This is a genomic window from Olivibacter sp. EAT-5 (genome assembly GCF_044784325.1).
Classification (GTDB): Bacteria; Bacteroidota; Bacteroidia; order Sphingobacteriales; family Sphingobacteriaceae; genus Olivibacter; species Olivibacter oleidegradans.
This window is the reverse complement of sequence record NZ_CP173028.1, coordinates 5,072,885-5,188,227: the sequence shown is the minus strand read 5'-3', so window position 1 is coordinate 5,188,227 and position 115,343 is coordinate 5,072,885. Positions and strand designations below refer to the sequence as shown.

The 115,343-nt window shown below is 38.8% G+C and carries 108 protein-coding genes and 1 tRNA gene (2 of these 109 running past the window's edge); 67 read left to right on the top strand and 42 right to left on the bottom strand.

Annotated features, from left to right (window positions below):
• The 4 genes from ACH11B_RS21690 to ACH11B_RS21675 form a co-directional block, all read right to left on the bottom strand.
• Positions 1-363, bottom strand: partial view of a peptidase domain-containing ABC transporter gene (locus ACH11B_RS21690; RefSeq protein ID WP_377608647.1) — the start only. It extends 1,803 nt beyond the left edge of the window; 363 of the gene's 2,166 nt are visible here — the first part of the coding sequence; the start codon lies at positions 361-363; its stop codon lies beyond the left edge, outside the window.
• 47 nt (positions 364-410) lie between these two features.
• On the bottom strand, positions 411-1,577 hold the full coding sequence (locus ACH11B_RS21685) for an HlyD family secretion protein (protein WP_242627168.1): 1,167 nt from the start codon (positions 1,575-1,577) through the stop codon (positions 411-413).
• Positions 1,578-1,752: 175 nt separating this feature from the next.
• Positions 1,753-1,947 carry a hypothetical protein gene (locus tag ACH11B_RS21680; RefSeq protein ID WP_013667340.1) on the bottom strand — a complete coding sequence of 65 codons (195 nt, stop codon included), beginning with the start codon at positions 1,945-1,947 and terminating at the stop codon, positions 1,753-1,755.
• Between the two features lie 406 nt (positions 1,948-2,353).
• Complete coding sequence (locus ACH11B_RS21675) at positions 2,354-2,548, bottom strand: hypothetical protein (RefSeq protein ID WP_013667339.1); 195 nt, start codon at positions 2,546-2,548, stop codon at positions 2,354-2,356.
• A gap of 447 nt (positions 2,549-2,995) precedes the next feature.
• Here ACH11B_RS21675 and ACH11B_RS21670 point away from each other — a divergent pair, with 447 nt between their 5' ends.
• The 3 genes from ACH11B_RS21670 (at position 2,996) to ACH11B_RS21660 (ending at position 5,479) form a co-directional block, all read left to right on the top strand.
• A complete protein-coding gene (locus tag ACH11B_RS21670) occupies positions 2,996-3,841 on the top strand; it encodes a restriction endonuclease (protein WP_013667338.1) in 846 nt (281 codons plus the stop codon).
• Positions 3,842-4,035: 194 nt separating this feature from the next.
• A complete protein-coding gene (locus ACH11B_RS21665; RefSeq protein WP_013667337.1) occupies positions 4,036-4,824 on the top strand; it encodes a cold-shock protein in 789 nt (262 codons plus the stop codon).
• A 139-nt stretch (positions 4,825-4,963) separates the two neighbouring features.
• The gene (locus tag ACH11B_RS21660) at positions 4,964-5,479 is read left to right on the top strand and encodes an ExbD/TolR family protein (RefSeq protein ID WP_377608650.1); all 516 of its coding nucleotides are present in this window, start codon (positions 4,964-4,966) and stop codon (positions 5,477-5,479) included.
• Between the two features lie 141 nt (positions 5,480-5,620).
• Here the strand turns inward: ACH11B_RS21660 and ACH11B_RS21655 are convergent, their stop codons facing one another.
• Positions 5,621-6,214, bottom strand: a complete 594-nt coding sequence (locus tag ACH11B_RS21655; RefSeq protein ID WP_377608652.1) for a YdeI family protein — start codon at positions 6,212-6,214, stop codon at positions 5,621-5,623.
• A gap of 178 nt (positions 6,215-6,392) precedes the next feature.
• On the opposite strand from ACH11B_RS21655, the gene ACH11B_RS21650 reads away from it, so the two are divergent.
• The 7 genes from ACH11B_RS21650 (at position 6,393) to ACH11B_RS21620 (ending at position 13,436) form a co-directional block, all read left to right on the top strand.
• Positions 6,393-6,995 (top strand): TetR/AcrR family transcriptional regulator, encoded by a 603-nt coding sequence (locus ACH11B_RS21650; RefSeq protein WP_013667334.1) that lies wholly within the window; start codon positions 6,393-6,395, stop codon positions 6,993-6,995.
• 260 nt (positions 6,996-7,255) lie between these two features.
• On the top strand, positions 7,256-8,524 hold the full coding sequence (locus ACH11B_RS21645; protein ID WP_130855718.1) for a TolC family protein: 1,269 nt from the start codon (positions 7,256-7,258) through the stop codon (positions 8,522-8,524).
• A gap of 17 nt (positions 8,525-8,541) precedes the next feature.
• Positions 8,542-9,459 (top strand): HlyD family secretion protein, encoded by a 918-nt coding sequence (locus tag ACH11B_RS21640; RefSeq protein ID WP_130855719.1) that lies wholly within the window; start codon positions 8,542-8,544, stop codon positions 9,457-9,459.
• Entirely contained in the window at positions 9,446-10,402 is a 957-nt protein-coding gene (locus tag ACH11B_RS21635; protein ID WP_377608654.1) for an ABC transporter ATP-binding protein, read from the top strand. The genes ACH11B_RS21640 and ACH11B_RS21635 overlap by 14 nt, the downstream gene beginning before the upstream one ends.
• Positions 10,403-10,407: 5 nt before the next feature.
• Positions 10,408-11,148: an ABC transporter ATP-binding protein gene (locus tag ACH11B_RS21630; RefSeq protein ID WP_377608656.1), complete on the top strand. Its 741-nt coding sequence runs from the start codon at positions 10,408-10,410 to the stop codon at positions 11,146-11,148.
• 43 nt (positions 11,149-11,191) lie between these two features.
• The gene (locus ACH11B_RS21625; RefSeq protein WP_377608658.1) at positions 11,192-12,301 is read left to right on the top strand and encodes an ABC transporter permease; all 1,110 of its coding nucleotides are present in this window, start codon (positions 11,192-11,194) and stop codon (positions 12,299-12,301) included.
• 28 nt (positions 12,302-12,329) lie between these two features.
• Complete coding sequence (locus ACH11B_RS21620) at positions 12,330-13,436, top strand: ABC transporter permease (protein ID WP_377608660.1); 1,107 nt, start codon at positions 12,330-12,332, stop codon at positions 13,434-13,436.
• A gap of 21 nt (positions 13,437-13,457) precedes the next feature.
• Here ACH11B_RS21620 and ACH11B_RS21615 read toward each other — a convergent pair whose 3' ends face one another.
• The 3 genes from ACH11B_RS21615 to ACH11B_RS21605 form a co-directional block, all read right to left on the bottom strand.
• Positions 13,458-14,300, bottom strand: coding sequence for a DUF4349 domain-containing protein (locus tag ACH11B_RS21615; RefSeq protein ID WP_377608662.1), 843 nt, complete (start codon positions 14,298-14,300; stop codon positions 13,458-13,460).
• 178 nt (positions 14,301-14,478) lie between these two features.
• Entirely contained in the window at positions 14,479-15,114 is a 636-nt protein-coding gene (locus ACH11B_RS21610; RefSeq protein ID WP_130855723.1) for a porin family protein, read from the bottom strand.
• Between the two features lie 123 nt (positions 15,115-15,237).
• Positions 15,238-15,651: a helix-turn-helix domain-containing protein gene (locus tag ACH11B_RS21605; RefSeq protein WP_013667325.1), complete on the bottom strand. Its 414-nt coding sequence runs from the start codon at positions 15,649-15,651 to the stop codon at positions 15,238-15,240.
• A gap of 115 nt (positions 15,652-15,766) precedes the next feature.
• Here ACH11B_RS21605 and fabF point away from each other — a divergent pair, with 115 nt between their 5' ends.
• From fabF to ACH11B_RS21590, 3 genes are all read left to right on the top strand, one after another.
• A complete protein-coding gene (gene fabF, locus ACH11B_RS21600) occupies positions 15,767-17,011 on the top strand; it encodes a beta-ketoacyl-ACP synthase II (RefSeq protein ID WP_377608664.1) in 1,245 nt (414 codons plus the stop codon).
• A 68-nt stretch (positions 17,012-17,079) separates the two neighbouring features.
• Entirely contained in the window at positions 17,080-17,976 is an 897-nt protein-coding gene (locus ACH11B_RS21595; RefSeq protein WP_013667323.1) for a LysR family transcriptional regulator, read from the top strand.
• Positions 17,977-18,018: 42 nt separating this feature from the next.
• Positions 18,019-19,740 (top strand): M14 family metallopeptidase, encoded by a 1,722-nt coding sequence (locus tag ACH11B_RS21590; RefSeq protein ID WP_013667322.1) that lies wholly within the window; start codon positions 18,019-18,021, stop codon positions 19,738-19,740.
• A 37-nt stretch (positions 19,741-19,777) separates the two neighbouring features.
• On the opposite strand, the gene ACH11B_RS21585 is transcribed toward ACH11B_RS21590, so the two are convergent.
• Both ACH11B_RS21585 and ACH11B_RS21580 read right to left on the bottom strand, forming a co-directional pair.
• Positions 19,778-22,447 carry a hypothetical protein gene (locus ACH11B_RS21585; protein WP_377608667.1) on the bottom strand — a complete coding sequence of 890 codons (2,670 nt, stop codon included), beginning with the start codon at positions 22,445-22,447 and terminating at the stop codon, positions 19,778-19,780.
• Between the two features lie 20 nt (positions 22,448-22,467).
• Positions 22,468-23,352, bottom strand: coding sequence for a GLPGLI family protein (locus ACH11B_RS21580; RefSeq protein WP_377608669.1), 885 nt, complete (start codon positions 23,350-23,352; stop codon positions 22,468-22,470).
• A gap of 226 nt (positions 23,353-23,578) precedes the next feature.
• Between ACH11B_RS21580 and ACH11B_RS21575 the strand changes: the two genes are divergently transcribed.
• Positions 23,579-25,057 carry a sensor histidine kinase gene (locus tag ACH11B_RS21575; RefSeq protein WP_377608671.1) on the top strand — a complete coding sequence of 493 codons (1,479 nt, stop codon included), beginning with the start codon at positions 23,579-23,581 and terminating at the stop codon, positions 25,055-25,057.
• 52 nt (positions 25,058-25,109) lie between these two features.
• Positions 25,110-25,802, top strand: a complete 693-nt coding sequence (locus ACH11B_RS21570) for a response regulator transcription factor (protein ID WP_013667318.1) — start codon at positions 25,110-25,112, stop codon at positions 25,800-25,802.
• Between the two features lie 122 nt (positions 25,803-25,924).
• Here the strand turns inward: ACH11B_RS21570 and ACH11B_RS21565 are convergent, their stop codons facing one another.
• Both ACH11B_RS21565 and ACH11B_RS21560 read right to left on the bottom strand, forming a co-directional pair.
• Positions 25,925-26,452, bottom strand: coding sequence for a hypothetical protein (locus ACH11B_RS21565; RefSeq protein WP_013667317.1), 528 nt, complete (start codon positions 26,450-26,452; stop codon positions 25,925-25,927).
• Positions 26,442-27,059 carry a dihydrofolate reductase family protein gene (locus ACH11B_RS21560; protein ID WP_130855730.1) on the bottom strand — a complete coding sequence of 206 codons (618 nt, stop codon included), beginning with the start codon at positions 27,057-27,059 and terminating at the stop codon, positions 26,442-26,444. Before ACH11B_RS21560 ends, ACH11B_RS21565 begins: the two co-directional genes overlap by 11 nt.
• A 466-nt stretch (positions 27,060-27,525) precedes the next feature.
• Here ACH11B_RS21560 and ACH11B_RS21555 point away from each other — a divergent pair, with 466 nt between their 5' ends.
• Entirely contained in the window at positions 27,526-29,751 is a 2,226-nt protein-coding gene (locus ACH11B_RS21555) for an alpha-galactosidase (RefSeq protein ID WP_207303742.1), read from the top strand.
• A 57-nt stretch (positions 29,752-29,808) separates the two neighbouring features.
• Here the strand turns inward: ACH11B_RS21555 and ACH11B_RS21550 are convergent, their stop codons facing one another.
• Entirely contained in the window at positions 29,809-30,225 is a 417-nt protein-coding gene (locus tag ACH11B_RS21550; protein WP_013667314.1) for an OsmC family protein, read from the bottom strand.
• Between the two features lie 203 nt (positions 30,226-30,428).
• Here ACH11B_RS21550 and ACH11B_RS21545 point away from each other — a divergent pair, with 203 nt between their 5' ends.
• The 3 genes from ACH11B_RS21545 to ACH11B_RS21535 all read left to right on the top strand — a co-directional run bounded on the left by ACH11B_RS21545 (position 30,429) and on the right by ACH11B_RS21535 (position 33,311).
• Positions 30,429-31,679, top strand: coding sequence for a putative DNA modification/repair radical SAM protein (locus ACH11B_RS21545; RefSeq protein ID WP_377608673.1), 1,251 nt, complete (start codon positions 30,429-30,431; stop codon positions 31,677-31,679).
• A 2-nt stretch (positions 31,680-31,681) separates the two neighbouring features.
• On the top strand, positions 31,682-32,440 hold the full coding sequence (locus ACH11B_RS21540) for a TIGR03915 family putative DNA repair protein (RefSeq protein ID WP_130855732.1): 759 nt from the start codon (positions 31,682-31,684) through the stop codon (positions 32,438-32,440).
• A 292-nt stretch (positions 32,441-32,732) separates the two neighbouring features.
• The gene (locus tag ACH11B_RS21535) at positions 32,733-33,311 is read left to right on the top strand and encodes a phosphatase PAP2 family protein (RefSeq protein WP_130855733.1); all 579 of its coding nucleotides are present in this window, start codon (positions 32,733-32,735) and stop codon (positions 33,309-33,311) included.
• An 82-nt stretch (positions 33,312-33,393) separates the two neighbouring features.
• Here the strand turns inward: ACH11B_RS21535 and ACH11B_RS21530 are convergent, their stop codons facing one another.
• The gene (locus ACH11B_RS21530) at positions 33,394-34,023 is read right to left on the bottom strand and encodes a metalloregulator ArsR/SmtB family transcription factor (protein ID WP_013667310.1); all 630 of its coding nucleotides are present in this window, start codon (positions 34,021-34,023) and stop codon (positions 33,394-33,396) included.
• A gap of 138 nt (positions 34,024-34,161) precedes the next feature.
• Here ACH11B_RS21530 and ACH11B_RS21525 point away from each other — a divergent pair, with 138 nt between their 5' ends.
• The gene (locus ACH11B_RS21525; RefSeq protein WP_130855734.1) at positions 34,162-34,983 is read left to right on the top strand and encodes an arylamine N-acetyltransferase; all 822 of its coding nucleotides are present in this window, start codon (positions 34,162-34,164) and stop codon (positions 34,981-34,983) included.
• A 73-nt stretch (positions 34,984-35,056) separates the two neighbouring features.
• Here ACH11B_RS21525 and ACH11B_RS21520 read toward each other — a convergent pair whose 3' ends face one another.
• From ACH11B_RS21520 to ACH11B_RS21490, 7 genes are all read right to left on the bottom strand, one after another.
• On the bottom strand, positions 35,057-36,184 hold the full coding sequence (locus tag ACH11B_RS21520) for an efflux RND transporter periplasmic adaptor subunit (RefSeq protein ID WP_013667308.1): 1,128 nt from the start codon (positions 36,182-36,184) through the stop codon (positions 35,057-35,059).
• 12 nt (positions 36,185-36,196) lie between these two features.
• On the bottom strand, positions 36,197-39,475 hold the full coding sequence (locus tag ACH11B_RS21515; RefSeq protein ID WP_377608676.1) for an efflux RND transporter permease subunit: 3,279 nt from the start codon (positions 39,473-39,475) through the stop codon (positions 36,197-36,199).
• Positions 39,476-39,524: 49 nt separating this feature from the next.
• Positions 39,525-40,883 (bottom strand): TolC family protein, encoded by a 1,359-nt coding sequence (locus ACH11B_RS21510; protein ID WP_013667306.1) that lies wholly within the window; start codon positions 40,881-40,883, stop codon positions 39,525-39,527.
• A gap of 148 nt (positions 40,884-41,031) precedes the next feature.
• Positions 41,032-42,366 carry a HAMP domain-containing sensor histidine kinase gene (locus ACH11B_RS21505; protein ID WP_013667305.1) on the bottom strand — a complete coding sequence of 445 codons (1,335 nt, stop codon included), beginning with the start codon at positions 42,364-42,366 and terminating at the stop codon, positions 41,032-41,034.
• A gap of 15 nt (positions 42,367-42,381) precedes the next feature.
• A complete protein-coding gene (locus tag ACH11B_RS21500) occupies positions 42,382-43,065 on the bottom strand; it encodes a response regulator transcription factor (RefSeq protein ID WP_377608678.1) in 684 nt (227 codons plus the stop codon).
• A gap of 193 nt (positions 43,066-43,258) precedes the next feature.
• The gene (locus ACH11B_RS21495; protein ID WP_130855738.1) at positions 43,259-45,841 is read right to left on the bottom strand and encodes a phosphatidylglycerol lysyltransferase domain-containing protein; all 2,583 of its coding nucleotides are present in this window, start codon (positions 45,839-45,841) and stop codon (positions 43,259-43,261) included.
• A 129-nt stretch (positions 45,842-45,970) separates the two neighbouring features.
• Entirely contained in the window at positions 45,971-46,624 is a 654-nt protein-coding gene (locus ACH11B_RS21490; RefSeq protein WP_013667301.1) for an HAD family hydrolase, read from the bottom strand.
• Between the two features lie 89 nt (positions 46,625-46,713).
• On the opposite strand from ACH11B_RS21490, the gene ACH11B_RS21485 reads away from it, so the two are divergent.
• The 3 genes from ACH11B_RS21485 (at position 46,714) to ACH11B_RS21475 (ending at position 48,833) form a co-directional block, all read left to right on the top strand.
• The gene (locus tag ACH11B_RS21485; RefSeq protein WP_049795072.1) at positions 46,714-47,355 is read left to right on the top strand and encodes a M949_RS01915 family surface polysaccharide biosynthesis protein; all 642 of its coding nucleotides are present in this window, start codon (positions 46,714-46,716) and stop codon (positions 47,353-47,355) included.
• A 69-nt stretch (positions 47,356-47,424) separates the two neighbouring features.
• Positions 47,425-48,423, top strand: coding sequence for an LLM class flavin-dependent oxidoreductase (locus ACH11B_RS21480; RefSeq protein ID WP_013667299.1), 999 nt, complete (start codon positions 47,425-47,427; stop codon positions 48,421-48,423).
• A gap of 38 nt (positions 48,424-48,461) precedes the next feature.
• The gene (locus tag ACH11B_RS21475) at positions 48,462-48,833 is read left to right on the top strand and encodes a DUF423 domain-containing protein (RefSeq protein ID WP_013667298.1); all 372 of its coding nucleotides are present in this window, start codon (positions 48,462-48,464) and stop codon (positions 48,831-48,833) included.
• 65 nt (positions 48,834-48,898) lie between these two features.
• Here ACH11B_RS21475 and ACH11B_RS21470 read toward each other — a convergent pair whose 3' ends face one another.
• The gene (locus ACH11B_RS21470; protein ID WP_130855739.1) at positions 48,899-49,195 is read right to left on the bottom strand and encodes a hypothetical protein; all 297 of its coding nucleotides are present in this window, start codon (positions 49,193-49,195) and stop codon (positions 48,899-48,901) included.
• A 335-nt stretch (positions 49,196-49,530) separates the two neighbouring features.
• On the opposite strand from ACH11B_RS21470, the gene ACH11B_RS21465 reads away from it, so the two are divergent.
• Positions 49,531-49,618 (top strand) — tRNA-Ser (locus ACH11B_RS21465).
• Positions 49,619-49,738: 120 nt separating this feature from the next.
• Here ACH11B_RS21465 and ACH11B_RS21460 read toward each other — a convergent pair.
• Positions 49,739-50,272, bottom strand: coding sequence for a hypothetical protein (locus ACH11B_RS21460; protein ID WP_130855740.1), 534 nt, complete (start codon positions 50,270-50,272; stop codon positions 49,739-49,741).
• A 209-nt stretch (positions 50,273-50,481) separates the two neighbouring features.
• On the opposite strand from ACH11B_RS21460, the gene ACH11B_RS21455 reads away from it, so the two are divergent.
• The 3 genes from ACH11B_RS21455 (at position 50,482) to ACH11B_RS21445 (ending at position 53,232) form a co-directional block, all read left to right on the top strand.
• Positions 50,482-51,516 carry a sensor histidine kinase gene (locus tag ACH11B_RS21455; RefSeq protein WP_130855741.1) on the top strand — a complete coding sequence of 345 codons (1,035 nt, stop codon included), beginning with the start codon at positions 50,482-50,484 and terminating at the stop codon, positions 51,514-51,516.
• Positions 51,500-52,231 carry a LytTR family DNA-binding domain-containing protein gene (locus ACH11B_RS21450; RefSeq protein WP_013667294.1) on the top strand — a complete coding sequence of 244 codons (732 nt, stop codon included), beginning with the start codon at positions 51,500-51,502 and terminating at the stop codon, positions 52,229-52,231. Before ACH11B_RS21455 ends, ACH11B_RS21450 begins: the two co-directional genes overlap by 17 nt.
• A 206-nt stretch (positions 52,232-52,437) precedes the next feature.
• On the top strand, positions 52,438-53,232 hold the full coding sequence (locus ACH11B_RS21445) for a response regulator (RefSeq protein ID WP_377608680.1): 795 nt from the start codon (positions 52,438-52,440) through the stop codon (positions 53,230-53,232).
• Between the two features lie 116 nt (positions 53,233-53,348).
• On the opposite strand, the gene ACH11B_RS21440 is transcribed toward ACH11B_RS21445, so the two are convergent.
• Positions 53,349-53,783 carry a soluble adenylyl cyclase-like protein gene (locus ACH11B_RS21440; RefSeq protein ID WP_130855743.1) on the bottom strand — a complete coding sequence of 145 codons (435 nt, stop codon included), beginning with the start codon at positions 53,781-53,783 and terminating at the stop codon, positions 53,349-53,351.
• A gap of 382 nt (positions 53,784-54,165) precedes the next feature.
• Between ACH11B_RS21440 and ACH11B_RS21435 the strand changes: the two genes are divergently transcribed.
• Together ACH11B_RS21435 and ACH11B_RS21430 are read left to right on the top strand one after the other, a co-directional pair.
• A complete protein-coding gene (locus ACH11B_RS21435) occupies positions 54,166-54,648 on the top strand; it encodes a VOC family protein (RefSeq protein ID WP_377608899.1) in 483 nt (160 codons plus the stop codon).
• A 139-nt stretch (positions 54,649-54,787) separates the two neighbouring features.
• Entirely contained in the window at positions 54,788-55,303 is a 516-nt protein-coding gene (locus ACH11B_RS21430) for a 2'-5' RNA ligase family protein (protein ID WP_377608683.1), read from the top strand.
• A gap of 4 nt (positions 55,304-55,307) precedes the next feature.
• On the opposite strand, the gene ACH11B_RS21425 is transcribed toward ACH11B_RS21430, so the two are convergent.
• A complete protein-coding gene (locus ACH11B_RS21425; RefSeq protein ID WP_130855745.1) occupies positions 55,308-55,793 on the bottom strand; it encodes a DUF1772 domain-containing protein in 486 nt (161 codons plus the stop codon).
• A gap of 181 nt (positions 55,794-55,974) precedes the next feature.
• Between ACH11B_RS21425 and ACH11B_RS21420 the strand changes: the two genes are divergently transcribed.
• The 10 genes from ACH11B_RS21420 (at position 55,975) to cls (ending at position 68,632) form a co-directional block, all read left to right on the top strand.
• Positions 55,975-56,805, top strand: coding sequence for an alpha/beta hydrolase (locus ACH11B_RS21420; protein WP_013667288.1), 831 nt, complete (start codon positions 55,975-55,977; stop codon positions 56,803-56,805).
• A gap of 34 nt (positions 56,806-56,839) precedes the next feature.
• Entirely contained in the window at positions 56,840-57,769 is a 930-nt protein-coding gene (locus ACH11B_RS21415) for an SMP-30/gluconolactonase/LRE family protein (RefSeq protein ID WP_377608686.1), read from the top strand.
• A gap of 205 nt (positions 57,770-57,974) precedes the next feature.
• A complete protein-coding gene (locus ACH11B_RS21410) occupies positions 57,975-58,550 on the top strand; it encodes an RNA polymerase sigma factor (RefSeq protein WP_013667286.1) in 576 nt (191 codons plus the stop codon).
• Between the two features lie 33 nt (positions 58,551-58,583).
• Complete coding sequence (locus ACH11B_RS21405; RefSeq protein WP_013667285.1) at positions 58,584-58,925, top strand: hypothetical protein; 342 nt, start codon at positions 58,584-58,586, stop codon at positions 58,923-58,925.
• Positions 58,926-58,956: 31 nt separating this feature from the next.
• Entirely contained in the window at positions 58,957-59,181 is a 225-nt protein-coding gene (locus tag ACH11B_RS21400; protein WP_013667284.1) for a hypothetical protein, read from the top strand.
• A 130-nt stretch (positions 59,182-59,311) separates the two neighbouring features.
• Entirely contained in the window at positions 59,312-61,339 is a 2,028-nt protein-coding gene (locus tag ACH11B_RS21395) for a M3 family metallopeptidase (RefSeq protein WP_377608690.1), read from the top strand.
• Positions 61,340-61,409: 70 nt separating this feature from the next.
• Positions 61,410-63,290 carry a M1 family aminopeptidase gene (locus tag ACH11B_RS21390; protein ID WP_013667282.1) on the top strand — a complete coding sequence of 627 codons (1,881 nt, stop codon included), beginning with the start codon at positions 61,410-61,412 and terminating at the stop codon, positions 63,288-63,290.
• A 220-nt stretch (positions 63,291-63,510) separates the two neighbouring features.
• On the top strand, positions 63,511-66,291 hold the full coding sequence (locus ACH11B_RS21385; protein WP_377608693.1) for an outer membrane beta-barrel family protein: 2,781 nt from the start codon (positions 63,511-63,513) through the stop codon (positions 66,289-66,291).
• 45 nt (positions 66,292-66,336) lie between these two features.
• Positions 66,337-67,122, top strand: a complete 786-nt coding sequence (locus ACH11B_RS21380; RefSeq protein WP_377608695.1) for a GLPGLI family protein — start codon at positions 66,337-66,339, stop codon at positions 67,120-67,122.
• 49 nt (positions 67,123-67,171) lie between these two features.
• Positions 67,172-68,632 (top strand): cardiolipin synthase, encoded by a 1,461-nt coding sequence (gene cls, locus ACH11B_RS21375; RefSeq protein WP_130855753.1) that lies wholly within the window; start codon positions 67,172-67,174, stop codon positions 68,630-68,632.
• A gap of 252 nt (positions 68,633-68,884) precedes the next feature.
• Here the strand turns inward: cls and ACH11B_RS21370 are convergent, their stop codons facing one another.
• The 7 genes from ACH11B_RS21370 to sppA form a co-directional block, all read right to left on the bottom strand.
• Positions 68,885-69,724 carry a mechanosensitive ion channel family protein gene (locus ACH11B_RS21370; RefSeq protein ID WP_013667278.1) on the bottom strand — a complete coding sequence of 280 codons (840 nt, stop codon included), beginning with the start codon at positions 69,722-69,724 and terminating at the stop codon, positions 68,885-68,887.
• 140 nt (positions 69,725-69,864) lie between these two features.
• Positions 69,865-70,734 (bottom strand): aldose 1-epimerase family protein, encoded by an 870-nt coding sequence (locus tag ACH11B_RS21365; RefSeq protein WP_377608697.1) that lies wholly within the window; start codon positions 70,732-70,734, stop codon positions 69,865-69,867.
• A 52-nt stretch (positions 70,735-70,786) separates the two neighbouring features.
• Positions 70,787-71,278: a SixA phosphatase family protein gene (locus ACH11B_RS21360; RefSeq protein ID WP_377608698.1), complete on the bottom strand. Its 492-nt coding sequence runs from the start codon at positions 71,276-71,278 to the stop codon at positions 70,787-70,789.
• A complete protein-coding gene (locus ACH11B_RS21355; RefSeq protein WP_377608700.1) occupies positions 71,271-72,302 on the bottom strand; it encodes a glycosyltransferase family 9 protein in 1,032 nt (343 codons plus the stop codon). Before ACH11B_RS21355 ends, ACH11B_RS21360 begins: the two co-directional genes overlap by 8 nt.
• A gap of 34 nt (positions 72,303-72,336) precedes the next feature.
• The gene (locus tag ACH11B_RS21350; RefSeq protein WP_013667274.1) at positions 72,337-72,945 is read right to left on the bottom strand and encodes a DUF4254 domain-containing protein; all 609 of its coding nucleotides are present in this window, start codon (positions 72,943-72,945) and stop codon (positions 72,337-72,339) included.
• A gap of 12 nt (positions 72,946-72,957) precedes the next feature.
• The gene (locus ACH11B_RS21345; protein WP_377608702.1) at positions 72,958-74,640 is read right to left on the bottom strand and encodes a helix-hairpin-helix domain-containing protein; all 1,683 of its coding nucleotides are present in this window, start codon (positions 74,638-74,640) and stop codon (positions 72,958-72,960) included.
• Between the two features lie 143 nt (positions 74,641-74,783).
• The gene (gene sppA / locus ACH11B_RS21340) at positions 74,784-76,550 is read right to left on the bottom strand and encodes a signal peptide peptidase SppA (protein ID WP_377608704.1); all 1,767 of its coding nucleotides are present in this window, start codon (positions 76,548-76,550) and stop codon (positions 74,784-74,786) included.
• A gap of 173 nt (positions 76,551-76,723) precedes the next feature.
• On the opposite strand from sppA, the gene folK reads away from it, so the two are divergent.
• Positions 76,724-77,209 (top strand): 2-amino-4-hydroxy-6-hydroxymethyldihydropteridine diphosphokinase, encoded by a 486-nt coding sequence (folK, locus tag ACH11B_RS21335; RefSeq protein WP_130855758.1) that lies wholly within the window; start codon positions 76,724-76,726, stop codon positions 77,207-77,209.
• Positions 77,210-77,273: 64 nt separating this feature from the next.
• Here the strand turns inward: folK and ACH11B_RS21330 are convergent, their stop codons facing one another.
• Both ACH11B_RS21330 and rho read right to left on the bottom strand, forming a co-directional pair.
• On the bottom strand, positions 77,274-77,981 hold the full coding sequence (locus tag ACH11B_RS21330; protein WP_130855759.1) for a phosphatidylcholine/phosphatidylserine synthase: 708 nt from the start codon (positions 77,979-77,981) through the stop codon (positions 77,274-77,276).
• A 142-nt stretch (positions 77,982-78,123) separates the two neighbouring features.
• Entirely contained in the window at positions 78,124-79,683 is a 1,560-nt protein-coding gene (gene rho, locus ACH11B_RS21325; RefSeq protein ID WP_130855760.1) for a transcription termination factor Rho, read from the bottom strand.
• 367 nt (positions 79,684-80,050) lie between these two features.
• On the opposite strand from rho, the gene pyrF reads away from it, so the two are divergent.
• The 7 genes from pyrF to ACH11B_RS21290 all read left to right on the top strand — a co-directional run bounded on the left by pyrF (position 80,051) and on the right by ACH11B_RS21290 (position 86,988).
• Positions 80,051-80,887, top strand: a complete 837-nt coding sequence (pyrF, locus tag ACH11B_RS21320; protein ID WP_013667268.1) for an orotidine-5'-phosphate decarboxylase — start codon at positions 80,051-80,053, stop codon at positions 80,885-80,887.
• Positions 80,888-81,070: 183 nt separating this feature from the next.
• Positions 81,071-82,522, top strand: coding sequence for a Fe-S cluster assembly protein SufB (gene sufB / locus ACH11B_RS21315; RefSeq protein WP_013667267.1), 1,452 nt, complete (start codon positions 81,071-81,073; stop codon positions 82,520-82,522).
• 67 nt (positions 82,523-82,589) lie between these two features.
• Complete coding sequence (sufC, locus tag ACH11B_RS21310; protein ID WP_130855762.1) at positions 82,590-83,360, top strand: Fe-S cluster assembly ATPase SufC; 771 nt, start codon at positions 82,590-82,592, stop codon at positions 83,358-83,360.
• A gap of 42 nt (positions 83,361-83,402) precedes the next feature.
• Positions 83,403-84,710, top strand: coding sequence for a Fe-S cluster assembly protein SufD (gene sufD, locus ACH11B_RS21305; RefSeq protein WP_013667265.1), 1,308 nt, complete (start codon positions 83,403-83,405; stop codon positions 84,708-84,710).
• Positions 84,711-84,742: 32 nt separating this feature from the next.
• Positions 84,743-85,966 carry an aminotransferase class V-fold PLP-dependent enzyme gene (locus ACH11B_RS21300; RefSeq protein WP_377608706.1) on the top strand — a complete coding sequence of 408 codons (1,224 nt, stop codon included), beginning with the start codon at positions 84,743-84,745 and terminating at the stop codon, positions 85,964-85,966.
• Positions 85,967-85,977: 11 nt separating this feature from the next.
• Entirely contained in the window at positions 85,978-86,397 is a 420-nt protein-coding gene (locus ACH11B_RS21295) for a SufE family protein (protein WP_013667263.1), read from the top strand.
• Positions 86,398-86,517: 120 nt separating this feature from the next.
• Positions 86,518-86,988, top strand: a complete 471-nt coding sequence (locus tag ACH11B_RS21290) for an Lrp/AsnC family transcriptional regulator (protein ID WP_013667262.1) — start codon at positions 86,518-86,520, stop codon at positions 86,986-86,988.
• A gap of 31 nt (positions 86,989-87,019) precedes the next feature.
• Here the strand turns inward: ACH11B_RS21290 and ung are convergent, their stop codons facing one another.
• Positions 87,020-87,691 carry a uracil-DNA glycosylase gene (gene ung / locus ACH11B_RS21285; protein WP_013667261.1) on the bottom strand — a complete coding sequence of 224 codons (672 nt, stop codon included), beginning with the start codon at positions 87,689-87,691 and terminating at the stop codon, positions 87,020-87,022.
• A gap of 162 nt (positions 87,692-87,853) precedes the next feature.
• Between ung and ACH11B_RS21280 the strand changes: the two genes are divergently transcribed.
• Positions 87,854-88,390, top strand: coding sequence for a membrane protein (locus tag ACH11B_RS21280; protein WP_013667260.1), 537 nt, complete (start codon positions 87,854-87,856; stop codon positions 88,388-88,390).
• Between the two features lie 48 nt (positions 88,391-88,438).
• Here the strand turns inward: ACH11B_RS21280 and ACH11B_RS21275 are convergent, their stop codons facing one another.
• Positions 88,439-90,220, bottom strand: coding sequence for an ABC transporter ATP-binding protein (locus ACH11B_RS21275; RefSeq protein ID WP_377608710.1), 1,782 nt, complete (start codon positions 90,218-90,220; stop codon positions 88,439-88,441).
• A 201-nt stretch (positions 90,221-90,421) separates the two neighbouring features.
• On the opposite strand from ACH11B_RS21275, the gene ACH11B_RS21270 reads away from it, so the two are divergent.
• The 8 genes from ACH11B_RS21270 to ACH11B_RS21235 all read left to right on the top strand — a co-directional run bounded on the left by ACH11B_RS21270 (position 90,422) and on the right by ACH11B_RS21235 (position 96,563).
• Positions 90,422-91,504, top strand: a complete 1,083-nt coding sequence (locus ACH11B_RS21270) for a Glu/Leu/Phe/Val dehydrogenase (protein ID WP_013667258.1) — start codon at positions 90,422-90,424, stop codon at positions 91,502-91,504.
• 43 nt (positions 91,505-91,547) lie between these two features.
• Complete coding sequence (nusB, locus tag ACH11B_RS21265; protein ID WP_013667257.1) at positions 91,548-92,495, top strand: transcription antitermination factor NusB; 948 nt, start codon at positions 91,548-91,550, stop codon at positions 92,493-92,495.
• 75 nt (positions 92,496-92,570) lie between these two features.
• Positions 92,571-93,047: a DUF1573 domain-containing protein gene (locus tag ACH11B_RS21260; RefSeq protein WP_130855764.1), complete on the top strand. Its 477-nt coding sequence runs from the start codon at positions 92,571-92,573 to the stop codon at positions 93,045-93,047.
• Between the two features lie 28 nt (positions 93,048-93,075).
• Positions 93,076-93,423, top strand: a complete 348-nt coding sequence (gene yajC / locus ACH11B_RS21255) for a preprotein translocase subunit YajC (RefSeq protein ID WP_130855765.1) — start codon at positions 93,076-93,078, stop codon at positions 93,421-93,423.
• A 105-nt stretch (positions 93,424-93,528) separates the two neighbouring features.
• The gene (locus ACH11B_RS21250; protein WP_130855766.1) at positions 93,529-94,470 is read left to right on the top strand and encodes a YbbR-like domain-containing protein; all 942 of its coding nucleotides are present in this window, start codon (positions 93,529-93,531) and stop codon (positions 94,468-94,470) included.
• On the top strand, positions 94,461-95,075 hold the full coding sequence (coaE, locus tag ACH11B_RS21245; protein WP_130855767.1) for a dephospho-CoA kinase: 615 nt from the start codon (positions 94,461-94,463) through the stop codon (positions 95,073-95,075). The genes ACH11B_RS21250 and coaE overlap by 10 nt, the downstream gene beginning before the upstream one ends.
• A complete protein-coding gene (locus tag ACH11B_RS21240; RefSeq protein WP_130855768.1) occupies positions 95,072-96,010 on the top strand; it encodes an MBL fold metallo-hydrolase in 939 nt (312 codons plus the stop codon). The genes coaE and ACH11B_RS21240 overlap by 4 nt, the downstream gene beginning before the upstream one ends.
• A 103-nt stretch (positions 96,011-96,113) precedes the next feature.
• Positions 96,114-96,563 carry a MarR family winged helix-turn-helix transcriptional regulator gene (locus tag ACH11B_RS21235; RefSeq protein ID WP_013667251.1) on the top strand — a complete coding sequence of 150 codons (450 nt, stop codon included), beginning with the start codon at positions 96,114-96,116 and terminating at the stop codon, positions 96,561-96,563.
• A 22-nt stretch (positions 96,564-96,585) separates the two neighbouring features.
• Here ACH11B_RS21235 and ACH11B_RS21230 read toward each other — a convergent pair whose 3' ends face one another.
• Both ACH11B_RS21230 and ACH11B_RS21225 read right to left on the bottom strand, forming a co-directional pair.
• Complete coding sequence (locus ACH11B_RS21230) at positions 96,586-97,305, bottom strand: ZIP family metal transporter (protein WP_130855769.1); 720 nt, start codon at positions 97,303-97,305, stop codon at positions 96,586-96,588.
• Entirely contained in the window at positions 97,302-97,886 is a 585-nt protein-coding gene (locus ACH11B_RS21225; protein ID WP_013667249.1) for a phosphatase PAP2 family protein, read from the bottom strand. Before ACH11B_RS21225 ends, ACH11B_RS21230 begins: the two co-directional genes overlap by 4 nt.
• Before the next feature lie 273 nt (positions 97,887-98,159).
• Between ACH11B_RS21225 and glmM the strand changes: the two genes are divergently transcribed.
• The 3 genes from glmM to ACH11B_RS21210 all read left to right on the top strand — a co-directional run bounded on the left by glmM (position 98,160) and on the right by ACH11B_RS21210 (position 101,013).
• Positions 98,160-99,542 (top strand): phosphoglucosamine mutase, encoded by a 1,383-nt coding sequence (gene glmM, locus ACH11B_RS21220; RefSeq protein WP_130855770.1) that lies wholly within the window; start codon positions 98,160-98,162, stop codon positions 99,540-99,542.
• A gap of 65 nt (positions 99,543-99,607) precedes the next feature.
• Entirely contained in the window at positions 99,608-100,744 is a 1,137-nt protein-coding gene (locus tag ACH11B_RS21215; protein WP_130855771.1) for a cysteine desulfurase family protein, read from the top strand.
• Between the two features lie 95 nt (positions 100,745-100,839).
• Positions 100,840-101,013: a hypothetical protein gene (locus ACH11B_RS21210; protein WP_013667246.1), complete on the top strand. Its 174-nt coding sequence runs from the start codon at positions 100,840-100,842 to the stop codon at positions 101,011-101,013.
• A gap of 39 nt (positions 101,014-101,052) precedes the next feature.
• On the opposite strand, the gene accD is transcribed toward ACH11B_RS21210, so the two are convergent.
• Positions 101,053-101,895 carry an acetyl-CoA carboxylase, carboxyltransferase subunit beta gene (gene accD, locus ACH11B_RS21205; RefSeq protein ID WP_013667245.1) on the bottom strand — a complete coding sequence of 281 codons (843 nt, stop codon included), beginning with the start codon at positions 101,893-101,895 and terminating at the stop codon, positions 101,053-101,055.
• A gap of 201 nt (positions 101,896-102,096) precedes the next feature.
• On the opposite strand from accD, the gene fbaA reads away from it, so the two are divergent.
• Positions 102,097-103,176 carry a class II fructose-bisphosphate aldolase gene (fbaA, locus tag ACH11B_RS21200; RefSeq protein WP_013667244.1) on the top strand — a complete coding sequence of 360 codons (1,080 nt, stop codon included), beginning with the start codon at positions 102,097-102,099 and terminating at the stop codon, positions 103,174-103,176.
• A gap of 223 nt (positions 103,177-103,399) precedes the next feature.
• Positions 103,400-103,552, top strand: a complete 153-nt coding sequence (locus ACH11B_RS21195; protein ID WP_013667243.1) for a lmo0937 family membrane protein — start codon at positions 103,400-103,402, stop codon at positions 103,550-103,552.
• On the opposite strand, the gene ACH11B_RS21190 is transcribed toward ACH11B_RS21195, so the two are convergent.
• Positions 103,549-104,250 carry a 2-C-methyl-D-erythritol 4-phosphate cytidylyltransferase gene (locus ACH11B_RS21190; protein ID WP_289553286.1) on the bottom strand — a complete coding sequence of 234 codons (702 nt, stop codon included), beginning with the start codon at positions 104,248-104,250 and terminating at the stop codon, positions 103,549-103,551. The genes ACH11B_RS21195 and ACH11B_RS21190 overlap by 4 nt on opposite strands.
• A gap of 62 nt (positions 104,251-104,312) precedes the next feature.
• On the bottom strand, positions 104,313-105,362 hold the full coding sequence (gene queA, locus ACH11B_RS21185) for a tRNA preQ1(34) S-adenosylmethionine ribosyltransferase-isomerase QueA (protein ID WP_013667241.1): 1,050 nt from the start codon (positions 105,360-105,362) through the stop codon (positions 104,313-104,315).
• Between the two features lie 256 nt (positions 105,363-105,618).
• Between queA and ACH11B_RS21180 the strand changes: the two genes are divergently transcribed.
• The 3 genes from ACH11B_RS21180 to ACH11B_RS21170 all read left to right on the top strand — a co-directional run bounded on the left by ACH11B_RS21180 (position 105,619) and on the right by ACH11B_RS21170 (position 109,744).
• Positions 105,619-106,863 carry an ABC transporter permease gene (locus ACH11B_RS21180; protein ID WP_289553284.1) on the top strand — a complete coding sequence of 415 codons (1,245 nt, stop codon included), beginning with the start codon at positions 105,619-105,621 and terminating at the stop codon, positions 106,861-106,863.
• Between the two features lie 303 nt (positions 106,864-107,166).
• Positions 107,167-108,537 carry a DUF1080 domain-containing protein gene (locus tag ACH11B_RS21175; RefSeq protein ID WP_289553282.1) on the top strand — a complete coding sequence of 457 codons (1,371 nt, stop codon included), beginning with the start codon at positions 107,167-107,169 and terminating at the stop codon, positions 108,535-108,537.
• Positions 108,538-108,541: 4 nt separating this feature from the next.
• A complete protein-coding gene (locus ACH11B_RS21170; RefSeq protein WP_289553281.1) occupies positions 108,542-109,744 on the top strand; it encodes a Gfo/Idh/MocA family protein in 1,203 nt (400 codons plus the stop codon).
• A gap of 48 nt (positions 109,745-109,792) precedes the next feature.
• Here the strand turns inward: ACH11B_RS21170 and ACH11B_RS21165 are convergent, their stop codons facing one another.
• A complete protein-coding gene (locus ACH11B_RS21165; RefSeq protein WP_013667237.1) occupies positions 109,793-110,998 on the bottom strand; it encodes a pyridoxal phosphate-dependent aminotransferase in 1,206 nt (401 codons plus the stop codon).
• Positions 110,999-111,206: 208 nt separating this feature from the next.
• Here ACH11B_RS21165 and ACH11B_RS21160 point away from each other — a divergent pair, with 208 nt between their 5' ends.
• From ACH11B_RS21160 to ACH11B_RS21150, 3 genes are all read left to right on the top strand, one after another.
• Entirely contained in the window at positions 111,207-112,184 is a 978-nt protein-coding gene (locus ACH11B_RS21160; protein WP_149105723.1) for a cation diffusion facilitator family transporter, read from the top strand.
• Between the two features lie 510 nt (positions 112,185-112,694).
• A complete protein-coding gene (locus ACH11B_RS21155; protein ID WP_130855778.1) occupies positions 112,695-114,884 on the top strand; it encodes a glutamine synthetase III in 2,190 nt (729 codons plus the stop codon).
• Positions 114,885-115,008: 124 nt separating this feature from the next.
• Positions 115,009-115,343, top strand: the 5' portion of a protein-coding gene (locus tag ACH11B_RS21150; RefSeq protein WP_013667234.1) for an AIR synthase related protein. The gene runs 841 nt beyond the window's last position; the window shows 335 of its 1,176 coding nt (coding positions 1-335); the start codon lies at positions 115,009-115,011; its stop codon lies off the right edge, out of view.

Genomic DNA, 115,343 nt, shown 5'->3' with positions numbered 1-115,343 from the left:
TTTAAAGTCTTCGTGCGATTTCTTATGAAATTGGCCATCCAGTGGATCCATGACCTCAATCCAGTGCTTCGTCACTTTATATATGACAACATAGTGCTGCAGCACTCCCTCCACTACGATATGAGCAATGGCCGGTTTAGGAATTTTAAAAAGGCTTTCAAAGGGTCCCCTAACTCCTTTTGCCTCAAAGCCTAACAATTGGGCCGCTTCTAAGATGCCGAGTACCGTGGTTCCTTTTTTATCCGTCCCTGCCATCTGCCTTACATTCGCTACGGAAATTGCCAATTTATAGTGAGCGGCAACAGATGCAATACAAGCAGCCCCACAGTCGGTTATATCACGTTGTTTTACTCTCTTAGTCATAAACTTCTTTCTAATTTGCGATCTCGTACACAGCACTTTGCTACAGGCTACGATGCCGCCTTTATATTGGGATTTAACCAGTTGTCCACTTTATCATATAGTAATTGAAACAGCGTTCTTTCGGTAACAGAAAATCTTGCCGTAAAACTCATGCCCTTCTTTACGTAGCCTTTATAGCCGTTTTTCAATGTAAGATGATCATTATTCAAAGCGCAACGCACCTTAAAAACCGGTTGTTTGTCGTTCAACATGACGATGTCGTCAGAAATATCAATTACCCGCCCTGTTAACAGCCCCCATTGATTATAATTGAAAGCATCTATTTGAAAGCGAACTTCTTGTTCTTTTTTTATTAAACCAATATCGGAAGGATTTATATAGCAGAAAGCCAGTAGGGTGGTGTCGGGAGAAATTTCAGCTACCTTTTGGTTTGCGAAAACATAAGTTCCCTTCTGCATGCCCACTAAATTTTGCACCGAACCGTCAATAGGGGCCGTTACCACAAACTGTTTTCTTTGTTCATTGATATCAATTTGCTGACTTAATAATTGACGCAGTTCGTTTTGTAATTGATTGACCTCTGTTTGCCACTGAGCCTTATATTTTCTTGAAACCATTGCTAAAGCGGCAGACGCTTGCTTATACTCAAAATCGTATTTGTCATATTCTGCTGAAGATAGCATCTTCTTTTTATATAGCTTACTATAGCGATTAAATGTGTTTTCCGCTTGCTCTTTGGCAATTCGGGCGTTTTCAACTTCTTGTATATATTGTTGCCAGATGGCAAAGTATTGTCCTGATTGAAGATTGGGAGGGCTGAAATCTTCGGCATTAGCCTGCCTGATTAAGGTATGAAGATCTTTAACAAATAAAGAGATTTCTTGTTGCCTTCCCTTTACCAAGAGGTCTTGTTTATTGGACGAGCTTCCGTCGATGATCAACAGTGTGTCGCCTAATGTCATTTTTTGATTGTCTTTTAAATTGAAATATACCAATCTTCCGTTAACAGGAATGCTAACGTCTGTTTTTTCAATTGAAGACTGCAATAGGCCGCTGCCCTTTACGCTTATATTTATTGTTACTAATGGGAGAGAAGCAAATGCCAATATAAATAATAATAAAATGCCGAGATAAATAATCTGTGTTGTTTTTTTGACACGTGCAGTATAAACAATGGATGTATTACTGATTGTTTCTACTGAATAGATAGGCATTGACATAATCCTGAGACTTGGTTGTTGATTGCTCGCTTACCGATCATCCCAAATTGCGCCAAAACATAAATGAGTTGCGGAGCTTTGGGCTGCCGATAATATTTGCCGGACTGGTTAAACATTAACAGTCGCCTTCGTTAAAGGCTACCGTTAATGTTGTTATTAGAACTGTAATCTATAGAGAGAAAATAGTCTGAAGAAGGGTTGTTGCAGTTTTGCCTACATACTCAAAAGTATCTTTAAGGATTGTACGAGTACCGCCTACAACAATACCTAATAAGTCATTAACAGGACCTCCTCCTTCTACAGTTCTTAATTCAGAAGCGTTCATTTCTTCAACACCAAAGTTGTTCAAATTTAAATTTTTCATAACAAAGAGATTTTTGCTTATTGTCCTTACTCTTTTAAGGCCTTTCAGGATACGCCTATGCTGGCCAGCATGTAACAAATATATATAATTAATAAGCTAATAGGAGCTGCGGTTGGAAGGGTGGCCCGTTTAGGATTATTAAGTTGTCAGTGCTAAAACACGTAGTTTTCTTGCTGAAATATAATGCGTTAGCCGTTTTTTTTATCTGAAGGTTGTTGATTAAATGATCCTTGCCTTTTTGTTCAGTTTTTTTTAAGCATGAACTTGCGCCTGTTGTATAAAATGATTTCATAGTTAACAGTTGCCGCTAAAGGAGGAAAGGGTTGAGGCGGACGTGCCGCCATGTTATAAGCCTAACAGTTATCCTTTTGGGGATAACTGTTAGTGGCTTTTTAAACACTTTGTCTTATAATGAAGAAAGTGTTTGGAAAATAGTCACCAATGTTTTGTTTACGAATTTGAATGTATCGTTAAGGACTGTGCCAACACCGCCTACAAGAATATTCAATAAATCGTTAACAGGACCGCCACCTTCTACGGTTCTTAATTCGGTAGCGTTCATTTCTTCTACGCCTAGGTTGTTTAAATCTAATTTTTTCATAACAAAGAGATTTTTGTCGTTGTCCTTACTCTATCACGGCTTTTCAGGATACGCCTGCGCTGGCCAGCACGTAACAAATATATATAATTAAGTAAATTAGGGCTTCACCGAAGCAATGAAAGCAGAACAACGCTTAATCCTTATTCACTCATGAAAAAAGTGGATTTTTACTTAATTGAAGGCATTTTTAATCTGTTTTTTTAAAAAATCTATGTCTTATTAAGTGTTTGGTCTTTTTGTTCATTTTTTATAATGTGATTTATCGGCTTTTAACGGAGTAACAGCAGTAGTTTTGATTTAGTTACAAAAGAAGAACAAACAACTTCGGGAAACAGTATGTAAAGAGGCAGGAAGAAAATACTAGAGAAAATTAAGCTTCTCTATACCAACTTTAGAAAAATACTATTTAAAATTGCCATTTTTAAAGATCAAAAAATACAAGGAAACATGAAGGTAAGAAAATACTCGGGGGAATTAGTTGATTTTGATTTACAGCGATTGAAAGGTTCGTTGACAAAATCCGGGGCTTCGAATGAGACCGTTGAACTCGTTTGGGAAAAGATGAACAAAACGATATTTGATGGTATGTCTACTAAACAGTTATATCGGTTAGCTTTTCAACTATTAAAGCAGCAGCGAAATTCGTTAGCTGCTCGTTACAGCCTTAAGAAGGCACTTCGTGACCTAGGGCCCACAGGCTATCTTTTTGAAAAATGGGTGGCAAGATTATTTGAACATACAAATCATCACACGTTGACGAGTCTCATACTTGAAGGAAATGCGGTAAGTCATGAAGTTGATGTAATTGCCCAAAAAGATAATGATTTATTATTGATCGAATGTAAATTCAGAAATACGGTTGATGCGAAGGTTAGCGTTACAAACCCCATGTATTTTCTCTCACGATTTGTTGATCTCAGCGATAAAGAATTCAACTTCTTTGATCGCCCCATTAAATTTACACAAGCCTGGCTTGTTACGAATGCGTATTTAACGAAAGATGCAATCGAATTCGCAAATTATTATAAGCTGAATTTGCTCTCCTGGGATTATCCCAATGGTTTGAGCATAAAAAACCGAGTTGATAGCGCCGGCCTATATCCCTTAACTTGCCTGACTTCCATTAATACACAGGAGAAAGATAAGTTGCTTTCTTTAAATTATATGCTTGTGAAAGACATTCTGGATGAGCCTCGAATACTTGAACATTTAAATACCACCACCTATCGCAGAAAGAAAATTTACCAGGAAGCTAATGAGCTTGTATACGGTTTTCCCGTGAATCCGGAATAAATAAGGACAAAGGCTAGCTTGCTTTTGCGTTTTAAAAAATATTCGGTATCTTGCAATGAAGATAGATAATTCTTTAAATTAAGTGCCGTTAATGTTTGAAATTCTTGTTGTTAAGGTGTTCATTGGAGCGATTAACTAAGACGTTTCATTTATTTCAGTTTACCTTTTCATCCTTCTTCATAAAATCGAGAACTATGGAAATAGGAGTGATTAAGTGGTTCAATAATTCGAAAGGTTTCGGTGTAGCAGATACAGTGAGCGGTCAGGTATTCGTTCATATTAAGAGTTTTAAGTTGAAACCGACCAATTTATCTTCAAGAGATGCCATTCTGTTTAAAAGACGTGTCGATCCAAAGAGCCACAACGCGGTAGCAATCCATTCACGTTTAGTTGGTGATGTGCACGACTGGGAATTGATCGCTTCGCTGGCGTTAAAGGGGAGTAATGCAACTAAAGAACTAAGCGAACGATCGACTATGCCAAAAAGCAATCACCTGTCACTTGCTGAATTGGCTGCTTATCAATACCTCAATGGGAAATCACGCGAGCAAATTTTTCAAGAGGTTACCACATACTTTACAAGCAAGTTACCGGACGATAAATTTTTGTTTTATGGGGAGTTTCTTGAAAAAGTATTTACAAGAAGTATGGGATTGGAAAAGAGAAATGAGCTACTGACGCGAATTTTTAATTTCTTCGGAGAAAACGTCAACGCACGTAAGCTTTTTCTTGTGTGGAAGTCTACGAAATTTCGGTATATCGGACACGTTGAGGCTGACGATTTCGAAATTCCTGAAGATATTCTTGTACTTTTTGCTGATGAATTAAGCGTTTCTGAACTGATGCGCATCCATACCTATAGCTACGGGAATATATTTTGCAATGAATTGATCGCCAAAAAGCTTGAAGATACCAACGATCTTAGTACCGAAGAAATCAAAAAGTTGGAAATGATCAGCCATGTTAAATTTTTTAAAGAATAGGTCTCATCCTAAACTACCTACATCTTATACTATGGTGCGCATTCTGCGTAATCTCTAAAAGACGTAAGCCATAATAGCTGTTATGGAATCGATTCGTTTTTGGCATCTAATATAAAAGTTATTACTAATCAATTACGTCATGGCGGAATTAATACGCGGTAAGATGCAACCAAGGGTTGACCTTACACCAATGGTGGATTTAGCCTTCTTGCTAATAACCTTCTTTATGTTAACAACGAGCTTGGCCAAACCGAAGATGATGGACATTGCACTGCCGGATAAAGTAGATTTAGGGAAGGCCACCGGTTTTTCTGACAAACGCACGATGACGATATTGCTTGGTGCCAATCATCAAGCGGCATGGTATTGGGGGCTTCAGAAAACTCCGATCGAAGGCCCAAAAGTAACTGATTTTGGAAGGAATGGAATAAGAGCGGAGCTAAAAGATAAGATGACAAAGATAAAGAGTCAGCAAGTCGGCTCCACCAAGCCTTTAATGGTTATTATTCGCCCAAGCAACCTGTCGAGTTATAGCGATCTGGTGAATATACTCGATGAAATGAAAATTAATGGGATTACGCAATATGCTATTGGCGATATTAGCAGGGAGGAAGTTCAACTTCTCATAAAGTTGGGACTTTACCGACGAATTTGATGAAGTAGCAAAAAAAAATAAAAAAAAATTAAAAGGATATAATAATCTCGATATCGTACCGTTATTTTATCAATAGGTTTAGGTTGATAAAAACGTATGTTTTTACCCGGTATCCCAAATACCGGGTTTTTTATTTACCGGCTACCCGCGATATTTATCGTGTAGCCCAACTCCCTTGATAATCATCGGAATGATTTTTTCCATACGATTTTTTTTAGTCGTTTCTTGTTTGGCCGATTCAATGTATTCCGTGAATTCCCGTCGCTGAGTCTTTTTCAGTTGATCAAAACACTCCTTTAGCTCGGGATTTTTGTCAAAAACGGAGTTCAGTTCTTGAGGCACTATAATTGGTTTGTTTCTATCCGCTTTGATTGCAATTCCCTTTTCCTGATTGCTCATCGCTTCCAGCACGTAAGTTCGTATAATGCCTAAATCGGCCTCTTCGAGCGTTGTGAAACGCATTTGGCGTAACGCTTTTGTAGTGCCGTTTTGAGCATTAATGAGTAAATGGTGCGGATCCTTCAAAAAGACGCCCTGATAGAACCAGATACCAAAATAAGATTTAAATCCCGCTAAGCCTACTATGTTCTTGCCATTATGCGTATAAACGGGACCGCCCCATTTGAGTTCTTCTTTTAGACCCGTAGATACTATGAGCTTTCTTAATTCATAGAGCTCGTCGCGCCATTGTTGCTGAGCCCTATAGAAATCGTCTGAACTTTTAAAACTTTCCATATTCAAATAATGAAGTAGTTCGAAGATACGACTATTTGCGAAAGCGGAATAGCGACAATATGAAATACAAGTTGGCGCTATAACCGGTGATTGCGTACTTTTTTAAATAAATGATTAAATTTTGTTTTTAAATTGTTATACTCCTCCTTACTTTTGGCCTAAATTTAGATCGCATAAAATGGTTAAGAAAGATAAAGATATTTCAACGGAAGAAAAAATAAAAGAAGCTGCAAGAATTGTTTTTACAAGAAAAGGGTTTGCAGCTACTCGCACAAGGGATATTGCAGATGAAGCTGGCTTGAATCTAGCTTTATTAAATTACTATTTTAGGAGTAAAGAGAAATTGTTCCACATCATTATGGAAGAGAAGTTTGAACAATTTTTTGGGATGATTGTGAGGCTTCTCAACGATGAAGACAGTTCATTGGAGCAAAAGGTGCAGGCAGTTGCGAATGATTATATTGATATGCTTCTACACAATCCGGATCTACCTATATTTGTATTGAGCGAGATAAAAAACAATCCCAAGTTGTTTAGTAGCCGAATATCAGGGAAGCTGATGACTTCTAAATTTTATGAACAATTAAACGAGCTCCGTCCTGATATTAACGTGTTTCACTTAATCTTGAATTTATTGAGCATGATCATTTTTCCTATACTTGCTCAACCCGTTATTACACAAACAGACGCATTTAGAAGCGGCGAGTTCAAAAAATTTATTCTAGAACGGAAAAAAATGATCCCGTTATGGTTCAATAGCATTTTACGTACGGAAATATAAACACTGTCAATCAATTGGCGAAGAAACTTTTTTGATCTTTATTTTTAATCAAATGATTAGAAATATTTTTTAAACAAAAAAATACCTCTACCTTTGCCGTGATTGAAGAATGTTAGTTGGAGAACAAATTTTTTTGGTTTGCAACTAATCAAATGATTAAAAAGTATGACCAATGTTATTACTTGAAGTATTTAGAATAATGACAATTAGAAAATCTTTTGTCACTATTAGCAGACGAAGATTAGAAAAAACAACAAGCAATGAGAAGTAAGGCACTATGGATAGGGCTGATATTAATCGTATTCAGTCCAGAGCTTTATGGACAATTAAGTCTCACTTTAGATGATTGTCAAAATCAGGCACAAGTTAATTACCCGCTTATTAAGAAGCGCGACTTAGTGGAAAGAAGTAAGGCGTACGCCATTGAAAAGGCGGCAAAGGGTTATTTGCCTCAGTTTATTATTAATGCACAAGCAACGTATCAGTCGGCCGTTACTGAAATTCCTATTCAAATGCAGGGTATTGAAATCCCGCAGTTGACCAAAGATCAGTATAAGTTCTATGGCGAGCTAAATCAAACGATTTATGACGGGGGAAACATTAAGCAAAAGATTGAGCTACATCGGTCTACATCGGCGATTGAAGAGCAAAGTCTTTCAGTAGCGCTTTATCAACTAAAGGACCGGATAAACCAGCTTTTTTTCAGCATCTTAATGATAGAAGAGCAATTAAACCAGAATCAACTGTTAATGAAGGATATCCAGCTAGGGCTGGATAAAGTCGAAGCGGCAGTTACCAATGGGACTGCCCTGGAGGCGGATCTTAACGTTTTGAAGGCCGAATTGTTAAAAGCAGCGCAGCACGCGGTTGATTTGAAGGCGAATCGAACGGCCTATTTGGAGGTGCTCGGTTTATTTCTTAATAAAACTTTAGATGCCAGTACAAAACTGATTAAGCCGGAATTACCTATACTACCGAAGACGATTCAACGACCGGAACTTGCTTTGTATGATGATCAACTTACGAATATTGCGGTACAGGAAGAATTGATTAATGTGAGAAATAGGCCTCGACTTGATTTCTTTTTTCAGGGTGGTTACGGCAGGCCGGCTCTTAATATTCTAAAACCTCGTTTTGATGCTTATTACATCGGTGGCTTGCGCTTAAGTTGGAATTTAGGGGGGCTGTACACCCAAAAAAAGGAAAAAGCAATTTTGGAAATTAATCGATTGGCAATAGGAGTCGAAAAAGAAACATTTCTATTCAATACACATTCGCAAGCCAAGCGGGAATCAGTGACAATACGACGCTACCAAGATTTATTGCAATCCGACAACGAGATTATCGCATTGCGCGAAAAAGTAAAAAAAACCGCGGTTACTCAATTAGAACATGGTGTAATCACCACAAATGACTATTTGCGGGAAGTAAATGCAGAGGATCAGGCTAGATTAAATAAAATCATACACGAGATTCAATTGCTTGCTTCACAATACGATTATTTATACATAACAGGAGATACCTATTGATATACCAAAGAAGAAAAATGAAAACAGTTATATTATACACGAATTTGCTGGCTTTTTCTATCGTATCTTGTAAAACGAACGATATAAATTACGACGCATCGGGTGCTTTTGAAACCGTAGAGACCATCGTACCTGCGGAAGCAAACGGCATTATAAGGGAGCTTTTATTGGAAGAAGGGCAAACTATTCCAGCAGGGAAAGTAATTGGTTATATTGATACGCTTCAGCTGTTTCTCAAGAAGAAGCAATTAGAAGCACAAGCAGGTGCCATACTGAGTAAACGTCCTAATATCGCCACAGAGATTGCAGCTTTACAGGAAGAGCTTCGGTATGCTAAAAACGAGCAAGAACGGTTGACCAACCTGGTTAAGGCTGATGCGGCAACCCCAAAGGAATTGGATGCGGCAACCGCACAGGTAAATATCATTCGTAAACGTATTGAAGGTCAACAATCATCATTAGGTATTGCATCGGTCAGTTTGCAAGAAGAGACAGCTCCGTTGCATGCACAGATTGAACAGTTGGACGACCAACTTCGGAAAAGCAAGATTGTCAATCCCGTTACAGGAACCGTTCTCGCTAAATATGTAGAGGCGAATGAAATGGCAACCATTGGAAAACCCCTATATCGTATAGCTAACACCAAAAAAATGATCCTGCGTGCTTATATTACCGGTGAAAAATTTGCGGATGTTAAAATAGGACAGCGCGTTCGGGTGCAGGTTGATAAAGGTAAGGCTGCATTCAAGGATTATCCCGGCGTGGTTGAGTGGATAAGTGATCAGGCGGAGTTTACACCAAAGACCATCCAAACAAAGGATGAAAGAGCTAATTTGGTATATGCAATGAAGGTTAAGGTGGAAAATGATGGATATTTAAAAATCGGGATGTACGGACAAGTGATTTTAGCAACGCAGAAAAATGGAAAAAGGTAGAATGGAAGCAGTAAAACTCCACCATATTTTCAAAAGCTATGATAAGGGAAGAGTTGTAGCTGTGAATGATGTATCCTTTTCTGTTGACGAAGGTGAATTGTTTGGATTGATTGGCCCGGATGGCGCGGGCAAAACGTCCGTATTCCGTATACTAACTACGCTTCTACTTGCTGATCAGGGAATGGCAAGTGTTGTCGGTCTCGACGTAATAAAAGACTATAAGGCGATTCGTAATCTGGTTGGATATATGCCCGGGAAATTTTCACTGTATCAAGACTTAACTGTACTCGAGAACCTCCGTTTTTTTGCTACGGTATTCGGCACTAATATCCAACAGAATTATGGCCTCATAAAAGATATTTACGAGCAAATAAAACCGTTTAACCATCGGCGGGCCGGAAAGCTATCAGGCGGGATGAGACAAAAGTTAGCCTTATGTTGCGCACTGATCCATAAGCCCAAGGTTCTTTTACTAGATGAGCCAACCACAGGGGTGGACGTCGTTTCGCGACGCGAATTTTGGGATATGCTAAAAGCACTCAAACAACAGGGTATAACCATATTAGTCTCCACCCCTTATATGGATGAAGCTATTCTTTGCGACCGGATTGCATTAATCCAGCAAGGGAAAATTTTAAGCGTCGATCCACCTGCAGATATAATCAAGCGATATCCAACAAAATTATATGCCGCTAAATCAGCCGATATTTATCGACTTTTAAAAGATTATAGACAAAACGAAGCGATAGAGAGCAGCTACGCTTTTGGTGAATACATCCATGTTACATTACGATATCCCGAAAGAGATGGATTATCTACGTTGCAAGATTTAACCACAAACTTGGGGCACAGGGACATCATTGTAAAAGAGATTGAGCCAGGGATAGAAGATAGCTTTATTCGTTTAATGGAACGAATAGAATTTACGGGCCGTGTAGAATAAAGACGATGGAAAATGTAATAATGTGCCGCAATTTAACCAAACGATTTGGCGGTTTTGTGGCAGTTGACGGTATTTCTTTTGACGTTGCTAAAGGAGAAATTTTTGGATTTTTGGGTGCAAATGGCGCCGGCAAAACCACTGCGATGCGCATGCTCTGTGGTTTATCTTTTCCCTCATCCGGTGAAGCAGAGGTAGCAGGTTATGATGTTTATAAGCAACAGGAAAAAATAAAAAAGCATATCGGCTATATGAGCCAAAAGTTTTCTTTATATGAGAACCTGTCGGTTTCGGAGAATATCGAATTTTTTGGTGGCGTTTACGGTGTAAACAAAAAAGAGATCAATAAAAGAGGACAGGAACTGATACGAGCTTTGGGCTTGACGCAAGAAGCGAATAAAATGGTCGGCGAGTTGCCCCTTGGATGGAAACAGAAATTGGCGTTCTCGGTTGCCATTTTTCATCAACCAAAGATCGTCTTTTTGGATGAACCTACCGGAGGTGTAGATCCGGTAACCCGCCGACAGTTCTGGGATATGATTTACAGTGCGGCAAATGCCGGAATTACTGTTTTCGTCACGACTCATTATATGGATGAGGCAGAATATTGTAATAGAGTGTCTATCATGGTGGACGGCAAGGTAGTAGCACTTGATTCACCGACTAACCTGAAATTAGCCTATAACGCTAACTCAATGGACGAAGTCTTTTATCAATTGGCAAGAGGAGCCAAACGAAACGACAATTAACTCAGTATGGTCAAAGGTTTCGATCTCATCAAAATCATGAAAAATGAAGCAGCTGTTAGTTTTTATTAGGAAAGAATTTTACCACGTCTTTAGAGATCGCCGGACCCTGTTGATCATGTTCGGCTTACCCATTGTACAGATCATTTTATTTGGGTTCGCTCTATCGAGTGAGGTGAAGAATATTCGGATGATAGTGGCTGATTATGCGAAAGATTTTCAAAGCCAAAGATTAATTGAAAAAATTAAGACATCAGATTATTTCGTTGTAGAGCAGGCAAATGTTCATTATACACAGATTGAGGATGCGTTTAAAAAAGGAGACATAAAGGCCGCTCTTATTATTCCGTCTAATTTTAGCAGCGATCAACTGCATCTTGGCCAGTCACCGGTACAGCTTATTACCGACGGTTCTGATCCTAATATTTCGAAAACCGTGACAAATTATTTGACGTCAATTTTTATGGATTTTGGGCGTGAATTTAACACCCCTTCGATCAATCCGTTGTTTTTACAAATACAACCGGAATTGAGAATGCTTTACAATGAAGAAGGGAATGGTTCCCTGAATTTTATTCCAGGGGTTATGGCGTTAATTTTGATGATTGTATGCACTGCTTTAACATCTGTTTCAGTTGTTAAAGAAAAGGAGATGGGAACCATGGAAATACTACTCGTATCTCCCTTTAAGCCCGTTTTCGTACTTATTGCAAAGGCAATTCCTTATTTATTGCTTTCGCTTGCAAATTTTACGTTGATTTTGTTGTTAACCGCCTTTGCTCTTGATGTCGAAATTCGAGGAAGCATCTTGTTGCTCTATTTTGAGAGTACGTTATTTATTGTTACTTGTCTTTCTTTAGGGTTACTAATATCAAATATAACCAATTCGCAGCAAACAGCTCTGTTAAGATCGCTTATGGGAATGATGTTGCCAACCTTGATTTTCACCGGTTTTATTATGCCATTGGAAAATATGCCTGGCTTTTTTCAAGTGCTCTCTCATATTGTTCCGTCCAGATGGTATTATCTTGCAGTTAAATCGGTTATGTTAAAGGGCTTGGGTTTGACCTATGTTTGGAAGGAGACACTGGTTCTGACTTTGATGACAATTATACTGCTCAGTTTAGCCTTGAGACGTTTTAAAGTAAGACTTTAATAGTTTTCTAAACCATACGGCGCTAAAGATGAAAATTTTAAGATTTATATTGCAAAAGGAGTTTCGTCAAATATTTCGGGATAAGTCTATCTTGGCTATGATGTTCGCTATGCCGATCGTTCAATTGGTTGTTTTACCGCTAGCCATGGACTTTGATGTAAAGCACATTAATCTTTCTGTTGTTGATATGGACAACAGTTCTTTTTCACAGCGCTTAATTCACAAAATTTACGCTTCAGGGTATTTCATTCCTATTAGTTCTAACACCAGTTATAACGGTGCCATTCATCATATTGAAAAAGAAGAAGTGGACATAATTTTGGAAATCCCGCTAAATTTTGAACGAAATCTGATAAGAGAGGGGAAGGAGCGGGTAGGAGTTTATGCTGACGCTATTAACGGGACAAAATCAGGCATTGGTACAGCCTACTTGAATCGGATTATTTCAGATTTCAGTTCAGAATTGGAATGGAACGCGGAATCGAGGCCAAGGGGAAGTATCGAAATTCTACAAAGAAGCTGGTATAATCCCTTGGAGGCCTATAAATTTAATGTTGTTCCAGCGGTGTTGGTATTGCTGCTAACATTAATAGGTGGTTTTATGACTGCATTAAATATTGTAAAGGAAAAAGAAATTGGTACGATTGAGCAAATCAATGTAAGCCCGATTAAAAAGTGGCAGTTTATATTAGGTAAAATGATCCCGTTCTGGGTAATAGGGATTATTATTTTTACCTTGGGATTGATGATTTGTTTTTTTGTTTATGGAATTGCATTACAAGGAAGTTTGTGGCTTTTATACTTATTTGCGGCCGTTTATTTGGTGGCCGTGTTGGGTTTCGGCTTGCTTATTTCTACCTATAGCGATAATCAGGTGCAAGCCATGTTTATAGCCTTCTTTTTTATGATGATCTTTATGCTCATGAGCGGCTTTTTTACGTCTACCGATAGCATGCCGCGGTGGGCTCGAACCTTATCTGATCTAACGCCGGTAACTCACTTCGTAAAAGTAGTAAGAATGATTATCTTAAAAGGCAGCGACTTTAGTGACGTACAATTGGAATTTTTATATTTAATTGTTTTTGCAATCATATTAAACGTCTGGGCCATTTGGAATTATCGGAAAACGAGCTAATCGTTCGAATTACCAGCTTGTTTAATTCGTTGATGCGTCCATTCGTTGTCTTGTTTTACGTTTGCGCCACCAACGTCGAGCAAAAAACATGGCTATTACCATCAGCAATAAAAATGGCCAAATATTAATGAGGCCTACCGTAAACCATACGAAGTTTTGCCAACCGTTGGAAAGTCCCTGTTTGAACTTTTGACCAAAAGCAATTTGCTTAGGAACAGCTTTATAATAAGTAATCGACAAGGTAGAATAAGTCGATTGATTCGCCAGATATCGTAAACGCCCTTCAACCGATTCGATTTCGGCCCGAACTTCTGCTAATTGCTTTTCGATTTCGAGAATTTCAGTAACCTTAGCTGCACGTTGGAGTAATGTGCGATAGCGTTGTTCCAGCTCTTTTTTTGTTTTTAACCTAGCCTGTATATCAACAAATTCCTCGGTAACATCTTTTACTTGTATGTTTTTTGTTTCAAAATGATTGACGCCTTTAGCCACATCTCCAATAAAGGCGTCAAATTGCTTAGCATTTACGCGAACAACGATGGTTCTGTTGAGGCTTTCCGAATAATTATTCTCGGTTTCTGATGCTATATAAGCATTATATTTTTTTATTGCTTGTCCAATTAGTTTGGCCGTTTCCGATAAATCGTTTGTTTCAAAAGAGATAGTTCCTTCTTTAATTAGCCTTCGTTCTAATGGTATAGTTTGTATAGGTTCCGGTTCATTAAGTGCAATCGCTTCCGCTGTAGCTGCGCTGCCAATGGCATGCTGTTGATCTATCCCGTTATGGCAAGCAAATAGCAGGAATGAAAAAATTATTAGAAGAGGATGCGCTAGGTGATCGATAACCTGGGTTTTCTTTTTCATCTACAAATAATTAGCTCGTTTATCTTTATTCTTTTGCACGTATGAACCGCATCACAACTTTCAGTCCATCATGATATGGACTTTGATTTTTTCATAAGATGTTTTCTTCAATCAAATTCCATAACCTTTCATTCCTTTTTTCTGCCAAAGGTAACCTATACGCAGGCTTGTTTCTGTTTTAAAAGGAATAACCAACCGTAAACGCCCAAGCTCTGTTCCGTTGCTCATACCGCGAGCTGGTTGATAAGTCGGCCAATCCCAGTAAGTAACCTGCAGAAAGATTATATCCTTTTTTTAACTGGTAACCAAAATGGAGATTCACGCCGTAATCAAACCTTTTCTGGCTTCCTGAATCGCCGAATGTGAAATCTTCCCGATTTCCCGTATAGTTTGAAGCAAAGCTGTTTGATCCCATAAGTCCAAATCCCCCGTATGGCCCCATGCTTAAAAAGAAATAGCTGCTATCCTTCAATGGAAGCTTTCCTACAAAATTAACAGGAAGCTGAAGCCAGAAGGTGTGCTGTTTGACTGGTGTATTGCCAAACTCAGAATAATCTAGCTGTGAACCGAGTTGTTGGAAGGAGATACCGGACTGGATGGCAAAGTAACGAGCTGTTGATGCTTCGACTAAACCGGTAACGGTAAAACCCACCTTTTTGGACGCTACACGAGAAGTATTATTGTTTATATTGGACAATGCGTAATAAGGCAAATTGCCTCCCAGTCTTACACTATATCGAATATTCCATTGTTGGGCTGATAAAGATTTATCCATCAAGCCGAGTAAAATACAAATAAAAATAGTTTTTTTCATATTGCTAATTTTAAATCAAAACTAGCTAATGAAGTGTTAAGAAGTTTTAAGGTTTGGTTCAGTTAACCTTAAAAAATGTTAAAAGATTAGGTGTCGCGAAGGCATGCCTTGTTGAAATACCTATTAGCTAGAAATATGCTTGCGGTACAACTTGTCCTTAAGCTGTTGGAGGGCATTCAGTTTATTGATTTTTACATCTTTTAAGATAAGCTCCTTTTTATAGGCCGGAATGTGGTGGCCGTGCTTATCCGACCATAAACCAATTTCAATGATCATAGGAACCAAATCGATCGCTTTTTCGGTTAAGCTATATACTATTTTCTGTTTATGATCGGGTGCCTTTTTCTTTTTTATGAACCCGTTTTTTTCGAGCATGAGCAATCTGTTTGCTAAAATGTTGGTTGATATCTTTTCCTCAGAAAGTAAAAATTCCTGATAGTATCGCTTATCAAAGAATACCATGTCCCGGATAATCAATAAAGACCACTTGTCACCAAATAGCTCAAGAGCGTAGTTTAAAGGGCAATCAGATCTCATATTTACATGGAAATTTATACACTTGCAAATATAAGGCGGTTTGCTTTATATTTGCAAGTGCTTGTTAAATGCAAGTAGTTGTTGTGAGGCCGTTGCTTCACCTAAATTTAAAATCATGAATCGAATCGTTATAACCGGGCTTGGAGCCTTAACGCCAATCGGCGAAAATGTTGAGACTTTTTGGCAGAACTTGATAAAAGGTGTTTCGGGTGCCACGAGAATCACAAAATTTAACGCCAATAAATTTCGAACACAAATTGCTTGCGAGCTTAAAGATTATGATCCTTCCCGATGGCTTGATAGAGGTGAGATCAAGCGTACAGACCCCTTTACACAATATGCACTTATAGCCGCTGATCAGGCGATTAGTGATGCACAATTAAACTTCGCGGACATGGATCCCTACGATATAGGTGTCATATGGGGGTCTGGGCAAGGGGGGATGCTTACTTTTGAGGAGCAGGTAAAGGAATATGTGTCTGAAAACTTTACACCGCGGTTTAGTCCGTTTTTTGTTCCGAAGCTAATCGCTAACATGGCTTCGGGATTGATTTCTATAAGACATGGGCTGAAAGGGATCAATTATACGACGGTGTCGGCATGCGCAACATCCAATACGGCTATTATGGATGCTTTTAATTATATAAGATGGGGGAAGGCAAAAGTGATGATTACCGGAGGTTCAGAAGCGCCTATTACGGAAGCGTCAATAGGTGGGTTTTGTGCAATGAAGGCAATGACTACGCTAAATGGAGAACCCACGTTAGCTTGCCGGCCTTTTGACCAAGGTCGCGATGGATTCTTGATGGGTGAAGGAGCGGGGGCTTTGGTATTAGAAGAATATGAGCACGCGCGTGCACGAGGAGCTAAAATTTATGCCGAGATAGTTGGTGCAGCGATGACGGCAGACGCTTATCACATGACCGCCACCCATCCTGAAGGCGAAGGAGCTTATATGGCAATGAAGCTAGCCCTAAAGGATGCCAATATTGAAGCTCAACAAGTAGATTATCTGAATGCGCACGCGACTTCTACCCCTGTTGGCGATATGAGTGAACTAAAGGCAATCCATAAACTATTCGAGAGCAGTTTTGATCGTTTGCATGTGAGCGCAACGAAGTCTATGACCGGTCATTTGTTAGGTGCTGCGGGTGCCATTGAAGCCATTGCCTGTGTTCTATCAATTCGTGATTCGATTATACCTCCCACAATTAATTTAACCAATCCGGACGAAGCAATACCTGAAGGTCTTCAACTTGTAAAATTAAATGCACTAAAACATGATGTTAAAGTAGCAATGAGTAACACTTTTGGTTTCGGGGGCCATAACGGCATCGCTGTTTTTAAGAAATTAAGTTAGCGATTAAAAAATGTAGTGTATTAATAGTATGTGCAATGTGTTAACTTTGCATTACTAATATAATAGATATGCTAAATTTGGAATGGTTTCGCACTTTTAAGGCTATTTATGAAACCGGAACACTTACCGGTGCTGCGCAGATGTTATTTATATCACAACCAGGGGTGAGCTTACATTTAAATTCGCTGGAGACTTATACCGGTTATAAGCTGTTTGATCGCTCTGCAAAGCGGATGGTCCCCACGGAACGAGGCAAGGTATTATATAACTTCATTCTTGAACCCTTAACGAAATTAGAAACTTCTGAACAGCTTTTTCACCGAAGTTCTAAAATCGATCGCGCAACCGTGAGTATCGGTATGTGCTTTGAAACTTTTCAATTTACGCTGGAAAGACATATATCATCCCTGCCATTTAATGTAATTATTAAATTTGGGGAGTATCCGCAGATGATTCACGATTTAGATAAAGGTTTATTAGATCTGATTATTACGCCTCAGAAAGGTCTGGAAAAAAACCTGGAATTTAGCCCATTTTCTAAAGAACGGATCGTCTTGGTAGCCGGTGCGGAAACAGATACGAAAATTGTGGAAGAGCTCATTGTAAAGGGCGATTTGATGGCTGCAGAGAAATGGCTTAAGGAACAAGTATGGTATAGTACCGCCGCTGATATGGAGAACTTAAAAAGATTCTGGTATCTGAACTTCAGGCACCATCCGGATTTTAAACCGAACTATATCGTCCCTAATATATGCTCTATTGTCCGATGCTTAAGCGAGGGGGTTGGTTTTTCAATCATTCCGGATTTTTTGTGCAAGAACGAAATAGAGTCCAAAAAGCTTCATCTTATATGGACCGGTGACCCGGTTATGGAAAACACGCTGTATTTCGGTACCAGGAAAAAAACTATGTATGAAAGGGAAATCAACTTAGTAAAAAAGATCTTTGTAGAAGAGGGTATATGATTAAGAATTAGGGGACACCCTAAAGAAAATAACAAACAGAAAATGCTAAAATCATTTGTCTTTCTCTCGCTCATTTTTTTCTCCTTTTTTGTTCAAGCTCAAAAGATTGCTTTTGAGTTAGATGATAAACATAATCGTACTGCTACTTACGAAGAAGTACTGGCATTTTATCGCCATTTGGATAGTAGTTATGTGCAGGCTAAACTCTTTTCTTTTGGTACAACTGATGTTGGTAAGGCACTTCAGCTGATGGTTTTGTCCAAGGATGGTGATTTCGATCCCCTTAGCCTAAGAAAGAAAAATAAAAGCATCATATTGTTCAACAACGGAATCCATCCCGGAGAACCCGAGGGTATTGACGCATCCATGATGCTAATTCGGGATTTGTTAATAAAAGATGCTGTTCCGGACAATGTTGTGCTTTGCTTCATCCCTGTATACAATATTGATGGTATGTTAAATCGCGGGGTATCGAGAGTTAATCAAAACGGCCCGGAACAATATGGGTTTAGGGGGAACAGACAGAATTTAGATCTCAATCGTGATTTTATTAAGACAGACAGTCGTAATTCTCAGACTTTCCAGGAAATATTTAATCGCTGGGACCCCGATGTTTTTATCGATAACCACGCAAGTAACGGTGCTGATTATCAGTATGTGATGACGCTTATCGATACGCAACCGGACAAATTGAACACTATTTTAGCTGATTATATGTTGAAAAATTATACGCAGGAGCTATATAATCGAATGGAAGGAGAGGGGTACCGACTGGTGCCTTATGTAGATTCGCGCGGAGAGACGCCGGAATCCGGTATCGTGTCTTTTTTGGAAAATCCCAGATATTCCACTGGATATGCTGCATTGCATAATACCATAGCTTATATGCCCGAAACTCATATGTGGAAACCTTTTGCGCAGCGAGTAAATGCAACTTATGCGCTGATGAAACATTTAATAGACATTACCCATGAGCAAGGAAGCCAATTGCTGGCAGTTAGAAAAAAAGCGAAGCAATCTGTAAAGGATCAGCAGGTTTTTCCGCTGGCATGGGAACTGGATACGCTTAATTATAGGCAAATTGACTTTTATGGGTATGAGGCTATGCACAAGCCAAGTGAGGTAAGTGGACAGGATCGATTATATTACGATAGAAACAAACCTTTTACCCGAAAGATAAAACTTTATAATCGATACAAGCCAAAATTAACTGTGAAAAAGCCATCGGCTTATATCATTCCCCAAGCTTATGAAAAAGTTGTTAAACTTTTAGCGTTAAATGGAGTGAAGCTGGAAACGCTCGAGCGAGACACAACCCTATTGCTTGACATGTACTATATTAAGCGATTCAAAAGTCTAGAAAAACCATTCGAAGGTCATTATTTGCATAGGGAGGTAGAGCTTGTAACGAAAAAAATGGAGGTTCCGTTTTATGCAGGAGACGTGATAGTAAAAACGGATCAAGAGAAAAACAGGTATATTATAGAGACACTTGAGCCTCAAGCGGTGGACTCATATTTCTGTTGGAATTTTTTTGACGCAATTTTAGGACAGAAAGAATACTTTGCCTCTTACATTTTTGAAGAAGAAGCTGAGAGGTTATTAAAAGAAAACCGAGCATTGGCACATGCCTTTGAAAAAGCTAAACAGGCTGATTCATCGCTTATGAAAAGTGGCCAAGCACAGCTCGATTGGATTTATAAACATTCTTCTTATTACGAGAAGACACACTTGCTTTATCCTATTGGACGTTTGACGGACTAAACACGTTTAGCGATCAGCATTTGCGTTTCGACGTGTTTTAAATACGAAAACTAAGTCTAAGGAGTAACATGCGGCCTCTTAAATCGTATTGACTGTATCCAAACTGATTGGAAGAAAGCGTGTATAGTTCGTAAGACCTAATGTCTGTAAGGTTACTTGCATCCAACTCTATATCAGTCTTCCATTTGTCTATTTTATAACGGAAGTTGAGGTCTGTAAAAAGGTATTTTACATTTTCCGCATTTTTTTGCGTGGTTAAAAGTTGTCGGCCACTCAGCTTAAAAAAAGCATTTTCAAATGGTCGGAATGTTAGGTCAAGAGATTGATCAAAAAATTGAATTTGTCTGTCGGGAAAATCAATTCCTGCGGTTGCACCGATCATTTTACTGGTGGTCCAATTTCCCTTTCCGGCGTATTTTAAAAATAGGAAATTCAATAAGCGAGTTTCAAAATAAGGGCTAAAACTGAAGGTTAGGTTATTAAAAGGAAGTAATTGGTTGTTTAAAAACTGATTATAACGGGTGTTATTCCAAGAGGCATTAGCACCAATATTGACGTCGATATCGAATAAATATTTGCTAATGCCAGCCGCGATGCTTAAATCATGGCTTTTATTGCTAAAAGGTAAAAGAACGGTTTGAAAGAGATTATTGCTTACTATATGAGAAAGAATTGTATTGGAACGAACCTTACTGTAATTAATAGATGCATTCATAAAAAACATTTGAAGGTTTCGCTGATAATTGTAGCGTAGACCGATATTGTGGAGATTTCTTTCCTGGAGGCTTGCATTGTTAGATTGAAGGCTTCGGTAATTGGTAAGAATAGCCCCGCGATAGAGATCGCTTATATTACCTATTTGGTTGTTGTAACTGTAGTTGACAGCAAGATAATCTTCACTATTTAGGTTATAGGTTAAGTTCCATGCAGGGTTGAAAAGCCATTTGCTGAAATTTTCTCTAAATGTAAATCCGACATCTTCATAATTTATACTTTGTATCGAAAGTGGAAACGAAACGAGACTTTCCCAAGGACCTTTTTCGTATTCAAAAGATGGATTTATGTTTATTCTATGTCGCTTCCAATATAAATCATTATCTAAACTATTTCCATAAGGAGTCCAGTCTCCGTTTGCCTGCCTTAATTCTAAATTAGAAGTCAGGTGTTGCCATTCACTTACGAGGCCAACTAGATAATGCTGTTTAATACGACCTTTTGGGATCCGATAGCTCAATGACAAATTACTAAACCAAGTTGGTAAATTAGTAATCTGATTGACGGCTTGAAAGGGAATGCTATCATTAAGTGCTCCGTCATTGATGCCTGGGTTTATTGTTAGCGTCTGTGGCTTATTAAAGTAATTAAGATACCAATTAAAGCTCAGGATATGTTGGTTCTTTAAGGAAGGGAGGTAGGATATTTTATTTGAAAAGTCATACTGCCCTGTTTTTAGTTGCTGACTAAAGTCAAAGGAGTTGCTTTGAAGATCAGACACGCTTTTTTCGTTGCTAAAGTTGACCTGAAGCATGTTGTTGAAATAATACTTTTTATTGTTGTTTTTAAGACTCACTGAGAAATCTGCCATTAAAGGTTTGTTTTCTATGTTTTGTACCTCGCTATAACGAATCGTATCATTGTTTACATACATATTTGTCAAGCTGTTGTAGTTCATATCGTTGCGGTTATATAACAGATTTATCGTCGATTTTAACTGAAAACTGTTTTTCAAATTCGTTAGATTATTTGCGCTAACTAAGGCTGAGTGATTGAAATTGTAACGTTCCTTCGGAAGATTTGGTTCCGATACGGTACCTGAAGAAAGTATTTCGGATGGTCGTTGATTATTCATAGACTGTAATTGGTTTTCGGCGTTAAAGGCAGTTAGCTCCCTTGATAAATCGACGCCAATATCGTTCGCTTTAGCAACATTAAGCATTTTGTGTTTATCATTGAATAATAGGCTATTTAGTTCAGCTTCGTATAAATTCGGAATTCCGCCACCCATTTTTATCTGTCCTGTCAGCTTAAGCTTGGCGTCTTCTTTTATTTTTAAGTTAATTGCCACATCATCACTATAGCTTTTATCTCGTAGCACTTCAATGGGTTGATGGTTTTGTAATACTTCAACATCTTTTACCATGTCTTGTGGAATCGCTCTTGTTCCGATATTATAACGGTCGTTTAATAAGTCATCTCCATCGATATAAAAGTTTGATATATTCTTGCCATTATATTTTATTTGTCCGCTTTCTTCAACCTCTATTCCAGGCATACGTTTTAACACATCGCCTATGGTACGATCCTCTGATTTAGCAAAAGATTCAACGTCATAACTTAAGGTGTCGTTATTTGAACGTATGGGAGGGCTCTTAACTTCCACTTCCGCTAAATCAATCGATTGTTCTTCGAGCATGATCAGGTACTCCATTTTACCATTTATTACGGATGTCCTGAACTTTTTATATCCTAAGTGGTTTACTTCTAACCAATGTGCAGTAGTAGTAGTATCGTTTAATGTGAAGCTGAAATAGCCTTCAATGTTACTGGTGGTATAGGCAATAATTGTTTGCTGCGCACTTTTTAATGTGATGTTGGCGTATGGAATACCTTTACCGTCAATTGTTTTTAATTGACCACTAATTTTCAATTCTTGGCAATGAACTACCAATATAGAGAAGAAAGAAAGAAACGGTACGATGAATCTCATTTACTTATGGATGAGGCTTGTTATTTATTAAGCTCTAATGGATTATTTATCGGGTTTTTTTCGTTCGCCCGAGACTCCATCATTTCTTTGAACTCGTTCTCAGATAATTGGCGCCCGGATTGATCCTTAAGGACGATTCTCGTATTAGCATTCCCCGGTGCGAGGGCTTTTTGATTGAACATTAAATTCTTTTCAAAAGCGGCTTTCGCCTTCATAAAATCCTTTAGTGTTGTTTGCGGAGCATTGTCGGGAAGTGCTATAGAAACTTTGCTGTCTAGCTCTTTCTTAAATCCTCCATAATTAAACTGAACATCGTTTTTAGCATCGGATGCTTGCAGGATTAGTCCCGGTAGGCCATGAAGTTTCCATGGACCATAAGGAAATGGTATTTCGGGGGTAAACCAAACGGTATAGAGTCTACCGCCAAATTCTCCAAAGGCCTGCTGGCAATTATATCCACCAATAATTTTTGTTTGATTGGTTATCTTCCAATTGATAATCGGATAGTCTTCAGGGATTTGGTATGCCGTGGGACCAATTTTATCTACCCTAATTAATTTCTGCTTTTGAGGATTTAGAAAAAGCTCATCGTTGGATACATTGGGCGAATTAAAGGAGAAAAGTTTTCTTTTATTTCCATTGTCGTTTTCTTCCCCCATCTCCTTTCTAATTTCTTCTAGCTTTAAAGCGAGTGTTTTACTTTTATAGGCGCTCATGAATTTACCTAAATAGAGGATCATACTTTCTTTTTTGGGGTTTTCTCTCTTGTTTGTATCTGTCACATGAATAAAGTCATAGACAACACTGGCGAGTGCTTGATCTTTTTCTTGAGCAAATGCAGAAAATGCGAGACCGATAGTGCCAAAAAACGCGAGGCTTCTTTTCAGAAAAAAAAATGTTTTCATTTCGCTTATATTTTAATAGTTAATGGATGCTTTTATCAATGGATCAACACGTTTTGTTAGATTAAAGCATTATTGTATCATCGAAAGTATATAGGTTAGTCGATTTATTGATTTTTATTACTGTTAAACACTGTTAAACATAAGGGTGAATGTTAATTACTGTTAATTTCTGCTAAGTTCTGTTAACGGTTTAAGGCTTGCATTCAATTAAATGTAGATTTGTAGTATGTTATTGCAACGAATTCGTTTTACAGTAATCATTGTGTCATTTGCCTTGGCCGGTGTTTTTCTGTTACAAGGCTACTGGCTATACAATTCTTATCAACTGAGTGCTGAACAATTTGATAAGGATATATTAAAGCTATTGCAAACGCTTCAGCAAAAACATATCCAGCGTGATATGAAGACGTTGGGTATTCCATTGGATAGCTTGCGGAGCGGTAAGCGTCTTATTATAGGTAAGGGCGAGAAAATGAATGCCTTTTTTCAAACATTTAGCGATGTGACGGGGGGACAACCGGAGCTTCCGTTACTTGAACCCGATGATTCAACAAAAGGGCCTTTTAAATTGTCGGTGATCACGCAGATAAACGCAGGCAAAACGGATATAAAAGGCCGCTCAAAAGTTCAACAAACGAAAATTGTTAACATAACCGATGTTTTCCATGACAAATCTGAGCTACAAAAGCTATCCGGCCCTTTAGCTTTAGAAATTGATTCTTTACTACACACGCATAATATATATACGTCTTATGCATTAAAATTGTCCAATATAAGTGGTAGAGGTCAACCTTATTATACGGATAGTATACGCTTTGAGCAGTTCTCACGTAAAATAACGCGTTTAAAATTCGGCATATTACAGCCTTACTTTGTCGATTTTTCTTTAGACAATAATCTGCTCTTTATCGTAAAAAAAATGCAATGGATATTACTTATTTCAATCGCTATTATAGGAGCAACGGCCTGGGCATTTTTGTATATGTTGCGTACTATTTTTCAGCAAAAAAAAATGTCGGATATAAAAAATGACTTTTTTAATAATATGACCCATGAATTCAAAACGCCCATAGCAACTATATCCTTGGCTGTCGAAGCGCTTAAAAATAGGGAAGTAAATAGTAATTCGCAACGATTGTCAGAATACCTAACTATCTGTCAACTTGAACTCAATCGTATATCGAGTATGGTTGATAAGGTGTTAAGAATGGCTGCTTTTGAAAAGAACGAAGTTAGTCTATACTTTCAAACAACCAATGTTCTTTTACTAATTAATAAGGTTATCTCAACTATGCAGCCGCAATTATCAAGAAAAAATGCAGTAATACACGTTAACGAAGGGCAAGAATTACTGCCGATGTTGGAGCTGGATCAAGACCATATAGCGAATGTCTTTTATAATCTAATAGAAAATAGCCTAAAATATTCAAGACGTTTACCTGTGATTAAGATTGACCTGCGTTATGAGCAAGCGTTTGTGAAGATTTCGATAGAAGATAATGGTATTGGAATTCCTACCGCTTATCAGGATCGTGTGTTTGACAATTTTTTCCGGGTTCCAACAGGCGACCTTCATGATGTAAAAGGCTTCGGTATGGGACTGAGTTACGTTGCAAGTATTGTCAGGATGCATCACGGAGAGATCAGCGTAAGCAGTAGATTAGGAGAGGGAAGTGTATTTACTATTTGTTTACCTTTTAAATGATATTGTGTTGTTTTTATTTATATTAACTTGATTACATAAAATTTTACTTTATATGGAAGCTGTGAAAATATTGATAGCAGAAGACGAGCCTTTTCTTGGTAAGATCGTTAAGGAGAGCTTAGAACTTAGCGGGTTTAACGTGATTTTAGTCCAAGATGGAGTAAAGGCCTATGCCACGTTCAGAGCTTGGCAACCGACTGTTTGCATATTTGATATTATGATGCCCGTGAAAGATGGTTTTAGTCTTATAGAAGACGTTAGAAGGATAGATCAGCAGGTTCCGATTATATTTCTCACAGCAAAATCTCTAACCAACGATGTGGTAAAGGGTTTCGAACTGGGTTGCAATGATTACTTAAAGAAACCATTTAGTATGGAAGAGTTAATTGTTCGAATAAATGCGCTTTTATCCCGTCCATCAATAAAAAACAAAAATGAGATAAAAGAGATCTTTGAGATAGGCGATTTTTTGTTCAACAGCAAAAATCAGGAACTGAACAAGCCAAACGGAACGATCAAACTCTCGTTCAGAGAGTCGGTACTTCTGAAGTTACTTGCCGAAAATAAAAACGAGGTGCTCAATCGTAAATTGGCGCTTGAAGTTGTATGGGGAGAAGATAATTTCTTTAACGCCAGAAGTATGGACGTCTTTATTACAAAGCTTAGAAAACACCTGAGAGAGGACAGCCGTATTGAGATTGTTAATATACGGGGTATTGGTTACAAATTAATCATCAATGAATAAGTCGAGTTCATTATCTCATTCTTAATCTTTTTACTTCGGTGTATATGTGGGACCTGTCTCTCAAGTAACTGGCGATATATCGCGTAAATGGCTCCGCAGGGCTTAAAAGTGAAAAACGACCTTTAGTACTTGATGGAGGGATCTAGATCATATTTCATAGCCTCGTAACCTAGAACTCGCCGCATAAGGCCTAACTGCCCGAACAAATATTCTTCTCTGTCAAGACACATTCCGATTGCATTTAAATAGTTTTCTTCGATAAAGGGTGTTTCCATTCCAATAGCATAGGGCTGAAGAAGCTCATCGTCAATTATGTTGCAAAGTCTGTCAAAAAGCTTTGGTGAAATCTTATGCCACTCACCTATAAGTGCCGTCAGGTTAGGATAATTTAGGTTTTCATCTAAAGCTTTGGCATCTGAAAATAAATCTGCATGCGGGTCTTTGTATGGAAGTCCCAATGCTTCTCCGAGCCAATAGCGGCAGTTTACTAAATTGCCAGCCATCCACAATATGTGATTGGTGCGACCGTTTACCCTATGTTTAGCATCTGTTTCATTTATGTTGGCCAGCACGTTATTAAATAGTTGACTACGCATTCTGTAGGCAGGGATGACAATTTTTAAGAAATTACTTTTGATCTTAGTTTCCATAATATGATAAATTAATTTTCGAAAGGAGTTGATGATGTTCATTTGAAATTGCAGGCTGCTTTTCATAAACATTTAATGTTACCCCATTACTGAAAGACTCGCTTTTCGCTTGTTCCCATGTTATTCGTCCGTGTACGTGTTGAAACATGGTTTGCCCACTACCCAGTATAATCGGATTGATGAAAAGGTGCAATTCATCCACTAAATCCAAATTCAACAGTTGCGAAGCAATACTTCCACTTCCCAAGATGAGGATGTCTCCATGAGTCTCTTGTTTTAGGCGGTGTATATCCTCTTGCTTAAGTTCACTTTTAACAATGCTGTTTTTCCAACTGATCGCTTTTAAGCTGCTTGTAAAAACGATTTTATGTATGTTGTTCATCAATTTGGTTATTTGTTTATTCTCATGAGCAGCTGCGTTTGTTGGCCAGTAATTTGCCATTATATCATAAGTAGTTCTGCCAAATAACATTAATTTTACCCCTTGTAGTATAGTAAGTTGGTGATGCTCGATTTCATCATTCCAATAAAACCAGTCGGTTTCGCCATTGTGACCGGAAAAAAAACCGTCTAGGGATAGCCAATTACATACGATAATTTTTTTCATTAGAATAAACTTCTTAATAACAAGAACGCTTGCTGCCTACCGCTGGCAGGTGTTCTTTCTAAAGCTACGGCTCGTGCCGGATTCACTGGAATAATTTGTTTTCAATGGCCAAATATTGTCATTGTTAAGTACAAACTTAATTCAAAAAATCAACAGGTAATATGTGTAGAAGCGACAATAATGGGGTGTGATGCGACGCTTATAAGAATAGCTCTATATCAAATAAAATGAAAAGGCCAGACTATATGCCTGGCTTTTCTATTTGGGTTGATTAGTTGCTATGTGCTTTATTCTAAAACTATTATGCTGGCGATAAAGATAGTTAAAAATAAAGAAGGTACTAGAAAAAGTGAAAAAAGATTTAGTCTTATTGTTTGCATACAAATAGCTTGTCTTGTTGCATGTTAATTGCTACTTTTGTTTAATAGTATAGACTAGTACAGATTTGTAAATTAACCGATAATAAATGCAAAGAACAATCGTATTTATGAAACACTGCTGTTTCGTCTTAATTGCCATGTGCTGTTATCTTATTGCAGGAGCGCAGCAAAAAGAGCTTACCAACCAAGTAAAAGAGCAACTTATTTTAGAGGGTAGCGAACAAGCCATTGTTTTACAAGTGGAAATCAATGGCGATCTCAATATGGTTTATTTGGGCCCTAAATTGCTACATTCTTCTGACTACCGCCGACTGGCTTCTCAATATAAACAAGCTGACGATTATACCGGGATGTACCGCGCGGCCTATACAGGGTCGGGAAGTCGTAACTTGCTGGAACCTGCGATCAGTGTGCGACACGCAGACGGTAATCAATCGCTGGATTTAAAATATCTGAACCATGAATTTATCACTGTAAACCATAACATCGGTGAGTTACGGGTGCTTCTAAAAGATGCTCTATATCCTTTTGAAGTTGATTTACATTATCGGATCTATCAAAAAGAAAATGTTATCGAGCAATGGGCTACCATTCGTCATCATGAGAAGGGAGCTGTGGAGTTGGTTAAGTATTCGTCCGCCAATTTAAACTTAAAAGCGGACAATTTTTGGTTAAAGCATTATCACGGCGATTGGATCAAGGAAATGCAGCCCGAGGAAGAGAAGTTAACGCACGGAATAAAAACGATTGACAGCAAATTGGGAACGCGAGCAAACCTTTTTCAGCATTCTTCCTTTTTGCTGTCTTTTAATGGTCCTGCCAAAGAAGATGAGGGGTCTGTGCTTATAGGCGGTTTAGCATGGAGCGGTAATTTCAAAATTGATTTCGAGAAGGATCCGCAAGACAACCTACGTATACTAGCCGGAATAAACAATTACGCCTCTACTTATATACTGCAAAAAAATGAAGAATTCATAACGCCTAAGTTTGTCTATACGATTTCTGATCAAGGCATAGGGAATGCGAGTAGAAATCTTCATAATTGGGCACGGAGGTATCAATTGCTTGATGGCGGAGGCAGTAGATTAACCTTATTGAACAATTGGGAAGCCACTTATTTCGATTTTAATGAAGACAAACTTTCTTCTCTGCTAAAAGATACAAAAAAGTTAGGGGTTGATTTGTTTCTTTTAGATGATGGCTGGTTCGGAAATAAATATCCAAGAAACAGCGATACAGCGGCTTTAGGCGATTGGGAAGAGAATAGGGAGAAATTACCCAATGGCCTTGTTTCTTTAGTAAAGGAGGCTGCGTCCAATGGGGTTAAATTTGGTATTTGGGTGGAACCTGAGATGGTAAGTCCTAAAAGCGAGTTATATGAAAAACATCCGGATTGGGTGGTAAAGCAAGAGGGACGTCCTGAATATTATTTTAGAAATCAGTTGGTGTTGGACTTGTCAAACCCTAAAGTACAGGATTTTGTTTTCAAGACGTTGGATGATTTGTTTGTAAAAAATCCGGGCCTCGCCTATGTGAAATGGGATTGCAATGCTGTTATTTACAACGCCTATTCCCCTTATCTCAAAAGCCAGGGAAATTTCTATGTAGACTATGTGAAAGGGTTATATGCGGTTCTGGAACGGATCAGGGCCAAGTATCCAAGAATACCGATGATGCTTTGCTCGGGGGGAGGAGGACGGGTTGATTACGGGGCCCTTCGCTATTTCACTGAATATTGGCCGAGTGATAATACAGACCCTTTGGAACGTATTTTCATGCAGTATGAATATTCTTTTTTTTATCCGGCTTTGGCCAGTGCTAATCATGTAACTGACTGGGGAGACCAGCCCATTAAATTTAAGGTTGACGTTGCTATGATGGGTAAATTAGGATTTGATATTGTGGTCAGTAAACTACCAAAAGAAGATTTGGCATTTTGTCAGCAAGCGCTGAAAACCTACGATGAATTAAAACCGATTATTTGGCAAGGCGATCAATTTCGATTGGCAAACCCTCGAGAAAAGGATTATGCTTCTATTCTATATGTCAATGAAAATAGGGATTCAGGGGTAATATTTAATTACTTGGTAAATTATCGTCAAAATACAGGTACGCCGGCCCCCATAAAGTTCAAAGGATTAGATCCGGTTAAAAGCTACCGGTTGGAAGAGATAAATCTTTATAACGGAGAATCATCTCTGATTAATCCCGGGGAAACTTATACGGGCGACTTTTTGATGAAGGTAGGTTTTAACCCCTATTTGTCTAGTAAGCGAAAGAGCGTCGTGTTGAAGCTTACCGCGGTGTCATAGTTAAAAAGTTTGCTTTGCTCCCCAAGCAGCTGGAAAATAGCTGCTTGGAGGGGGCACTTACACTAAAGACGCTTCTAATGTTATGTCAGTATTCAATAACTTAGAGATAGGACAGATTTCTTTTGCTTTTTGCGCAATTTCCTTAAATTCTTGCTCGGAAATGTTATCTACCTCTCCGGTTAAGATTAATTTGATATGTGTAATTGAGCCGTCCTCAAACGTTATCTGGGCTTCGGTATCTAGATTTCCCGGTGTATAATCTTTTTCGCTCAACAGGAAACTTAGTTGCATGGTAAAGCAGCCCGCGTGCCCTGCTGCGACCAACTCCTCGGGGTTAGTGCCGACGCCTTGTTCAAAGCGGGTTTTGAATGAGAGTTGGGCGTTATCCAATGTCTTACTTTGTGTACTGATTGTACCCTTTCCTTCCATGCCTGTGCCTTTCCAATTGGCATTTGCTTTTCTTGTGAATTTCATAATCTTATTTATTAACTTTTACGAAGCTAGTGAAAATACAGGTTAAAGTAACTATATCCGGAAGCTTTTTTAATGCATTGTGATCGTAGGTGGCGCGGTAGTAATCAAGTTGGGGAAGATTATTTGAAGGTAAATAGAATTGATTCTCGAATAATTCTGTATACTATTTTATTTAGTATATTTGCTAATAAATTTAGTTTGTTTTGAGCAGGATTATAGAGAAGTTAGAAATTTTGGCTGATGCAGCCAAATATGATGTAAGTTGTTCCTCGAGTGGAAGCAATCGACAAAATAAGAACAAAGGCATTGGGAATACGGGCGCCGGTATCTGCCATACCTATACGGAAGACGGTCGTTGTGTTTCTTTATTGAAAATCTTATTGACGAACTTTTGTATTTATGACTGCGCCTATTGTGTTACGCGAAAAAGCAATGATATTAAACGGGTGGCTTTTACAGTTCAGGAAGTCGTAGATCTTACCATCAACTTTTATCGACGCAACTACATTGAAGGCTTGTTTCTCAGTAGCGGTATTTTTAAAAATGCAGATTATACCATGGAGCGGTTGATACTTGTTGCAAAAAAACTGAGAATGGATCACAATTTTAATGGCTATATTCATTTGAAGACGATTCCGGGAGTTAGTAATGACCTGATGTACGAAGCGGGGCTATACGCTGATAGGTTAAGCGTGAATATTGAAATTCCGATTGAATCAGGTTTAAAGTTGTTAGCACCGGAAAAGAATAGGCAAGATATGATCCGACCGATGGATTACCTCAAGCAGAAAATCATGGAGGTAAAAGAAGAAAAAGAAAAATTCAAATATACTCCTTCGTTTACACCGGCAGGTCAAAGTACCCAAATGATAATTGGCGCAAGTGGCGAAACGGATGCTCAAATTATAAAGGTTGCACAAAATCTCTATGACAAATTTAACCTTAAACGCGTATATTATTCCGGATATGTTCCGATAAGTGATGATATGCGTTTACCGGGGATTGGTTCGGCAATACCTTTCCTTCGGGAAAATAGGCTTTATCAAACCGATTGGCTCATGAGGTTTTACGGCTTTAAATCATCCGAGCTGGTGAATGAGCAACATCCTGTATTAGATTTAGACATTGACCCGAAACTTAGTTGGGCATTGAGAAATCCCGGATTTTTTCCTGTTGATATCAATAATGCGGATCTCCATCTTATACTAAGAGTACCGGGTATCGGGCTGACTTCGGCCCATAAAATAGTCAATGCGCGAAAGCATGGTCATCTTGATATAGAACAATTGAAAAAAATAGGTGTTTCGCTCAATAGAGCTAAGTATTTCATTATATGTAGAGGATATAAGCAAATTTTCTGTGATAAGCCTGAGCAGCTTATTAAATCATATATTTTGAATGCTTCGAAAAGTAAATATTCAAGAAGCAACTTTTATCAAACAAGCCTCTTCTAGAAATGTGTGTAATAATTTATGATGGAACATGGGAAGGCTGGTTAACTTTGGTTTTTGAGATGTTCGAATTCAAGGTCTCGGTAACCGCCATTTACCGGAATGAACAACCGTTACAACAAGATATTTTCGTGCCGTGGAAAAGAGTGACAACCGATAAATCAAAAGCCCAGCGCGTTTGGAAAGGTTTACAATTGCGGATACCAAAATATGCTCAGGAAAACTTGTTCTGCGCGTTTCTGTCTGAGCTTCCCCAAATAGAGGCGACCTTGTGCTCGGCTGTCTGTTTTTATTTTTCGACCGTTGAAGAGGGGCACTTAGCATTTGGACGGAATGACGTGCTAACAATACATCAGACTGCAAAGATGGTGAACAGAGAACGACATCGCATGAAAGCCTTTACGCGTTTTAAAAAGCAAAAAAATGGTTTATACTTTGCCGTGATTGAACCGGACTTTAATGTGCTTCCGCTTATTAACGAGCATTTTATGCGCCGTTATGCGGATCAACGTTGGTTAATATATGATACAAAACGCGACTACGGCATCTATTACGATTTAAACCTTGTTTCGGAAGTAAAATTAACAAATGAGACAGTCCTGTTGGATGATATGGTACAGCTTGAAGAAGACGAGATTCTGTATGCCGATTTGTGGCAACAGTATTTTAAATCCACCAATATAAAGGAAAGAAAAAACGTGAGATTGCATGTTCAACATGTGCCCAAGAGGTACTGGAAATACTTGACTGAAAAAAGCATTTAAAAGCAGTAAGTCACTGGAACTGAACTTCCACCATTCGGTGTTTAATAAGTCCTTGGTCGAAATGACAAATAAATTACAATTAATTTATCAATATAGTGTATTAAGTACACTATCTTTGTGTCATCATAATTTAGGTTTATAATTGGTTAGTTAAAGTCTTCAATCTCCCCGGTTGAAGACTTTTTTTATTCCAATTTTTAAATCTTAACGGTTTATCCAATCACGGCAGTGATCAATCTTCTTTGCTTTCGGGATGTAATTTGCCTAAGTTTGGAAATTGGAATTAAGGTAGATGAAAATTTATACGATCGTATTTTTGTTTTTTTGTACTTCTAATCTTTTTGGGCAGTCGACAGTTGATCAAATTGATCTACGCATTTTGGAAAATTTAGCCGCCAAGAGGAGCGAGCAAGAAACGAAGGCAATGCGTATCATTTCTGATGCAAACAACTATGTCAACGCCGCCATACCTGCCGGATTGTTTGTCGCCGGTGTAATTGATGGAAACAAAGAGATGCGGCAGAACGCAGTTTATATAGCTAGTAGTACAGCAATTACCGCCTTGCTAAATTTTGGATTGAAGAAAATATTTAAAAGACCACGTCCCTTCATCGCACATAGTGGGTTTAAAGCTGTTTATCAGCCGTCTAGTTATTCTTTCCCGTCAGGTCATACGTCCGCTTCATTCAGTACGGCCACGGCCTTGTCGCGCGCTTATCCTAAATGGTATATAATTGCGCCATCGTTCATTTGGGCAGGAACTGTAGGTTACTCTCGCATGTATTTAGGTGTTCATAATCCATCAGATGTTGCGGCAGGAGCTATTTTAGGTGCTGGATCCGCCTTTGGTATGGGGTTTATAAGGCCCTGATCGAGCAGAGTTTACGATTAGAGTGGGAAGCAATTGTTTTTATTTTATCAAAAGCAACCTCTATTTAGACGAATATTCCGCATTACTGAAGATAAATTTTATAAGCACACCTTCTTGCCCCGGCAAGAATATGATCTATCCGTTCAACGGATACATTTTCTCCTAAAACATTTTGGAACGTATTAAGCTCTGAACGGCAAAAGCCCTGACAAGTCTGTGCTGCTGCGCAAATCGGACAATGATTTTCGATGAGTAAATAAACATCACCCTGCTTTTGGCATTCGGCCATATAGCCTTCTTGATTCCGAATCTCGGCCAATTTATTGACTCGTTCTTCCAATTCATTAACACCCTTTAAGTGTTCATTGTATTTTATTATGCCTGCCTTTTCGTTTTCGGAAATGATGGTTTCCATGGCTTGTTCGCCTAAGCTTTGACGAATTAAGTCAATAAGCTTTACGGTAAGATCTGCGTGCGAGTCTGGAAACCGCGCGTGTCCTGCACGGGTTAACGACCAAATCTGTTGTGGCCTTCCCCGTCCTTTTACTCGCGTGCTGGAGGTAACCAACTCATCGTTGGCAAGTTTTTGTAGCTTGAAACGCGCGCCCTCCGTGGTGATTTTAAGCTCATTAGCGACCTCAATGAGCGTTTGAGGACCCTTTTTTTTCAGCAACCAAAGAGCGCTGTCGTAATCGTTTATATGATGATTCATAAACAAAGTATCCGCTTGGTTTAATGCGTAAAAATACTAACTTTGATCGGTAATCAGAAATAAGAACGAAGGAATAATAATTAGGAGGGGAGGGCGTTAGATGTTCTTGTTATCTATAACCATTTAATAAATTTATATATGGTTGATTTAAAAGCATATTTAGAGCGAATTCATTATACGCAGCGACCGGATACCAACCTGGAAACGTTGATGGAGATACATCGACTACATCCAAAATACATTCCCTTTGAAAATTTGAATCCGCTTACCGGAAGACCGATAAGTCTAGGCATTGAGGATATTTTCGATAAATTAATACTGTCACATAGAGGAGGGTATTGCTTTGAACATAATACGTTGTTTAAGCAGGTATTGATACAACTAGGTTTTCAGGTAAGTGGATTTTGGGCAAGAGTGATTTGGAATATAGATCCAACCCAGATAACGGCGAGAACTCATATGTTATTACATATAGTTTACGAAGGCCAAGCTTATATAGCCGATGTTGGGTTTGGGGCTATGACCTTAACGGCTCCCTTACTTTTTGCTCCTGACATTGTGCAGGAAACGCAACATGGAATCTTTCGCATTATACAAAAGGAAAAATTTTATATCCTGCAGGTATTGCAAGAGAATGAGTGGCGGTCGATCTACCAGTTTTACACAGAGGTTTTGGAGTCGATAGACTATGAAGTGGCCAACTGGTATGTCTCAACACATCCCAATTCACACTTTACAAAACAGCTTATTGTGGCGAAAGTAGATGATGATGGCCGTTATACGTTACATGATAATGTGTTGAATATTCGATATGATAGCGGAAGAAAAGAGTCGTTTCTTTTTAGTACTGCTTGTGAGGTTATTGAAGCCCTGCAGCACACTTTTAACATTCGTACTAGAGGGTTGGATAATTTGGAAGAGGTACTGTCTGCCATAATAAGTACAAAGCAAGTAAGTTAAAAAAGAGAAAACCTATAAGGAAAAGGCCGGTAGAAAAGCTATTGTAGATAACGTTACAATAGCTTTTATTGCCTTATTGTATTAATTTTACAGGCGCACTTACGGGTTCCTTATCTCGTATTTCTTCTGTCGCCAATCTAACGAGTTGTGTAGATTCATTAAGGGGTCCAAAAACTTCTGATTTTCCGTCCGCTTGACGGCCGAGATTGACGGGGATCCATTTCGTACTATCGTGTTCTACTTTAATCACAAAAGTTCCTAGGGTTGAATTGAGAACCGCTTCTGTAGGCACTACAAAAGTATGCTCGGCGCCGGTAAGCGGAATTTCAACTTCTGTAATCATGCCCGGTAGCAATTGTTTATTACTATTATTAACATCCATTTCGATACGTTGTGAACGAAGACGGGGATCCAATGCGCCTGCTAACCTCGCGACTTTGGCCGTAAAAGATTCACTTGGTAAAGCTTTAACCGAAAACTTGATTTCATTTTGGCGATTCAAATAGGCTGAATATAGTTCGGGCACACTGACCACTAAACGGAGCTTGTCCTGCTGCTGTAAGGTAAAAATAGGGGCCTCAGAACCTTTACCGGAAGGACCAACATAAGCACCTGCGCTGACATTCCGCGCAGTTATAATACCCGAAAAAGGTGCCCTTATTTCAAGATAATTTTTTGTGTCGCCGACCTCGCGATAGGCAGCCTGTGCCGCTTTAAATTGCGCAAGATCTGAATTCTGTTTAGCCAATGCTAAATCGAGATCGTTTTGTGATACCGTCCCCGGTGTTTTGCTGGTTTCCAGTAACCGTTGATAAGTAGCTTTACTTGCTAGATAAACAGCTTCTTGCGATTTCAGGCGGGATTCAGCTCCTGCTAGTTGTGAATTCAATTCGGGCGCTTCCATTGTAGCGAGTATTTGCCCTGCAGATACGACACTGCCGACATCCACATTTAGCTTTTTTACGAAACTACTAACTTTGGCGTATAAATCCACTTGTTGATAGGCAATAAGCTCTCCGGGAATTTTAATAGAAGAAGAAAGTTGGCCTTTGCTCAATTTAAATATTTCCAATGGAGCCGACTCCTCCTTTGCTTTTTGATTTTCGGCCTCCGCTTTTTGTATAGGTGAGGTGCACCGAGCCAACATGCAGGTTATGCTCAATAAACCGCTGGTCAATAAAACAAATCTGTAAGAGTTCATATTTGAATTTTTTTAATTTTTAGTAATAGATGGAATGTAATGAATACTTTCTTCGTCTTCCGGATCAAGAGACACACTTTGTGTGCTGGCTTTACCTTGCCCCCAGGCGAATACCAAAGGCAGGATAAAAAGTGCCGCAAAAGTCGACGCCACAAGGCCCCCGATCACAGCTCTACCCAAAGGAGAGGATTGGTCACCGGCCTCTCCCAATCCGCTGGCCATCGGAATCATACCAACCACCATGGCCAATGCCGTCATTACAATAGGTCTTAATCTGAGTGAGGCAGCCCCTGTTGCCGAATAAATAGCATTTCCTGTCGTCTTCCGTATCTCTTCAGCATTGGTAATCAGCAAAACGGCATTGGATATTGATACGCCCACCGACATGATCATACCCATATAAGATTGCAAATTTAAGGTAGATCCTGTTAATAATAGAAGACCGATAGAACCTAAAATAACTGCAGGGACGGTTGCTAAAACAATTCCAGAAACTTTAAACGATTGGAAGTTAGCGGCAAGCATTAAGAATATGACCACAATAGCCACTAATAGACCGCTTTCTAAACTGTCCATAGTTTCGGTTAGCGTATTGCTTAAACCGATCAATTCTACTTCCAAACCGCGAGGCAGTTCACCCAGTGAGGAAATCGCCTTTTCTACTTCTTTAGACGCGGTACCTAAATCCTGCTGATTAATGTTAGCCGTTACAGATAACATGGGCATCGCTCCTAAATTGTCAGTTTCACCGTAGGTTATACCCGAAGTTATGGTAGCAACATCTCCCAGTACGGGTCTGGATGAATTTTTCAATAAAGGTATTTCATTGATTTCATTGATACTGTTCATTTTATTTTCCGGAATCTGTACTTGAACACTGTAACTGTTGCCAATGCGTTGGTCGATCCAAATATTTTTATCGGTATACCGCGAAGAAGACGTAGAGGCAATCAAAGATCGGGAAACGTCATTCATATCAACGCCCAATTGTGCGGCTCTTGTTCTATCTACATTAATATTGATTGATGGGTATTTGGTAGACTGCCCCAATTGAACATCTCTTAGGTAATCTATTTTTTTAAGTTTAGTAATAAGCTTTTGCGCAAATGCCTCGCTCACCTTTTTATTTCTTCCGGAGAATCGGACTTCTATTGGAGTAGGCGAACCTTGACTTAGAATTTTATCCGTTAATTCTATCGGTTCAAAGGAGGTTGTTACTTCCGGTAAATCTTTAGCAAATGCAGATCGAATGTTCTCTTTGAGTTTATCGAGGTCAGTTTTATAGTGTTCACTCAATGCTACTTGAATGACGGATTCATGTGGGCCCGCCATCCATAGGTAAATAGGACTTGTGGAGAAAAGAGATGGATGCAAACCTACATAGGCAGAGGTGATCGACACGTTCTCCGGACCTACTAACTTCTTGATAGCTTCAATGGCTTTGTTTGTCTTGCGCTCGGTTTCTTCAATTCTGGTGCCGTCGGGGGCGCGTAGGCGTACTTGGAATTGACTTCCATTTACTTTTGGTAATACGTCTCGGCCGATTTGCATCATCAATATACTTGCCAATCCACAAATAATTAAAAGATAGGCAACAACAATTGCTTTGCGATAAGGCATAATGCGTTCGATAAAACGTAAATAGCGCATTCGTATCTTCTCAAAAACGCCAATCTTTTCATTATGATTTCTGTCGGCAGCTCTGGCAGCAGCAATTTTTTGTTCGATCTGTGCGTGATGATCGTCGGTAGAAAGGCCGGCCAATTCGAGTTCTTCAGCATCGGTTAAATTCGATCCATCTGCTTTTTTGTGATGCTTTACCTTCATAATCCAGTTAGCCATAATAGGAACAAAGGTTTGTGCCAGAAAATAGGATACAATCATACTGAAGCCGATAGCCAAAGCTAGCGGTAGAAAAAGCGATCCAGGTATGCCCCCCATTGTAAAGGCTGGCGCAAACACGGCCAAAATACAAAAGAGAATTAAGAGCTTAGGAAAGGCAATTTCTTTACAGGCATCCCAAATCGCTAAAGCTTTTGGTTTTCCCATATCAAAATGCTGGTGAATGTTCTCAATGGTTACCGTACTTTCATCCACCAGAATTCCGATTGCCAAAGCCAAACCACTCAGTGTCATTATATTGATGGTTTGCCCGAATAAATTAAGAAATAGGACCCCTGATATAATGGATGTTGGGATGGTAAGGATAACAATCAAAGCGCCACGTAGGTCGCCTAAGAATAGAATAACCATCAATCCCGTGAGTATAGCACCTATGGCACCTTCCGTTAATAAGCTTTTTACCGAATTCATAACATAAACCGATTGGTCGAATTCGTAGCTTACTTGAACATCCTCCGGCAGTTGACTTTGAATTTTTGGAACTGCGGCCTTCAGTTTTTTTACTACTTCCCAAGTGGAGGCATCAGCACTTTTTGCAACATTTAAATAGACTGAGCGTTTACCATTTACCAAGGCATAACCAGAAGTAATGTCAGCGGCATCTTCGACAGTTGCTACATCTCTCAGATAAAGGTTTTGGACACCACTTTTGAAAAGTGGTATATTTTCAAAATCTTTAACATCTTTAATCGTTGTATTAGTAGGTGTGATGTAATTTTTGTCGCCAACTCTTACATTTCCCGACGGGGCGGTTTGATTATTGATTTTCAAGGCCTCTACTAATTGGTCTGGCGTCATATTGTGGGATCGAAGTAATGCAGGGTCGGCTTTGATAACAATGGTCCTGACATTTCCGCCAAAAGGAGGGGGAGCGACTAGCCCGCTTATTGACGTAAAAGAAGAACGGACATAGGTGTTAGCTAAATCTGCCAACTCATTATTGCTTCTCGTTTTGCTACTCAATACAAGTTGGCCAACGGGCAATGTTGAGGCATCAAAACGTATAATGAAGGGTGGGTTTGATCCGGGAGGGAATATCGCTTGGATACGATTTGTGAAAGAGGCAAGCTCGGCCGCTGCCTGCGCCATATTGGTCCCTGGATAAAAGTTCAATTTCATTAGGGTTAATCCCTGTATATTCTTTGTCTCTATACTTTTTAGCCCATTCGTATAGAGGAGTATGTTTACATATTGTTTAGCAAAGAAAGACTCCATCTGCTCGGGCGTATAACCTGTAAAAGGGTGGGAAATATAAATTACAGGCATATCTAGTTTTGGGAAGATATCGATCTTAATGGAAGTAACTGCTTTTATTCCAAAGAAAAATAGCCCTGCTACTATGACCATTATGGTTATCGGTTTACGTAATGCAAAGCGAATCAAATTCATGATAGTTTATTTAGATTCTTTTTAACTGTTTTTTTTGCAGCAATAAATGCTAAGGTTCTATTTTGTTAACAAATAAGCTGAAATCGCCGGAAGCAGCAGCTTTGTATAATAAAGCCTGCCAAACGTTGTTGTAGGCGATATCACGATCCGTCTCTGCCCGTATGAGCGCATACAGGGCTTGTGTGACATCCACTAAATTGGTTAACCCATTTTTATAGAGTACCGATTTCTGCAAAAACGCGTCCGAGGCGGCTTTAACTTGGGTTGGCACTTCTCTATAATTGCTTAATGCATTTTCAATTTTCGTATCCGCTAAAACTAATTGGGCCCGGATTTGCTGATTCGCCAATTCAAATTCATCTGTTAAAGCCTGGTTCGTAAAGGTTTGTCCTTTTACTTGTTTCGAAATCCGAAGTGGTTGGGTTAAATTCCAAGTCAAACCGATCCCAATGAGATAATTTGAACGACTTGGCTTAATACCGTCGAAATAATTTTGTGTAAAAGCTTGTTGATTACTCGCGTAGTCACTTCGAAAACCTGAACCCCTGGTCTGAAAGATTCCCACAAGTGATAAGGAAGGGTAATAAAGTGTTTTTAGATACTTTTTTTGTTCTTTCCCCACATTAATACGGGATTGATACCATCTCAAAGTAGGGTGGTTTGCAATATCACTGTCGGTCGACTGTTCCATACCTGCCGGTACATGCGAAATAAAAAAACTATCTAAGGTAAATTCGGTTGGAGGAATACCCATTAATTGCGCCAGCTTGTTACTCTGTTCCTGTTCAAAATCTTTTGCTTTGGTCAATGCTATTTTAGCGTTAGATACCTCCGCATTTGCCAAGGAAGAATCTACGCCGGCAATGAGCCCATTCAATGCTCTGGTGACAACCACTTGGCGGAATGTATCGGCCCGAAAGAGATTCTTCTTATACGAAAGCGTGAGTTTTTGTGCAGCCAGAAGATTCAAATAAGCCGCTGACACTTTTACCTGATGATTGAACAGCTCCTGTTGCAAATCCATATTGTCTCGTTCGGCAACTTCTCGTGCTACTTTGATCCGCTCCTTAGCTTTTCCAAAGGAGAAGAATTCCCAATTGACATTGGCTAAATAAAGCGATCCAAACGCGGCATTCCAGTTCTGGTTTGGAAGCGGTAGCCCCGAAGAGGCTACACCGTATCCACCAAAACCATAGAGAGGTCCGTTCTGACCATTGACTGTTCCATAATCTTGTTGCGCGGATAAGACCAAGTTAGGAAGATAATCTCGTTTAGCTTGCTCAACGGAAGAAAAAGAAGCCTTGGCATAATTCGCTTTAGCCTTGACACTGCCGTAGTTGTTAATTGCTAATTCGAGGGCTTCCTTTAGAGACAATTTTTGCTGTGTCCAAGCATGTTGTGTTAACATTAATGATAATAGGCTTGAAATGCAATACCTTATTATCCAACGGAATGAATATTTCACAAAAAATAAAAGTATTAGTAGTATCTTTTGTGAAATTGGGGAATGATTTTGAAGAGAATTTGAAGGAAGTGATCAAAATGTGATTATTTTGTTATCCTAATGTAACAATTTGATTGTCCTGCCCCAAAACCGAAATACCTTCCTCTCGATCAGTCTCCGTAAGCCCAGCTCTTGGAAAATCAACGGTTAGCATATGCAACCTGTTTTCGTAAGTGTATTGAACATCAAAGTTATTCAATTCACAAATTCGTTTAACAATAGCAAGACCCAAACCTACACTGTTGCTGCACTGATTGCTTTTCTTAAAGCGTTGGAATAACTCCTCTGTTGGGAAAATCGGTTCGGGGCCGGTATTTTTTATTAAAATTCCCTTTTTATTTATTTCTAGGAAAATGGTTCCATTCTTTACATTATGCCTGATTGCATTGCTAAGCAGATTATCGAACAACATGTCCGCTAAGGCCGGATTAATTCTGACGGTAATATCAGGATCGATGTGTTGCGTTACCTTTAGCTCTTTAATTGCTATCCTATCTTCATAAATCGTGAGTAACTCAAGAACCTGTTTAGTGAAGTTTATTTCTTTGGTCGCTTCAAATTCCTGATTTTCCAGTTTCGTGAGTAAAAGGAGCGAGTGATTGATTCTTGACAACTTCTCGATCGCGTTTTGCATGTCTGCGATAAGCGATGCCTGATTTTGCTGTATGTCCGTTTCCGTAAGTAGCTCCAATTTGCTTCGTAGAACAGCTAGTGGAGTTTGCAGTTCATGCGATGCATTTTCGCTAAATTCTTTTACCAAACTATATTCTTTGATTGCCTTGTCCGTCATCTTTTTCAGAAATCGGTTCAGTTCTTGGAATTCCTTCGTATTAGTATGATTAAGCGTTAACGGCTGCTTTTTTTTAATGCTAAATTTCTGTATACTTTTCAGTGTTTGATTAAATGGAGAAAGAATCTTTTTGGATACCAAACGGACGGTTAAGAGAACCACTAAAGCGATCAATACAGTTTTCAAAATGGCCGTTAAGAGCATCCCTTTTAAAATCTGTTTTGATTGCGTTACGTAATTATAGGAAGATACTTGATAATTGATGCCATTTATGGTATAATAACAACTGACCGTTATTCGGCATTCATCGGTAACGGAAGCGGTACTGTCACATTGTTGTTTTTGTACTTGTACCCTGTTTTGGGGTAAGGCGCTGTTTATCTTCAATATAGCGATTGGTCTTCCCTGCGAATACTGATCGGGCGCAATTCCTGCTTTCAACTGCTCGGCTACTTCATTGTTGACAGCTTTTAAGCGCTCTATTTCTGAATTATCGATACGATTGCGTATGTTACTTAATGTCGTGAACATACTGATAGGCGTTACAAGTAATATTATCGCCAAAAACCACAGTGTAAATTTGTCCGCTAATTTCATTATCTGGAATTTATATCAACTCTTGTTTGTGTTGAACTTATATCCTAAACCATAAATCGTGTCAATGTAATCGTCGCCACCCGCCATATTGATTTTTTTTCGGAGATTCTTAACGTGCTGGTAAACAAAGTCTACATTGCTAAGATTATCCGTGTAATCGCCCCAAAGGTGGTTGGCAATAGCTTGTCGTGATAAAACTCTATTTTTGTTTACCAGAAAATAAAGAAGAAGCTCAAACTCCTTTCTGGTCGCATCTAGTGCTTTTCCATGTATTTTTAATTCAAAGGTATTAGTATTTAACGTGATTTCCTTAAAAGAGATGATATTATTGCCGTCTAGATTTTTTCTTCGATGTATGGCTCTCAGACGTGCATGAAGTTCCGGCAAGTGAAAAGGTTTGGTAAGATAATCATCGGCTCCTTCTTCTAGGCCCTTTATTTTATCATCTAGCGCTCCTTTGGCAGAAATAATCAATATAGAACCGTTGATGTGTTCTTCTTTTACCAAGTTGAGCAACTCGAGCCCGTTTCCATCCGGAAGCATAATATCAAGAATTATACAGTCGTAGGTAAAGAAGAGCAATTTTTCGCGCGCTTCGGTTGCGCTAAAAGCCAGCTCACAGATATAATTTTCTCCAGCTAGGTAATCATGAATACTGCTAGCGAGTTCTTTATTGTCTTCTATTACCAAAATTTTCATTTACGACTAGTTTTACATCTGATGAGCAAACCGGATGCGGGGACTTAAAAATATACTTTATAGCCAATTATCGCTTAAACTTATCGGTTTCCACAGAATAAATTAACAAAACGCTAAATAGAGCACAAGATAGAGACTAATTTTGAAAAAAATTTGAAGTGCCCTTGCCCAAAAAAAGGCGTTGCTTATTGCGTTAAGCTTTCATCACTTTATTTAAAGCAAGGGGGATATGCAGGAGATCGTAGTCGTTTGAGTAGATTAAATACTTAGTGTGCCATGTGGGATTATATTTGTCTTTAAACTCTCTTAAGCCTTTGTAATGTTTGAATTGTTGCAGTTTTTCGTAGGCGAACTTAATGGTCCGTTGTGGTATATCCGTCGGTGAGTCAATACCGGAAAAAGGAGCTAAGCCCATGTTCAAAGATTTGAACCCTTGTTGTTGAGCATACTCTATTAGTTTTATAAGAATACAATCCATATTTCCGCTAGGGGCGTCGGCTGTTTTTCTAATAAGATCATAAGTAGTCTCACCGGGCATATAATCCGGTATAATATTTAGAAAGCTCACGACCTTTTCATCCGTATTCTCTAAGGTAATAATGGTGTGCTGTTTCAATTCTGTCTCATTAAAAGCCCCCTGAGAGAAAACCATTTCTTCCCGATTGAGCATAATCAGCCATTCGTCTGAGACCGACTTTAATTTTTGGAGCAAGCCATCTTTTATTGGTGGCGTGTAAATCTTCGTAATAAAACCCTTCTTTTCGATATTATTCAAGGCATTTCTTAAGGATTTGTTGCTTTTACCTTCCAGGTTAAATCGGCTTAAGTCGACAATTGCCTCTTGCCCGATAGGAAGTGCTTTTTTCTTAATTGATCTATAGAATTCTAAATTATCCTCATCCACACGATAATAAATGGCTTTTAGACTATTTTGCTGGCAGAATCTTTCAAATGCATAAATTGTTTGCTCCTTAACTAGTGGTGAGTCAAAGCATACCGGTTCATGTAAGACAACAGCGAAGCTATTGGCTATTTTATACGCGATCATGGAATCTATATCCGCAGGAAAGAAGAATAGCTTGTCATTGGCAAGCTTAAAATGATCAACCGCTGATTTTCCGTAATTGGTAATCACTGCATGTGCTCTAATCAATTCTTCTTCGTTTCTTTTAGTTTTAAAAATATAGGGTTGGATGAATGAATAGAATAACATTAAGATGGCAAGAGCACCGAATAAATTAATGGAATAAACAAATAGTCTGGCAAATTCCGTATGTGGATTTAGATAAGTGGTGTCTACTAGAATAAGACAAGCCAGGGTGTTAACAAACGAGTCAAGAATTGAAAAATTTTCATGAAAGTGATTGGCTTTTAAAAGATAAAAGCCTATTGTTCCATAGATTAATACAGCACAAATAACGATGAGGGAGGTAGTGATACTAAATGTTTGAAGCTTCTTATCACCTTTGATGTAATATTGTTTATAGGTAACAGATAACGTGACGATTGTGAACAGTGCCAAAGAGGCCTCTTCATAGTCGATCGCCTTGGTAAGATGACCGATAAAAGATAAAGAACTAAGTAGTAGTGCAATTAGCCAAGCATTTCTTAACCCTTTAATTAAAAATGCCGAGCAGATAAGCAGCAGTAGTCCGATCAGCAAAACCATGTAGTTAGAGAAGTGAATCGTATCATTTGGAATGAAGCGATGCAGTGTTTTAACTCTACTCGCTATAGCAGGCGTTAATACAGAAGCGATATTGACGATTCCCAGTGTGAAAAGTAGTACAGACGGAAAAATGCGTAAAATTAAATTACCCTTTTGAAAAACGAAGCTAAAAACACCCAGTAGAAGCGGTAGCCAAAATTCAAAAAGACGATATAGAAAAGTAATGGAAAGTGACTCTGTAGTACTAAAATCGAATCGGTTGAGCACCACTACTAAAGATACTTCGACGGCTCCAAGCCCCCTTAAAAAAGGTGAAATACAAAGGAACAAGGTTGCAATTACATAGCCGAGTATAGCAGCCGATACATCGTATTGTAAATGGAGAGCTTTCATAGCCAATAGTAAATGGATTATTCCAACCAGTTCAATCAATATGGAATAGAGCAATGTTAAACCTAGTTGTTGTTTGCTGAAATGTCCGTTTTTAAGTTCTAAAACAACTGCCTCAAGTGCGGGGAAGCGCGGTAATAGCCATCTATAGAAGCTGCCTTCAACATAAATATCATAACTGATATAACCGATCAAAAATAGCAGCAAACAGAGAGCCAATAAGGTTTCCCATTCACCTCCATAGCGTTGATTTGTAAAAGAAATGTATAGGATAACCGGAAAGGCGAATAAGACAACTGATATGATTCCGATAACACCGTATATATAGGAAGCAAAATTTATCTTTGTTTTACTGATGCCCGTTCGTTCAATTTCTTTCGTAAAAAAAGCTAAGGATGTCACGCCGCCTCCCGGGAGGAATACACTTAATAAGTTTCTTTTGAGGAACAGCTGCGTGGCTAGTCGGATAGATAATGTTTTTCCAACCGTTTTGAAACTATGGACATACATGAGAGCTTGGAGTAGGATATATAGAAGTACACCGATGATGCCAATTAGTACCCATAAAGGGTCGCTTTGAACGGTCGTTTCTTTTACTTTGATCAGCTCTTCACGCTGCTGTTTTAAAAAGTAAATGCCAAATAGGACAAAAAGGAGACCTATGATTTCCTTTACGTAATAGTTATGTTGTTTAAAACGATTTATTAAGCTGCTCATTTAGGTTCAAATCTTGTTAAACTTAATAAACTTCATTTTAAGATAATACTAAGTTTGTGTTTTGGATACGTGGCGACATACTTTTGTCAATAGGCTGATAATAGAGATTTTCCGTAACAAGTACCACCTTCATTTAACTTTTTCAAGCAGCCATCCATGAAAATCTTTAACGTCATAAAACATAAAGTCGGGTGCTAAGGCTCGTAGTTTATCAGCCTCTGCAGTCTCTGCCCAAGCCGCCGCTACAATGGGAATGCCAACGTCCTTACAGGCTGTTATATCGCTGGGAGCATCGCCAACATAAATGACCTCGGTTTTCTTAAAATCAGGCATATGATTTAGTACAGCTTGAATACCCTCAACTTTTCTTGGCCCTTTCGGCGACCCGGTTTCGATCAACTTAAAAAAAGAAAGAAGATCAAAACGCTTTAGGGAAATGGCGGTGCTCAGTGCTCCTTTTCCTGTCACAAGAGCCGTTTCAACCTGATGCTTTTTTAGGTCAGCCAGCATTTCACGTATACCTTCAAACGGTTGCGGACATATTTCATGTAATACTTCGTAATTACTTAAATAGTTGGAAACGCCTTGTTGATAATGCGCCGGAGCCAGGGCCATAATAGTCCCTTCTTCTGAAGGGCCGAAAGTAGAGATGATTTCCTGATCCGAAATTGATTGGCCAATTAGTGGCTCTATAGACTCACGGAAAGCTCGAATGCAAAGTGGAAGCGTATTAGCGATCGTTCCATCAAGATCAAAAATAACTGCTTTTATTTTTTTTATCATGGCTGGTGAAATACTTGAAAATGGCTATTTATTAATCAATTTGACTAAGTTAGTTTTGTGGTGATTAAATACCAAATCTATTTGCTCTAATGAAGAATAGGAAGATTTTCTTAAAAGTAATATGCCTGGTTGGTACAATGTTGTTTATAGCCGTATCATTTGCCCAAGAGATAAGAATCTTAAATGCTGCCGAAATAGACGAAATTGCTTATGAAGGTGATTTAGATATGCCTGTATTCCGTGGCTTTGAATATAGAGATGGAGGTGGTTTATGGGATATGTTGCTTTTGGAAAATAATTATGTGGCTGGGAGTGACACAGCTACTAATTCATCCATTAAGGGGATTTTATACTTACAGGATCACGGCGGGTATTTAAAAAAAACAGAATTTAAGGACTTTATAAAGGAGGAAGAAGGAGATATTCGTTTCTGGACATCCTATTGTTCTTTTACAGATTTAGATGGCGATGGGTATATCGATCCTGTAGTCGTTTATGCTTCTTATAAAGGGAAGGATAAATCGGATGAAGAACCGCTACGAGTCAAGATATTTGTTTTTTATAAAACCGCGAAGATTGGCGTTCGTGCGCAGGAATGCGCGTTGGATGCCTGCCGTACGTTGAAATTTGATAAGAGCTACGCTGCACTGCCTTTAAGTATTCGTCGGCATGTTCTTCAATTAATGGAAATCATGAGAACGGAGCGGGGAGTGATTCTGAAAGACGGCTGACATTTTATAATAGAATTTGACTTAAAGCTTACAGCGGTAACTCACCTTAAAGGCTACATTTGTTGAACTATGACAGAACAAATTCCTTTATCAGCTCTAGAGCTGGCAGTAGTAGTGGAAGGGGGGGATGCAGGAACAGCAATAGAAAGCAGCGTAAGAGTAGCCCAGCACATCGAAGAATTAGGTTATCGTCGAATTTGGCTAGCGGAGCACCACAATATGGAACATATAGCCAGTTCCGCTACAGCCGTATTAATTGGCCACGTCGCTGGTCGTACTAAGACAATTAGGGTGGGATCCGGTGGAGTTATGCTACCCAATCATACGCCGTTGATTGTTGCAGAACAGTTCGGAACCTTAGAAACACTATATCCTGGACGTATCGACTTAGGTTTGGGGCGAGCACCTGGCACAGATCAGCTGACAGCCATGGCTTTGCGGAAAAATAATATGCACGCCGCTTTTCAGTTTCCCGATGATGTCAAAGAGTTGCAACAGTTTTTAAGTGGAGATAATGTGGACAGCAAGGTTCGAGCATTTCCCGGTGAAGGACTTGATATTCCAATATGGATATTGGGCTCAAGCACGGATAGTGCACATTTAGCAGCGCGTTTAGGCTTACCTTATGCCTTTGCATCCCATTTTGCACCCGCTCAATTTCGAGCAGCCGTTTCCATATATAAACGAGAATTCCGTCCTTCAGAACATCTGAACGAACCCTATGTTATGGCTTGTGTTAATGTTATTGGAGCAGATACGGACGAGGAGGCGGAGTTTCTTTCCTCCAGTTTGTATCGGATGTTTATTGGCATTTTGACGGATCAACGGCAGCCATTGCAACCACCGAATCCTTCTTTGGCCCTGGCATGGAGCCCCGAGGTCCAGCAAGCGGTAAATAATATGACTGCTTGTACTTTTGTGGGTAGCAAAGATACCTTGAGCCGACAATTATCGGCCTTTATTGCCGAGATGGGTATCAATGAGTTGATGGCCACTAGTTATATCTATGATCTGAATAAAAGGCTTGCCTCTTTTACCATACTGAAAGAAGCGTTACAGGGCATATAAGAATAATGCTAAATGACTTGACTAATAAATAAAAACAGATGGTTGCTCAAATTTTTGGCGCTGCTTTTGGCCTCCTTGCCGTAATATTGGGAGCCTTTGGTGCTCATGCTTTGAAAAAGAAATTTACGGTTGACCAACAGCAAAGTTTTGAAACCGGTGTAAGATACCAAATGTACCATGCAATTGTTTTGATAGGTATAGGTGAACTATACAAAGATGTGGCACTATTTCAAACAATTAGTATACTATTTATTGTTGGTGTCATCTTGTTTTCATTCAGTATTTATGGTTTGTGTCTCAGCTCTGCGTTCGGTCGTAAACTACGTTTTTTAGGGCCCATCACCCCTCTTGGTGGACTTTTCTTGGTAATTGGATGGGCTTTATTGCTCTATCAGGTTCTTTCAAAGTAACTATAAACTTTCCATGTTACTTTGAAAGAATCTTATCTTACTGTCGAATAGTTAATGCCTGACTGTTATTTGTGTGTACTGACTTTTTTAAAACGATATAGATATTTACCGTTGGACGCTTGAAAAAGACTGTCTTGTTGTTGTTGCGCCTGTTGTGAGCTTAATTTAATTACGTCATAAGAAACAAACTCTTCTTTGGGTTCATCGGAGATGCGAACATTATTAATGTATTTATAGGAAGGCGTTATGCGATATAATTCGCGATTCCACGTATATATATCCGTTTCTGTCTCTATTTCAAAGTTATCCTTGCTACAGGAGCATAAGGCTAAGGCGATCAAACAATTTATTATCAATTTCATCAGTTAGATTGTTAAAAATCTTTCCGCGATTCTATGTGCCCTTAGGCAAAAAACATTCCAAGGAATATGTAGAAAGCTTAGCAATAGCGAACTTTAACATTTATTAACTAAACCGATCGCTAATAAGGGCAGATAAGCAAGAAGTTGGTGATGGCTATACAATAAGGGGGGATAGTACGCTGAAATGTATGAGATTTAGTACATTTTTATAGGACAGCATTTTTAGTACCCTTTCGCCCCGGTCACCAAATTCACATTAGCCGAAAAATACATTTTTATTTTGGCAAATACGCCAAAACTCCTATTTTTGCAGTCCTTCAAGGTAAGGGATAAACGGAGAGTTGTCCGAGTGGTTTAAGGAGCACGCCTGGAAAGTGTGTATACCTCAAAAGGGTATCGAGAGTTCGAATCTCTCACTCTCCGCGGAAACAGGCCCGACTAGTTATCGGGCTTTTCTTTTTACCGGAAACCAACCTATTATGATTACTACTATTCCGTCAATTTGATAATCGGGGCTAACAATCTGTGAAATGAGATGCTAAGCTAAAGCGGGTATAAGCTCTTTAGTGTGCGAATACGCTTGTTATGTACCGAAATTTCTTTATAGTGCTTGTCTTTTTGTATTTGAACAAGGTAAATAACGGTACCCGGAATCTGAATTTCTCGTGCACGTAAAACAGAATAACCATCAAATTTTGAACGAATAATTTTTTTTAGATCTTCTGGAGTAGCGGATTCATTCAGGTATTTAATCGTGTGTTTCCATATACCTGTTGCACTATAACTTACCGTATAGGGAATGGTTTCCTGTTTAAACTTGGTAACCAGGCCATCATTTACTTTGTACCATCGAGCGTCAGAAATATTATAAAAATGCTTATTAAAATGTTTCAGTACAAGCCTTGAGTTAGACGATCCAATTGAGGTGAGTACGGTATTAAGTGGGGCGTCTAAATCTTCTCCTATTTCCGATCCGTTTTGCGCAACAAGCATTTGTGCCCTGCCATCGGTCGTACCGATGATCACGATAACCATTACCATAAAAGTTATCGCCGTTTTTAATAATAAACTTTTCATGATCAAATAGCGTTGATTTAAAACAAAAGAAAGGTATCATTTATAGATCAGCAATTTTTTTTAGATATACGACATGTTTTTAGCCTAAATGATAATATGTCTTGATATAAGTCGTTTGTCGTTCGAAAACTGTTGTATGACAAAAAAAATGGCGTTCGACGGATATATTAGGTAACTTAGATTTAAAATGACTAGTTCCATAACCGGTGATGAAAAAGTTAAATAACCAATACATTTTTATTATTCTTTTCTGGACATTATATTTTCTATACGAATGGCTAAGTGTTCCATCCATGAGCGGAGAGTATAGGCGATATTTTATTTCAGCTTGTGTAATGGTACCTACCACCTTTATTGCGGCCATCCTAACGGTACATGTCTATTTCGCTAAATTCTATCTGAAGAGCCGCAAACGCTTGTTTTGGATTGCCTCTATGCTAACCATGTTCGTGCTGCTGATGATAAGAAGGTTATTTTATTACTATCACACATATCCACTATACTACCCCGAAGGGATGTTATTGCCTTTTTTCTATGTACCTAAGCTTATTATCGATTTTGTTAATATGTACCTTATTGTTGGTTTATATTCACTTATCTATTTTTTTCGTTCTTATTACGAACAACAAAAACTCAATGCAACCCTTCAGAAAGAAATGATCAGGTCTGAATTGGAGTTGCTTAAGCTACAGGTTCATCCTCATTTTATTTTTAATACCTTAAATAATATTTACTCATTCTCCATTCAGCAAAAACCGAAGGCGGCAGATCTTATTCATCGCCTTTCGTCTTTTTTAGATTATAATTTATACCAGGCAAAGGAAAACACTGTACCACTCATTAACGAAATAGAATACATACAGCATTATATCGAATTAGAGAAAATTCGTTTTGGCGATCGACTAGATATCTCTATAAATATCCTCTCGGAAATAGAGCATTTTTATATAAGTCCGATGTTATTGTTGCCTCTGGTAGAAAATGCGTTTAAACATGGTGCAGGCAAATTGCAAAAAGATGCTTGGATACGTATGGATATCTCGATGAAACGCGACATCTTAACCGTTAAGATTGAGAATAATTATGCTGAGCAAACAACCCAATCGGAACGCCCCGGTATTGGTTTAGACAATGTAAAAAGAAGACTGGAAATTCTCTATGAAGGAGCTCACGAAATAAGTATAATGAAGGAATCCGGTACTTTCCTAGTTGTTCTAAAAATTAAAAATGGAATCACTGCATAAAATAAAATGTATAGCGGTGGACGATGAACCGCCTGCATTACAATTATTAATTTCTTATATCGAAAAAATTCAATCACTCGAATTGGTGTTTTCTAGCAGCGACGCGCTGGAAGCTTTTAATTTTATACAACATCATGAGGTCGATATTTTATTTATTGATATACAGATGCCGGGTCTTAATGGTTTAGAATTTGTTCGTGCGTTGTTTTATCGACCGGCAGTAATCATGACTACCGCATATCGTGAGCATGCGGCAGAGGGGTTTGATTTAGATGTTTTAGATTATTTAGTTAAACCCTTTCGATTTGAACGCTTTTTAAGAGCAGTATCAAAATATTCGCAAACGAGCGGTTCTAGTTTGGAGTTCGTTCATAAAGTTCAAAAACAAGAAGATGTTTACATGTACTTTAATGTTAACAAAGAATTGATCAAAGTTTTTTTGAAAGACATTCTTTATATAGAAAGTGTTAGAGATTATATCAAAATTGTTATGGCTGCTAAAACTATTATAACGTATCAGCGAATCAGTTATATGGAAGAAAAGTTGCCGGAGGATAACTTTATTAGAATGCACAAATCGTTTATTGTAAACCTACACCAGATTAAGGCGTATAAATGCGATCGATTGAGGGTGGGAAACGAGGTCCTGCCCGTTGGGCGATTCTATAAGAAAAGGCTGATTGAGCGATTGAACGCGGATCAATTTGGTTCTTAGAGACGGCATTGCTTGTTTCTGTAGATTTCGGGAGACGTATTACATTTCGTATTTTGCAGCGCGAAAGAAACGCAATTATTCAGTTTTATGTGCGTTATAAGGTCATGAAAAGTATGAACAGCTGTGGATTGAAGAGAGGTGTGAAATAATTCACCTCTCACGTGGATGACCAGCTGAATTTTATTGCCACTTAAAGAGAATTTCTAATGGAAGAAAACAAAACGAGCGAGCTTAGAATCTTATTTGCCGAGGACAATGAGGTCAATCGGTTTTATCTTCGGTCTCTCTTCGAACAGCACTTTAAAGGTATGCTGATTTTGGAAGCCAAAAATGGTAGAGAAGCTGTTGAAATATATGAAGCGTATAGGCCGAATTTAGTGCTGCTTGATTTAAATATGCCGATTATGGGAGGAAATGAGGCCGCCGTAACAATTAAGCAATTAGCAGAAACAAACGGGGACAAACCTCGGATAATTGCATTGACAGGGAATTCACTCAATGTCGATGATGAGGCTCATAATCAGGAGGCGATTGATGATTATATCATCAAACCGTTTACTGCAGAAGCTCTGTTGACACTGCTATCGCCGGTTATTGTAGATGGGAAAAATATAGAAGAAAGCACGGATAACTTGGAGATTACAATAGAAGGCGACATATTACACGATAAACGGCATTTTAATTATGAGGAACTGGAGCGATCTTTAGCTAATGACAGACAATTGATCAATGAAGTTTTAACTTATGTGCTAAATAGTCTGGACACCTTCTTGCCGAGGTTTAGAAACTTAATAACTGAAGGAAATCAAGAGCAAATACAAAAACTTGCACATGAACTTCGAGGAACCGCACTCAACGCTCGCTTGCCGCTGCTAAGTGAATATGCATTATTGCTAGAAAACCAAGCGAGTTTTGATGAAGATTTTCTTCTTGAACATTTAAAAAGAATAGATGAAGAAATTAAAGATGTAAAGCCTTTGCTTGCGGCCATGCTTGACTAGAAGTAATGGATATCATTTAGATCTATTAGCAAATTTTGAGGACGTCAAAATATAGGACAAGCACGGTCCACAACTTGTTCTTTAATAGGCTCCCCATAAAATATGGGGAGTTATCGTTAAGCACCTATTAGGGTATATTCAAATCTCCGACCTATTTTTCTACCTTCAATAAAGCCATTTTTAAGAAGATAGGACAGCCTTACCGCAACTACTTTTTCCAGTTTATATGGATCCAATTCGGGTTGTGCCTGTTGTAGAACATCCAAAATATCCTCTTTGAATCCTTGTCCTACATTTGTCAATGCATAGCTGATCTTATAGTCTAGTTTGGAATGGGGATCAAAATTTTCTACCGGTTTGAGTACCTTTTTATTGGCTTTACTTTCAAGGGTATAACCGGCAGAGGAAGGGATCAGACTGGCAAGGCTATTGCTTTTATTGCCCGTAATGCCCTCAATAGTTTTGTCGATGCTTTTTATTTCCTGTAAAAGCGCTTCCCGCATTTCTTTCAAGTATTCGATTACTTGTTTTTCTTGAACTTGAGCTTTCATGTAATGTTAGTGATTGGTTTTTACAAACTTATATAATTTAAATAAATTATACAATTCGAAGGACTAAGATTGATGCATTGTTGTGGTAGAGACATCAAAAATCGTATGCTTTGTTTTTTTAAATTGTTTGTTCTGTGATAAAAGAAAGCGAATACGGATAGGCGTTTGTCGCATTTTCCTTATAAATTTCTCATAGAGCGACTGCTGTTTTTTTTATTGATCATGTAGATTCGTATCGTTACAATTTTGTGATAGAGTTTACTGCAAATTGCAGCGGAGATGGTTTAGCTTTTTTTTCAATTAACTATAGAAGAATCATTTGGCTGGTGTGAAGACTAATTTTAACAAATAATGATAAAAATACAATGAAAAGAGACGTTATATCACAAAGAATTACGACAAACTTGTGTTCGAAAAAGAAGCAGAAGAGGCGGTTCGCTTTTATACCTCGATATTCAAGAATAGTAAAATTGAAAGTATCGCTCGTTATACCGAAGAGGGCTTTGAGCATCACCGAGAACCGGCAGGGTCCATGATGACCATTGAATTTACCCTTGATGGCCAAGAGTTTTTGGCATTAAATGCTGGGCCAATATTCAACGAAGCGATATCGCTCATTGTGAATTGTGAAGATCAGAACGAAGTTGATTATTATTGGAAACGTCTTTGCGAGGGCGGTGACGAAAAAGCACAAGTATGCGGGTGGCTTAAAGATAAATTTGGTGTATCATGGCAAGTTGCTTCGCTTGTGCTAAACGAAATGATTTTGGATCCGGATGTCGTTAAGGTTAATCGTGTTTTAAAAGCGATGTTTCAAATGAAAAAAATCAACATCGCTGAGTTGGAGGCAGCCTATGGCAAGTAATCAACATAAGAGAAAAACCTATATAATTGTTATATTTGCTAATATATTTAGTGTTTTGTCGTTTATGGTTTCTATTAAACATAGAGAGCTCGAATATTTGCTCGTGTTGCCGTTGCCCAAGGAGGTACAACAACACGTTATGTATTTTAAGAATGTCTTTAAGGATACATATGATTTTCCAAACGCCTTAAACACATATCCTCACCTTACACTATTGAAGTTTATGCAGTTTGAAAACTATGAAGGAGCTATTATAAATAAGCTGATCCAATTAGCTTGTTATGTTAGCCCATTTCAAGTAATTTTAAACGGCTTTAGATTTTTCGAACGGGTCTTTTACATTGACGTGGCAACGGGAAGCGCTATTTTGGATATCGTATACAATCAACGGTCTTCGCTGCTACCACTATTACGTGCAGGTAAGAATCGCTATCATTTTACTCGCAACGCACATGTAACGATTGCAAGGGGGCTTTTACAACTACAGTGTCTGGAAATCAGTCGAAGTTGGAAGATTCCTTCATATCAAGCAGCTTTCATAGCATCCCAAATGTTATTACTAAAGAGGACGACGGCTTATAGCCCATATAAACAGGTTAATACGATTCGTTTCATAGGAAATAAGTCTTATCCAAAACAAGGTGATTTATTTTAGTGCGTTATTCTTTATCAACGCAAGCTATCGAAAGAAGGAGGAAGCTTAAAGACGCACTAACCGCACGTACGAAATTAAAGCGCACCCAGGTTGTTTGAAAAATTTCTTTTTGATTCATTAATTCTTGCTGGTTTGTCTGTTGTAAATGAAGCTTATTTAACCCTTCGTTCATGGGGACATTTACGCTCATTGTGATAATAAAGACACCTAACACATATATCAATGTAGCGAAAACAAGCAGATAGATTTTAAGCTGAGATTCTTGTCGATAAGCAAAAAAGACCTTTAGCGGTAACAATAGTAAGGGAGCCAGAAAAACGATAATAAACCAAGGATTAAGTATGACCCGATTGAACGATTGCAATGCCAACAATGACTCAAAAGCTGGTAACCTCCTCAAACCCGGCATGATGGCGTTACTCCAAGTAAAAAAAAGCCCAGACATGATCGCTGTTGCTAAGAGTGCGCATAAAGTTAATAACTGATTCATAATCTATATTTTAATGTTTATTGATGTACATGTAAAAATAAATTGTAACTGCCTCACAGAATAGAATAAATACGACAATTTTAGGTACTTAGGGAATAAAACGAATCATTATCGCTATTTTTAAAAAATAGTGTAATTTTAGACTTTACTCAATAATGGTTTTCCCTTAAGCAAATACAAAATGAAGCGTTGTTTTTTTGTTTTATATCTAATTCTACTAAAATTATCTGCGAATGCGCAAGTCGTTCAATATAATACGAAAGCTAACGTGTCTTATTACGAGGAGGGCTCCCGATTGGATAGCTACAAGAAGGAGCGATGCACGCTGGATATTTATTATCCCGAAAATAAAAGCGACTTTGCTACCGTTATCTGGTTTCATGGAGGTGGTTTGACAGGAGGCGAGAAGGAAGTGCCGGAAGCGCTAAAAAATCAAGGAATTGCTGTTGTTGGTGTCAGTTATAGGCTTTCTCCGAAAGTTAAAGGAAGTGACGTGATTGAGGACGCCTCAGCAGCAACAGCTTGGGTATTTAAGCATATCAAAGAGTTTGGGGGGAATGAGAAACTAATTTTCGTGTCCGGACATTCGGCGGGAGGGTACCTCGGAATGATGCTGACCCTTAATAAAGCTTACTTAAAAAAATATAATATCGACGCCAATCAAGTTGCCGGTGTGATACCATTTAGTGGTCATACCATTACTCATTTCACGATAAGGAAAGAAAGAGGAATCCGTGATGTACAGGCAGTGGTTGACGAATTTGCTCCTTTGTTTTATGTACGAGCCGATGCGCCGCCACTATTACTCATAACTGGGGACAGGGATTTAGAGCTTTTGGGAAGATACGAAGAAAATGCCTACATGGCGCGAATGATGAAGTTAGCAGGGCATAATGCGACGTCCCTTATTGAACTAGGCGGATATGGACATAATATGACTTTTCCCGCATTTCCCTTGCTGCTTAAGGAAGTCAATCGTAGGACAGAAGAGATTGTCAATCGTTTAAACTGATCCATTCCCGCCTGGCGACCATTTTCTATAGATTATGAAACCAATTAATAATTGTACCCGTTTTGTTTTGATTGTCTGTTGTTTATTTCTTTATAATCAGGAAGTGAATGGCTCCGCAACACCGGTAGCTGATAGTAGCGAAATAGTCCTTGCTGGTGAGCAGTTACAACTCGTGGGAGATGGTTTTGCTTTTACTGAAGGGCCCGCTGCTGATCGTGATGGTAATGTATATTTTACTGACCAACCTAATAACCGTATCTGGAAATATGACTTACAGGGAAAACTCAGCATTTTTATGGAGAATGCAGGAAGGGCAAATGGGTTGTATTTCGACAAGGAAGGGGCGCTGATTGCTTGTGCTGATGAACAGAACCAGCTTTGGCGAATTGAGAACGGCGTGGTTGAGAAGTTAGTGAGGCATTATCAAGATACACTTCTCAATGGTCCAAATGACGTTTGGGTAGCACCTAACGGCTTCATTTACTTTACGGATCCTTATTACCAGAGAGATTATTGGAAGAGAAAGGCCCCTGATTTAAAAGTGCAAGCATTGTATTTGTACAAAAAAGACGGGCACTTGGTTCGATTGGACGATCGATTCAAAAGACCCAACGGAATTGTTGGAACGCCTGATGGCCATTATTTATACGTAGCAGATATCGGAGATGATAAAACCTATCGTTATACCTTAAAAAAGAATGGGAAGCTCGCAAAAAAGCGGCTCTTTATTCATAAGGGCTCTGATGGAATGACAATTGATACTCAAGGGAACCTTTATTTAACAGGTAAAGGAGTCACCGTCTATGATAAGCAGGGGAAGGAGATTGCACATATCTCAGTGCCGACAAAATGGACCGCGAACGTATGTTTCGGAGGCCGTGATGGAAATATTCTTTTTATTACCGCTAGTGATAAGGTGTTTACGCTAAAAATGCGCACAAAGGGTTATAGTAAGAAGCGATAATCACTCCCACGATAGTTTTAAGTTGCTTATTTTTTTACCGGTTTCCTATTCTCTATTATCAATTTTTCAAGAATTTGCTTCACATGCTCTTCACAGGAACTACCTGCGGATATTGTTTTTGAGGGCCTTGGAACGAAGGCGAAAAATTTTAAAAAAAATTGAAATATTTCATTGACCCACTCGTCTATACAGATAAGTTAAAGAGATGGATCAGTTATCAATAGCAAAAGGCATGTCAGAAGATAAGCAGAGCAAAATCTTAACCACCATAACATCTTATGGGAAGGGGTTGCTAAGCTTTATTAGGAAGCGTGTCAAAAGTGATGCAGATGCAGAGGATATTTTGCAAGATGTGTGGTTTCAGCTAACAGCAGTCATTAATTCGGAGCCGGTAGAACAGGTAGGTGGGTGGCTTTACCGAGTGGCAAGAAACCGTATTATCGATAAATACAGAAAGAAGACAGAAACTTCTTACGATGATACCATGGAAGATGACAATGAACAATCTGTATCATTTAGTGAGTTACTTTTAGGTGTTAACGACAGTCCGGAAAAAACTTATCAAGATCGGTTGATGTGGAAAACGTTATTCAGCTCACTGGAAGAATTGCCTGCAGCACAACGTGATGTTTTTGTATGGCATGAGTTAGACCATATCCCTTTTGCGGAAATTGCGGAACGTACCGGAGAGTCCGTGAATACATTGATTTCTAGGAAGCGTTATGCTGTGCTACATTTAAGGAAACGCTTACTTGTCTTTTATAAAGAGTTGGATAAATAAATGAATCGGTAAAATTGATAAAAACATAAAGTGATGAAACGGATATTCAGAAGTAAATTTAGATTTATTGCCATACCTATACTAGCGGTTACTTTCCTATTCTTGGTAAGTTATATCGTTATGCTATTATGGAATTTCAGTATTGCAGCAATCTTTAATATACATAGCATAAATCTTTGGCAGGCAATGGCATTATTTGTTCTTTCCAAGGTTCTTTTTGGCTTTGGCAAAGGAGGGCGAAGAGGAGGTGCACCTTGGAGCAAACGGTCAATGCGCGATAAATTTGAAAAAACGAGTGAAATGGATACAGAAAAAATGAGAACCTACATGCGCGAGCGGTGGTGTGATTGGAGGAGCTTTCAAGAGGAAAAATAGAATGGAAATCAACAAAAATTAAGGAAGTATCATGAACCAAGTGTTAATTTTTAAAACGAGTGTTAATGCTCAAAAACATGTACAGCAAGTAGCTGCCTTGTTTAAATCCATTAAGTTAATCAAACAGTGGAGTTTTGATTTAGACGATTGTGATCGAGTCCTACGGGTGGTATCGTTAAATGTCCGTCCCGAAATGATTGAAAATTTATTGAGAACAGAAGGTATATATTGCGAACATATGGAGTATGAGTTGTAAATTTGACGAAGGCCAATTGCTTTTATAGGTATTCACAGATTGCATATAAAAGCAATTACTTTCTCTTTTTTTCTACAGCGTTCGCGAATGACGAGCATTTTGTCTAAGTTTGGAATTTATTTCCAATATTATGCATAATCCACTTTTGAAGCCATTCAATACCCCCTTTAATAGTTTTCCATTTGAAAATATAAATCAAGAAGATTTTAAGCCTGCAATTTTAGACGGTATAGCACAGGCGAAGCAGGAGATCGCACAAATAGTTGACAATCCAGCCGATCCGACGTTTGAGAATACTATAATAGCACTTGAAAAAGCAGGGAAACCATTGCATGTTATCGCTGAAGGTTTTTTTAATATCAATTCTGCTGAAACCAATGACTACCTTCAAAATTTAGCGCAGGAACTTTCCCCTTTACTTGCAGCATACGGAAACGATATAACCCTTAATGAAAGTCTTTTTCAAAGGATAAAGAAAGTATTTAACGATACACCTAAATCAAGTTTGTCTGAAGAAGAATATAGACTGTTAGATAAGACTTATAAAAGTTTTACAAGAAATGGTGCATTACTTGACGCTGTCCAAAAAGAAAGGCTACGGTATATTGATAAAGAGCTTTCAACATTGAAAGTTAAATTCTCACAAAACGTTTTGCATGAAACGAATGCCTACACTTTGCATATTACAAGCGAGCAGGATATGGACGGACTTCCGGAGTCTGTAAAAAGTGTAGCAAAGGAAGAGGCAGAGAAAAGAGGAGTGGAAGGCTGGATCTTTACCTTGCAGTTTCCAAGCATGATGCCATTTATGAAGTATGCAAAAAAACGGAATTTAAGAAAGGAACTTTATTTAGCTTCTTCTAAAAAGGCTTTCAACAAAAACGAATACGATAATGAAGAATGTGTTAGAAAAATAGTTGCTTTGAGACAAGAACGCGCCGAGCTACTGGGTTATGAAACACATGCTCACTTTATTTTGGAAGAAAGAATGGCGGCCGAACCCAAACAAGTTGAGGATTTTCTCCATAATTTGTTGATCAAGGCTAAACCTTTTGCGCAAAAGGAAATTGATCAGTTAAGGCATATTGCATCGGCAGACGATATAGACGAATTGATGCCATATGATCACGCATACTATGTGGAAAAATTAAGGGAAGCTAAGTACAATTTTTCTGAAGAAGCTTTAAAACCATATTTCCCGCTTGAAAGCGTAATCAAAGCTGCATTTGATGTAGCGAATAGGCTATATGGATTGACATTTGACAGGCGGAATGATATTCAGAAATACCATCAGGAGGTCGACGTTTTTGAAGTGTCGGAGAATGGTAAACATAAGGCATTGCTTTACGTTGATTGGTTTCCTAGGGAAGGTAAGCGTGCGGGGGCGTGGATGACGAGTTATCGTGGGCAATCAAAGTTTGAGGGTCAAAACATAAGACCTCATATTTCTATCGTTTGTAATTTTTCGCGTCCCTATGAAGATATCCCATCGCTACTGACGTTTAATGAAGTGACTACTTTATTTCATGAATTTGGTCATGCCTTGCATGGAATAATGGCGGATACTGTATATGAAAGTCTTTCCGGTACCAATGTATATTGGGATTTTGTTGAACTTCCTTCACAGTTCATGGAAAACTATTGCTATGATAAAACATTTTTATCTAGTTTTGCAAAACATTATAAAACAGGCGAGCCGCTTCCTTTAGTAGAAATTGATAAGATCGTTGCGTCTGCAAATTTCATGGAAGCTTATCAAACTTTACGACAATTGAGTTTCGGTTTGTTGGATTTAGCCTATCACACAAATCAGTTAAGGCCAGATGATGCAATAGCAGAATTCGAGCGGCGCATTGTAGCCGAAACGCAACTTTATCCGGCAGTCGAGGGCACCGCTATGAGTCCATCCTTTTCCCACATATTTCCCGGTGGGTATTCTGCAGGATATTATTCCTACAAATGGGCTGAAGTTCTTGATGCAGATGCATACGCATATTTTCGAGAAAAAGGTATCTTTAATAGGGAAATCGCTGAAAAGTTTAAGGTTCTACTCAGTAAAGGCGGTACCGTTGATCCAATGCAGCTTTATAAAGACTTTCGCGGGAGGAAGCCTTCAATTGATGCATTGTTAAAACGAGCGGGATTAATCAGTAACTAGGCCAGCCTGTTTGATTTAATTTACGTTTTCCATAGGGCGCTGACCGAGGAAATGTGTCAAATAGTATTCGATGAAAATGAACTTCAATAAAACTCTTATTCTAGTATATTTCGTTTTTGGAATAGCTGAATGTTTTGCTCAAGATATCTTGCGAATCGATTCAAGTTTTTCCAAGGCTGTGAGGAAAGGCACGCGTACCTTGAATGGAATACCTGGTAATAAATACTGGCAAAATACAGCAGACTATAAGCTTAAGGTAAAATTTGAACCAAAAACCCGCCTATTGATAGGAACAGCAGAAATAGATTATCGCAATAACAGTCCGGACACCTTACGTGAAATATGGTTTAAATTATATGCCAATATTTATAAGAAAGGTGTGAACAGGAAATCCAAAATCGAAAAGAAAGATTTAGGAGACGGTTTGACGCTTAAAAAAATTGTGGTTGATAAACACGCGATTGAAAATCATGATGTCATTATTGACGGCACCAACATGAAATTACAGAATGCTGAAGTGCTGCCTCACAGCTCTGCGCATTTTCGAATAGATTATGAATATACCTTGAACGAAGGGTCGCACTTGCGCACAGGAAAAATAGATAATGGTGCCTATTTTATTGCCTATTTTTTTCCTAGAGTTGCCGTATACGATGATATAGATGGTTGGAATAAGTATCCTTATACAGGCGAGGAAGAATTTTATAATGATTTCTGCAATTTTGAAGCAGCAATCGAAGTGCCCGATGGTTACGCCTTATGGGCTACCGGCGATTTAAAGAATGGGAAGAAAATATATCAAAAGCCAATAAACGATCGGGTTGAATATGCAGGTATATCCGACACGATTGTCAATGTCATCGATGAACAGGACATCAAATCCAATGCGGTTACAAAAAGAAAATCTTTTAATACTTTTAAGTTTGAGGCGAAACAGGTAACTGATTTCGCTTTTGCTTTGAGTAATCACTACGTTTGGAAATCCGTCAGTTTAGTTGTTGATTCACTTACTGGCCGGAGAACACGGGTTGATGCTGTTTATAACCCCATACACGAGGATTATAATGAAGTAATCGATTTTGCGGCAAAAACAGTGGAAGGGATGAGCTTTCATTTTCCGGCTTGGCCTTTTCCCTATAGTCATATGACTGTTTTTGACGGACTCGATCAAATGGAATACCCAATGATGGCTAATGATAATCCTACAAAAACGAGAGAAGATGCTATTACTCTAACTAATCATGAGATATTCCATACGATGTTTCCCTTCTATATGGGAACAAATGAAACAAAGTACGGTTGGATGGATGAAGGATGGGCAACTATAGGAGAATGGAAGCTTTCTAATTATGTTGACAGTAGCTATGTGGACGATTATGGAATACAAGCTACGGCTAAAAGTTCCGGCGATCGGAACGATACACCAATCATGACGTTGACTACCGACTTGAAGGGTGGTGGAGCCTTTACAAATTCTTACCCAAAACCGGCGTTAGGGTATCTCTATTTAGAAGGCTATTTGGGAAAGGAATTGTTTCGAAACGCGTTACATCACTATATCAAAACATGGCAAGGAAAGCATCCACAGCCCTTGGATTTTTTTCGTGCTATGAATGCAGGAAGTGGAGAGAATTTGGATTGGTTTTGGAATCGGTGGTTTTACGAAGAGGGCATGCTGGATTTAGCCATTCAGCGTGTCGTAAAACAGGAAAATGATGAATACCTAATAACCGTTAAAAATAAGAGTAATAAACCACTGCCTATCTATCTCACGGTCTATTATTCAGATGGGTCGACAGAAAAGATAAATCGATCGATTGGCATATGGAAGGATGGCGGAAGAACCGTGTCTTTGTTCTTAAACACTCAGAAAAAAATTAAGTCGGTTGCGCTCGGCAATACTTATGTGCCGGATAAGAATAATCAAGACAATGTCTTCTACGTTAATTAGTCATCTTGAATTTTATTATGCATCTTTAAAAACCTTCCCGGTTCGGCGCAATAGTTTATGTTCTAAGTAATTCAGACTGGCATTTGCCGGATGAAAATGCTGCCTAAAAGAAGCCTGATCCTCATACTTTAATATTATGTTAATTAATGTTAAAACTTTTGATCTTTTAGTTGGAGTGTAGATATTTTTAATATTTTAGAGGCCGATTGCCTAAAAATTTATGAAAAGATTAACCTTTATCTTGCTTTTACTTATCTCTTGTTTTAGTTCGCACGCTCAAAACGGATTTTTAATTAAAGGAACAGTAATAGATACTGCTTCCAATATAAAACTTAGCAATACTACCATTAGTATTTTACATGCGCGGGATTCCATGCTTTATAAATTTACAAGAGCTGATCAGATGGGCAATTTTAAATTGGAGGGATTGGAGAAAGGTAAATATATTTTGCTTGTTACTTATCCTAAATACGCTGATTACGTTGAAAATTTCACACTCGATTCGTTAAATGAAATTAACTTCGGATCGATCGATATGATTTTAAAATCTCAGCTTTTAGCAGAGGTGGTTATTACCGGGCGGCAACCGATAACCATTAAGGGCGATACGACTGAGTATGATGCCGCAAGTTTTAAGCTGCAGCCAAATGCTAAAGTAGAAGATTTGTTAAAGCAACTTCCGGGTATACAGGTGGATAAAGATGGTAAGATTACCGCGCAAGGACAAACGGTTAATAAGGTACTGGTAGATGGCGAGGAATTTTTTGGAGACGATCCTACTTTAGTTACAAAAAACATTCGAAGTGATATGGTCGATAAGGTGCAGCTATATGATAAGCAAAGTGACCAAGCCGCCTTTACAGGAGTTGATGATGGGCAAAAAACCAAGACGATCAATATTCAGTTAAAGGAAGACAGTAAAAGGGGGTACTTTGGTAAATTGGAAGCGGCAGCGGGAAATGACGAATTTTATCAGGCACAGGGTATGATCAATAAGTTTAAAGGGAAAGAAAAAATGTCTGCCTACGGAACCATCGGGAATACGGGGAAAGTAGGGCTTGGTTGGCAGGATGCAAATAGATACGGTACAACGTCCAATAACATGGAATTTACGGACGATGGCGGCATGATGTTTTATGGGGGAGGGGGAGACGACTTGGAATCGTTCAACGGGCAATATGATGGACAAGGCATTCCTTTGGCACGTACAGGTGGTTTACACTATGATAACAAGTGGGATGGCGATAAACAATCAATCAATACCAACTATAAAATAGGTACATTGGATGTGGACGGTACTCGAAATAATTTGACGCAACGCAACTTACCCACGGGAGTTATCAATGATCGTTCAGACGAGACGTTTAATAACCATATGTTCCGCCATAAACTGGATGCACGATATGACATTAAATTAGATTCGACTACGAACCTGCGTATTTCAGTAGATGGAACCCTGAGAAACAGTGACACCGAAAACAATTATACTTCCGAAAGTAGGAACGGTTCCGGCGGATTATTGAACCAAAGTCAAAGAAGGCTAACCAACAAGGCAGACGATCGGATTTTTAATGCAAGTGCTTTGTTCACAAAGAAATTTAAAAAGATGGGGCGGTCTTTTTCCCTGAATCTGAATCAATCATCCAACACAAACAAAACGGACGGGTTTTTAGATGCAGAAAACGTATTTTATAGTAGTGCCGGCGTGGAAGATAGCGTTTCTAACATCAATCAATACAAAACTAACGATATAGTAAATAACTCTTTTCGATCTAATGTAACCTACTCAGAACCTCTTTTTAAGAACTTCGCTGTGGTATTGAATTATGGACTTAGTATTAATAGTGGCCATTCTAATAGGCGGTCCTTTAATCAATCGGCAACGGGAGCTTATGACGTATTGGATAGTTTATACAGTAATGATTATAAATTGGATCAAACATCCAACCAGGTTGGGGCCATTTTCAATTATAAGACGGAGAAAACCAACTTGAATTTTGGAGCAAAGGTAAGTGACGTGCGGTTCAAACAACTTGATAGGTACACAGACGATTTGTTTACAAGAAATTTCACGAATTTCAATCCACAGTTGAATTACCAATATAAATTTTCGCAGCAAAAATCCTTACGCGTTGGATATAATGGTAACAATACACAGCCTACAATCAATCAGATACAACCTGTTAGGGTAAACACAGATCCACTCAATATCGTATTGGGTAATCCGGATCTAAAGCCTTCTTTTACCAATCGCTTTAATTTGAGTTATTATTCCTACAAAGTGCTCAGCAATCAGTATGTTAATTTTTATGGTAGCTATTCGTTTACCACAAACCCTATCGTAAGTAATACAGTAACGGATTCCGTTGGAAAAAGCACCTATCAATCCGCTAACCTAAAAGATCGAAACACCTCTAATTTTTACGGTGGTATGTATGCAGGTAAGAAAATAAAGAAATTGGATATGCAGATAGGGCTTGATTTGAGTACGAATGGTAATACGTACTATAATTTAACCAATGATAACCTCAATGAGACGAAGTCATACACTTATTCGAGCCGATTATCTTTATCAAAGTATAAGGAGAAGAAATATGATTTTAATGTGAATTTTGGGCCAAGTTACAATACTTCTGAATCATCGCTGCAGCCTGAATTCAACAACAACGGATGGGGCATGAGCGGAGATGCGGGGTTCAATATATATTTGCCTGGTAAGATTCAAATAGGATCTGACGGAAGTTATACTTATACGCAAGCGACACAGTCTTTCGATGAAAATTTTGAGCGATTTATACTGAACGCTTATATCACCAAAAAGTTTTTTAAAGAAGAAAACCTTCGTTTTACTATTTCCGGAAATGATCTGTTGAACCAGAACGTAGGCTTTAATCGAAATGCTTTTAATAATACCATTAATCAGAGTAGTTATACAACCATTCGTCGTTATTTTATGTTCTCGGTTACTTGGGAATTTAGCAAAATGGGGGCAAAACCATAGGTTAACCCAGATGTAAATATTGTGTTTATAAAGTTATTAAGGGAAATGAAAAAAGGAATAAAACTCGCAACCTCCATTGTTCTGTTATTAATAATCAGTCATTTAGTATATGGCCAAAACGTTCGTTTTGTTAATAGCGGAACTATAGAATACGAAAAGAGAGTGAATATGTACGCTAAATTAGCAAAACGCATTACAAAGAGAAATTCAAGCTGGATGCAACAAATTTACGATCAGTACAAAAAGACACAGCCACAGTTCAACTCAGTAAAGGCTACTTTATCCTTTTCGCAAACCGCGTCCTTATATAAACCGATAGAAACCAACATGCCGTCAACTAATAGTTTTTTTAGCAATGATCCTACGATCGATTTGAAAAAAACTATTTATACAGACTTTAAAAATGGTATTTCCGTCAGTGAAAAGAAACTGTACGAAGAGATCTTTCTCGTGGAAGACAGCGTAAGAAAAATTAAATGGAAGATTACCGATGAAACCAGGGAGATCGCCGGATATGATTGCAGAAGAGCAAACGCATTGGTAATGGACTCAATCTATGTCGTCGCTTTTTATACGGATCAAATACCTGTTTCGGGCGGACCGGAATCCTTTACCGGGTTACCCGGTATGATTTTGGGTCTTGCGCTACCGCACGATAATACAACCTGGTTTGCCACTAAAGTTAGTGATGTTTCTATACAGCCCAGTCCTATTACGCCCGCAAAAAAGGCGAAAAAAGTTAATAATGCAGGTTTGTTAAGCACCTTAAAAGAGAGTATGGAAGACTGGGGAGAATATGCACAAGAAGTGTTCAAGGCAATGATGCTTTAGGGTATCAATAATTTTTGTTAAGTTTATTCCCATATTCGGGATAAATGCTATGCCTTCGATCGACTGGTTCCTTGTTGCAGAAATTACCTATATCCTTCTTGTTATTGGTGTCTGTCTGCGGATTATATATGAAACCCGATCAAGTACAAAAACACTGGCTTATTTACTATTAACGATATTTGTTCCAATAGCGGGTATCATCCTTTACTTTTCGATAGGAATAAATTATCGGAATAGGAGCATGTATAGTAAAAAGCTACTTTCTGATCAAAAACTGCAAGAACGACTTAAAATACAAATCTATAAATCGTCATTCGATGCCTTACATAGTGTGGGCGATTATGGTCTGAGCTATAAAGGACTTGCTCATATGATTTTGAAAGACATGATGAGTCCGCTGACCACAAGTAATGAGGTTAAGATTTTGATTAATGGAGAGCAAACATTCGACGCAATTTTACAGGCAATTAGCCAGGCAAAAGACCATATACATCTCGAGTACTATACGTTTGAAAACGATGCCATCGGCAATACGATTAAAGATGCACTTATCAGAAAGGCGAAGGAGGGGGTAGAAGTCCGTTTTATTTACGATCATTTCGGCAGCCGATCGATTGATGGGAGCTTTTCTGATGAGTTGGCTGCTGCAGGAGTAGAAGTGTACCCCTTTCATAAAATTACATTTCTTTTATTAGCCAATAGATTAAACTATAGGAATCACCGAAAAATCATTGTGATAGATGGTTATACATCGTTCGTTGGCGGAATTAATGTAGCTGATCGATATGTGAATGATGAAAGACAAGAGCAGCAAATCTTTTGGAGAGATACTCACGTTCGCATAAAAGGACAGGGCTCTTTATACCTTCAGTATATTTTTCTATGTGATTGGAACTTTTGTAGCCCAAATAAGCTCCATCCGGAGCCGCGTTTTTTCAGCGAGCTATCCAGTGAAGAGGGGGGAAGCTTGGTTCAGATCGTGTCAAGCGGACCAGACTCGGTTTCTCCCTCTATTTTATACACCTTGTTGAAGGCCATAGCTACCGCGAAGGAGGAAATTCTTATTACAACGCCTTACTTTATTCCCGGTGAAAGTTTAATGGATGCGCTCATCATTGCTTCGTTAAGTGGTGTCAACGTTAAGCTGTTAGTACCTTATATTTCTGATTCTAAAATTGTAAATGCGGCAGCACATTCATACTACGATGATTTATTAAAAGCAGGGGTACGTATTTTTCGCTATAAAAAAGGATTTATTCATGCTAAGACGATCGTGTTTGACAGTAAATTAGCAATTATAGGAACAGCGAATATGGATCAGCGCAGTTTCGATCTTAATTTTGAAGTTATGTCTCTTATACTGGATCCAAAAGTAGCGGAAGAATTACGCGAAATTTTCAATGAAGACTTATTAAATGCAGAAGAAATAGACGCGGAACGGTGGGAACATCGTGCCAAATGGCGTAAACTACTGGAAAAGTCGGCTAGAATGATATCTCCATTGCTATAAAATATTATTGTTTTATTAACGAAAAGTTAATAAAAGTTCGTTAACTTGGTGAGAGTGAACGCTTAATTTTAACAAATATGAGAGTCAAACATAATTTCACCTTGTACCATTATTTTTTGTGGACACTTATTTTTGTCTTTAAAAAGATATGGCATATCTTAACCTATTGGTTAAAATAAAGATAGGCATTGTTAAAAGTACTGTTTCATCCCTTTCATTATGCAGATGAAAAGGGATTCCTTTCCCTGTTTTTTAAGAATTGCTATCCGTGTTGTTAGTTATGATATGTATGTCTCGCTGAGGGTAAGGCATACTTATGTTATGTTGATCTAGAGCTTCTTTAATTTTCTGATAATTGGCATGATAAACCGGCCAAAACTCTTTGTTATTAACCCATCCTCTTATAACTAGCACTACGGCGTTGTCACCTAAAGAATCTACCAATACAGCTGGTTTCGGATCTTTTAGAATTTGTTCATCGTTCTCCAATACATTAAGAATTATTTTTCGTGCCGTATCAATATTATTATTATAGGAGATGCCTATTTTGTATTCCGCCATCCGAGTAGGATTGTCGGACACATTATTAATAACAGCGTTAGCCAAGGGACCATTTGGCGCATATATAGTCGTGCCGTTTCCTGCTTTTAGCGTAGTATATAAAATATCTATTTTTAATACCGTTCCTGAGACATTGTTATTGGTCGTTATAAAATGGCCGACACGAAAAGGTTTAAAGAGCAGGATTAAAACACCTCCTGCAAAATTAGATAAGCTGCCTTGCAGCGCAAGACCAACGGCCAATCCCGCAGCACCTAGCATGGTAACAAAAGACGTCGTTTGGATACCTAAGGTGGAAGCAACACTCAAGAACAATAGAACGTAGAGCAAAACACGTATAATGCTGGTCAAGAATTCAGCAAGTGAAATATCGATTTTTCCACTCGTAAACCGTTTATGTAAAAAACGAACTAATACCTTAATTAGCCAAATACCTAAAACCAATGTGATTATAGCCAGTAAAAGCGAGGGAAGTTTGTCAATAAAAGAATCGATCAAATTTTCAATGGTTCTTTCTACTCTGTTATTCATTGTTATTTGTTTTTTTGCACTTTGTCGGAATACTAATGATATAACCCGCAAAAGCAATTACAGTTTCGAAAATTATTTTTTCAATTTAAAAGCCTACTTTAGGCTTTTTTCTTATGTTAGATCTGTTTAAAATGATCAAATTATTGAATTGTGATAGAATAACCAGCTTCAAATACGTGACCTGGGGCTAAGGATACGATGCCTTCTTTCTTTTCTATAGTGGAAGTGCCGGCCTCACTATCTGCGTATCCCAGCCAAGGCTCAATACAAACGAAAGGTGCACCCGGTTTCGCCCAAATACCTAAAGATTTAAAATCAGAATAACTGATGAGCAGCGCGTGAGGGTGATTTTTACTTCGAATAGCTACATGTTTACTTAGCAATGTTTTAAAAACAAGAGCATCGGTATCAAAAAGGTTTTCATTTAATTGCAGCTTTCTATTGTCAAGTAAAATCGTTGATTCCTCGCCGTTAAAATAACCGGCGTCAGAAAGGTGATGGCGTATCAAGGGCTCATCTTTTTCAAACTCCAGGTAATAATCATTATAACGTTCATAGGAAAAAAAAGGCACATTGAAGGCGGGATGGGCTCCTACTGAAAAATAAATCGGCTTCGTCTCTAGATTGATGACTTTGTAAATGCACTTAAGGGATTCGTTTTCCAGATGGTAAATAACCTGAAACTCAAAATGGTATGGATAAACACGTAATGTTTCCTGATTATAACGTAATGAAAAGATTGCATGTGTGCCCGATGACTCAATAACTTGAAAGTTGGTATGTCTTGCAAAACCGTGTCTGGCTAATTCATAGATTTGGCCATCAACAGCTAGGTGGTTATCTTTTAAGCCGCCAACAATGGGGAAAAGATTAGGGGCATGCCATGGCCAAAAGCTTGGATCTCCTTGCCAAATATATTCATGAGCCATGTTCTTGTTATAAATTGAAGAAAGCTCTGCGCCCTTTTTTTTAATATTTACGCGGATATATTCGTTGCTTAATTGAATCATGTAAACAGGAAAGAATAATTGTTATCTGGTAAAGATAATAAAGCTTCTGTTGCTAAACAAGTTTGGGATAATTGAACCAAACTAAATTGCCGGTTCCTATACTTACCTCACTCCAGTGCTCTATGTTAAAAGACAGAAAGCCTATTGCACAAGTGGGGAAATCGATGGCTGCATCATCGCAAAGATACTCCGCCAACAAACTAACGCCCGGATTGTGTCCAAAGATTGCTACGCAATCCGCTTCAGCTTGGAATGAATTGATAACCTTCAGTAAGGTAGGAACATCGGCTTCATATATGGCTGCTTCTTCCTGTATATCGGCCTCAGAAAATTTTAACTCTTTAGCAAAAATTTTAGCGGTAGAAATGGCACGATTGGCAGGGCTGCTCACCAACCGATCCGGGCGTAGATTTTGCAAATTTAACCGTTTAGCCATTATAGGGGCGTCTCTCAATCCGCGCTTATTTAACGGTCTATCAAAGTCCGGGAGATCAAAGTTCCAGTCCGACTTGGCATGACGAATCAGGTATAAATATTTAGCCATAGCTTAATGTTTTTTCAATTTTTGTGACGATTTGTTCAGGACTAATGCGTTCAATACACGGAATCCCATCACATAAACAGGGTTTATTGCCGTATATGGAGCTAGGTCTTGCGGGGTGGTGAAACTGTATGCAGTCATCTTCTTTTTGGCCAAAGCCCAAAAAACCAGCATAGGGATGCGTTGGCCCCCAAACGGATATTACTCGAGTGCCTACCAAAGAAGCCATGTGCATGCCGGAGGAGTCCATACTGAGCATAAGATCTAAGTTAGCTATTAAATCAAGCTCGTGGGTTAAGTCTACCACACCTATTACATTGGTAACATGCGCGTATTTTTTCTCCCATTTTGTCGCCATTTCTTGTTCCGTTTCGCCTCCACCGAATATAAACAGTTCGTGATTACGACTTAAAACAGCGATTACTTCCTCCATTTTATCAAGCGGATATACTTTATACCGATGTTGCGCGAAGGGAGCGATACCTATTCGCCTCAGCGCAGAAGAACTATTAAATTGACGCAAGAATGCAGCAGGAAGCGGCCTGGTCTTTTTTACTAATTTATTTGTTAGCCGAATAGAGAATCCAAGCGACTGAAACACTTCTGCATAACGCTCAAAAGTCGATTTAAGAGGGATTAAATGCTTGTTCTGAATGCGCGTTAGAGCTCTTTTTTCAGCTCTTCCTTTGTCTATTCTTTTTATTGGAATAGTAGTTAGTCTAAAGAATGTAGAAAGAATACGACTTCTGAGGCTGTCATGAAGATCTGCTATTGCATCTATCTTATAATTTCGCAGCTCTTTGAACAATCTATACAAGCCTCTTAGGCCCCGGTGCTGTTCTTTTGGATAAATAGGATGAAAGCGTATCTGGGGATTTGTATCAAAAAAAGGTTTGAAAAAAGGCCTACTTACCAGAATTATGATGACTTGGGGATGTTGTTCACATAGCTGTTCTATAACGGGTGAAATCATAGCGACATCGCCCATTGCTGAAAAACGAAAAACCAAAATGCTCCTTTTATTCATGTGTTATTCAGCCCCTAACGTATTCAGAGGTTTCTTATTTCTTTTCGCCTGTATATAAAACCGGATTCAGCGAGGGATCATTATACATCTTCATCTGTTTGTATACTTTCATATATTTTTTTCCCATTTTAATATCTTCGAGTAACTCATCGATGCTATTGGAAAGATCTTCCCGCTGCTCTAATAATATACGAAGCTTTTGACCACACTGATCGCGATGTTCAGGCGTGGCATCACGACGTTCAGCCTCAATTTGCATGTGATAAATTTTCAATGCCAGGATAGAAAGCCTATCAATAGCCCAGGCAGGACTCTCCGTATTTATCCTAGCATCCGGTAGAGGCTTTACATCTTTGAATGCATTTAGATAGTAACTATCTATGTATTCAACCGTATCTGTACGGTCTTGATTGGACTGATCGATCCTCCTTTTCCATTTTAGCCCTTCCACCGGAGCGATATTGGGATCACGTACTTCGTCTTCCATATGCCACTGTACCGTGTCTATCCAACATTTAAGATATAGTAAATGTTCCAGCGTATGAGCTTCATAAGGATTCTTTATAGGATGGTCTATATTATTAAGAACATGGTAATCGTGAATAGCTTGACTGAATATTTTATTAGCGTGTTGTGCGATCATTCTCAAAGGTAATTATTTTATACTTGTTTTACGAGAGCTAAAGTAGCTGTCCAATTTTTCCAGATCAAAACAATTGAGGCATTGCGAGGCTGTAAGTCCTCCTTTTCTTGCCACTAAAGTTCCATAACGCATATCGTGAAATCCTTCTACGCGATGGGCGTCGGGATTGATGGAAAGATAGACACCCTTCTCAATCGCATAACGGTGCCAGCGCCAATCTAAATCTAATCTTAACGGGTTTGCATTGACTTCGATGGCTACCCCATTGGCAGCACAGGCATCGATTACCTTTTTATAATCAATGGGATATCCCTTTCTGCTTAACAGAAGGCGCCCGGTTGGATGCCCTAAAATGGTCGTATAAGGATTTTCAATAGCTTTGATTAAACGTAGGGTAGCTTTTTCCTCGTCCATTTTCAGGTTGGCATGCACAGAAGCAACTACAAAATCAAATTCTCTTAATAACTCATCCGGATAGTCCAAAGAGCCGTCTCCCAAAATATCCGACTCAATACCTTTAAAAATCTTAAAAGGATATAATGTTTGATTTAACGAATCTATTTCTTCCCATTGCAATCTTACCCGGTCCTCTTTTAAGCCATTTGCATAAACTGCTGTCCGAGAGTGATCACATATCCCTAAATATTGTAACTGAAGAACGTCTTTGCAATATAGAGCCATCTCTTTCAGTGAATGAACGCCGTCGCTATAGGTGCTATGATTATGCAAAGTGCCTTTTATATCGTCATAAGTTATAAGGTTAGGAAGTGTATGGTCGTGGGCTTTTTGGACTTCATCCAAGCCTTCACGCAATTCAGGTTCAATAAAGTCTAAGTTTAATTGACGGTAAATTTCCTCTTCACTTTCCGCATTAGGAACTCCTTTTTCATAAAGTTGTTCGAGTAACGCGATGTGCTGTTGATTACCTGTGGTGATTAATAGGTGCTGAGAGAATTCATTTACGTTGCTTAAAATAAAATGTATAGGAAGACCGCTTTCGTGAACTGTCCGAATTTTATTTTCCTGATAATCAAATTGGATAAGTCGCTTATCTTTTTCAATATATATCAATATTTCCTCGGCACTGGCAGTTGTAATCAATTCGACCGATGATAGTAATTCCAATTTGCGCCTGAAATCACCTGTATAACTCAAGAGATGTTGGTCGGAAAGCATCTCTTTGAGTGTATCAAAAATTGAACTGGCTAACTTCTCTGCCTGGGAATATAAAAATAAACCTTGACTGGCCATATTAAACTCAATGGCCATCTTGATTTCTTCTTGTGTTTTTAGCCCGAACCCCTTTGCTTCGATCAGTCGATTTTCGTTACACGCATAGTAAAGCTCTCCTAACGTTTCGATTGCAAGCGTATTCCATATGATCAAGATTTTTTTTGGCCCCAAACCTTTTATTGTTAGCATCTCTAAAATGCCTTCAGGTGTTTTAGCGAGTAATGCCTCTAGATCCTCTATACAGCCCGTATGGATAAGCTCCCAAACTTTTGATGCTATGCTTTTGCCGATACCTTGCTCTGCACTTAATTCTTGTTCCGTTTTATCAATAATTTTAAAAGGTAGCTTATCTAGCTTAAAAGCTGCATTAGCTATCGCTTTAGTTTTGAAGGAATTCTCGCCATGTAATTCCATCAATTGCGAAAGCAATCTAAATTTGCGGGATATAATTTTATTTTCCATTTCGATGTATTGTTAACGGGCTTCGAAGCTTTGCCAATATAACGGGCAAACTTACGTATATAGACGATATATAACAAAATGTGCGCAACCAAAAAAGGGCACTCCGAAAGGAGTGCCCTTTTTTGGTTGCAGCACGGTAAGATTTAATGAATATTAATCATATACGGTAATCTTGCCTGTATACCGCTTTGTTGCATAACCTGCTTTGCTTGTTCGTAAAGAAGGTAGCCTTCATTCATTTCTTTCTTCATTATCCAAGTCTTCAGCTTATCGCTGGAAGAACCGAGAAAAGCTTCTAAAGGATCTTTCATGGCAGGGTAGCTCACCAGTTTATAGTCTTTCAATTTGGCTTTACGAGCTGCAGCTGTAATAGCTTCATTGAAACTGGCTAAACGATCAACTAAACCAATTTTTGCCGCTTGTGCACCTGTCCATACCCGTCCTTGACCGATACTATCTACTTGGCCTTGACTTATTTTTCTACCGTTAGCTACTTTTTTTGTAAAGGTATCGTACGTCTTGTTTACTTCTTGTTGAATAAGGTCGCGCTCGTCCGCTGTAAGTGGTCTATTAACACTCATTAGGTCAGCATATTTTCCTGTTTTTACTTCATCAAACGTAATTCCCAATTTGTTGTTAAAAAAGTTCTGTAAATTTGGAATAATACCAAACACACCGATTGAACCTGTAATGGTATTCGGTTGAGCAAAAATGGAATCGGCGGCGCAGGCAATATAGTAACCACCCGAAGCTGCAACGTCGCCCATTGACACGATAATAGGTTTTACCTTTTTTGTCAGTTCAACTTCTTTCCAAATAACATCAGAAGCCAACGAGCTTCCACCCGGAGAGTTGATACGAAGCACAACTGCTTTAACTTTATCATCTTCACGTACTGTCCTAATCGCTCTCGAAATTCTTTCCGAACCAATTTGCTCATCAGAACCCTCACCTGAAACGATATCACCTACTGCGTAGACTACAGCTAGCCGATTTTGCGATCCGTTTTCTTCTGTTTTTGGAGAAGTATAATCTTCAATATTTATTGACTTGATCCTCTTCTTCTTATCAATACCCAACTTAACTTTTAGTTCATCTATTATTTCATTTTTATATTTCAACCCGTCAACTAATTTTGTGTTCAGCGCCTTCTCGGCATCTCTTCCACTGTAGTTGTCGGCAATGTTCCGCAAGGAATCCATAGGTATATTCCGTGATTTGGACACATTGCCAAGGTAATAGTCGTATAAAGAATTAAGATAGGAGTTGACTTGTTCTTTGTTTGCCGGGCTCATTTTATCTAATATAAAAGGCTCTACCGCACTCTTGTAAGTACCTACTTTCACTACCTGTGCTTCGATGCCCAGTTTTTCAAGTGTGCCTTTAAAGAATGGAAGCTGCGCTGCCAGTCCGCGGAAGTCGACCGACCCTTCCGGGTTCAAATAAACCTTATCAGCTGTTGAAGCTAGGTAGTATCCCTTCATTGAATACCCCTCACTGTAAGCTAATATGAATTTTTTTGATTCTTTAAATTTGAGCAATGCATCTCTAATCTCTTGAAGTGTGGCAAAACTTGCACCGATACCGTCCATATCGAGTACAATACCTTTTATTCGATTGTCATTTTTTGCCGCATCAATTCGAAGCAATATCTCATCTAAACCAATATATTTTTCCGAATTCATAGACGGAAGGCTAACATTGTTAAAGGGACTTCTATCTGTACGTTCTTTAATGGCGTAATTTAAAGACACGCGTAGAATGGAGTTTTCACTTATTTCTACTGCCTTGTCTGAACTGGCAGCACTTATTATCGCGGCCATAATGGCAATAGCAACGAAAAAAAAGATGATCGTTGATAAAAATACTCCAAGCATGGAGGCAAATACAAATTTGAAAAATTGCTTCATGTATGTTTTCTATGTCTGAAATTTAAATGTTTACACTGCTATAAGACAAATAAGGTGCTGTATTGTTACATGAAATGCAAAATAAGTAATCATTGGTATGGAAGCTCAATCGATCATCGGAGCACCGTCAAAACCATAATTGGATATCAATGTCATTTTGATTAAGTTTGTTTATGCACACAGTTTATCTGATATTGGGTTCAAATTTAGGAGACAGCAGACAGCAATTAACTAAAGCCATTCAATTAATTGAAAGTAGAGTAGGAAACGTTATTGATCAATCCGCAATTTATGAGACAGTTGCTTGGGGGGTAAACAACCAACCGAATTACCTAAATCAGGCACTCAAAGTCAATACGATTTTAACCCCTGAACAAACGCTAAAAGAAATTCTCGCGATTGAGGAGACGCTTGGAAGGAAAAGAAATACAAAGTGGGAGGCTCGACTAATCGATATTGACATTTTATTTTATGATGCAATCATCTTAGATACCCTTAATTTGAAAATCCCTCATCCGTTGCTTCATTTACGGAGGTTTGTACTAACTCCTCTCGTTGAAATAGCACCTGGCCTAATGCACCCTTCCTATAGAATGGGAATAGCCGACTTATATGAAAAATTAGATGATAACCTGTCGGTAAGGCGGCTTGAAAAATAGACTTTACCATTAAACTTCATCAAATCTGAGCAAAGATAAATTGAAAATCGAGTCGTTTTTCAATTTATAACTCTTGAGTAAGCTTATTATATTGCATAAGCGACAATACCAAGTAGAAAATAATGATGAACGGAATGGCCGTTAGTTGAAATAAAAAAAGCAATATTACACTGACCAAAAGAAGGATATAGCGATGAAGGTTGGTGCGCAATTGTAAATCTTTAAATTTTAGCGACATGAGCGGGATTTCCGCCACCAATAAAAAACTTAAAGCAAGTATTAAAGCAAGCAAAATAACCGGATGCTGCACATAGGCACTGATTATCGGATCTTTGCTTAAGGCGATATGTGGAAGCGATAGGATGAACAATGCACAGGCAGGAGTAGGAAGACCTATGAAAATAGAAGTTTGCCTGCTATCTAAATTGAATTTCGCTAAACGTAGCGCAGAAAAAACGGCTAACAAAAAAGCCGAATATTTGATCCACGAACCGCCGTATTCTATCGCCGGGTTTGTCTCCAGCATCATAAAGACAATAACAGACGGTAAAAAACCGAAGCTAATCATATCAGCAAGTGAATCCAACTCTTTACCTACCGGAGAGTTTACTTTCAATAGACGAGCCGCCATGCCATCGAGGAAATCAAAAATTGCGGCTATGATAATAGCGTACCCCGCATTTATCAACTGTCCTTCAAAAGCTAGTACGACACCTATGCACCCACTGAACAGATTAAAACTTGTAATCGTATTAGGTATATGTTGTTTCATGCGTCATTTCTTTCACTCCCGTCAAATGCTTAGAAAAAATATGATTTTGGCAGTGTCTTCATAAAGTGTTACAAAAAAGCTTTCCTACCTATTATAAAGTAAGAAAGCTTTGTTTATCAATTAATTGTACGATTACCCGTTTCTAGCCGTTCATGCTGATAAGAAACTCTTCATTTGATCTTGTTCCACGCATTTGAGCTAGCAAGAATTCCATAGCTTCTGTGGAGTTCATATCCGCTAAGTGATTTCTAAGCACCCATATACGTTGAAGTGTTTCCTTGTCGTTTAACAAATCGTCTCTACGTGTACTCGATGCAGTAATATCAATAGCCGGGAATATACGCTTATTAGCCAACTTCCGATCGAGTTGTAATTCCATGTTACCTGTACCCTTGAACTCTTCAAAAATTACTTCGTCCATTTTGGAGCCGGTATCAGTCAAGGCAGTAGCTAAGATAGTAAGCGAGCCGCCATGTTCAATATTACGAGCTGCTCCAAAGAACCTTTTCGGTTTATGCAAGGCATTAGCGTCCACACCTCCCGATAAAATTTTTCCGGAAGCAGGAGCAACTGTGTTATAAGCGCGAGCCAGCCTGGTAATCGAATCTAACAGAATGACAACATCATGACCGCATTCGACCATACGCTTTGCTTTTTCGAGCACGATATTGGCGATTTTAACATGTCGTTCAGCCGGTTCGTCAAAAGTAGAAGACACCACCTCTGCCCGAACACTTCTAGCCATGTCAGTCACCTCTTCCGGACGTTCGTCGATTAATAAAATGATCAAATAAACCTCTGGGTGATTTTTTGCTATGGCATTTGCCACCTCTTTCAATAAAACTGTCTTACCGGTTTTTGGTTGCGCTACAATTAAGCCGCGTTGCCCTTTTCCAATAGGCGTAAACAAATCCATGATGCGGGTCGAATTGTTTCCTGCATCGGTATAGAGCTTCAAACGCTCAGTAGGGAATAGCGGTGTCAAATAATCAAACGGAACCCGATCCCTTACCTCTGCGGGAATTTGGCCATTAATGGCTTCTACACGCACCAAAGGAAAATATTTTTCGCCTTCCTTCGGAGGGCGAATACTTCCTCTGACGGTATCGCCTGTTTTAAGCCCGAAAAGCTTTATCTGTGATTGTGAGACATAAATGTCGTCGGGTGATGTCAGGTAGTTATAGTCAGACGAGCGTAAAAAGCCATAGCCATCAGGCATGATTTCTAATACGCCTTCGTTGACGATCACATTGTCAAAATCAAGATTAGAAGCGGGTGTCGATGCCGGAGCAGTTTCCGTTTTTGTTTGAGGTGGGGTTGTAGAGGAGGGAGTTGAGCTGCTCGCTCTGCGATCAGTGCGCTGTGGACGGTTTTCAGATGAAGCAAGTTTTTCTTTGCTAGGTTCATCTTTTATAGCCGTAGCCAAGACAGGCTCTTTCTCTACTTTTTTTCTTATCTCTATAGGCTCGGCCTGTTTTACAGAGGTCCTGACCCGTTTACGATGTTTCGTTTCACCGGATTCTTCCTCTTTTTCAAGAATGTCCGCCATCGCTTCTTCTTCTGCAGGCTTTTCATTGTCTGTAGCAATAATTTTGTTGATCAACTCTTGTTTTCTCAACTTTTCAGCATCTGCAATACCGATTAATTTTGCAATTTCACGTAGCTCAGACACGAGCTTAGCGTTCAATTCATTAATATTCATCAAATGTCGTTATGTGTAATAAGGATTTTTATGCTTGTGTTTAACAGAAATTTACCCATATAAAAACTCGATTGATAAGTTTAAATTTTTCGCTGAAGGACTAATGATTCTCCTTTAACGGATAGGTAAATTTTGAGATTCCGCTGCAATTGTATGCATAAGAATTGAAAATTCAAAAAAAAAAACGAAAAAAAATAAAAATAGAGATCAATATGTCTTGTTAAAATTGTTCAATTTAGTACCCTTTTATATTGAACACCATTAAAAAAGTGATAAGGTCTCAATTGCAAAGTCTTTTGTATATGCCGACAAATATAGCTAAATTTGTCGTGTTTTTTTACTTGTTCCTAATAATTTTTCCCCTTATATGACTCGTAAGCAATTAATAGAGCAGATTAAACTGAAACGCTCTTTTTTGTGTGTTGGCTTAGATACGGATATCAAGAAAATACCAAGTTGCCTATTGGACTTGGAAGATCCCATTTTTGAATTTAATAAGCGTATTATTGAGGCAACTGCTGATCTATGTGTCGCTTATAAACCCAATATTGCTTTTTATGAGAGCAGGGGCGCTCAGGGTTGGCGGAGCCTACAGCGTACGTGTGAGATCATTCCGAAAAGTTGCTTAAATATTGCAGATGCCAAACGTGGCGATATAGGAAACACAGCAGATATGTATGCTAAGACGTTCTTTTCAAAGGAGGTGTCCGGTCTGGAATTCGACGCGGTAACTGTTGCACCTTATATGGGAGAAGATTCGATTAGCCCTTTTTTGGAGTATCCGGGTAAATGGTCGGTCGTGCTGGCCTTAACATCAAATAAAGGAAGCTTGGACTTCCAGTTTTTGGCCGATTTAAGTGGTAAAAGGTTGTTTGAACATGTTATTGAAAAGGTTAATGCTCTGGGAAGCAGTGAACAGGTAATGTATGTCGTAGGAGCCACCAGAGGGGAATATTTTAAGGATATACGACGGATAGCACCCGACCATTTTCTGCTAGTACCGGGGATCGGTGCTCAAGGCGGCAGTTTGCAAGAAGTGTGTGCGTTTGGAATGAATAAGGAATGTGGTTTGTTGGTAAATGCTACCAGATCAATTATTTACGCGAGCAAGGGTAGTGATTTCGCTGAAAGGGCAAGAGAGGAGGCCCAAAAATTGCAAATTGAAATGGAACAGGAATTACAAAAAATCGGCATACTAATTTAAAGAAAGTAAAAAGCTGCGAAGGAAAAATGACGACCGTCATTAATTTACATTGAGATTATTTATTTGCCGTAAAAGAGCCGGTAAATGCTCGAATAATTGCTCTTCAAATTGTAACTTTGCAAATTAATTAATGGCAATCGCTTCTAAAGGAGAAGAGAAGTACGAAGCGAAATCGATAATGAAATGAGTACGAAAGACGATAATATATTGCAAGAACTCGCGGTAGAGGAGTACAAATATGGTTTTACTACCAATATCGAGATGGATATCGCTAAAAAGGGTCTATCCGAAGAAACAGTACGCTTCATTTCTGCAAAAAAAGGTGAGCCTGCTTGGCTCCTTGACTGGAGGTTAAAGGCCTTAAGGCATTTTGAAAAAATGACAATGCCTAAGTGGCAAAACTTTGAGCATCCCAAAGTTGATTTTCAGGATATATCTTACTATGCTGCGCCAAAGGAAAAACCGAAGGTAAACAGCATGGATGAGGTTGACCCCGAATTGTTGGATACTTTCGCAAAATTGGGAATTCCCCTAGATGAACAGAAGGTGTTGGCAGGTGTTGTTGCTGTAGATGCTGTTTTTGATAGTGTATCAGTAAAGACAACCTTTAGGGAAAAATTGAAAGAATATGGCGTCATATTCTGTTCTTTCGGAGAAGCGGTAAAAGAACATCCCGATTTGGTAAAGCAGTACCTGGGAACAGTAGTGCCACAAACCGATAATATTTATGCGGCTTTAAACGCCGCTGTATTTTCCGACGGATCTTTTGTCTATATACCAAAGGGTGTAAATTGTCCAATGGAGCTTTCCACCTACTTTAGGATTAATGCGCAGAACACAGGGCAATTTGAACGTACGCTAATAATTGCCGATGAAGGAAGTTATGTGAGTTACCTGGAAGGATGTACCGCCCCAATGCGGGATGAAAACCAGTTGCACGCTGCCGTTGTAGAATTAATTGCACTTGAAAACGCAGAGATAAAATATAGCACTGTACAAAACTGGTATCCCGGAGATAAAGAAGGCCGGGGAGGTATCTACAACTTTGTAACCAAGAGAGGAATTTGTAAAGGTGATAATAGCAAGATCTCTTGGACACAGGTTGAGACCGGTTCATCGATTACATGGAAATATCCAAGTGTAATTTTGAAGGGCGATAATTCTGTAGGAGAATTTTATTCCGTTGCTTTGACAAGAAACCATCAGATAGCAGATACCGGAAGTAAAATGTATCATATCGGTAAAAACACACGCAGTAAAATTGTTTCTAAAGGCATTTCCGCCGGTGTTAGTCAAAATAGTTACCGAGGCCTGGTTCAAATAGGTAAAGGTGCCGAAAAAGCTCGAAACTTTACGCAGTGTGATTCTTTATTAATTGGCGATAAATGTGGAGCTCATACGTTTCCTTACATTGAAGCAAAGAATAAAACAGCGAAATTGGAACACGAGGCTACTACCTCAAAAATCGGAGAAGATCAGATATTCTATCTTACACAACGAGGTATTGATCCGGAAAAAGCCGTTGGACTGATTGTTAATGGTTATGCTAAGGAGGTACTTAACCAATTACCGATGGAATTTGCCGTGGAGGCGCAAAAGTTGCTGGCAATTTCACTGGAGGGTAGTGTTGGATAAAGAGTATTGTAAATATTGTTAATATAAAAAACAAATAGCAAATCGCGAGATTTGAATTGATGAAGATATGTTAAGTATAAAGAACCTACAGGCATCTGTAGATGATAAAGAGATTTTAAAGGGATTAAATTTAGAAGTTAAAGCGGGTGAAGTGCATGCTATTATGGGGCCGAATGGCTCGGGTAAAAGCACGTTGGCTTCGGTTTTAGCCGGTAAGGAAGCTTATGAGGTAACCGGCGGGGAAGTTAGGTTAGATAACAAGGATTTACTGGAGCTATCTCCCGAGGATCGAGCACGGGAAGGGCTTTTTCTGGCTTTTCAGTATCCGGTTGAGATTCCAGGTGTCTCTAATATCAACTTTTTAAAAACGGCCGTTAACGAAATCAGGGCCTATAAGGGACTAGCCCCAATGGAAGCGAAAGAATTTTTAAAGTTGGTTAAAGAAAAGCAAAAGCTTGTTGAATTTGATGCTAAATTGGCGAATCGGTCGTTAAATGAAGGATTTTCAGGTGGAGAGAAAAAGCGTAACGAAATTTTTCAACTTGCCATGCTGGAACCAAAGCTGGCTATTTTGGACGAAACAGATTCAGGCTTAGACATTGACGCGCTTCGCATTGTGGCGAACGGTGTTAATCATTTGCGTTCAGAGAATAATGCTTTTATTGTTATTACGCACTATCAACGCCTTTTGGACTATATAGTGCCTGATTTTGTACATGTACTATATAAAGGAAAAATCGTAAAATCCGGAACGAAAGAACTAGCACTCGAGCTGGAGGAGAAGGGTTACGACTGGTTAAAAGAAAGTGTGGATGCAGAAGAGAATGCTGCCATTTAGGTTATAGCGATTATTTTCTCATCCTTTTATGATAATTAACAAATGATTACACAAGTTTCAAGTTCATTATATCATCAATTAGTTACTTTTTTTGAAGAGAGGCTAACCTTAAAGGGATACCAGGAGCCGCAAGTCTCTCTACGTAAGGAGGCTTTTGCCCGTTTTAAGGATTGGGGCTTTCCTACGCTGAAGGCGGAAGATTGGAAGTACACGAATCTGCAACCTTTAATCAATCAGCATTATCTATTAAATGACGCCATTCCGGGAAAAAATGTAGATACGAGTCAAGCGATTATAAAAGGTTTGGACGCTTATCGACTCATATTAGTGAATGGGCGCTATCGCAAAGACCTTTCTGATGTTATTACAGAACCAGGCATATTTGTGAGTGCTATTGAAGATGTAGCGAATAATGAATTATTCGCTGCGCATTTTGCAAAATACGCAGATAAAACAGATAATCCACTAGTTGCGCTCAATACAGCTCTTCATGAGGGGGGACTCTATATCCATATAGGTCAAAATATTGCTTTAAAAAAGAGCATTCAAATTATTCATGTTGCATCTTCAAGTGAAGCTATTTTTAACCAAACAAGGAATTTATTTGTTTTAGACCCAAACGCTGAAGCAGAGATTATCGAATCCTTTATTGCAAATGGTAGCACGATAAGTCTGAACAATACAGTATCCGAACTTGTTTTGAACGAGAATGCTCATCTCCAACATTATTATTTACAGACTTCCGGCGAAAAGTCTCGATACCTTAACCATACAGAGGTTAAACAAGCTAAGCATAGCTTGTACAACAACTATAATTGTTCATTTCCTGGATCTTCATTCGTTCGAAACAATATTAATGTCCGTTTAGACGATACATCGGTAGAAAGTCATTTATACGGGGTAACGCTTACCGCTAAAGATCAACTGGTGGATAATCATACTATTGTTGACCATCGAATGCCTCATTGTGAAAGCTATGAATGGTACAAGAATATTGCACAAGATACCTCAACGGCAGTATTCAATGGCAAGATTTTTGTACAACCCGACGCTCAGAAAACCAATGCTTTTCAACAGAATAACAACATGTTAATTGGTGATAAAGCAAGTATTCTGACCAAACCGCAATTAGAAATATTTGCAGATGATGTAAAATGTAGTCACGGTTGTACCATGGGACAATTCGATGACGAAGCTTTATTTTACCTTAAAGCAAGAGGTATTGGTGAAGCGAGTGCACGGGTGCTCTTGGTTCATGCTTTTGCCTTTGATGTAACGGAAAAGTTCAGCAATGATAATGTAAGAGCTTACGTTGATCATCTAATCGAACAGGGCCTAATTATTGAGTAATAAGTTTTCGGTCTTACTTTAAATTTCTGATTTTGACACATTACGATATTCATAGTATAAGAGCTGATTTTCCTATATTAAAAACGAAGGTAAATGGGTACCCCTTGGTTTATCTGGATAACGGAGCGACTACGCAGAAGCCACAATCGGTAATTAATGCTATTACTGATTATTATACACAAATCAATAGTAATGTGCACCGGGGTGTTCATCACTTAAGTCAACTGGCAACAGATGCTTATGAGGTCACACGGAGAAAGCTTTCTGAATTTATAAATGCAGCGCAAGATTATGAGGTTATTTTAACCAATGGGACTACGCACAGCATCAACTTGGTTGCGCATTGTTATGGAAAGCAATTTGTAAAAGAAGGGGACGAGATTATTATTTCGGCCATGGAACACCATAGCAATATTGTGCCTTGGCAAATGTTATGCGAAGAGCAGGGCGCGAAGCTACGTGTAGTTCCCATAAATGATGAAGGAGAATTGGATATGGGCGCTTATCACGCTATGCTCAACGAAAGAGTAAAGCTTGTTTCCATAACCTACGTATCAAATACGCTCGGAACTTTAAACCCAATAAAAGAGATTACAAAACTGGCGCATGATCATGGCATTCCCGTGCTGGTTGATGGTGCGCAGGCCATACAACATTTACATGTGGATGTACAAGCTTTAGATGTTGATTTTTTCGCTTTTTCAGGACACAAGATGTACGGTCCAACCGGCGTGGGGGTCTTGTACGGAAAGGAAAAATGGTTGGATCAGATGCCGCCTTATCAAGGAGGGGGTGATATGATTAAAGAGGTTAGGTTTGAAAAGACGATTTATAACGAACTACCATTTAAATTTGAGGCGGGTACACCCAATATCGAAGCGGGAATATGTTTGGGGGCAGCCGTAGATTATATAAAGACGATTGGCTTGAGTCAGATTGCGCTTTATGAAACGGAACTGCTTAAATATGCGACTAAAGCTTTGTCGGAAATTGATCAAATCCGGTTTATAGGTACGGCGAAAGAGAAATCCAGCGTGATATCTTTTCTGGTGAATGGTGCGCATCCGTACGATGTGGGCGTTATCTTAGACAAGTTGGGCATTGCTGTTCGTACTGGTCATCATTGCACACAACCTTTAATGGAGCGGTTTGGGATTCCTGGCACGGTGCGTGCCTCCATTGCAATGTACAATACAAAGGAAGAAATAGATCTGTTGGTAAGCGCTGTAAAAAGAGCCGCTTCTATGTTGCTATAACGATGGTTGATATGACAATTAAGGAAATACAGGACGAATTGATAGAAGATTTCTCTTTTTTCGAGGATTGGATGGCTAAATATGAATATATTATTCAATTGGGGAAGGAGCTGCCTTTAATCGACGAGTCCCATAAAGTTGACGATTTATTGATTAAAGGATGCCAGTCTCGCGTTTGGTTGCATGCACAGTATGTAGACGACAAAGTCTTTTTTACGGCCGATAGTGATGCAATCATTACTAAGGGACTTGTTAGCTTAATGATCAAAGTTTTATCCGGACAGCGTGCAGAAGATATTGTGAGTGCCGATCTTTATTTTATAGATGAAATCGGATTAAAAGAACATTTGTCACCTACTCGTGCTAACGGGTTGGTGGCGATGGTAAAGCAAATGAAATTGTACGCGCTTGCCCTAAATGCTAAACGTTAATTGGCACTCATTTTCCATCGTATTAAATGTACTATTGAATACCTAATCTTTGAAATAAAAAAATCAATATTGTAAAATTTTATTTGGTTATTTGTTAACTTTACGCTAAAACTGTTAGCCATGGCTTTTGAACCAGATAGAATTGATTTAAAGATTATTAAATTACTCCAAGAAAACGGTAGAATAACCAACTTACAACTTTCTTCCAATATCGGTTTGTCACCGGCACCAACACTGGAAAGGGTTCGAAAACTTGAAAATGCGGGCTATATCAAAAGCTACCATGCCTTGGTGGATGAAGAGCTTCTAGGCTTGGGCATTAAATCCTTTATACAAATACAATTGGATTTTCATACACACAATTCAATCCCTGAATTTGTTGAAGCGATCAAAAGTATACCTGAAGTGACCGAATGCCATCACGTCACCGGGCAATGTGATTTTATTTTAAAGGTTTATGTCAAGGACATTAAATCTTACGAGCGGTTGATTATGGAAAAGATTAGTCGGATACCATGTGTGAAAACCTTTCAAACGATGATGATTATGTCAACGTCTAAAAAAGAACCGATCGTACCAATGGAATACTAAGATCGATTTTTTGCATAACAATCTACTAGGTCTACACCTGCCAGTCAATTGGCGTTTTTCCGTGTTTTTCTAAATAGTCATTGGTTTTTGAGAAGGGTTTACTGCCAAAAAATCCATTGTGTGCAGATAGCGGCGAAGGGTGGGCTGATGTTATAATCAAATGTTTGGAGGAATCGATCAGTTTCACTTTCTGTTTAGCGTAATTTCCCCATAATATAAAAACAATTCCTTCTCTTCGTTGTGCGAGTTCCTTAATTACGGTATCCGTAAAAACTTCCCATCCTTTTTTTTGATGAGATGCTGCCATGTGTGCTCGCACCGTCAGTACCGCATTAAGGAGCAGTACACCCTGATCAGCCCATTTGGTCAGTGTACCGTGATTGGGAATCTTAAAACCTGGAATATCATTACTTAATTCGATATACATATTCCGTAGCGATGGAGGGATTGCAATGCCTGGTTGAACCGAAAAAGACAATCCATGTGCTTGTCCGATATTATGATAAGGATCTTGCCCCAAGATAACGGCTTTCACTTCATAAAAGGGTGTGTGTTCAAAGGCATTGAATATAAGTTTATTGGGCGGAAATACCTGATATTGTGCTTGCTCTGTCCTCAAAAAATTTCGTAACTCGCTCATATAGGTTTTGGAAAATTCCGGTTCTAAAATTTCTTTCCAGCTTTTTTCAAGGGCTATACTCATGCTCAAACTTAGCTAAAATTGACATTATATACAATACAATAGTCGTTTGCACGTCCTATAGACCGGATTTAACAACAGATTTTAACGGATAATTTTTTGTTAAAACCCATAAATTAACGGATATTTGCAGCATTATAATGAATACATTCATAAAGTAAAGATATGCCAAATTTCATTCGTATTATTATAGCTTTCCTTTTGTTGGGAGCAGCTGTCAGTCTATTTGTATTTGGCCACTGGCCGTGGGGAGTATTAGCACTTCTTTTGGCTATAGTTGTTTTTGTCACTTTCTTTTTTAACGAAAATATGCTGATTGCGCAATTTTACTTACGAAAGGAAAATATGGACAAAGCAAAAACTTGGCTAAATAAAATCACTAATTATGAGAAACAGTTGATTCGTGCTCAGCATGGGTATTATCATTTACTCATTGGACTAATTGAGTCGCGATCCGCTCCATTACAGTCAGAAAAATATTTCAAGAAGGCACTTAGCTTAGGCATGCAGATGGATCATAACGTAGCATTGGCTAAATTAAGCCTGGCGGGCATCGCCATGGCCAAGCGAAATAAGCGGGAAGCTACACAATTACTTCAAGAGGCTAAAAAAGCTGATAAAAATAAATTGCTAGCCGATCAGATTAAAATGATGAAAGATCAAATGGGTATGCTTGACAAGCAGCAGATGCGATTCCGTTAGTAAACAAGACGCCAGATACCCAAGCGAATTAAGAGCAGCTACTGTTGGTTAAACTTCTTCCTCCAGTAGCTGTTTTTCGTATAGCTCAAAGTAACTGCCTTTAGCAGCCAGAAGTTCTGTGTGTTTACCTTCTTCTATTATCTGACCGTTTTCCATTACCAAGATATGATCTGCGTTCTTGATGGTAGAAACACGATGCGCAATAAATATGGCGCTTCTGTCACGCATAACCGTACCTAAATTCTGAAGAATTTTTTCCTCTGTTTTGGTGTCTACCGCTGATAGGCAGTCATCAAAAATTAGTATTTTAGGGTTTATTGTAATTGCTCTTGCTATCGAAACACGCTGTTTCTGTCCTCCCGAAAGGGTGATTCCTCTTTCTCCGATAGCTGTCTCAAAACCTTTTTCGAACTCCATGATATTGTCATACACGGCTGCTTTTTTTGTTGCCTCCTCTACCTTCGCCATATCCAGTTGATCCAGCCCAAAAGCGACGTTCTTTGCTATCGTATCTGAAAAAAGGAAAACGTCTTGCGGAACAAAACCTATTGTGCTCCGATAGCTGTTTAGGTTTAAGTCCTGTATGGGTATCCCATCGACAAGAATAGTACCGGAAGAAGTATCATACATACGCATTAAAAGTCGTGCAATGGTGGATTTTCCCGATCCTGTTTTGCCAATGATCGCTAAAATTTTTCCTGGATTAACCTTAAAAGATATTTCTTTTAGTGCAGTAATTCCTGTATCCGGATAGGTGAAAGATACGTTTCTAAATTCAATATCTCCTCTAAACTCCTCTTTCCCGCCGGTTTGCGATTTTATACGAGGAGAAGTATCTAAAAATTCATTGATCCGTTTTTGCGAAGCTGCCGCTCGCTGCACCAATGAAGTCACCCAGGCAAGTGACATTGCAGGAAATGTTAATTGATTAACATAAACAATAAATTCTGCAATGTTTCCGGATGATATGCTACCACGCATGACCTCGATACCTCCAATATAAATAGTTATAATCGTACTTAAACCAATGAGAAGTAAGATAAGCGGAAAAAATACAGCCTGAACTTTCACTAACGATAAGGAGACAGTTTTGTAATCGTTGCTTTCTTTTGCAAAGCTGTTTTTCTTATCCTGCTCACGACTGTATGTTTTAATAACACGGATCCCTGAGAAAGTCTCTTGTACAAAAGAGCTCAACGCGGATAGCTGCTCCTGTATTTTTTCACTTCTTTTATTGATGAGCTTATTAATAAAAAGTATGACCGCTGATAGAACGGGTATAGGAGCTAATGCGTAAATAGCTAGCTTGGCGTTCACGGTAAACATAGAACTAATGACCATTATTGACAGCACAACCGTGTTAATAGAGTACATAATGGCCGGACCCAAGTAAGCTCGGACACGACTTACATCTTCGGTTACACGATTGATTAAATCTCCCGTGTTGTTTCGTTTAAAGAAAGCCATATCCAATTGTTGGTAGTGATCATAAATTTCATTCTTTAGATCATATTCGATATGACGTGAAGTCAGGATGATTGTTTGTCTCATAAGAAAGAGGAACAGTCCCCTTATCAGTGCTAAGACCAAAACAAGCGTACCAAATAAAAGAAGACTATGTCCAAATATCTCATAAATCAACGACTGACGTTCAAAGCCATCGAATAGCTGAAAAAGAGCTATATTATCTTTAACCAGATCAAAGGCAATACGAATTACTTGAGCCGGTATAATGCCGAAGTAGTTTGATACTACCACGAATATAAAACCGGGAATCATTCGCCAACGATATTTATAGAAAAATTTATTAAGATAAGCTAAGTGCTTCATGAAGACTAAAATTAAACCTATCGTACAAAAGTACGTATCCTGATAAAACTATTGCTATACTGAGTGCATTTAACTAATATTAAAATTAAATGGCAATGCAAACAATTATTTACTGAATGAAATGATTTTAAATTCGTAAAAAGATACCGATAAAATTAGTACTTTTGCGCAGAATTGCCGATACTAAAATAATAGTAAAATATGTCTTCCGAAACGCCATACCCCCAAATGTTTGATTTGTTACGACAATTTGAACATCAAAAGATTGTATTTTGCCAAGATCATACAATAGGATTAAAGGCTATCATCGCTATTCATGACACTACACTTGGTCCCGCTATCGGTGGAGTACGTATGTTGCCATATAAAACCGAATTGGAAGCGATAGACGACGTCTTAAGATTGTCTCGGGCGATGACATATAAATCGGCAATAAGTGGTGTCAATTTAGGGGGTGGAACTGCGGTAATTATTGGCGATCACCGTACCCAGAAATCGGAAGTTATCTTAAGGAGGCTCGGGCAGTTTGTAGAAGAGATGAATGGTTCATTTATCGCTTCATTGGATATGGGAACTACTTCCAAGGATATGGAATTTATCCACATGGAAACCAACCATGTGGTTGGCTTGCCGAAATCTTTGGGTGGAAGCGGCGATACGGCTCCCTTCACCGCGAAAGGCGTGTTTTATGGTATAAAGGCAGCCGTCAAAGAACTTTATGGTACAGATAGTATGGCTGGGCGGACGGTGGCCGTGCAGGGAACGGGAAAAGTGGGGGAACATCTTGTTTCATTACTTCGGGAAGAGAATGCGAAGGTATATGTAAGTGATATTGTTGAAGATCGAATGATTCAGGTTTCTAACAAATACGGTGCAGAAGCCATCGCGCATAATAACCTCTTCGATATGGATTTGGATGTTTATGCGCCTTGTGCATTAGGAGGGACAGTTAATAATTACACGATTGAGCGTATGAAATGCAAAATTATTGCGGGTTCTGCTAACAATCAGTTGGCCAACGATCGTGAACATGGCGCTAAGCTTCTGGAAAAAGGCATTATTTACGCGCCTGATTTTTTAATAAATGCTGGAGGCCTTTTGAGCTGCTATGCTGAAATTGCTGGATATAATGTCTTAAGAAGTGCCGCATTAACCGAAAATATCTATGAAGCAACGCGCTCGGTGATTCAAAAATCGTTGAAAGAAAAAATTCCAACGCATCAGGCTGCTATGCAAATTGCTGAAGACCGGATTGCGCTTATAAAAAAAATAAAACAAAACTAGTCATAGGGCTAGCATGACTATATAATCGTTCTTTATAAATAATATGTTAAATAGAAGGCACCTGAGGGTTAAAGTATTACAAACAATCTATGCATTCCAGCAATCGGATGATAAGAATATAAACAATTTTGAAAAGGCATTGCTGAAAAGTGTTGATCAGGTTTATGAGATGTATATTTGGGTGCTCGCACTCGCGTCAGAGGTGGCTGAATATGCGTTGGTAGATGCGGAAGACCGGGCAAATAAATTTTTACCTACTGAACACGATCTCAATGCCAATACACGATTGGCGAATAACACCTTTATTGAACTGCTACAACAAAATGAGGAGTTTGTGGATCTGTGTAAAAAATATAAGGTAGATGCCGTTTTTGATATGGAAACGGTGAAAAGTATTTTCCACATTTTAAAACAATCTCCCGAGTATGTTGCTTATTTAGAGAATGAAGATCGATCGCTCAAGGCTGAGAAGGATATTATAAAGTTTATCTTTAAAAAAATTATATTGAAATCACCGGCTATTGAACAGATATTCGATGAGCATTTTATTAATTGGACGACTGATAAAGATGTGTTACAAGCGCTGTTAGCTAAAACTTTGAAAAATTTCAACAGCGAAGATCCAGAGAAAAATAAGTTAGCGCAATTGTGTCCAAATTGGGTTGATGATAAAGAATTTATTGTTGACTTGTTTCGATTGACAACTCGGCATGGAGAGGATTATCAGATATATATTTCGGGGAAAACAAAAAACTGGGAAGCTGACAGAATAGCGTTAATTGATACCTTACTGATGAGAATGGCGATCACCGAATTATTGAATTTTTCTTCTATACCTGTTAAGGTTACAATTAATGAGTATATTGAAATTTCTAAGGAATTTAGTACACCGAAGAGCAATTCGTTTATCAATGGCATCCTCGATAAAATTTTGATCGAACTTCAAAAGGAGGGCAAAATCAGAAAATTCGGAAGGGGACTTATTGGATGAGATGTTTCTATAAACCCTTAGTCGATAAGCTAGTGCATGGCTGATCTACATCAAATAACCAACAATTATAAGTATATGAAAAATAAAATTTTGTTACTATCATTAGCAGTTTTGGCGCTAAGCGCTTGCAATGGATCTAAACAAAAGGAGAAAAGTGCTGGAGAGGATATTATCGAAAGTGTAAATACGACTGATAATACCGGGGTGAATAAGCAGATTCCGGATTCCGCCGATGTAGCGGATGCTCCCGTGCTAAAATTTAAGAATGATACATATGACTTCTCCAAGATCAAAGAAGGGGAGAAGGTAAATCACGTTTTTGAATTTACTAATACAGGGAAATCACCTTTAATAATAAGCGACGTGCAGGCAGGATGTGGCTGTACTACTCCCAAATTTGATAAAAAACCGATTAAACCCGGAGAGCAAGGCAGCATTGAAGTTGGTTTTAATAGTGCAGGACAACGCGGTGCACAGCATAAAATTATTACCGTATATAGTAACGCGCAACCCGCACAATTAATGCTACACTTAAAAGGTGAAGTACAATAGTTAACAATTTTAAATCACAGTAATTTACATGACAACAGCAGCAATTTTATTACAAGCAGGATCAGGCGGAATGTCATCCCTCATTATGATGGGATTAATTGTGGTAGTATTCTATTTTTTCATGATACGCCCACAGATGAAGAAACAGAAAGATCATAAAAAATATATAGAAGATTTAAAGGTGAATGATAAAGTGGTAACTACCGCAGGCATTCACGGTCGTATCGTTGAGATAGGCGAAAGCACATTTATCATTGACGTAGGTTCCGGTACACGTATCAAATTCGATAAAGCTGCGATTTCATTGGATGCTTCCAAACTTGCCAATACACCAAAGCAAGGGACAGTAACTACAACAACGGACGAAAAGAAATAGACTTTGTCGGCTAGACGAGGTGCTATAAAACGCCTGACAAAATTGATTTGACCGACAAAGGTTGTTATTTTTGTTAGGCGTTTTGTTCGTTTATAAAGGGTAGGTATGTTTAATCTCAATAAGAAGCAACAAAAGAAACTAAGCTTATTTGCTATTTGTCTCTTTATCTCCTTTCTGGTGTGGAGCCTCTTTGCTTTATCAAACCGTTACATTTATACGGTAAAGGCCTCTCTAAATTATGTAAATGTTCCGCCGAAAAGGGCATTTCACCCACTTCAGTCAGATACCGTCGCTATGCAGGTCGAAGGAACGGGCTGGCAGGTGTTATTTTCTAATCTTCGACTTAAACCTCAAGATATACATGTTGACTTAAGCGGTTTAAAAACACGTGATTGGATACTATTTTCCAATCAAATGGGATATATAAATCGGCAATTTAGTGCAAATCAACGTATTGTTTCCATTTCTCCCGATACACTTTTCTTTAATTTTTCTAAGCAAGATGTTAAAAAAGTAACCGTTAATTTGTCCAAAGACATTAAGTTTAGAAAGCAATATGATATCACAGGCGATATTCAGATTGAACCGAAGTTTGTGACGGTTACAGGGCCTTTGGAAGACCTGGTATTGATTGATGGCTGGGCGACAGATACATTAAGGAGAAATAATGTTGACAATACCATTACTGCCAAAGTTACTTTATCAAAAAGTCAGAAAGCAAATATTAATGTACACCCCTCATCGGTTGATGTTACCATACCGGTAGGTGAAGTGACGGAAAAGATTATAGAGGTACCTATTAGGGCAGAGAATAGTAGAGCCTTTAGAACGGTGAAAGTGCTACCTGAGAAAGTAAGATTAACAACCATTGTGTCTTTAGAAAAATACGAAGATATAGATCGGGATATGTTCGAAGCAGTTATTAATTTGAACGACTGGCGAAGTAATCACATCAAGAATTTGCCGGTTATTATCACGAAGCAGCCGGATTTCGTGAAAATTATTAAGGCAGAACCGCAAAATGTAGAATTTTTATTGTGGAAATAAATAAAGATAAACTACGCATTGGCGTAACTGGAGGAATTGGTACTGGTAAAACCACCGTTTGTAAAATATTTGAAGCTATGGGATATCCGGTGTTTTATGCGGATACCGAAGCTAAGAATGTGATGGTAGACAATAAGGATTTAGTGGAAGATATCAAAGGAATATTCGGAGCGGAAGTCTATTCAAAAGAAGGTAAACTTGACCGGGTCTATCTCTCGAGGATTGTTTTCCAAGACCGTGATAAATTAGATAAGCTTAACGCCCTGGTTCATCCAGCTACAATAAAAGCCTATGAAAACTGGGAAAGGCAACAACAAGCAGAGCTAACATTTAAAGAGGCTGCGTTACTTTTCGAAACAGGAACCTATAAATTATCAGACTATAATATTTTAATAGTTGCCCCGCAGGAACTTCGAATCAAGCGCGTGATGGAAAGGGACCAGCTAACAAGAGAGGCGGTGTTAGCAAGAATAGATAAACAAATGATTGATGAAGAAAAACGCAAGCTCGCTGATTTTGTGATAGATAATGACGAGATTCACGCTCTTATTCCGCAAGTTTTAAAAGTCAGGGCTCGCTTGCTAGCGCAGCTGAAAGCAAGATGATTTTAGATGATTTTTTGACAGTCAATTCCAAGGGTATTTATTGTGCTTATGGCGACTTTTTTATAGATGCCCGGGAAGCGGTGAGAGTTTCGGTGGTGTCTCACGGCCACGGTGATCACATAACATCAGGCTGCTTTACTGTATTCTGTACGGCTCCAACAAAGTCATTTATGGAGCTGCGTTATAACAAGGGCGCTGCACGCGACTTCCAAGTTTATGATTATGGCGTGCCTTTTACGTTAGGAGGTGTGACGGTTACGTTTCTTTCTGCAGGTCATATTTTGGGTTCGTCTTTAATATTGATGGAATTCAAAGGAGTACGTTATTTATATACCGGCGATTATAAGTTGCAAGCAGATCCAACCTGTACTCCCATCTCGCTTGTTAAGGCGGACGTTTTGATTACAGAAAGCACTTTTGCGAATCCGATTGTAAAACATCCGGACCCTTCGGTGGAACTTGATAAGCTAAATAGTACAACCTATCCGATTATGCTTGGTGCTTATGCGTTAGGCAAAGCACAACGTTTGACGGCGATGATCAATCAATATTGCCCGGAAAAAAAAGTACTTCTCCATCATGCAGTGCTTCCTTTTCATCGGATTTATGAACAATATGGCTATGCTGGTTGGCACTATATACCTTATGGTCGTAAAATTATTAAAGAGCAGCCTGAGAATATCATTTACCTTGTGCCACCATTAACTTTTAATAGCTATTTTAGAGCTAAAAACCTTATAAAGGTCTTTGCCTCCGGTTGGAAATATCTGCAAAACAGAAATGATATGGAATTGTTTATTTCAGATCATGTTGATTGGGGGGATATTTTAAAGACAATTGATGTTGTTGATCCCCGGGAGATATGGACACTTCATGGTGATGGCAGTTTTCTTGTAGATCATTATAGAGGCAGTCGTTATGTGAAAATTTTATAATCGTCGATTACACGATATTATACAGAATGTAGTTGCAAGACATCTTTATTTTTTAGATCAGATTTTAAGCTATATATTAGTGCTCCAATTCTAAATTAGGTATATGAAGATAGAAGAAGTACTCGTCACTAATAAATTCGAAAACGAATACCATAAGGCTGCTCTAAACGTCATATATACAAGCAACTTCATTCAAAGTCTTTTAAAAGAGCGGACCGACAAAGAGAAAATAACGCTTCAACAATACAATGTGTTGAGAATTTTGCGGGGTCAAAACGCAAAACCGGCTACCGTTAACATGTTAAAGGAGCGTTTGTTGGATAGAATGTCGGATGTGAGTAGAATTATCGATCGTTTGGTGCAAAAGGGACTGGTTTCGCGGTGTATGAGCCATAAAGATAGACGTGCTGTTGATATTTTCATTACCCATGATGGTATGACAATTTTGGAACGTTTAGATAAAAAAATGTCTATCTTGAGCGTCTTGGATGAAAACCTTTCTGAAGAAGAATGCAAGCAACTTAATTACCTTCTTGATAAGTTGCGTGGTTAAATTTATTAGACAAACCAGTAGCTTAATGCACCAGAAAATTAAATAGGGAAAGAGTGACCCCGGTAATCACTGCTAAGAGCTTTCTTTTATTAAAGTGATGATGATCTGCTGAAGAAGATTCAAACAGAATCGTTGTAGAGATGTGAAGAAATATACCGATGACAATCGCCATCATTTTATCAAAGTATTGGTTGATTTCGCCAATACCTCCTAAACTAATCATATTACTCAATGTAAAACCTATTGGCGACATTAAAGCAAAAATAAAAAGAGATAGGATAATGGTGCGTTGCCTAACAGTTGACTGAATGAGTAAACTGCCTAAAGCGAAGGCAGCAGGAATATGATGAATGGCAATGCCGAATAACAGCTCTCTCTGATGTCCCTTTGCTAGTGGCATCCCTTCTAAAAAAGCATGTAAGCATAAGCTGGTCATAACGCCTATCGGGAAATGTCCGTGGTGGCCATGCTTATGAATGTGACCATGTTCTATACCTTCTGAAAATCTCTCTAATAATAACTGAAATAAAAAACCGCCAAGTACATATAAGCCTAAATAATGATCGTCGTTATGCGCGTAGATCTCAGGGATAAGATGCAATACAGTGATCGAAAATAAATACGCACCGCTAAAAGAAAGTACGAGCCTTAATAAATCGGTATTATCTCTTTTTACAAAGAATACAGCCAAACCGCCCAAGAGAGCCGAAAGAAATAAAGTAACTATTATAAGAAGTGTCATGGTTGTGCTATCTGCCGAGTTGTTTCGGGCTGAATATAAAGAAATAACGTTGCCATAGAATAGCCAATGATACTACCAAATAGGGCGCCGGCAGTTACGTCAAGAGGATAGTGCACGCCTACATAGACTTGAGCAAAACTAATAGCGAAAGCCCATAACAAAGCAAACCATAATATGGCGCTCCAACGCTTCCTATAGACCATAATAAGAAATAGAGCCATGGCAAAATGATTACTTGCATGGGACGACGGAAAACTGTATCCGCTGCCGCATCGTACCCGGCTTACCATTTCCCCCTGTAGGGTAAGTTCATTACAGGGTCTTATCCTTTTTACTATGGGTTTAATAACCGAGGCAGATAAAAAGTCAGCTATTCCAAAGCTAAGCACCAGAAATAACATCATGATTACTCCTCGTTTTTTATAAGTACGTATCGAAAAAATTAAGATGAACAAGTATAAGGGGGCCCACGTATATGGATTCCGTAAGTAAGGCATTAGCCAATCAAAGACAACATTGGCCATATCCTGATTTATTATCAGGAAAAGATCTATATCAAATTGTATGATAGAAGCAAACATGTGTTTTTATGAAATAAGATTTTAATCTTTTTTACCCCCAAAGCGATCTGTATATAAATTACCATTGAAATGTAATATGCCTTTCTGTGTCGCTAAATTCAATAAGGTTGCAAATATACAGTTTACAAACGTATCCGGATTTATAATTGCGTCATAAAAATAAAAAATTATTTTATTAAGCAATCGGTTGCTTCTACAGATGGTGACAGAAGCGTTAGAATATTCTAATGAAAATGCTATTTTTACCACCTACTTAATAAATTCGAGTATAAAATGACATTGATAAAATCTATTTCGGGTATTCGCGGAACCATAGGTGGAAAACCTGGCGAAGGCCTGACTCCTATTGACATTGTAAAATTTACCGCTGCTTTTGGAAAATACATTACCGAAAAAGCCGGCAATAAAAAAATAGTAATAGGTCGAGATGCACGGCTTTCAGGAGAAATGGTAAGTAATATTGTAACAGGTACACTCCAAAGTCTCGGCATTGAGGTGATTGATCTCGGTCTGTCTACTACGCCTACCGTTGAAATAGCCGTGCCCGAGGAGGATGCGGCAGGTGGTATCATCTTGACAGCTAGCCATAATCCGACAGAATGGAATGCATTGAAGTTGCTTAATCAGCAAGGAGAGTTTATTAATGATTACGAGGGAAAAGAAGTATTGGCTTTAGCCGATGAATTGAGTTTTGATTTTTCTGAAGTACACGCACTTGGACGGGTCATAAAAAAGGACACCTACCTGGAAAGGCATATTGAGAAGATCTTAGCGCTGGAAACAGTTGATAGAGACGCAATTGCACAGGCTAATTTTTCAATTGCTGTAGATGCTGTTAACTCAACGGGGGGACGCTTTGTACCAGCTTTATTGAAAGCACTAGGGGTATCAACCGTATATGAATTGTATTGTGAGCCAAATGGCCTCTTTCCGCATAATCCTGAGCCCTTGGCCGAAAATCTAAAGGATTTATCTGCCCTTGTAAAAGAAAAGCAAGCCGATCTCGGAATTGCGGTTGATCCAGATGTCGATCGGTTGTGTTTCGTCATGGAAAATGGAGAAATGTTTGGAGAGGAATATACATTAGTAGCCGTTGCAGATTATATCCTCCGGCAAAAGAAAGGGAATACGGTATCTAACTTATCCTCCACACGGGCCCTTAAGGATATAACAGAGAAACACGGCGGTACTTATTACGCAGCAGCGGTTGGGGAGGTGAATGTAGTGACCAAAATGAAAGAGGTAAATGCAGTGATAGGAGGCGAGGGGAACGGAGGTGTAATTTACCCGGCTACCCATTATGGTAGGGACGCTTTGGCAGGTATCGGTATTTTCTTGACACATCTTGCTAAAAGCGGTCAAAAAGTGTCCGCTTTGCGCAACAGTTATCCTTCCTATTTTATGGCGAAGAAAAAGATCACGCTCACTCCTGGATTGGATATTGATCAGCTTTTAAAATCGATGGAGGAAAAATATAAGGATACCCCCCATAGCACCATTGATGGTTTGAAAATAGATTTTGAGGAAGAATGGGTTCATCTACGGAAGTCGAACACTGAACCGATCATCCGTATTTACACAGAATCGCCAACACAGAATCGCGCCGACTTATTGGCTGATAAGATTATTGGCGAAATAGAAGCCATTTTATCTTGATCACCTAGAAGTAAAAGTATAAAAGAATAAAATTCTGTTAATGGATTACTTAGTAGATTTGTAGCATGCGCGTATATTTAGATAATGCGGCAACCACTGCAATAGATGAACAAGTATTGCAAGAGATGATGGTTGTTATGCGAGACGATTATGGGAACCCTTCATCCATTCATGCGGATGGTAGAAAGGTTAGAACAATTATCGAAAAAGCCCGAAAAAAAGTCGCTGCTTTATTAAATACTTCTCCAGCGGAGATTTTTTTTACATCAGGAGGAACAGAAGCCGACAATACGGCAATTCGAAGGGGAATTTTAGATCATCAATTAAGTCACGCAATCAGTTCACCGCTCGAACACCATGCGGTTTTGCATACCTTACAAGAACTGGAAAAAGAAGGGAGCATTAAGCTAACACTGCTTGACGTTGATGCGAAGGGACATGTGGATTTATCGCAACTGGAAAGAGTTTTGCAAAATAGTCCACCTAGTTTCGTCTCATTGATGCATGCAAATAATGAAATAGGCACAATAACCGATATACAAAGGGTATCCGATATCTGTCAGACCTATAACGCATTATTTCATACCGACACGGTCCAGACAATGGGACACTTTGTGCATGACCTAAGTGCTCTGAAAGTAAGCTTTTTGGCGGGAGCAGCGCACAAATTCCACGGCCCGAAAGGAGCAGGCTTCCTATATGTTAATCATGAAGTAAAAATAAAGCCGTTCATCCATGGCGGTGCGCAAGAACGAAATATGCGAGGGGGCACGGAGAATGTCTATGGCATTGTTGGCTTGGCCAAGGCACTCGAGATTGCTTATGAACATATGGCCGAACATAGGGCTTATATACAGGGGCTGAAAGATTACATGAGAGCGCAACTTATTCAGCATATTCCCGGTGTAAGCTTTAACGGCGAGTTGGAAGCCGATCAAAGCTTGTATACGGTATTAAATGTGTCGTTTCCACCTACAGATTTAGCTGACATGTTACTCTTTAACTTAGATATTGCGGGTATTTCCGCTTCGGGCGGCAGTGCATGCAGTTCGGGATCAAATATCGGATCTCATGTTTTAACCGCGATTGGCGTGGATGCCAAACGGCCGTCTGTTCGATTTTCTTTTAGTAAATTCAATACGAAAGAAGAAATCGATTTCGTTGTTTCTAAATTGAAGGAAGTATGTCCGGAGAACGTATAACGTAACTTTCGTGATATTTATCCAACAAAATGGGTTTGGACTTGTTAATCAATTACCAACCCGTTTTTTGTTTATTTAATTAAGAGGAGGTTATTATGCGTGATGAATTGAAAGATAGAAAAAGTGACAAAGAAATCATAAAGGAAAAAGATGGAAAGAAAAAAGTCGTTGAGGTGAATCAAGGCAGTTTTTCCGAGAGAGACCATCATAGAAAAAACGAAGGTCCTGCTTTTACTGCAGACTCACCTACCACAAGAGAACGGAAATAGTGTAAAAAAAGCCTGATTTTAAATCAGGCTTTTTTTACACTATAAAATATTTCTTAGGAATGTTGCTATTTTATGCTTCATTTCCCTTCGATCAACAATAAAATCTAAAAAGCCATGTTCAAGCACAAATTCAGCTGTTTGAAATCCCTTTGGCAAATCTTTTTTGATCGTTTCTTTAATGACACGAGGCCCTGCAAATCCGATCAATGCACCCGGCTCCGCAATGTTGATATCACCGAGCATGGCATATGAGGCTGTTACGCCTCCTGTCGTAGGGTCTGTTAAAAGGGATATATAGGGAAGCTTCGCCTGACTGAGAAGCGCTAGCTTAGCCGATGTCTTGGCCATTTGCATAAGCGAAAACGCTGCTTCCATCATCCTGGCACCACCCGATTTTGAGATAAGTAAAAAAGGTAGACGGTGCTGTATGCAATAGTCGATCGATCTTGCAATTTTCTCTCCCACTACGGAGCCCATTGAACCACCGATAAAAGTAAAATCCATGCAGGCTATGACTAGATCAAGCCCTTCGATCTTGCCGTGCCCGGCACGTATTGCATCGTTTAAACCCGTTTTAGCATGGCTTTCCGCAATTCGTTCCGTGTATTTTTTTGTGTCTTCGAAGTTAAGGGGGTCTGCTGAACGTAGACTGCCAAACAGCTCAGTGAATTGATTGTCGTCAAATAGTACTGAAAAGTATTCTGCTGAGCCTATCCTCAAATGATAGCCGCAATATTGACATACATATTTGTTTTCAACTTGCTCTGATTTCAAGAGTGGTTTTTTACAGGACGGACATTTATTCCATAACCCGTCGGGAGCTTCTTTTTTATTTTCTGTTGCCGTGTTAATACCGGCACGATCTCGTTTAAACCAAGCCATTCAAAAAAATATTAGAGGTACAAAGAAACAAAAAAAATGTATAAAACGTGACCTTTTGTGTAACCTTATCACTTTATATCCTATTTTACTAAAAACTACCCTAAACGGCTCCTGCTGTTGAAAGAAAAATGAAAGGGAAAGTAGCTTATTTTAAATAAAATACCTACTTTCGGGAATCAAAAATTAAACAACGTATTACAAATGAGTTTAAAAGGTTATAAAGGTGTTCTGCATGGAGATGCTGTACAAGAGCTATTTGAGATCGCTAAAAAACATCGATTCGCTCTCCCCGCAGTAAATACCATTGGAACAAATTCTATCAACGCAGTGATGGAAACTGCAAAAGCAGTTAATTCACCGGTAATCATTCAATTGTCAAATGGCGGTGCGCAATTCTATGCTGGTAAAACGCTGGATAATAGTAAATTGCAAGCATGTATACTAGGTGCTGTATCTGCTGCAAAACACGTGCATTTACTGGCCGAACATTATGGTGTAGCGGTTATCCTACATACAGATCATGCAGCTAAAAAATTACTACCTTGGATAGACGGTTTGTTAGATCACGGCGAAGCGTTTTTTGCCCAACATGGTAAGCCTTTATTTTCTTCTCATATGCTTGATTTATCAGAAGAACCTATTGAAGAAAATATAGAAATCTCTAAAAAGTATTTAGAGCGCATGAAGCCGCTTGGAATGACTGTTGAAATTGAATTGGGAGTAACTGGCGGAGAAGAAGATGGAGTGGATAATAGCGATGTTGATAGCTCAAAACTTTATACACAACCGGCCGAAGTAGCTTATGCTTTTGAAGAACTCAGTAAAGTAAGCGATAAGTTCACCGTGGCGGCAGCATTTGGAAATGTGCATGGCGTTTACAAACCGGGAAATGTTAAACTTCAACCGGTTATCCTCAAGAATTCTCAGGACTATATTAAAGAAAAGTTTGGACTAAGCGCTGAAAAACCCGTGAATTTTGTTTTTCATGGTGGATCAGGTTCGTCTCCGGCCGAAATTGAGGAAGCGATCTCTTATGGAGCCATTAAAATGAATATTGATACCGATATGCAATGGGCGTTTTGGGAGGGGATAAAAGATTACTACAAAGCAAATGAAGGCTATCTTCAGAGTCAAATTGGTAACCCTGACGGAGAGGATGCTCCTAATAAGAAGTATTATGACCCTCGCGTTTGGTTAAGGAAGGGAGAAGAGAGCTTTGTGAAACGTTTAAAACAGGCTTTCGAAGAACTTAATTGCGTTGATGTGAACGATAAATTATAAAAAAGGTATTTTTGCCATAGTAAAGGGAAACAAGTTGTTTCCCTTTTTTTATGTTCAAAATTTTCTAAACATCCTCTCGTAGTCTTCCGATTCCCTTTCTTTTGACTAATATAAAAAATGTAAAACAAAATAGCTTTTAAAAGCTTTATTATGGCAAGAAATAAATAGGCAGTTACAGCGCAATGAAATGTGCCTGCCTGAACTAATTATTAATCGAATTGTTATGGGAAATCTATTGTATTTAATCGCTGTTGTTCTGGTAATTATCTGGGCCATCAGTTTTTTCGGGGGATACACCAGTAGCGGTATTATCCATGTTCTGTTGGTAATTGCAATCATTGCGGTATTGCTTAGAATTATCAGAGGAGCTGCCTAGTCGTTGGCTAACGACTTCATTATGACCTCTGCAAAGAGTAAATCTTCCGAAAAAGTGATTTTAATATTACGGGTATCCCCAGGTAGAATCTGAATCGGATACCCTTTTTTTTCCACAACAGAAGCGTCGTCTGTAAATGTATCACTATAGGTTTGCTCATAAGCTTCAAATAAAATCTCCGCGGAGAAAAATTGAGGCGTTTGAACGAGGAAAACGGTGCTTCTATCAACCGCTCTAGAGGTATCTCCCGACTCTTTAATGCGTACAGAGTCCTTGCTGCTGACAGCTGTTATTAGTGCTCGGTGCCGACCTATTTGTTGAAAGCCGTAATCAATGATTTCTTTAGATACAAGTGGACGTACCCCGTCGTGAACCGCGATGTAAGTTGGCTTTATTGGTTCACTTAACTGCTTTATGTGGTTTAATCCATTCTGTACGGAGTGAAATCTGGTATCTCCACCTTCAACAATTATATGGGGTACATCAAAACTATACTTAATACAAAGCTGTTCCCATTCTGATTTCAGTCGGTTATTCAATACTAATATAATCGTTGGTCTGGTGTTACTTTGTGAAAAAGCAGTCAGCGTGTGCATTAGTACCGGAAGACCATTTAATAGCATAAATTGTTTCGGAATTGCGCTTTGCATGCGCGTTCCCGATCCGCCGCCAACAATTATTACGTAGTTTTTCATCATTCCAATACCAAGAAAAATAGGCTACCCTTATTAGATAGCCTATTCGTTAAGAGTATTCCCCCTTATATGATTAACATCGCGTCACCGTAGCTATAAAAACGGTATTTCTCTTTTACGGCGATCTCGTAAGCATTCATCACATGTTCATAACCGCCAAAAGCACAAATCATCATTAAAAGGGTGGATTCCGGTGTGTGGAAATTAGTGATCATACTATTTGCAATACTGAAATCATAAGGCGGGAATATAAACTTGCTGGTCCAATCGTTTGCCGCTTTCAAGGTCCGGTTGGCCGAAACCGCTGACTCGATAGAACGCATGCTTGTTGTACCAACTGCGCATACTCTTCGCTTTTCAGCAATCGCTTTATTGACAATATCAGCATCTTTTTGTTCAATAATAAATTGCTCCGAATCCATTTTATGTTTCGTTAGGTCTTCTACCTCTACCTGACGGAATGTTCCAAGACCAACATGTAAAGTAACCTCTGCAAACTCAACACCCTTTAATTCCAAGCGCTTCATCAATTCTCTGCTAAAGTGTAAACCAGCTGTAGGTGCCGCTACAGCGCCTTCGTTCTTAGCAAAAATAGTTTGATATCTAAACTTATCTTCCGGCGTAGGCTTTCTTTTGATATACTTGGGAAGTGGTGTTTCTCCTAAGATTTCAATGTTTCTCCTAAACTCTTCATCAGACCCATCAAACAGGAAACGAATGGTTCTACCACGCGATGTCGTATTGTCTACAACTTCAGCAACCAATAAGTCGTTGTCGCCAAAATATAATTTATTCCCGACCCGGATTTTTCTGGCGGGATCAACCAGTACATCCCAAAGACGCAATTCCTTATTCAATTCACGGAGTAAGAAGACTTCTATCGTGGCGCCTGTTTTTTCCTTATTGCCATATAAACGAGCGGGGAAAACTTTTGTGTTATTGAGGATCATCACATCATGTTCTTCAAAATAGTTCAATACATCCTTGAAAATTTTGTGTTCAATTGCACCGGTTTTGCGATCAAGCACCATTAAACGCGCCTCGTCCCTCGTTTCTGCGGGTTCATGAGCAATTAACGAATCAGGTAGATTAAACTTAAATTGAGATAACTTCATGTTTTGTGAATTTTATATATCTTATTTCTTAATAATAAATAGGTCAGTCAACCTAAATATGGTAATAACAAAAACGGGGCATAATTTGTTCCCCTCTTTTATTAGCTGATAAATTAGCGCGCAAATTTACAAAAAAAAGTTTTAAAAACGTAAGCCTTAAAGGCTATATATTAGGTGATTGTTGGATAAAAACATCCGCCTATAAAAAAGTACCGAAACTTGTAACCTTTCCCTGTTTTACGTGTCTTAAGAGCGTATGATTTTTATCAAGCTATTTTTTGAGAGTTTCCGGTTTGCATTTTCAGCGTTAAGGGAAAATAAGACGCGTACTTTCCTTTCACTATTAGGTGTAACGATCGGTATTATGACGATTATTGGTATTTTCTCTGCCGTTAATACACTCCGAGCGAATTTAGAAAGTAGCGTTGAAAAATTGGGAAGTCGATCAATTTACATTCAAAAGTGGCCCTGGGGTGGTGGAGGTGATTACCCTTGGTGGAAATATGTGAACAGACCCGAGCCTACTGTCCGTGATTTTGATCAATTAAAACAACGGGCAACACTTGCTGATGGTATCGCACTTGAAGTCGGAATGTCGGACAAAACGCTCAAATTTTTGAATAACAATGTGGAGAAGGTGTACATCAGTGCAGTTTCAAATGATTACTATAAAATACGAAATCTCGAATTTCAGACAGGACGATATTTTACCGAAAGTGAATCAGAGAGAGGTACCGCTGTTGTCATTATTGGATCAACGATAGCTAAAGGTTTATTTCCGCATACGGATCCCATAGGAAAGACTATACAGGCGCTCGGGCGCCGATTAAAAGTAATAGGTGTTTTCAAGGAAGAGGGGGAAGGCATGTTAATTGATGTTTCGCTGGATAATATTGCAGTGGTACCGTTGAATTTTGCCAGAAACGTAATTAATGTGAGAAATTTCGGACCGTCGATTATTGTTAACGCAAAAAGTGGTGTTTCCTTGGATGAAGCGGAAAGCGAATTGAGAGGGCTCATGCGTTCCATTCATCGGCTTAGCCCTAAACAGGAGGACGATTTTGCACTTAATCAAACAACCATTATTACCGCGCAGCTCGATACCATGTTCCAAATTGTAAATACAGCAGGCTTTTGTATAGGCATTCTTTCTGTATTAGTTGGGGGATTTGGAATTGCCAATATTATGTTTGTATCCGTTAAAGAGCGTACCCATATTATTGGCATTCAAAAATCGCTTGGTGCAAAGAACTATTTTATACTTTGGCAATTTTTGATCGAATCAGTCGCTTTATGCATTTTTGGCGGTTTAATGGGTTTATTTGTGGTATACACCTTGGCGTTTTTATTAAAAATCATCGCTGGTATAGGCGTTGTCGTACACCTTGATGAAGTGTTGTTGGCTATTTTTATTTCCACTACTATTGGGCTCATTTCCGGAATTATACCCGCTATAATTGCTAGTAAACTGGATCCTGTTGAGGCTATAAGAAGCAAATAATCTGCCCACCGTCGCGAAAAAATTACGATATCGTTTTCGTAAATAATACATCCTTTCCAACCTTAGTATTGGGAATATTTACTAATATTGAACGTTGGGACAAAGATCCGATTGTAGGCTGTTAAATGATAGATAGCCTGCAAGGGGTGCAGTCTACAGCGTTTCAATTGATAAATATCCAATGATAACCGACTCGCTAGCAATGTTAAATTTTGTCCCGCTTAAAAATCACTCGCACATATTGAAGAAGCTTCGCTAGCCATTAAAATGTATATTATTAAACCAATATAGGGATACTAAAACATGAGAAAAATAAGTTTAATTGCTTTGAGCGCCATTGGGGTCTGTGTTTTTTCAGCCTTTTATACTCAGAAAAGCACTTGGCAGGATTTATTCGACGGAAAGTCGTTAAAAGGCTGGAAACAAGTTGCAGGGGATGCCCCTTATACCGTAGAAAACGGAATGATTGTTGGAACTACCGTTAAAAATACCGGGAATACCTTTCTGGTAACGGAAAAGGAATATGGGGATTTTATTTTGGAACTGGATGCGAAAATAGAAGGAGATCACAATAATTCAGGCATTCAAACGAGAAGTCATATCGATCAACAGGCAAATAATGGTAAAGGGCGGGTATATGGAAGACAGGTTGAAATCGATCCGACTCCACGTAGTTGGACAGGTGGCATTTATGACGAGGCGAGAAGAAATTGGCTTTATCCTTTAGATCTCAATCCGACAAGTAAATCAGCATTCAAAAAAGGAGAATTTAATCATTTTCGGATTGAATGCATTGGCAACACAACCAAAACTTGGATTAATGACATCCCTGTCTCTTATGTCGTTGATACCCTAGACAAGACCGGGTTTATCGGTTTACAGGTTCATAGCGTCGGCAAAAATGGCGAGGAGGGCAAAAAAGTCTATTTCAAAAATATTAAAATACAAACGAATAATTTACAACCCAAAAGGATAGGAAAGGAAATTTATGTTGTGAATTTAGAGCCCAACACACTTTCGTCCCATGAACGCGAGCGCGGATATAAACTGCTTTATGATGGTAAAACAACAAATAATTGGGTCAGCTCAAATAAAAATGTCTTTCCTGAAAAGGGATGGTCGTACGATCAAGGAGAATTGCGCGTGCATGCTACTGAAGGAACAGATATACCCCGTGCCGGTGATATTGTAACTAAAGAGCTTTTTAGTGCTTTCGACTTATCCTTTGAATTTAAGCTAACACCCGGTGCTAATAGTGGACTTAAATATTTCGTCGTAATCGATGACAAAAACAAAGATTGGCCTTTGGGTCTAGAATACCAGGTACTTGATGATGTAAAACATCCGGACGCAAAAATGGGACGTGATGGCAATCGGACGCTCGCTTCGCTATACGATCTATTGACTGCCGAAAAGCAGCCAAGGTTTTTAAGGCCAATAGGTTCCTGGAATAATGCACGAATCGTTGTGTATCCGGATAATAAGGTAGAGCATTACTTAAATGGTGTAAAGGTTCTTGAGTATGTAAGGGGCTCTGATGAATTCAAAAAAATGGTATCTTTAAGTAAATTTAAAGATAAACCTGGATTTGGTGAGGCAAAAGAGGGTCGTATTTTACTACAAGATCACGGGAATGAGGTGAGCTTTAGAAGCATTAAAATAAGGGAATTGTAAAAGAATGGACAGAAGAAGTTTTTTACAACAAGGCAGTTTGTTAGGGGGGAGTCTACTTATGTTTGATGAGCTGTTGGCGAAAACGAACTGGCTGAATGATAAGCCAATTAACATTGGGATGATTGGTTGTGGTGATCGGGGAAAGGGCGTGTTATCTGTCATAAAGTCGTTGCCCCAGTTATTCAGAATCAGAAGTTACTGTGATGTCTTGGACTTTAGATTAGATGAGGCAAATCATCTTCTGAAAGACAATAAGATTATTAAATTCAAATCGCATCAGTCAATGCTTGACGACAAGGATCTTGATGCTGTCTTTATTGCAGTGCCCTTGAGTGCGCATTTTAGTATTGCTAAGGACGCAATTGAAGCAGGTAAACACGTTTACGTAGAGAAAACGATGACATACTCGATTGATGAAGCAAAGCAATTAGTGAGGTTAGCTGATCAACACCCTAAACAAACGGTTCAAGTAGGTTATCAATACCGGTATTCACCCCTATATTTCAAAGTGAAAGATATGATTAGTAGCGGCTTCCTTGGCAAAGTTAGTCAGGTTGACTGCAGGTGGGATAGAAATGGCACTTGGAGAAGGGCAGTACCCGAACCTGGGCTGGAAAGGCAAATTAATTGGCGCATGTATAAAGAATTTTCCGGTGGCTTAGCAGCAGAATTGTTGTCACATCAGATCGATTTTATAAACTGGGCCTTTGATACGCACCCGGATGAAGTTTATGGTACCGGCGGTATTGATATTTATCCTGATGGTAGGGAAACGTTTGATAATATCCAAGTCATGTTTAGGTACAAAAAGGAGGGGATGATCGGTAATTTTGGTGCCACTTGCGGAAATGCGCGAGATGGTTATCTATTTAAGATCAAGGGTACCAAAGGAACTGTTTCCTTGTTGACAAACACAGGGCTGTTTTATCCTGAAAAAGAAGCAAAGGAGGCTTTAAGTACAGTAGATGGGGTAAGTGGTGCAACGAAAATTGTTTGGAACAAAGATGGCGGAACACCGATTTTAGATGAACCGACTAAAGATGGTACTTGGTATGCACTACAGGAGTTTTACAAAGCTATAAAGACCAATACGATGCCTTCGTCAAACGTAAAACGTGGTGCTAGCGCTGCTATTTGTGTCGCCATGGCTAATAACGCCATTTATAACAATCGGCCTGAGTATTGGAAGGCGGACTATGATATATAAAAAATACCCGTATTTGCTCCGGAGCAAATACGGGTATACGGAATACGTTTAAACTAATTTTTCAAGCGCAATTTTAATGCGTCGCAATGCTTCCGTTAGTTGCTCGTCCGAAGCAGCGTAGGACAAACGGATGCAGTCATTGTTGCCAAATGAATCTCCTCCTACAGTTGCCACATGCGCTTCATTCAATAGGTAAAGTGCCAGATCGGATGAATTAGCAATCGTGTTACCATTTCCATCCTTTCGTCCGAAGAAGGCACTTACATCAGGGAAGAAGTAAAAAGCTCCTTCGGGTAGATTAACCTTTACGTCCTTAATTTCTTTCAGCGCGTTATATACCAACTCGCGCCGACGCTCAAAGGCCTTTTTCATTTCATTTACCGATTCTAGTCCGCCTTCATAGGCCGCAATTCCTGCGCGTTGCGCAATTGAGCAAGTTCCGGATGTGGTTTGTCCTTGAAGTTTGTCATTTGCGGCTGCTATTTCTTTACTAGCTGCAAGATAACCCAAACGCCAACCTGTCATAGCATAAGATTTGGAGAATCCGTTGATCAATATCACACGGTCCTTTACGCTTTCAAATTGGGCAATTGATTCGTGTTGACTTTTAAAATTAATATGCTCATAAATCTCATCAGATATAATATAGATCTGAGGATGCTTTTCAAACACTTCCACTAAAGCAGCGAGTTCATCCTTGCTATAAACGCTACCTGTTGGATTGCAAGGAGAAGAGAACATGAATAATTTCGTTTTATCTGTTATCGCAGCTTCTAATTCTTTTGGAGTGATTTTGAAGTCACTTTCAATGCTGGTATTAATGAAAACCGATTTTCCTTCCGCCAAATTAACCATTTCTGAATAAGACACCCAGTAAGGAGTCGGAATGATAACCTCATCTCCCGGATTAATCACACAAAGTATAGCGTTAGATAGTGATTGCTTGGCACCGGTTGAAACGACAATCTGCGAAATATCATAATCTAAACCGTTTTCTTCCTTTAACTTCTTTACAATGGCTTTTCTTAGTTCGGGATATCCGGGAACGGGAGAATAACGCGTATAGTTTTCGTCCAACGCCTTCTTCGCCGCTTCCTTTATATGATCCGGTGTATTAAAATCAGGTTCACCTACACTAAGGCTAATAATGTTGGCGCCCTGGGCTGCCAACTCCCTACCTAATTTGGTCATTTTTAGTGTGGCCGATTCAGATAGGTTATTGATTCTTTCAGATAATATTGATAGTGTTTCCATTAGATTACAAACCTAAGCAAAATTCTACTATTTTAAATTTTATAACAATCTTTTTGATAAAAAAGTTATGAACTGTGATTTAGAATAGCATATTCGCAACAAAGTGCAATTAAGTCGACTAATTCTTTCAATATGCCTTGAGGCCTTCATTCAATTCACATTGTTATGATTTTTTAATTTTTACCTTTGCACTTTAAGCAGTCTGCGCGTGCAAGAACAGAAAAGGATTATATTATACTCGCTGAGTACCGGTATCATTTTAATGCTGTTTAAATTCACAGCTTACCTCATAACGCACTCTAATGCGATTCTGACCGATGCTGTTGAAAGCATCGTTAACGTAATAGCGAGCGGCTTTGCCTTCTATAGCATTCACCTTTCTTCGCAGCCCAAGGATGAAAATCACCCTTATGGTCACGGCAAGGTAGAGTTCTTTTCGGTCTTTCTGGAAGGCGGTTTGATATTTATCGCCGGACTTTTAATTGTCGGCAAGGCTGTTTATAATATTTTCTTTCCAGAGCAAATTAGTAATTTGCTAGAGGGAATGGGCATGCTGGCTTTTACGGGTTTGGTTAATTTCGCGTTGGGCACTTACATGATAAAAAAAGGTAAGAGCTTGTATTCGCTCACTATTATGGCCGACGGCAAGCATCTACAAGTTGACTCATACAGCACCTTAGGCTTATTGGTAGGATTACTTCTGCTCTATATGACAGGTGTACAGCAAATTGACATAGTGCTTTCCTTAGGATTAGGCTTTTACATTTTATTTAGTGGTTACAAATTATTAAGGAAGTCGATCGGTGGCTTAATGGATGAGTCCGACTTCGAATTAATAAACCAGGTTGTGCAAATATTGGAAGAAAATCGGAAGGACAGCTGGATCGATGTTCATAATTTACGGGTTCAACGCTACGGACACGAACTCCATATCGATTGCCATATGACTTTACCCAACTATTTTGATTTGATAAAAGTGCACGAGGAAGTGTCTCAAGTTGACGCCCTTATCAATAAGAAAGTACATATAGATACCGAACTCTTTATTCACGCAGACCCATGTTTGCCCGCATGCTGTCACTATTGTAATATGAAGAATTGCCCTATTAGGAGTGAGGAAAAAAAAGTGGATATCGTTTGGGATGCGCCACTTGTTATGAGAAATAAAAAGCATTTTGATGTCTAGCGCTCTTACGAAAAACAAATTGAATGGTTAAGGAGTTTACCTAATAAAGCACCTTAACGATGAATAAGTTTTTTAGAGCACTAATTGCAGGATTTACCGCCAAAAAATTGGGAGGTGGATGTTTATCGACTATAATAATTTTTATAATCGTTTATTACGCGCTTGGACATTGCAATTGATAACGAAATAGTGTCTGTTAACTCTATTTTGAATATCCTAAAATCGCGCCATTTTCTTTGTGTCTATGTGAGTGGATTTTTCTTTCTATTGAAAAATATTTCAAAATTCTAATTTATCCTTCAAAATTCTTTAAAATTAGGCCTCAATTCCCGACCTAGGCGAGCACCATTTTATGATTCCCATTTGTGTATTTTAACAACATATTCAGATAATATTTACTTTGTTGATATTTTTTTTGAAGAAATATTAGGAAATTTCGAAAAAATATGATGATTTTTACGGCATAATCTCTAAACAAAGACAAAAAAATAATAAAATCAACACAAAAGCATGTCAAATCTCAGGTTTAGCGCAGTTGAAGCTGCAATTTCTCGTGACAAAAGACCAGCAGTGATAGCCGCTGGAGAAAAAGCTTCCTCATACTTTGGTAAAAATGTTTTTACCGTGAAGAAGATGAAAGAGTATTTGCCGAAAAATGTATTCGCGAAATTAACAAGTGTAATCGAAGCCGGCGAGGCGATCGATTTTGATTTAGCGGAGCATATCTCTCAGGCTATGAAAAGTTGGGCGATCAGCAATGGGGTAAGCCATTACACTCACTGGTTCCAGCCTTTAACGGGCGCAACTGCAGAAAAGCATGATGCCTTTTTTGAGCCTGGCGGTGATGGTGTAGCCATTGAGAAATTTACAGCTGATGCGTTAGTGCAACAGGAGCCGGATGCGTCCAGCTTTCCGAATGGTGGTATTCGTAATACCTTCGAAGCAAGAGGCTATACCGGCTGGGACCCCTCTTCACCTGCATTTATTTATGAAACAGGAGGCAGCAAGACACTTTGTATTCCAACAGTCTTCTTGTCATATACAGGTGAAGCATTAGACTATAAAGCTCCTTTGTTAAAAACCCTAAACGCGTTAGATAAGGCGGCTGTTGATGTTGCACAATATTTTGATAAAGGCGTTGAAAAAGTTTTTGCTTCTTTAGGTATCGAACAAGAATATTTCTTGGTTGATTTAGCCTTATTTAACGGTCGCCCTGATTTGCAATTAACGGGAAGGACTTTATTTGGTCATATGTCTGCTAAAGGTCAACAATTGGAAGATCATTACTTCGGTGCTATTCCTGAGCGGGTACTAGCTTTTATGGTTGACCTGGAGCAAGAAGCGTTGAAACTGGGTATTCCATTGAAGACACGCCACAACGAGGTAGCCCCTTCACAGTTCGAATGCGCTCCGATGTTTGAGGAAATCAATTTAGCAATTGATCACAACCAATTGTTAATGAACTTGATGGATCAAGTGGCTTTGCGTCATAACTTCAAAGTTCTTTTACACGAAAAACCGTATGCTGATATTAACGGATCGGGCAAACACAACAACTGGTCGTTGATTACCAATACCGGCATCAATTTGCTGTCTCCGGGGAAAACCCCTAAAAATAACCTGATGTTTTTGACATTCTTCGTGAATGTTATTCGTGCGGTATATGAGCATTCCGATTTGTTAAGAGCTTCTATCGCTACAGCCAGCAACGATCACCGTTTAGGTGCGAACGAAGCTCCTCCTGCTATTATCTCTATTTTCTTGGGCAGCCAATTAAATGCTGTGTTGGACGAAGTTGAAACGGCACGTGTTGCGAAGAAAGTGAAAGCGGATAGTCAATTGTGGCATGGAATTCCTAAAATCCCTACCTTACAATTAGATAATACAGACCGTAATCGGACTTCTCCTTTTGCATTTACAGGAAATAAGTTTGAGTTCCGTGCTGTAGGTTCTTCTGCAAACTCAGCCAGTCCGATGACGGTATTAAATGCGATCGTTGCAGAGCAGTTGATTAAGTTCAAGGTTGAAGTAGACAAACAAATAAAGAAGGGAACGAAGAAAGATCTAGCGATCTTAAACGTTGTTCGTAAGTATATTAAAGAATCAAAGGCTATCCGCTTCGAAGGTAATGGATATAGCAAAGAGTGGGAAGACGAGGCAGCGAAACGCGGATTGTCTAATATCAAAACAACACCAAGAGCTTTAGATGTTTACGTGAGCGAAAAAACCGAAAAGATGTTCGAATCTTTAGGGATCATGACTAAGCGTGAAGGTGAAGCTCGCCATGAGATCTTATTGGAAAACTACTTCAAAAAGATTCAAATTGAAGCCCGTGTAATAGGCGAAATCGTTAACAGTTCACTTGTTCCTGCGGCTATTACCTATCAGAATGAGCTGATAGAAAACGTTAAAGGCTTAAAAGACCTCGGTGTAAAAGCTTCTGCTTATAAATCGCAATCTGAATTATTGGAGCGTATCGGTGAGCATATCAATATAATACTTGAAGAAGCTGAAGCTATGAGACAAGAGCGTAAGAAAGCCAATGTTTTGGAAGACGTTCGTGACAAAGCTATCGCTTATGACGAAAATGTGAAACCGTATTTTGATAAGATTCGTTATCATCTCAATAAACTTGAGCAGATTGTTGACGATCGCAAATGGCCTCTTCCAAAATTGAGAGAACTTCTGTTTGTAAGATAAAAGAGGCGGCCAAAAAATACATCCTCAAGGGTTTCCCTTGGGGATTTTTTATTTTTACCCCATCGTATTATATTTATATTAAGGTGTCTAAAATATCATTAGGATTAGTTACTTTTGCAGCCGTATGTCAGATTTAAAGTACAACCAACGCGGTGTTTCGGCCGGTAAAGAAGATGTGCATAATGCCATTAAAAACATTGACAAGGGCTTATTTCCAAAAGCGTTTTGTAAGATAATACCGGATATTTTAGGCGGGGCGGATGATTGGTGTAACATTATGCATGCCGATGGTGCAGGCACCAAGTCCTCATTGGCCTATGTTTACTGGAAAGAAACCGGTGATTTATCGGTATGGAGAGGTATTGCACAAGATGCAATCGTCATGAACATCGATGATCTGCTTTGTGTTGGAGCCTTAGATAATATATTAATTTCGTCCACCATAGGAAGAAATAAGAG

What these genes read in the sequence shown, in the direction of transcription:
- ACH11B_RS21425 (WP_130855745.1), bottom strand. Translation starts at nt 55,793, where the DNA reads ATGAATCAGTTATTAACTTTATGCGCACTCTTAGCAACAGCGATCATG.
- ACH11B_RS21275 (WP_377608710.1), bottom strand. Translation starts at nt 90,220, where the DNA reads ATGAAGCACTTAGCTTATCTTAATAAATTTTTCTATAAATATCGTTGG.
- ACH11B_RS21180 (WP_289553284.1), top strand. Translation starts at nt 105,619, where the DNA reads ATGATTTTTATCAAGCTATTTTTTGAGAGTTTCCGGTTTGCATTTTCA.
- ACH11B_RS21415 (WP_377608686.1), top strand. Translation starts at nt 56,840, where the DNA reads ATGAAACCAATTAATAATTGTACCCGTTTTGTTTTGATTGTCTGTTGT.
- ACH11B_RS21635 (WP_377608654.1), top strand. Translation starts at nt 9,446, where the DNA reads ATGGAAAAAGGTAGAATGGAAGCAGTAAAACTCCACCATATTTTCAAA.
- ACH11B_RS21660 (WP_377608650.1), top strand. Translation starts at nt 4,964, where the DNA reads ATGGCGGAATTAATACGCGGTAAGATGCAACCAAGGGTTGACCTTACA.
- ACH11B_RS21405 (WP_013667285.1), top strand. Translation starts at nt 58,584, where the DNA reads ATGAAACGGATATTCAGAAGTAAATTTAGATTTATTGCCATACCTATA.
- ACH11B_RS21485 (WP_049795072.1), top strand. Translation starts at nt 46,714, where the DNA reads ATGAAGAATAGGAAGATTTTCTTAAAAGTAATATGCCTGGTTGGTACA.
- ACH11B_RS21235 (WP_013667251.1), top strand. Translation starts at nt 96,114, where the DNA reads ATGAAGATAGAAGAAGTACTCGTCACTAATAAATTCGAAAACGAATAC.
- ACH11B_RS21510 (WP_013667306.1), bottom strand. Translation starts at nt 40,883, where the DNA reads ATGTTAACACAACATGCTTGGACACAGCAAAAATTGTCTCTAAAGGAA.
- ACH11B_RS21680 (WP_013667340.1), bottom strand. Translation starts at nt 1,947, where the DNA reads ATGAAAAATTTAAATTTGAACAACTTTGGTGTTGAAGAAATGAACGCT.
- ACH11B_RS21460 (WP_130855740.1), bottom strand. Translation starts at nt 50,272, where the DNA reads ATGAAAAGTTTATTATTAAAAACGGCGATAACTTTTATGGTAATGGTT.
- ACH11B_RS21385 (WP_377608693.1), top strand. Translation starts at nt 63,511, where the DNA reads ATGAAAAGATTAACCTTTATCTTGCTTTTACTTATCTCTTGTTTTAGT.
- ACH11B_RS21490 (WP_013667301.1), bottom strand. Translation starts at nt 46,624, where the DNA reads ATGATAAAAAAAATAAAAGCAGTTATTTTTGATCTTGATGGAACGATC.
- ACH11B_RS21505 (WP_013667305.1), bottom strand. Translation starts at nt 42,366, where the DNA reads ATGAAATTAGCGGACAAATTTACACTGTGGTTTTTGGCGATAATATTA.
- folK (WP_130855758.1), top strand. Translation starts at nt 76,724, where the DNA reads ATGCACACAGTTTATCTGATATTGGGTTCAAATTTAGGAGACAGCAGA.
- ACH11B_RS21170 (WP_289553281.1), top strand. Translation starts at nt 108,542, where the DNA reads ATGGACAGAAGAAGTTTTTTACAACAAGGCAGTTTGTTAGGGGGGAGT.
- ACH11B_RS21440 (WP_130855743.1), bottom strand. Translation starts at nt 53,783, where the DNA reads ATGAAAGCTCAAGTTCAAGAAAAACAAGTAATCGAATACTTGAAAGAA.
- ACH11B_RS21515 (WP_377608676.1), bottom strand. Translation starts at nt 39,475, where the DNA reads ATGAATTTGATTCGCTTTGCATTACGTAAACCGATAACCATAATGGTC.
- ACH11B_RS21380 (WP_377608695.1), top strand. Translation starts at nt 66,337, where the DNA reads ATGAAAAAAGGAATAAAACTCGCAACCTCCATTGTTCTGTTATTAATA.
- ACH11B_RS21210 (WP_013667246.1), top strand. Translation starts at nt 100,840, where the DNA reads ATGCGTGATGAATTGAAAGATAGAAAAAGTGACAAAGAAATCATAAAG.
- ACH11B_RS21155 (WP_130855778.1), top strand. Translation starts at nt 112,695, where the DNA reads ATGTCAAATCTCAGGTTTAGCGCAGTTGAAGCTGCAATTTCTCGTGAC.
- ACH11B_RS21580 (WP_377608669.1), bottom strand. Translation starts at nt 23,352, where the DNA reads ATGAAAACATTTTTTTTTCTGAAAAGAAGCCTCGCGTTTTTTGGCACT.
- ACH11B_RS21190 (WP_289553286.1), bottom strand. Translation starts at nt 104,250, where the DNA reads ATGATGAAAAACTACGTAATAATTGTTGGCGGCGGATCGGGAACGCGC.
- ACH11B_RS21645 (WP_130855718.1), top strand. Translation starts at nt 7,256, where the DNA reads ATGAGAAGTAAGGCACTATGGATAGGGCTGATATTAATCGTATTCAGT.
- ACH11B_RS21665 (WP_013667337.1), top strand. Translation starts at nt 4,036, where the DNA reads ATGGAAATAGGAGTGATTAAGTGGTTCAATAATTCGAAAGGTTTCGGT.
- sufB (WP_013667267.1), top strand. Translation starts at nt 81,071, where the DNA reads ATGAGTACGAAAGACGATAATATATTGCAAGAACTCGCGGTAGAGGAG.
- ACH11B_RS21270 (WP_013667258.1), top strand. Translation starts at nt 90,422, where the DNA reads ATGTCTTCCGAAACGCCATACCCCCAAATGTTTGATTTGTTACGACAA.
- pyrF (WP_013667268.1), top strand. Translation starts at nt 80,051, where the DNA reads ATGACTCGTAAGCAATTAATAGAGCAGATTAAACTGAAACGCTCTTTT.
- ACH11B_RS21395 (WP_377608690.1), top strand. Translation starts at nt 59,312, where the DNA reads ATGCATAATCCACTTTTGAAGCCATTCAATACCCCCTTTAATAGTTTT.
- ACH11B_RS21350 (WP_013667274.1), bottom strand. Translation starts at nt 72,945, where the DNA reads ATGATCGCACAACACGCTAATAAAATATTCAGTCAAGCTATTCACGAT.
- accD (WP_013667245.1), bottom strand. Translation starts at nt 101,895, where the DNA reads ATGGCTTGGTTTAAACGAGATCGTGCCGGTATTAACACGGCAACAGAA.
- ung (WP_013667261.1), bottom strand. Translation starts at nt 87,691, where the DNA reads ATGAGTATAGCCCTTGAAAAAAGCTGGAAAGAAATTTTAGAACCGGAA.
- ACH11B_RS21195 (WP_013667243.1), top strand. Translation starts at nt 103,400, where the DNA reads ATGGGAAATCTATTGTATTTAATCGCTGTTGTTCTGGTAATTATCTGG.
- ACH11B_RS21480 (WP_013667299.1), top strand. Translation starts at nt 47,425, where the DNA reads ATGACAGAACAAATTCCTTTATCAGCTCTAGAGCTGGCAGTAGTAGTG.
- ACH11B_RS21615 (WP_377608662.1), bottom strand. Translation starts at nt 14,300, where the DNA reads ATGAAAAAGAAAACCCAGGTTATCGATCACCTAGCGCATCCTCTTCTA.
- ACH11B_RS21525 (WP_130855734.1), top strand. Translation starts at nt 34,162, where the DNA reads ATGGTTGATTTAAAAGCATATTTAGAGCGAATTCATTATACGCAGCGA.
- ACH11B_RS21295 (WP_013667263.1), top strand. Translation starts at nt 85,978, where the DNA reads ATGACAATTAAGGAAATACAGGACGAATTGATAGAAGATTTCTCTTTT.
- ACH11B_RS21175 (WP_289553282.1), top strand. Translation starts at nt 107,167, where the DNA reads ATGAGAAAAATAAGTTTAATTGCTTTGAGCGCCATTGGGGTCTGTGTT.
- yajC (WP_130855765.1), top strand. Translation starts at nt 93,076, where the DNA reads ATGACAACAGCAGCAATTTTATTACAAGCAGGATCAGGCGGAATGTCA.
- ACH11B_RS21445 (WP_377608680.1), top strand. Translation starts at nt 52,438, where the DNA reads ATGGAAGAAAACAAAACGAGCGAGCTTAGAATCTTATTTGCCGAGGAC.
- ACH11B_RS21595 (WP_013667323.1), top strand. Translation starts at nt 17,080, where the DNA reads ATGCTAAATTTGGAATGGTTTCGCACTTTTAAGGCTATTTATGAAACC.
- ACH11B_RS21280 (WP_013667260.1), top strand. Translation starts at nt 87,854, where the DNA reads ATGCCAAATTTCATTCGTATTATTATAGCTTTCCTTTTGTTGGGAGCA.
- ACH11B_RS21410 (WP_013667286.1), top strand. Translation starts at nt 57,975, where the DNA reads ATGGATCAGTTATCAATAGCAAAAGGCATGTCAGAAGATAAGCAGAGC.
- ACH11B_RS21625 (WP_377608658.1), top strand. Translation starts at nt 11,192, where the DNA reads ATGAAGCAGCTGTTAGTTTTTATTAGGAAAGAATTTTACCACGTCTTT.
- fabF (WP_377608664.1), top strand. Translation starts at nt 15,767, where the DNA reads ATGAATCGAATCGTTATAACCGGGCTTGGAGCCTTAACGCCAATCGGC.
- ACH11B_RS21555 (WP_207303742.1), top strand. Translation starts at nt 27,526, where the DNA reads ATGCAAAGAACAATCGTATTTATGAAACACTGCTGTTTCGTCTTAATT.
- ACH11B_RS21640 (WP_130855719.1), top strand. Translation starts at nt 8,542, where the DNA reads ATGAAAACAGTTATATTATACACGAATTTGCTGGCTTTTTCTATCGTA.
- ACH11B_RS21430 (WP_377608683.1), top strand. Translation starts at nt 54,788, where the DNA reads ATGTATTTTAAGAATGTCTTTAAGGATACATATGATTTTCCAAACGCC.
- ACH11B_RS21165 (WP_013667237.1), bottom strand. Translation starts at nt 110,998, where the DNA reads ATGGAAACACTATCAATATTATCTGAAAGAATCAATAACCTATCTGAA.
- ACH11B_RS21495 (WP_130855738.1), bottom strand. Translation starts at nt 45,841, where the DNA reads ATGAGCAGCTTAATAAATCGTTTTAAACAACATAACTATTACGTAAAG.
- ACH11B_RS21370 (WP_013667278.1), bottom strand. Translation starts at nt 69,724, where the DNA reads ATGAATAACAGAGTAGAAAGAACCATTGAAAATTTGATCGATTCTTTT.
- ACH11B_RS21550 (WP_013667314.1), bottom strand. Translation starts at nt 30,225, where the DNA reads ATGAAATTCACAAGAAAAGCAAATGCCAATTGGAAAGGCACAGGCATG.
- ACH11B_RS21630 (WP_377608656.1), top strand. Translation starts at nt 10,408, where the DNA reads ATGGAAAATGTAATAATGTGCCGCAATTTAACCAAACGATTTGGCGGT.
- ACH11B_RS21530 (WP_013667310.1), bottom strand. Translation starts at nt 34,023, where the DNA reads ATGAATCATCATATAAACGATTACGACAGCGCTCTTTGGTTGCTGAAA.
- ACH11B_RS21605 (WP_013667325.1), bottom strand. Translation starts at nt 15,651, where the DNA reads ATGAGATCTGATTGCCCTTTAAACTACGCTCTTGAGCTATTTGGTGAC.
- ACH11B_RS21240 (WP_130855768.1), top strand. Translation starts at nt 95,072, where the DNA reads ATGATTTTAGATGATTTTTTGACAGTCAATTCCAAGGGTATTTATTGT.
- ACH11B_RS21360 (WP_377608698.1), bottom strand. Translation starts at nt 71,278, where the DNA reads ATGGCTAAATATTTATACCTGATTCGTCATGCCAAGTCGGACTGGAAC.
- ACH11B_RS21560 (WP_130855730.1), bottom strand. Translation starts at nt 27,059, where the DNA reads ATGAAAAAAATTATCGTATGTAATTGGCTATCCCTAGACGGTTTTTTT.
- queA (WP_013667241.1), bottom strand. Translation starts at nt 105,362, where the DNA reads ATGAAGTTATCTCAATTTAAGTTTAATCTACCTGATTCGTTAATTGCT.
- fbaA (WP_013667244.1), top strand. Translation starts at nt 102,097, where the DNA reads ATGAGTTTAAAAGGTTATAAAGGTGTTCTGCATGGAGATGCTGTACAA.
- ACH11B_RS21620 (WP_377608660.1), top strand. Translation starts at nt 12,330, where the DNA reads ATGAAAATTTTAAGATTTATATTGCAAAAGGAGTTTCGTCAAATATTT.
- glmM (WP_130855770.1), top strand. Translation starts at nt 98,160, where the DNA reads ATGACATTGATAAAATCTATTTCGGGTATTCGCGGAACCATAGGTGGA.
- nusB (WP_013667257.1), top strand. Translation starts at nt 91,548, where the DNA reads ATGTTAAATAGAAGGCACCTGAGGGTTAAAGTATTACAAACAATCTAT.
- ACH11B_RS21655 (WP_377608652.1), bottom strand. Translation starts at nt 6,214, where the DNA reads ATGGAAAGTTTTAAAAGTTCAGACGATTTCTATAGGGCTCAGCAACAA.
- ACH11B_RS21365 (WP_377608697.1), bottom strand. Translation starts at nt 70,734, where the DNA reads ATGATTCAATTAAGCAACGAATATATCCGCGTAAATATTAAAAAAAAG.
- ACH11B_RS21675 (WP_013667339.1), bottom strand. Translation starts at nt 2,548, where the DNA reads ATGAAAAAATTAGATTTAAACAACCTAGGCGTAGAAGAAATGAACGCT.
- ACH11B_RS21610 (WP_130855723.1), bottom strand. Translation starts at nt 15,114, where the DNA reads ATGAAAAAAACTATTTTTATTTGTATTTTACTCGGCTTGATGGATAAA.
- ACH11B_RS21455 (WP_130855741.1), top strand. Translation starts at nt 50,482, where the DNA reads ATGAAAAAGTTAAATAACCAATACATTTTTATTATTCTTTTCTGGACA.
- ACH11B_RS21355 (WP_377608700.1), bottom strand. Translation starts at nt 72,302, where the DNA reads ATGAATAAAAGGAGCATTTTGGTTTTTCGTTTTTCAGCAATGGGCGAT.
- ACH11B_RS21540 (WP_130855732.1), top strand. Translation starts at nt 31,682, where the DNA reads ATGTGTGTAATAATTTATGATGGAACATGGGAAGGCTGGTTAACTTTG.
- ACH11B_RS21400 (WP_013667284.1), top strand. Translation starts at nt 58,957, where the DNA reads ATGAACCAAGTGTTAATTTTTAAAACGAGTGTTAATGCTCAAAAACAT.
- ACH11B_RS21650 (WP_013667334.1), top strand. Translation starts at nt 6,393, where the DNA reads ATGGTTAAGAAAGATAAAGATATTTCAACGGAAGAAAAAATAAAAGAA.
- ACH11B_RS21250 (WP_130855766.1), top strand. Translation starts at nt 93,529, where the DNA reads ATGTTTAATCTCAATAAGAAGCAACAAAAGAAACTAAGCTTATTTGCT.
- ACH11B_RS21345 (WP_377608702.1), bottom strand. Translation starts at nt 74,640, where the DNA reads ATGGAAAATAAAATTATATCCCGCAAATTTAGATTGCTTTCGCAATTG.
- ACH11B_RS21565 (WP_013667317.1), bottom strand. Translation starts at nt 26,452, where the DNA reads ATGGAAACTAAGATCAAAAGTAATTTCTTAAAAATTGTCATCCCTGCC.
- ACH11B_RS21535 (WP_130855733.1), top strand. Translation starts at nt 32,733, where the DNA reads ATGAAAATTTATACGATCGTATTTTTGTTTTTTTGTACTTCTAATCTT.
- sufC (WP_130855762.1), top strand. Translation starts at nt 82,590, where the DNA reads ATGTTAAGTATAAAGAACCTACAGGCATCTGTAGATGATAAAGAGATT.
- ACH11B_RS21470 (WP_130855739.1), bottom strand. Translation starts at nt 49,195, where the DNA reads ATGAAATTGATAATAAATTGTTTGATCGCCTTAGCCTTATGCTCCTGT.
- ACH11B_RS21685 (WP_242627168.1), bottom strand. Translation starts at nt 1,577, where the DNA reads ATGCCTATCTATTCAGTAGAAACAATCAGTAATACATCCATTGTTTAT.
- ACH11B_RS21670 (WP_013667338.1), top strand. Translation starts at nt 2,996, where the DNA reads ATGAAGGTAAGAAAATACTCGGGGGAATTAGTTGATTTTGATTTACAG.
- ACH11B_RS21330 (WP_130855759.1), bottom strand. Translation starts at nt 77,981, where the DNA reads ATGAAACAACATATACCTAATACGATTACAAGTTTTAATCTGTTCAGT.
- ACH11B_RS21590 (WP_013667322.1), top strand. Translation starts at nt 18,019, where the DNA reads ATGCTAAAATCATTTGTCTTTCTCTCGCTCATTTTTTTCTCCTTTTTT.
- ACH11B_RS21450 (WP_013667294.1), top strand. Translation starts at nt 51,500, where the DNA reads ATGGAATCACTGCATAAAATAAAATGTATAGCGGTGGACGATGAACCG.
- ACH11B_RS21290 (WP_013667262.1), top strand. Translation starts at nt 86,518, where the DNA reads ATGGCTTTTGAACCAGATAGAATTGATTTAAAGATTATTAAATTACTC.
- ACH11B_RS21390 (WP_013667282.1), top strand. Translation starts at nt 61,410, where the DNA reads ATGAAAATGAACTTCAATAAAACTCTTATTCTAGTATATTTCGTTTTT.
- ACH11B_RS21260 (WP_130855764.1), top strand. Translation starts at nt 92,571, where the DNA reads ATGAAAAATAAAATTTTGTTACTATCATTAGCAGTTTTGGCGCTAAGC.
- rho (WP_130855760.1), bottom strand. Translation starts at nt 79,683, where the DNA reads ATGAATATTAATGAATTGAACGCTAAGCTCGTGTCTGAGCTACGTGAA.
- ACH11B_RS21520 (WP_013667308.1), bottom strand. Translation starts at nt 36,184, where the DNA reads ATGAACTCTTACAGATTTGTTTTATTGACCAGCGGTTTATTGAGCATA.
- ACH11B_RS21475 (WP_013667298.1), top strand. Translation starts at nt 48,462, where the DNA reads ATGGTTGCTCAAATTTTTGGCGCTGCTTTTGGCCTCCTTGCCGTAATA.
- ACH11B_RS21570 (WP_013667318.1), top strand. Translation starts at nt 25,110, where the DNA reads ATGGAAGCTGTGAAAATATTGATAGCAGAAGACGAGCCTTTTCTTGGT.
- ACH11B_RS21215 (WP_130855771.1), top strand. Translation starts at nt 99,608, where the DNA reads ATGCGCGTATATTTAGATAATGCGGCAACCACTGCAATAGATGAACAA.
- sppA (WP_377608704.1), bottom strand. Translation starts at nt 76,550, where the DNA reads ATGAAGCAATTTTTCAAATTTGTATTTGCCTCCATGCTTGGAGTATTT.
- ACH11B_RS21230 (WP_130855769.1), bottom strand. Translation starts at nt 97,305, where the DNA reads ATGACACTTCTTATAATAGTTACTTTATTTCTTTCGGCTCTCTTGGGC.
- ACH11B_RS21500 (WP_377608678.1), bottom strand. Translation starts at nt 43,065, where the DNA reads ATGAAAATTTTGGTAATAGAAGACAATAAAGAACTCGCTAGCAGTATT.
- ACH11B_RS21225 (WP_013667249.1), bottom strand. Translation starts at nt 97,886, where the DNA reads ATGTTTGCTTCTATCATACAATTTGATATAGATCTTTTCCTGATAATA.
- cls (WP_130855753.1), top strand. Translation starts at nt 67,172, where the DNA reads ATGCCTTCGATCGACTGGTTCCTTGTTGCAGAAATTACCTATATCCTT.
- sufD (WP_013667265.1), top strand. Translation starts at nt 83,403, where the DNA reads ATGATTACACAAGTTTCAAGTTCATTATATCATCAATTAGTTACTTTT.
- ACH11B_RS21420 (WP_013667288.1), top strand. Translation starts at nt 55,975, where the DNA reads ATGAAGCGTTGTTTTTTTGTTTTATATCTAATTCTACTAAAATTATCT.
- ACH11B_RS21585 (WP_377608667.1), bottom strand. Translation starts at nt 22,447, where the DNA reads ATGAGATTCATCGTACCGTTTCTTTCTTTCTTCTCTATATTGGTAGTT.
- ACH11B_RS21575 (WP_377608671.1), top strand. Translation starts at nt 23,579, where the DNA reads ATGTTATTGCAACGAATTCGTTTTACAGTAATCATTGTGTCATTTGCC.